The sequence below is a fragment of the Gordonia pseudamarae genome, from assembly GCF_025273675.1.
In the GTDB taxonomy this organism is placed as follows: domain Bacteria; phylum Actinomycetota; class Actinomycetes; order Mycobacteriales; family Mycobacteriaceae; genus Gordonia; species Gordonia pseudamarae.
In genome coordinates this window covers 4552238-4667580 of the sequence record NZ_CP045809.1, presented here as the reverse complement: position 1 = coordinate 4667580, position 115343 = coordinate 4552238, and the positions used below count along the sequence as shown (strand labels likewise).

General features: G+C 67.3%; 106 protein-coding genes, 1 pseudogene and 1 riboswitch (1 of these 108 cut by a window edge). Of the genes and pseudogenes, 58 read left to right on the top strand and 49 right to left on the bottom strand.

Annotated features, from left to right (window positions below; all coding sequences use genetic code 11):
• The 3 genes from GII31_RS20380 to acs all read right to left on the bottom strand — a co-directional run.
• A protein-coding gene (locus GII31_RS20380; protein WP_213245138.1) for an alpha/beta fold hydrolase crosses the window boundary here: on the bottom strand, nt 1-320 show its start. Its footprint begins 631 nt before the window's first position; only the first 320 of its 951 coding nucleotides appear in the window; its start codon is at nt 318-320; its stop codon lies beyond the left edge, outside the window.
• 2 nt (nt 321-322) lie between these two features.
• Nucleotides 323-886 (bottom strand): phage holin family protein, encoded by a 564-nt coding sequence (locus GII31_RS20375; protein WP_407649853.1) that lies wholly within the window; start codon nt 884-886, stop codon nt 323-325.
• A gap of 102 nt (nt 887-988) precedes the next feature.
• On the bottom strand, nt 989-2941 hold the full coding sequence (gene acs / locus GII31_RS20370) for an acetate--CoA ligase (RefSeq protein WP_213245136.1): 1953 nt from the start codon (nt 2939-2941) through the stop codon (nt 989-991).
• Between the two features lie 263 nt (nt 2942-3204).
• On the opposite strand from acs, the gene GII31_RS20365 reads away from it, so the two are divergent.
• From GII31_RS20365 to GII31_RS20325, 10 genes are all read left to right on the top strand, one after another.
• Nucleotides 3205-3951, top strand: coding sequence for a Fic family protein (locus tag GII31_RS20365; protein WP_213250803.1), 747 nt, complete (start codon nt 3205-3207; stop codon nt 3949-3951).
• 1032 nt (nt 3952-4983) lie between these two features.
• Nucleotides 4984-6072, top strand: a complete 1089-nt coding sequence (ssd, locus tag GII31_RS20360) for a septum site-determining protein Ssd (protein ID WP_213245135.1) — start codon at nt 4984-4986, stop codon at nt 6070-6072.
• 132 nt (nt 6073-6204) lie between these two features.
• Nucleotides 6205-7410 carry a TadA family conjugal transfer-associated ATPase gene (locus GII31_RS20355; RefSeq protein WP_213245134.1) on the top strand — a complete coding sequence of 402 codons (1206 nt, stop codon included), beginning with the start codon at nt 6205-6207 and terminating at the stop codon, nt 7408-7410.
• Complete coding sequence (locus tag GII31_RS20350; RefSeq protein WP_322973040.1) at nt 7407-8228, top strand: type II secretion system F family protein; 822 nt, start codon at nt 7407-7409, stop codon at nt 8226-8228. The genes GII31_RS20355 and GII31_RS20350 overlap by 4 nt, the downstream gene beginning before the upstream one ends.
• Nucleotides 8225-8833 (top strand): type II secretion system F family protein, encoded by a 609-nt coding sequence (locus GII31_RS20345; protein WP_213245133.1) that lies wholly within the window; start codon nt 8225-8227, stop codon nt 8831-8833. Before GII31_RS20350 ends, GII31_RS20345 begins: the two co-directional genes overlap by 4 nt.
• A gap of 205 nt (nt 8834-9038) precedes the next feature.
• Nucleotides 9039-10748 carry a recombinase family protein gene (locus tag GII31_RS20340; RefSeq protein WP_260840156.1) on the top strand — a complete coding sequence of 570 codons (1710 nt, stop codon included), beginning with the start codon at nt 9039-9041 and terminating at the stop codon, nt 10746-10748.
• Between the two features lie 720 nt (nt 10749-11468).
• Entirely contained in the window at nt 11469-11660 is a 192-nt protein-coding gene (locus GII31_RS22670) for a helix-turn-helix transcriptional regulator (RefSeq protein WP_407649852.1), read from the top strand.
• Between the two features lie 74 nt (nt 11661-11734).
• Entirely contained in the window at nt 11735-12538 is an 804-nt protein-coding gene (locus GII31_RS20335; RefSeq protein ID WP_260840155.1) for a hypothetical protein, read from the top strand.
• 1587 nt (nt 12539-14125) lie between these two features.
• Entirely contained in the window at nt 14126-14527 is a 402-nt protein-coding gene (locus tag GII31_RS20330) for a MobC family plasmid mobilization relaxosome protein (RefSeq protein WP_260840154.1), read from the top strand.
• On the top strand, nt 14508-16640 hold the full coding sequence (locus GII31_RS20325; protein ID WP_260840153.1) for a relaxase/mobilization nuclease domain-containing protein: 2133 nt from the start codon (nt 14508-14510) through the stop codon (nt 16638-16640). Before GII31_RS20330 ends, GII31_RS20325 begins: the two co-directional genes overlap by 20 nt.
• A 68-nt stretch (nt 16641-16708) precedes the next feature.
• Here GII31_RS20325 and GII31_RS20320 read toward each other — a convergent pair whose 3' ends face one another.
• The 9 genes from GII31_RS20320 to GII31_RS20280 all read right to left on the bottom strand — a co-directional run bounded on the left by GII31_RS20320 (nt 16709) and on the right by GII31_RS20280 (nt 21353).
• Nucleotides 16709-17668, bottom strand: a complete 960-nt coding sequence (locus tag GII31_RS20320) for a hypothetical protein (protein ID WP_260840152.1) — start codon at nt 17666-17668, stop codon at nt 16709-16711.
• Nucleotides 17669-17697: 29 nt separating this feature from the next.
• Complete coding sequence (locus GII31_RS20315) at nt 17698-18081, bottom strand: hypothetical protein (RefSeq protein ID WP_260840151.1); 384 nt, start codon at nt 18079-18081, stop codon at nt 17698-17700.
• A gap of 112 nt (nt 18082-18193) precedes the next feature.
• A complete protein-coding gene (locus GII31_RS20310) occupies nt 18194-18487 on the bottom strand; it encodes a helix-turn-helix domain-containing protein (protein ID WP_260840150.1) in 294 nt (97 codons plus the stop codon).
• 338 nt (nt 18488-18825) lie between these two features.
• On the bottom strand, nt 18826-19125 hold the full coding sequence (locus GII31_RS20305) for a hypothetical protein (RefSeq protein ID WP_260840149.1): 300 nt from the start codon (nt 19123-19125) through the stop codon (nt 18826-18828).
• Nucleotides 19125-19691: an antirestriction protein ArdA gene (locus GII31_RS20300; RefSeq protein ID WP_260840148.1), complete on the bottom strand. Its 567-nt coding sequence runs from the start codon at nt 19689-19691 to the stop codon at nt 19125-19127. Before GII31_RS20300 ends, GII31_RS20305 begins: the two co-directional genes overlap by 1 nt.
• The gene (locus GII31_RS20295) at nt 19688-20062 is read right to left on the bottom strand and encodes a hypothetical protein (protein WP_260840147.1); all 375 of its coding nucleotides are present in this window, start codon (nt 20060-20062) and stop codon (nt 19688-19690) included. The genes GII31_RS20300 and GII31_RS20295 overlap by 4 nt, the downstream gene beginning before the upstream one ends.
• 62 nt (nt 20063-20124) lie before the next feature.
• Nucleotides 20125-20571, bottom strand: coding sequence for a hypothetical protein (locus GII31_RS20290; RefSeq protein ID WP_260840146.1), 447 nt, complete (start codon nt 20569-20571; stop codon nt 20125-20127).
• 63 nt (nt 20572-20634) lie between these two features.
• Complete coding sequence (locus GII31_RS20285; protein ID WP_260840145.1) at nt 20635-21201, bottom strand: recombinase family protein; 567 nt, start codon at nt 21199-21201, stop codon at nt 20635-20637.
• Complete coding sequence (locus GII31_RS20280; protein WP_161896074.1) at nt 21198-21353, bottom strand: hypothetical protein; 156 nt, start codon at nt 21351-21353, stop codon at nt 21198-21200. Before GII31_RS20280 ends, GII31_RS20285 begins: the two co-directional genes overlap by 4 nt.
• 209 nt (nt 21354-21562) lie before the next feature.
• On the opposite strand from GII31_RS20280, the gene GII31_RS20275 reads away from it, so the two are divergent.
• The 3 genes from GII31_RS20275 to GII31_RS20265 all read left to right on the top strand — a co-directional run bounded on the left by GII31_RS20275 (nt 21563) and on the right by GII31_RS20265 (nt 23699).
• Nucleotides 21563-22438 (top strand): phosphoribosyltransferase, encoded by an 876-nt coding sequence (locus tag GII31_RS20275; RefSeq protein ID WP_260840144.1) that lies wholly within the window; start codon nt 21563-21565, stop codon nt 22436-22438.
• Nucleotides 22439-22442: 4 nt separating this feature from the next.
• Nucleotides 22443-23291: a DNA-protecting protein DprA gene (locus GII31_RS20270; RefSeq protein WP_260840143.1), complete on the top strand. Its 849-nt coding sequence runs from the start codon at nt 22443-22445 to the stop codon at nt 23289-23291.
• A gap of 189 nt (nt 23292-23480) precedes the next feature.
• Nucleotides 23481-23699 (top strand): hypothetical protein, encoded by a 219-nt coding sequence (locus tag GII31_RS20265; RefSeq protein WP_260840142.1) that lies wholly within the window; start codon nt 23481-23483, stop codon nt 23697-23699.
• Nucleotides 23700-23711: 12 nt separating this feature from the next.
• Here the strand turns inward: GII31_RS20265 and GII31_RS20260 are convergent, their stop codons facing one another.
• The 4 genes from GII31_RS20260 to GII31_RS20245 form a co-directional block, all read right to left on the bottom strand.
• The gene (locus tag GII31_RS20260) at nt 23712-25688 is read right to left on the bottom strand and encodes an ATP-binding protein (RefSeq protein ID WP_260840141.1); all 1977 of its coding nucleotides are present in this window, start codon (nt 25686-25688) and stop codon (nt 23712-23714) included.
• Nucleotides 25689-25729: 41 nt separating this feature from the next.
• Nucleotides 25730-28282, bottom strand: a complete 2553-nt coding sequence (locus GII31_RS20255) for a DEAD/DEAH box helicase (protein WP_260840140.1) — start codon at nt 28280-28282, stop codon at nt 25730-25732.
• On the bottom strand, nt 28279-30285 hold the full coding sequence (locus GII31_RS20250; RefSeq protein WP_260840139.1) for a site-specific DNA-methyltransferase: 2007 nt from the start codon (nt 30283-30285) through the stop codon (nt 28279-28281). The genes GII31_RS20255 and GII31_RS20250 overlap by 4 nt, the downstream gene beginning before the upstream one ends.
• A gap of 107 nt (nt 30286-30392) precedes the next feature.
• Nucleotides 30393-30584 (bottom strand): hypothetical protein, encoded by a 192-nt coding sequence (locus GII31_RS20245; RefSeq protein WP_260840138.1) that lies wholly within the window; start codon nt 30582-30584, stop codon nt 30393-30395.
• Nucleotides 30585-30873: 289 nt separating this feature from the next.
• On the opposite strand from GII31_RS20245, the gene GII31_RS20240 reads away from it, so the two are divergent.
• The 4 genes from GII31_RS20240 to GII31_RS20225 all read left to right on the top strand — a co-directional run bounded on the left by GII31_RS20240 (nt 30874) and on the right by GII31_RS20225 (nt 32612).
• Entirely contained in the window at nt 30874-31005 is a 132-nt protein-coding gene (locus GII31_RS20240) for a DUF4244 domain-containing protein (RefSeq protein ID WP_260840137.1), read from the top strand.
• A gap of 34 nt (nt 31006-31039) precedes the next feature.
• A complete protein-coding gene (locus tag GII31_RS20235) occupies nt 31040-31384 on the top strand; it encodes a TadE family type IV pilus minor pilin (protein ID WP_213250799.1) in 345 nt (114 codons plus the stop codon).
• Nucleotides 31381-31743: an Rv3654c family TadE-like protein gene (locus tag GII31_RS20230; RefSeq protein WP_213245131.1), complete on the top strand. Its 363-nt coding sequence runs from the start codon at nt 31381-31383 to the stop codon at nt 31741-31743. The genes GII31_RS20235 and GII31_RS20230 overlap by 4 nt, the downstream gene beginning before the upstream one ends.
• Before the next feature lie 281 nt (nt 31744-32024).
• Nucleotides 32025-32612, top strand: coding sequence for a TetR/AcrR family transcriptional regulator (locus GII31_RS20225; RefSeq protein WP_213245130.1), 588 nt, complete (start codon nt 32025-32027; stop codon nt 32610-32612).
• A 184-nt stretch (nt 32613-32796) separates the two neighbouring features.
• Here GII31_RS20225 and GII31_RS20220 read toward each other — a convergent pair whose 3' ends face one another.
• A complete protein-coding gene (locus GII31_RS20220) occupies nt 32797-33348 on the bottom strand; it encodes a hypothetical protein (RefSeq protein WP_213245129.1) in 552 nt (183 codons plus the stop codon).
• A 75-nt stretch (nt 33349-33423) separates the two neighbouring features.
• Nucleotides 33424-35805: pseudogene (locus GII31_RS20215) on the bottom strand (DEAD/DEAH box helicase); the annotation flags it as partial.
• Between the two features lie 607 nt (nt 35806-36412).
• On the opposite strand from GII31_RS20215, the gene GII31_RS20210 reads away from it, so the two are divergent.
• From GII31_RS20210 to topA, 3 genes are all read left to right on the top strand, one after another.
• The gene (locus GII31_RS20210) at nt 36413-36616 is read left to right on the top strand and encodes a cold-shock protein (RefSeq protein WP_005193408.1); all 204 of its coding nucleotides are present in this window, start codon (nt 36413-36415) and stop codon (nt 36614-36616) included.
• A 148-nt stretch (nt 36617-36764) separates the two neighbouring features.
• Nucleotides 36765-37376, top strand: coding sequence for a hypothetical protein (locus GII31_RS20205; RefSeq protein WP_213245127.1), 612 nt, complete (start codon nt 36765-36767; stop codon nt 37374-37376).
• Between the two features lie 338 nt (nt 37377-37714).
• Nucleotides 37715-40885, top strand: a complete 3171-nt coding sequence (topA, locus tag GII31_RS20200) for a type I DNA topoisomerase (protein WP_213245126.1) — start codon at nt 37715-37717, stop codon at nt 40883-40885.
• A gap of 9 nt (nt 40886-40894) precedes the next feature.
• Here topA and GII31_RS20195 read toward each other — a convergent pair whose 3' ends face one another.
• Entirely contained in the window at nt 40895-42469 is a 1575-nt protein-coding gene (locus GII31_RS20195) for an adenylate/guanylate cyclase domain-containing protein (RefSeq protein ID WP_407649851.1), read from the bottom strand.
• 86 nt (nt 42470-42555) lie between these two features.
• Here GII31_RS20195 and GII31_RS20190 point away from each other — a divergent pair, with 86 nt between their 5' ends.
• Complete coding sequence (locus GII31_RS20190) at nt 42556-43854, top strand: DNA polymerase III subunit delta' (protein ID WP_213245125.1); 1299 nt, start codon at nt 42556-42558, stop codon at nt 43852-43854.
• Here GII31_RS20190 and GII31_RS20185 read toward each other — a convergent pair.
• Nucleotides 43829-44278, bottom strand: coding sequence for a DUF2617 family protein (locus GII31_RS20185; RefSeq protein ID WP_213245124.1), 450 nt, complete (start codon nt 44276-44278; stop codon nt 43829-43831). The genes GII31_RS20190 and GII31_RS20185 overlap by 26 nt on opposite strands.
• A gap of 29 nt (nt 44279-44307) precedes the next feature.
• Between GII31_RS20185 and GII31_RS20180 the strand changes: the two genes are divergently transcribed.
• From GII31_RS20180 to groL, 4 genes are all read left to right on the top strand, one after another.
• Entirely contained in the window at nt 44308-44592 is a 285-nt protein-coding gene (locus tag GII31_RS20180) for a hypothetical protein (RefSeq protein WP_213245123.1), read from the top strand.
• Between the two features lie 225 nt (nt 44593-44817).
• Nucleotides 44818-45552: an ABC transporter ATP-binding protein gene (locus GII31_RS20175; RefSeq protein ID WP_213245122.1), complete on the top strand. Its 735-nt coding sequence runs from the start codon at nt 44818-44820 to the stop codon at nt 45550-45552.
• 25 nt (nt 45553-45577) lie between these two features.
• Nucleotides 45578-46780, top strand: a complete 1203-nt coding sequence (locus GII31_RS20170; RefSeq protein ID WP_260840136.1) for a SufD family Fe-S cluster assembly protein — start codon at nt 45578-45580, stop codon at nt 46778-46780.
• Nucleotides 46781-47266: 486 nt separating this feature from the next.
• The gene (groL, locus tag GII31_RS20165) at nt 47267-48892 is read left to right on the top strand and encodes a chaperonin GroEL (RefSeq protein WP_213245120.1); all 1626 of its coding nucleotides are present in this window, start codon (nt 47267-47269) and stop codon (nt 48890-48892) included.
• 93 nt (nt 48893-48985) lie between these two features.
• On the opposite strand, the gene GII31_RS20160 is transcribed toward groL, so the two are convergent.
• Entirely contained in the window at nt 48986-49351 is a 366-nt protein-coding gene (locus GII31_RS20160) for a PLD nuclease N-terminal domain-containing protein (protein WP_213245119.1), read from the bottom strand.
• Nucleotides 49352-49487: 136 nt separating this feature from the next.
• On the opposite strand from GII31_RS20160, the gene GII31_RS20155 reads away from it, so the two are divergent.
• The 6 genes from GII31_RS20155 to GII31_RS20130 all read left to right on the top strand — a co-directional run bounded on the left by GII31_RS20155 (nt 49488) and on the right by GII31_RS20130 (nt 54179).
• Nucleotides 49488-50318 (top strand): tyrosine-protein phosphatase, encoded by an 831-nt coding sequence (locus tag GII31_RS20155; protein WP_213245118.1) that lies wholly within the window; start codon nt 49488-49490, stop codon nt 50316-50318.
• Between the two features lie 62 nt (nt 50319-50380).
• Complete coding sequence (locus GII31_RS20150) at nt 50381-50821, top strand: nuclear transport factor 2 family protein (protein ID WP_213245117.1); 441 nt, start codon at nt 50381-50383, stop codon at nt 50819-50821.
• A 141-nt stretch (nt 50822-50962) separates the two neighbouring features.
• A complete protein-coding gene (locus tag GII31_RS20145; protein WP_407649998.1) occupies nt 50963-51619 on the top strand; it encodes a DUF4166 domain-containing protein in 657 nt (218 codons plus the stop codon).
• 55 nt (nt 51620-51674) lie between these two features.
• Complete coding sequence (locus GII31_RS20140; RefSeq protein ID WP_213245115.1) at nt 51675-52514, top strand: hypothetical protein; 840 nt, start codon at nt 51675-51677, stop codon at nt 52512-52514.
• A gap of 160 nt (nt 52515-52674) precedes the next feature.
• Entirely contained in the window at nt 52675-53394 is a 720-nt protein-coding gene (locus GII31_RS20135) for an Eco57I restriction-modification methylase domain-containing protein (RefSeq protein ID WP_213245114.1), read from the top strand.
• Nucleotides 53391-54179 (top strand): hypothetical protein, encoded by a 789-nt coding sequence (locus GII31_RS20130; RefSeq protein ID WP_213245113.1) that lies wholly within the window; start codon nt 53391-53393, stop codon nt 54177-54179. The genes GII31_RS20135 and GII31_RS20130 overlap by 4 nt, the downstream gene beginning before the upstream one ends.
• Before the next feature lie 6 nt (nt 54180-54185).
• Here GII31_RS20130 and GII31_RS20125 read toward each other — a convergent pair whose 3' ends face one another.
• On the bottom strand, nt 54186-54941 hold the full coding sequence (locus GII31_RS20125; RefSeq protein ID WP_213245112.1) for a class I SAM-dependent methyltransferase: 756 nt from the start codon (nt 54939-54941) through the stop codon (nt 54186-54188).
• Between the two features lie 160 nt (nt 54942-55101).
• On the opposite strand from GII31_RS20125, the gene sfnG reads away from it, so the two are divergent.
• The 4 genes from sfnG to GII31_RS20105 all read left to right on the top strand — a co-directional run bounded on the left by sfnG (nt 55102) and on the right by GII31_RS20105 (nt 60017).
• A complete protein-coding gene (gene sfnG, locus GII31_RS20120) occupies nt 55102-56289 on the top strand; it encodes a dimethylsulfone monooxygenase SfnG (protein WP_246221975.1) in 1188 nt (395 codons plus the stop codon).
• A gap of 110 nt (nt 56290-56399) precedes the next feature.
• Nucleotides 56400-57602: an acyl-CoA dehydrogenase family protein gene (locus tag GII31_RS20115; RefSeq protein WP_213245111.1), complete on the top strand. Its 1203-nt coding sequence runs from the start codon at nt 56400-56402 to the stop codon at nt 57600-57602.
• Between the two features lie 10 nt (nt 57603-57612).
• The gene (locus GII31_RS20110; RefSeq protein ID WP_213245110.1) at nt 57613-58839 is read left to right on the top strand and encodes an SfnB family sulfur acquisition oxidoreductase; all 1227 of its coding nucleotides are present in this window, start codon (nt 57613-57615) and stop codon (nt 58837-58839) included.
• Nucleotides 58840-58871: 32 nt separating this feature from the next.
• A complete protein-coding gene (locus GII31_RS20105) occupies nt 58872-60017 on the top strand; it encodes a glycosyltransferase family 4 protein (RefSeq protein WP_213245109.1) in 1146 nt (381 codons plus the stop codon).
• A gap of 67 nt (nt 60018-60084) precedes the next feature.
• On the opposite strand, the gene GII31_RS20100 is transcribed toward GII31_RS20105, so the two are convergent.
• Together GII31_RS20100 and GII31_RS20095 are read right to left on the bottom strand one after the other, a co-directional pair.
• Nucleotides 60085-61788, bottom strand: a complete 1704-nt coding sequence (locus GII31_RS20100) for a hypothetical protein (protein ID WP_260840135.1) — start codon at nt 61786-61788, stop codon at nt 60085-60087.
• Nucleotides 61789-61805: 17 nt separating this feature from the next.
• Nucleotides 61806-62732, bottom strand: a complete 927-nt coding sequence (locus tag GII31_RS20095) for an HpcH/HpaI aldolase/citrate lyase family protein (protein WP_213245107.1) — start codon at nt 62730-62732, stop codon at nt 61806-61808.
• Nucleotides 62733-62871: 139 nt separating this feature from the next.
• Here GII31_RS20095 and GII31_RS20090 point away from each other — a divergent pair, with 139 nt between their 5' ends.
• Nucleotides 62872-64170 carry a lipopolysaccharide biosynthesis protein gene (locus tag GII31_RS20090; protein ID WP_213245106.1) on the top strand — a complete coding sequence of 433 codons (1299 nt, stop codon included), beginning with the start codon at nt 62872-62874 and terminating at the stop codon, nt 64168-64170.
• On the opposite strand, the gene GII31_RS20085 is transcribed toward GII31_RS20090, so the two are convergent.
• Nucleotides 64095-65264 (bottom strand): DUF3068 domain-containing protein, encoded by a 1170-nt coding sequence (locus GII31_RS20085; protein ID WP_213245105.1) that lies wholly within the window; start codon nt 65262-65264, stop codon nt 64095-64097. The two genes, GII31_RS20090 and GII31_RS20085, sit on opposite strands and share 76 nt — an antisense overlap.
• 211 nt (nt 65265-65475) lie before the next feature.
• Here GII31_RS20085 and GII31_RS20080 point away from each other — a divergent pair, with 211 nt between their 5' ends.
• Entirely contained in the window at nt 65476-65775 is a 300-nt protein-coding gene (locus tag GII31_RS20080; protein ID WP_213245104.1) for a hypothetical protein, read from the top strand.
• Nucleotides 65776-65825: 50 nt separating this feature from the next.
• The gene (locus GII31_RS20075) at nt 65826-67079 is read left to right on the top strand and encodes an acyltransferase family protein (RefSeq protein ID WP_213245103.1); all 1254 of its coding nucleotides are present in this window, start codon (nt 65826-65828) and stop codon (nt 67077-67079) included.
• An 11-nt stretch (nt 67080-67090) separates the two neighbouring features.
• Here GII31_RS20075 and GII31_RS20070 read toward each other — a convergent pair whose 3' ends face one another.
• On the bottom strand, nt 67091-71668 hold the full coding sequence (locus GII31_RS20070) for a DUF3367 domain-containing protein (protein WP_407649997.1): 4578 nt from the start codon (nt 71666-71668) through the stop codon (nt 67091-67093).
• 53 nt (nt 71669-71721) lie between these two features.
• Entirely contained in the window at nt 71722-71916 is a 195-nt protein-coding gene (locus GII31_RS20065; protein WP_213245102.1) for a DUF2613 domain-containing protein, read from the bottom strand.
• Nucleotides 71917-72137: 221 nt separating this feature from the next.
• On the opposite strand from GII31_RS20065, the gene GII31_RS20060 reads away from it, so the two are divergent.
• Both GII31_RS20060 and GII31_RS20055 read left to right on the top strand, forming a co-directional pair.
• Nucleotides 72138-73457, top strand: a complete 1320-nt coding sequence (locus GII31_RS20060) for a glycoside hydrolase family 3 N-terminal domain-containing protein (protein WP_246221973.1) — start codon at nt 72138-72140, stop codon at nt 73455-73457.
• A gap of 96 nt (nt 73458-73553) precedes the next feature.
• A complete protein-coding gene (locus tag GII31_RS20055) occupies nt 73554-74165 on the top strand; it encodes a TetR/AcrR family transcriptional regulator (protein WP_213245101.1) in 612 nt (203 codons plus the stop codon).
• Between the two features lie 152 nt (nt 74166-74317).
• Here GII31_RS20055 and GII31_RS20050 read toward each other — a convergent pair whose 3' ends face one another.
• Nucleotides 74318-75205: a MaoC family dehydratase gene (locus GII31_RS20050; protein ID WP_213245100.1), complete on the bottom strand. Its 888-nt coding sequence runs from the start codon at nt 75203-75205 to the stop codon at nt 74318-74320.
• Nucleotides 75205-76560, bottom strand: a complete 1356-nt coding sequence (locus tag GII31_RS20045; protein WP_260840133.1) for a 3-oxoacyl-ACP reductase — start codon at nt 76558-76560, stop codon at nt 75205-75207. Before GII31_RS20045 ends, GII31_RS20050 begins: the two co-directional genes overlap by 1 nt.
• A 180-nt stretch (nt 76561-76740) precedes the next feature.
• Between GII31_RS20045 and GII31_RS20040 the strand changes: the two genes are divergently transcribed.
• Both GII31_RS20040 and GII31_RS20035 read left to right on the top strand, forming a co-directional pair.
• Nucleotides 76741-78036, top strand: coding sequence for an acetyl-CoA C-acetyltransferase (locus GII31_RS20040; RefSeq protein WP_213245098.1), 1296 nt, complete (start codon nt 76741-76743; stop codon nt 78034-78036).
• A 247-nt stretch (nt 78037-78283) separates the two neighbouring features.
• Entirely contained in the window at nt 78284-79972 is a 1689-nt protein-coding gene (locus GII31_RS20035; RefSeq protein WP_246221972.1) for a VanW family protein, read from the top strand.
• Nucleotides 79973-80068: 96 nt separating this feature from the next.
• Here GII31_RS20035 and GII31_RS20030 read toward each other — a convergent pair whose 3' ends face one another.
• Nucleotides 80069-80839 (bottom strand): SDR family NAD(P)-dependent oxidoreductase, encoded by a 771-nt coding sequence (locus tag GII31_RS20030; protein ID WP_213245097.1) that lies wholly within the window; start codon nt 80837-80839, stop codon nt 80069-80071.
• Nucleotides 80840-81079: 240 nt separating this feature from the next.
• Here GII31_RS20030 and GII31_RS20025 point away from each other — a divergent pair, with 240 nt between their 5' ends.
• Nucleotides 81080-81856, top strand: coding sequence for an SDR family NAD(P)-dependent oxidoreductase (locus GII31_RS20025; RefSeq protein WP_213245096.1), 777 nt, complete (start codon nt 81080-81082; stop codon nt 81854-81856).
• A gap of 106 nt (nt 81857-81962) precedes the next feature.
• Here the strand turns inward: GII31_RS20025 and GII31_RS20020 are convergent, their stop codons facing one another.
• The 3 genes from GII31_RS20020 to GII31_RS20010 form a co-directional block, all read right to left on the bottom strand.
• Nucleotides 81963-83798: an acyl-CoA dehydrogenase gene (locus GII31_RS20020; RefSeq protein WP_260840132.1), complete on the bottom strand. Its 1836-nt coding sequence runs from the start codon at nt 83796-83798 to the stop codon at nt 81963-81965.
• 373 nt (nt 83799-84171) lie between these two features.
• On the bottom strand, nt 84172-84942 hold the full coding sequence (locus GII31_RS20015) for a deoxyribonuclease IV (RefSeq protein ID WP_260840131.1): 771 nt from the start codon (nt 84940-84942) through the stop codon (nt 84172-84174).
• Nucleotides 84943-85004: 62 nt separating this feature from the next.
• Nucleotides 85005-85211, bottom strand: coding sequence for a hypothetical protein (locus GII31_RS20010; protein WP_213245093.1), 207 nt, complete (start codon nt 85209-85211; stop codon nt 85005-85007).
• 224 nt (nt 85212-85435) lie between these two features.
• Here GII31_RS20010 and GII31_RS20005 point away from each other — a divergent pair, with 224 nt between their 5' ends.
• Together GII31_RS20005 and GII31_RS20000 are read left to right on the top strand one after the other, a co-directional pair.
• Nucleotides 85436-86680, top strand: a complete 1245-nt coding sequence (locus tag GII31_RS20005) for a phosphatase PAP2 family protein (RefSeq protein ID WP_407649850.1) — start codon at nt 85436-85438, stop codon at nt 86678-86680.
• A complete protein-coding gene (locus GII31_RS20000) occupies nt 86677-87243 on the top strand; it encodes an HdeD family acid-resistance protein (RefSeq protein ID WP_213245092.1) in 567 nt (188 codons plus the stop codon). Before GII31_RS20005 ends, GII31_RS20000 begins: the two co-directional genes overlap by 4 nt.
• A gap of 51 nt (nt 87244-87294) precedes the next feature.
• Here the strand turns inward: GII31_RS20000 and GII31_RS19995 are convergent, their stop codons facing one another.
• The 4 genes from GII31_RS19995 to GII31_RS19980 form a co-directional block, all read right to left on the bottom strand.
• On the bottom strand, nt 87295-88188 hold the full coding sequence (locus GII31_RS19995) for an acyl-CoA thioesterase domain-containing protein (protein ID WP_213250782.1): 894 nt from the start codon (nt 88186-88188) through the stop codon (nt 87295-87297).
• Nucleotides 88189-88342: 154 nt separating this feature from the next.
• A complete protein-coding gene (locus tag GII31_RS19990) occupies nt 88343-88936 on the bottom strand; it encodes a hypothetical protein (protein ID WP_213245091.1) in 594 nt (197 codons plus the stop codon).
• A gap of 74 nt (nt 88937-89010) precedes the next feature.
• Complete coding sequence (locus tag GII31_RS19985; protein WP_213245090.1) at nt 89011-89850, bottom strand: hypothetical protein; 840 nt, start codon at nt 89848-89850, stop codon at nt 89011-89013.
• 158 nt (nt 89851-90008) lie between these two features.
• Entirely contained in the window at nt 90009-91724 is a 1716-nt protein-coding gene (locus tag GII31_RS19980) for a BCCT family transporter (protein ID WP_213245089.1), read from the bottom strand.
• A 241-nt stretch (nt 91725-91965) separates the two neighbouring features.
• Here GII31_RS19980 and GII31_RS19975 point away from each other — a divergent pair, with 241 nt between their 5' ends.
• Nucleotides 91966-92220 carry a hypothetical protein gene (locus GII31_RS19975; RefSeq protein WP_246221971.1) on the top strand — a complete coding sequence of 85 codons (255 nt, stop codon included), beginning with the start codon at nt 91966-91968 and terminating at the stop codon, nt 92218-92220.
• A 119-nt stretch (nt 92221-92339) separates the two neighbouring features.
• On the opposite strand, the gene GII31_RS19970 is transcribed toward GII31_RS19975, so the two are convergent.
• From GII31_RS19970 to thiC, 3 genes are all read right to left on the bottom strand, one after another.
• Nucleotides 92340-92999, bottom strand: a complete 660-nt coding sequence (locus GII31_RS19970; RefSeq protein ID WP_213245088.1) for an HAD family hydrolase — start codon at nt 92997-92999, stop codon at nt 92340-92342.
• 49 nt (nt 93000-93048) lie between these two features.
• Nucleotides 93049-93888 carry a bifunctional hydroxymethylpyrimidine kinase/phosphomethylpyrimidine kinase gene (thiD, locus tag GII31_RS19965; protein ID WP_213245087.1) on the bottom strand — a complete coding sequence of 280 codons (840 nt, stop codon included), beginning with the start codon at nt 93886-93888 and terminating at the stop codon, nt 93049-93051.
• Nucleotides 93889-93936: 48 nt separating this feature from the next.
• Complete coding sequence (gene thiC, locus GII31_RS19960) at nt 93937-95664, bottom strand: phosphomethylpyrimidine synthase ThiC (protein ID WP_246221970.1); 1728 nt, start codon at nt 95662-95664, stop codon at nt 93937-93939.
• A riboswitch (TPP riboswitch) is annotated at nt 95657-95771 on the bottom strand. It overlaps the preceding gene by 8 nt.
• Nucleotides 95772-96068: 297 nt before the next feature.
• Here thiC and GII31_RS19955 point away from each other — a divergent pair.
• The 4 genes from GII31_RS19955 to GII31_RS19940 all read left to right on the top strand — a co-directional run bounded on the left by GII31_RS19955 (nt 96069) and on the right by GII31_RS19940 (nt 100193).
• A complete protein-coding gene (locus GII31_RS19955) occupies nt 96069-96419 on the top strand; it encodes a GNAT family N-acetyltransferase (protein WP_213245086.1) in 351 nt (116 codons plus the stop codon).
• Nucleotides 96420-96437: 18 nt separating this feature from the next.
• On the top strand, nt 96438-97232 hold the full coding sequence (locus GII31_RS19950) for a siderophore-interacting protein (RefSeq protein ID WP_407649849.1): 795 nt from the start codon (nt 96438-96440) through the stop codon (nt 97230-97232).
• A gap of 190 nt (nt 97233-97422) precedes the next feature.
• Nucleotides 97423-98823, top strand: a complete 1401-nt coding sequence (locus GII31_RS19945; protein WP_407649848.1) for a salicylate synthase — start codon at nt 97423-97425, stop codon at nt 98821-98823.
• A complete protein-coding gene (locus tag GII31_RS19940; RefSeq protein WP_322973038.1) occupies nt 98820-100193 on the top strand; it encodes a lysine N(6)-hydroxylase/L-ornithine N(5)-oxygenase family protein in 1374 nt (457 codons plus the stop codon). The genes GII31_RS19945 and GII31_RS19940 overlap by 4 nt, the downstream gene beginning before the upstream one ends.
• Here GII31_RS19940 and GII31_RS19935 read toward each other — a convergent pair.
• From GII31_RS19935 to GII31_RS19915, 5 genes are read right to left on the bottom strand one after another with little or no spacing between them, the layout of a single operon-like run.
• Nucleotides 100186-100962, bottom strand: coding sequence for an exodeoxyribonuclease III (locus GII31_RS19935; RefSeq protein ID WP_213245085.1), 777 nt, complete (start codon nt 100960-100962; stop codon nt 100186-100188). The genes GII31_RS19940 and GII31_RS19935 overlap by 8 nt on opposite strands.
• Nucleotides 100963-100967: 5 nt before the next feature.
• On the bottom strand, nt 100968-101468 hold the full coding sequence (locus tag GII31_RS19930; protein WP_246221969.1) for a barstar family protein: 501 nt from the start codon (nt 101466-101468) through the stop codon (nt 100968-100970).
• Entirely contained in the window at nt 101468-102055 is a 588-nt protein-coding gene (locus GII31_RS19925) for a ribonuclease domain-containing protein (RefSeq protein WP_213245084.1), read from the bottom strand. Before GII31_RS19925 ends, GII31_RS19930 begins: the two co-directional genes overlap by 1 nt.
• A 32-nt stretch (nt 102056-102087) precedes the next feature.
• The gene (locus GII31_RS19920) at nt 102088-103116 is read right to left on the bottom strand and encodes a GNAT family N-acetyltransferase (protein WP_213245083.1); all 1029 of its coding nucleotides are present in this window, start codon (nt 103114-103116) and stop codon (nt 102088-102090) included.
• Between the two features lie 40 nt (nt 103117-103156).
• Nucleotides 103157-103762 (bottom strand): peptide deformylase, encoded by a 606-nt coding sequence (locus GII31_RS19915; RefSeq protein ID WP_213245082.1) that lies wholly within the window; start codon nt 103760-103762, stop codon nt 103157-103159.
• Nucleotides 103763-104077: 315 nt separating this feature from the next.
• Between GII31_RS19915 and GII31_RS19910 the strand changes: the two genes are divergently transcribed.
• The 6 genes from GII31_RS19910 (at nt 104078) to purB (ending at nt 109013) form a co-directional block, all read left to right on the top strand.
• Complete coding sequence (locus GII31_RS19910) at nt 104078-104458, top strand: DUF3263 domain-containing protein (RefSeq protein ID WP_213245081.1); 381 nt, start codon at nt 104078-104080, stop codon at nt 104456-104458.
• 77 nt (nt 104459-104535) lie between these two features.
• Nucleotides 104536-105027 (top strand): LytR C-terminal domain-containing protein, encoded by a 492-nt coding sequence (locus tag GII31_RS19905; RefSeq protein WP_213245080.1) that lies wholly within the window; start codon nt 104536-104538, stop codon nt 105025-105027.
• 108 nt (nt 105028-105135) lie between these two features.
• Nucleotides 105136-105933, top strand: coding sequence for a superoxide dismutase family protein (locus GII31_RS19900; RefSeq protein ID WP_213245079.1), 798 nt, complete (start codon nt 105136-105138; stop codon nt 105931-105933).
• A gap of 52 nt (nt 105934-105985) precedes the next feature.
• Complete coding sequence (locus GII31_RS19895) at nt 105986-107128, top strand: glutamate--cysteine ligase (RefSeq protein WP_213250764.1); 1143 nt, start codon at nt 105986-105988, stop codon at nt 107126-107128.
• Between the two features lie 42 nt (nt 107129-107170).
• Complete coding sequence (locus GII31_RS19890) at nt 107171-107455, top strand: antibiotic biosynthesis monooxygenase family protein (protein ID WP_213245078.1); 285 nt, start codon at nt 107171-107173, stop codon at nt 107453-107455.
• A gap of 130 nt (nt 107456-107585) precedes the next feature.
• Entirely contained in the window at nt 107586-109013 is a 1428-nt protein-coding gene (gene purB, locus GII31_RS19885) for an adenylosuccinate lyase (RefSeq protein ID WP_213245077.1), read from the top strand.
• 49 nt (nt 109014-109062) lie between these two features.
• On the opposite strand, the gene GII31_RS19880 is transcribed toward purB, so the two are convergent.
• Together GII31_RS19880 and GII31_RS19875 are read right to left on the bottom strand one after the other, a co-directional pair.
• On the bottom strand, nt 109063-109347 hold the full coding sequence (locus tag GII31_RS19880; RefSeq protein WP_213245076.1) for a SelT/SelW/SelH family protein: 285 nt from the start codon (nt 109345-109347) through the stop codon (nt 109063-109065).
• A gap of 38 nt (nt 109348-109385) precedes the next feature.
• Nucleotides 109386-109739, bottom strand: coding sequence for a histone-like nucleoid-structuring protein Lsr2 (locus tag GII31_RS19875; protein WP_213245075.1), 354 nt, complete (start codon nt 109737-109739; stop codon nt 109386-109388).
• A 279-nt stretch (nt 109740-110018) separates the two neighbouring features.
• Between GII31_RS19875 and GII31_RS19870 the strand changes: the two genes are divergently transcribed.
• Complete coding sequence (locus GII31_RS19870) at nt 110019-110918, top strand: phosphoribosylaminoimidazolesuccinocarboxamide synthase (RefSeq protein ID WP_213245074.1); 900 nt, start codon at nt 110019-110021, stop codon at nt 110916-110918.
• Nucleotides 110915-113083 carry a S9 family peptidase gene (locus tag GII31_RS19865; protein ID WP_213245073.1) on the top strand — a complete coding sequence of 723 codons (2169 nt, stop codon included), beginning with the start codon at nt 110915-110917 and terminating at the stop codon, nt 113081-113083. Before GII31_RS19870 ends, GII31_RS19865 begins: the two co-directional genes overlap by 4 nt.
• A gap of 80 nt (nt 113084-113163) precedes the next feature.
• On the opposite strand, the gene GII31_RS19860 is transcribed toward GII31_RS19865, so the two are convergent.
• Nucleotides 113164-114705, bottom strand: coding sequence for a DHA2 family efflux MFS transporter permease subunit (locus tag GII31_RS19860; protein ID WP_213245072.1), 1542 nt, complete (start codon nt 114703-114705; stop codon nt 113164-113166).
• A complete protein-coding gene (locus GII31_RS19855) occupies nt 114702-115277 on the bottom strand; it encodes a MarR family winged helix-turn-helix transcriptional regulator (protein WP_213245071.1) in 576 nt (191 codons plus the stop codon). Before GII31_RS19855 ends, GII31_RS19860 begins: the two co-directional genes overlap by 4 nt.
• Nucleotides 115278-115343: the final 66 nt, after the last annotated feature.

The following is a 115343-nucleotide window of genomic DNA, read 5'->3' as shown; positions in this document are numbered from 1 at the left end:
ACCAGGCCGTTGGTGTCGCCGGCCAGAGTCCAGCCGTCGTATCCGCGGGGCGGCTTGTCGCTGTCGCCGTAGCCGCGCAGGTCGACGGCCACCGCGCGGTAGCCGGCCTCGGTCAGCGCCCGCAGTTGGTGACGCCAGCCCCACCAGAACTCGGTGTACCCGTGCAGCAGCAGCACCAGCTGACGATCCGGTGAACCCGCCGGGTCGCATTCGACGGCGTGAAACTTCAGACCGTTGGCGCGGACGTCGAAATGATGCCAGTCGACGTCGTGCCAGGGGCCGGGGAACCGGACGCTCGACGGATCCGGCGCAGCGGCCAACGTCAGCGCCGCGGGTCGTGCGCGGGCGGTATCGGCGGGTAGCCGGCCCGGGCGTCGACCGCTGATACCGCGTCCTTGCCGGGGATGCCGCGCGGCAGCACCGACTGCACCTCTTTGACCGATTCGATGGTTTTCGCGGGTCCGCGGACCTTGCGGAAGATGAAGTAGCCGCCCACGGCGGCGACGATCGTGATGGTCAGCAGGATCACGAACACGATCAACCACGCCGCCCACGCGGGCAGCCACACGTCGAGCAGCACGGCGAGGAAAAAGAAGAAGAACAGGCTGGTGTACAGCAGCATCACACCCGCGACCACCAGCAGGCCGGTACCGGCGCCCGCCTTCTTGCCGGCATCCACCAGTTCGGCCTTGGCCAGCGCGACCTCGGCACGGAACAGCGTCGACACGCTTGCGGTGGCGTCCTTGACCAGGTTCCCAATACTGGGTTCGCCGTCCTTGCCGACGTTCGCATCCCGCAGCGGGATCGACGGGACGGTCTGGTTGCCGGGGGGCACGGGTCGGCTCACTACATCCTCCGTAGTTCGGGTATGGGCATATGTTGCCATGCTTTGGCGGCAATACCACGACGCAGCGCCACCGGGATTCCTCGCCGGTGGCGCTGCGACGGACTCACATGGGCCGTGGTGATCCGGCCCGACGGCCGGTGATCAGGACTTACGGCTGCGGATCGCCTCGAAAACGGACGGGTCGACAAGTGTCGAGGTATCGCCGAGCTCGCGGCCCTCGGCCACATCCTTGAGCAGACGGCGCATGATCTTGCCCGACCGCGTCTTCGGGAGTTCGGGGACCACGTTGATCTCGCGCGGCTTGGCGATCGGGGAGATCTCGATCGACACCTGCCGGCGCAGTTCCGCGATCAGCTGCTCGCCCGTGTTCTCCACCCCTTCGCGCAGGATCACGAACGCGACGATGCCCTGGCCGGTCGTCTCGTCGGCGGCACCGATGACCGCAGCCTCGGCCACCCCCGAATGCCCGACCAGCGCCGACTCGACCTCGGAGGTGGAGATGCGGTGCCCGGACACGTTCATCACGTCGTCGACACGGCCGAGCACCCACAGTGCGTGGTCGTCATCGTAGCGGGCGCCGTCACCGGCGAAGTACCAGCCCTGCTCGGCGAACCGCGACCAGTAGGTCTCCTTGAACCGGACCGGGTCGCCCCAGATGCCGCGCAACATCGCCGGCCACGGCTTGTCGAGCACCAGATAGCCCTGCTCGCCGGCACTGACCGGGTTGCCGTTATCGTCGACGATGGTGGCGCTGATACCGGGCAGCGGTGCCATCGCCGAACCGGGTTTGGTCGTCGTCACACCGGGCAGCGGCGAAATCATGATGCCGCCGGTCTCCGTCTGCCACCAGGTGTCGACGATCGGGGCCTTGCCGCCGCCGATGACCTCGCGGAACCACCGCCACGCCTCGGGATTGATGGGTTCGCCGACGCTGCCGAGCAGTCGCACGCTCGACAGGTCGTGGGCGTCGGGGATGTCCCGGCCCCACTTCATGAACGTACGGATCAGGGTGGGGGCGATGTAGTAGATGGTCACCCCGTACTTCTCGATGACCTCGAAGTGCCGGTGCTCGTCGGGGGAGTTGGGGGTGCCCTCGTAGATGATCTCGGTCGCGCCGTTCGACAGCGGGCCGTACACCAGATAGGTGTGTCCGGTCACCCAGCCGATATCGGCACCGCACCAGAAGACGTCGCGGCCCTCCTTGTGGTCGAACACGTAGTGGAAGGTGTAGCTGGCCTGGGTCAGATAGCCGCCCGAGGTGTGCACGATGCCCTTGGGCTTACCCGTGGTGCCCGAGGTGTACAGCAGGAACAGCGGATGTTCGGAGTCGAACGCCTCCGGCTCGTGCGCCGCGGACTGCTCGTCGACGGTGTCCTCCCACCACACGTCCCGGCCCTCCACCCAGTTCAGGTCGGGGTCATGGTTGGTGCGACGCACCACCAGCACCTTCTGTACCGAGGCGGCGGCCCCGTCGCCGGTACCCAGCGCCTCGTCGACGGCCTCCTTCAGCGGGGCGGGCTTGCCGCGCCGGTACTGGCCGTCGGTGGTGATGACCAGTTTGGCCTCGGCGTCGTCGACGCGGGAGCGCAGCGCGCCGGCCGAGAATCCGGCGAACACCACCGAATGCGTCAGGCCCAGGCGCGCGCACGCCAGCATCGAGACGATCGCCTCGGGGACCATCGGCATGTAGATGGCGACGCGGTCGCCGGCGGTCAGGCCGATCGAGGTGAAGTAGTTGGCCGCCTTGGACACCTCGCTGAGCAGCTGCGCATACGTGATGTCGCGGCTGTCACCGGGTTCGCCGACCCAATGGATCGCCACGCGGTCGCCCTTGCCCGCGGCGACATGCCGGTCGACACAGTTGTAGGAGACGTTGAGCCTGCCGCCGACGAACCACTTGGCGACGGGGGCGTCGCTCCAGTCGAGGACCTCGCCGAAGTCGTCGGCCCAGTCGAGACGACGAGCCTGTTCGGCCCAGAACTCGAGCCGGTCCGCCTCAGCCCGATCGTAGAGTTCGGCGCCCGCATTGGCCTGCGCGGCGAACTCCTCCGACGGCGGGAAGCTCTCTACGGGATGGGCGGTCGTGGAAGTCATCGTTTCCAGGCCTTTCTCTTCGGTGAGTCTCTACCGGGCTTGTGGGAGACCCGCAAAACCTTCGGGTACGGGTCGTCGTCCATGATCAGGGTTGTCCCGATCACGTCCGGGCGGCGCGCGGCGCCAGGCGCCACACGTTCTCGTGTGATTGTGAGGGTAGTCACGTTGGAAGGGCGTTGTGGGGGAGTCCGGACCGATTCGCGCCGAATGGTCACCCAGATGCGCCGAATGGAACAGGTGACGTGGTCGATAGGGTGAGCGCTGTGGGAACCGATCCGCTGGCACCGCTCGTCGCACTGCCCGGTGTGGCCGACGCCGCAGAGAGAGCGCGTGACGCGCTCAGCGCCGTCCACCGGCACCGCGCCAACCTGCGCGGATGGGACAAGACCGCCACCGAGGCGTCCTGGCGGGCCGGCCGGTCGTCGGCGGCCATCGACGGTGGCAGTGTCGAACTGCGTCGCGACGGTGACTTTGACGACCCCGTCCTGGCCGGTGCGATGCGCGTGGCACAGGCACTCGACGGCGACTCGCTCGATCAGCTGACCGGGGTGTTCCGTCGCGCACCCGCCCAGGCCCTGGCCCGACTGCACATGCTCGCCGCGGCCGACTTGGTCGATGATCCCGACGATCTCGGCCGGCCGCGTGCCGGAGCCGACGTCGCCGCCCGACTCGACCTGCTCGGCCAGCTGATCAGCGGGGCCACCTCGGTACCCGGTCCGGTGCTGGCCGCGGTCGTGCACGGCGAATTGCTCGGCCTCGACGCGTTTCCCACCGCCAACGGCATCATCGCGCGCGCGGCATCGCGACTCGTATGCACCTCGACCGGACTCGACCCGCACAACCTGGGCGTTCCCGAGGTCACCTGGCTCAAACGGATCAACGACTACCGGTCCTTCGCCCGAGGATTCGCCGGCGGCACCCCGGAAGGGCTGGGCAATTGGATCCTGCTGTGCTGCGAGGCACTCGAAGCGGGTGCCGCGGAAGCGAAATCGATCGCGGACGCGGTCTGATGCGGCGGGCCTGAGTAGAACACGCCACACATATATAAACGCGGGCGGTGTCCTGACGTCTGCCAGGCCACCACCCGCGTAGCACGGACTCAAGTTACCAAGCGTGCTTGGTGGGTTGTGGTATCACCTCGGCGAGGGACTGTGGCTTCCTCTTGACCTCTCACTTCGCGGATTCGTCCTGATCGGCTGCTGCCGTGTCCGGGTGAAGCGCCGTTCTCATTCAGGAACCGCATGCCGGTCCGACGGTCGTCGTGTGATTCGGGACCTCCCCGAATCCTCGTCGTTCCGAGCGAATGTGTGAGGGTTGTTGATTGGTCTCAGTGTCGCAGGTGCACAACGCTTTTGCCTTATGCGGCGCGCTCCGCGTGGGTGCTTGCCGCCCGTGCTGGGAATTGCCCGGCCTGGGGGTCCGTTCCTTCTCTTCCGGATCGAACGTGGCCTTCCGGGATTCCGTACCAACGTTTCTACACCGTGATACCGGTCACAGCAAGGGGGTTCGGCGTCCAATTTCCGGACCTGATTTTTGTTGTCGACGATAGGTCGCCAGGGTGTATAGGGGCGTGGGAATGCCTGTGTCTACCCGCGTAATCATCCGTTGTGGGGTGGACCGTGGGCTGGGCTGTGGTCCGCAGCCGGGTGCGACTACCGCACCAGACCGCGGTCCAGGTCACATATCTGCTGGCCACCGCCGCAATCCGGGGGGCTTGTCGCGGCTCCGCGCGCCAGGTTTGCATCCATCCGGATCGTGTGTATAGTCGTGGGCACCCGGTTGTAATACCGGAGCGATTCAGCCCGACCCCCCGGGGCTGAAACGCCGACAACCCCGGCCTCCTCCCCCCTGGCCGGGGTTGTCCTCTTTCCTGGACCGGTTGTCCTCTTTCCTGGACCAGTTCGTGCGAGCTGTGCTTCCCGCCTGACCTGCTGCGCTACGTGGTGGTCGCTGGTTGTGGATGAATTTCGGTCTGTCCACAGATTCGGTCTGTGCGGCGATCGGGGCTCGGTGGCGACCGCAACCGGACCGACGATGAAGACATGGCTGATGACGTGCTCGCCCTCATCGATGACCACCTCACCGACGACGTCGCCAGGTGCGCGGCGGCCGCCGGATACCGGCTTGTGCGCGCCGACCCGGCATCGTGCCGTCGTGAATGGCTCGGTGCCCGGGCCGTCATCGTCGACGCCGCGGCAATCGGTGTGCTGGCCACCTGCGCACCGCCCAAACGCGCCGGCATCGTGGTCGTCGGTTCCGGGCCCGACGACGTGCATTGGCCGGCCGCGATCGGGCTGGGTGCGGACCACACCGTCGCCCTGCCCGGCGGCGATGCCGAACTTGTCCGGGTGCTCAGTGACATCCGCCGGCCCCGCCGACATCCGGGTGCCGCGATCGCCGTCATCGGCGGACACGGCGGCTCCGGCGCAAGCGTGCTCGCCGCCGCGACCGCGTTGCGCTCGGCGGACGGCGGCGCGCACACCATGCTCTTCGATGTCGACGACCACGGCGGCGGCGTCGACCTGCTTCTCGGGATCGAGGCCACGCCGGGCCTGCGCTGGCAGGACCTGACTGTTGAACGCGGCGCCGTCGGCGGCGACGCGCTCACGGCGGTGCTGCCCCGGCAGGGTCCGCGGCTGTCGGTGCTCGCCCCGCGCAAACCCGGCGGCCGAAACCCCGGTACCGGTGACCACCTCCCGATCCGTCCCGAGTCGGTGGTCACCGCGCTCGACGCCGCCACCGCACACGGCACCCTCGTCGTCGTCGACACGCCGCGTGCGGCCACCCCGCTGCGCCGCCTGGTCATCGACTCCGTGGACCTGGTCGTGGTCGTCACCACCGCGTCGCTGCACGCCGTATCGGCCACCCGGGCAATGCTTCCCGCCATCGTCGACCGCGGCGCCGACACGGCACTCGTCGTGCGGGGACCATCGCCGGCCGGATTGCGCGCCGGCGCGATAGCCGACGCCGTGGGACTGGATCTACTTGCCTCCTACCGGCCCGACCCACGGCTGCCGGCACGTCTGGAAAGCGACCGGCTTCGCGCACCCGGGCGTGGCCGCCCGCTCCGGCGGGCCTGCGACCTGATCCTCGCCCGGGCCGCGCACCACGCCCCGGCGCGACATCGCTGAGCAGATCAATCAGCCACGGGATATGAGTCACCCACGGCAGATGATTTATCCACAGCCGCGGGTTGTCCACAGATCCGGTGTTCCGGGGTCGGGGGACACCGGATGTGCCGAAAGGCGGGGGAGGATAACGACATGCCCATCGACGACGGTCTGCTTGACCGGGTTCGCGACCAGCTCGCATCCGAATCAGGCGACACCACACCGGAAATCATCGCAGCGGCGATCCGAGAGCAAGCGCGTGGGGTGCTCGGTGACGCCGACCTGCTGGTGGCGCTGCGGCACCTGCAAACCGAACTGACCGGCGCCGGTCGGCTCGAACAGTTGCTCGCCGAACCCGACATCGCCGACGTCCTCGTCAGCGGACCACGACACGTGTGGGTCGACCGCGGACACGGATTGCAGCGCACCGACATCACCTTCGACGATGAGTCCTCGGTGCGGCGGCTCGCGGCCAGGCTCGCACTCAACGCGGGCAAACGACTCGATGACGCCCAGCCATGGGTCGACGGCCAACTGTCCAATGTGGGCCGCCGTGGGTACACGGTGCGTCTGCACGCGGTGATACCGCCGGTCGCCGCCGACGGCACATGTATCTCGTTGCGGGTCTTGCGAACCGCCAGCAAGGACCTGGATTCGCTCATCGAATCGGGGGCTGTCCCGCCCGACGCGGTACCGCTCATCCGGCACATCATCGAGGCCCGGCTCGCGTTCGTCGTGGTGGGCGGCACGGGCTCGGGAAAGACGACGCTGCTCGGTGCGCTGATCGGCCGGATGGACCGGTCGGACCGGATCGTCTGTGTCGAGGACGCCGCCGAACTGCGGCCCGACCATCCGCACGTGGTGCGGATGGTGGCCAGGACCGCGAATGTCGAGGGGGCGGGCGAGGTTCCGGTTCGGGCGCTGGTGCGTCAGGCGTTGCGGATGCGGCCCGACCGGATCGTGGTCGGCGAGGTGCGGGGTGCCGAGGTGATCGACCTGCTCACCGCGTTGAACACCGGCCACAACGGCTGCGCCGGGACCCTGCACGCCAACTCGGTCAGCGAGGTGCCCGCCCGGATGGAAGCACTCGCCGCACTGGGCGGAATGGGCCGCGAGGCACTGCACAGCCAGTTGGGTGCCGCACTCGATGTGGTGATCGGGGTTGAACGTGGCCGTGACGGCCGACGGGGTGTCGCAGAGATCGGCGCCGTCCGGCGCGGTGCCGGCGGACTGGTGTCCATAACCCCGGTGTGGTTGCGCGGCAGCGGAATCACCGATACGACCTTCCTCGGGACACGCGAGCGCGCAGCCGGGGTTCTCGGCGGAGATCTTCGCGCCCTGGCCGGTGGTGATCGATGATCGTCGCCGTGCTGTGCGCCGCGGCGATCGCGGTGCTGTGGTGGCCGCAGTCGCGGGCAGAGTATCGCCTCTTGGGTATGCGCCCGTCACGTTCTGCCGGTTCCTCGCGTGCTGCGGCGGCGCGATCGAGGTACGGCATCGTGCTCGTGATCATCGCGGTGGCAGCGTCTTTCGGTGCTGAAGTGGCCGGATCGGTGGCGATGATCGTCGCGGTGGTGCTGTGGCGGGACGCTCGCCGGCGGCGCGCCTCGGCCGCCCGGCTCGACGACGAGAGTCTGCTCGTTGCGCTGTCGATCATGATCGCGGAGATGTCGGTGGGGTCCCTCGCCGCCACCGCATGTACCGCCGCCGCCGCGGAACTGTCCCGGACAAGTCCGGATTCTGCTGTAGCGCAAGGGCTGGCGTCCCTGGCGGGCCGGGCCGCGCTGGGCGGACAGATCCGCGTGGCCGACCTGACGGCGACCCGCGCGGGAATTCCGGACGCGTCGTGGCAACGGATCGGGGCGGCCTGGCAACTGTCGGACCGGCACGGTCTGCCGATGGCCGATCTGCTCGTTGCCCTGCGATCGGATGTACTGGCCCACAACGCCTTTGATTCACGAACCAAAGCCGGTCTGGCGGGACCGAGGGCCACGGCAACGGTGCTGGCGGGCCTGCCTGTGCTCGGCATCGCGCTCGGGCAGGCCACCGGCGCGAACCCGGTCGGTGTGCTCGCCGGCGGTGGGCTCGGTGGAATCCTGTTGCTCGTCGGAACCGCGCTTGTGGTTGCCGGTCTGTGCTGGTCGGACCGGATCGTCGAGCGGGTCGGTGCCCGATGAACACATCGGTGATCGTCGCCGGGCTGTGCGCGGGCGCCGCGTTGATCCTGTGGCCGTCGCCGACGTGGTTGCTGTGCAGGATCACATCACACTCCGGCGACCGGTCCGAGTCGGTCGGCGCGCCGGACCGGCCGGACGATCCCTTCACCGTCGCGGCGGCCCTGGACCTGTTCGCGGTCTGTCTGCGCTCGGGACTGCCGGTGGAGACGGCTGCGCAGATCGTCGCCGCGTCGGCGCCGGAAACGCTGGCCGAGCTGCTGGGTACCGCCGCGGATCTGCTCACACTCGGCGCCGATTCCGACCACGCCTGGACGATGGCCGCCGACCGGATCGGCGAGGCCGGCGGCGGAGCGGAATACTGCCGTTCGCTGGCGACGCTGGTCCGGCGGTCGTCGCGGGCCGGTGCGTCGTTGTCGGCGGGTGTCGGCGAGCTCGCCGACACGATCCGGCACCGCGCCGAGGACCGGGCGCTGGAGAAGGCCGAACGGGCCGGGGTCGCGATCAGCGGTCCACTGGGCCTGTGCTTTCTGCCGGCCTTCGTCTGCCTGGGCATCGTCCCGGTCGTCGTCGGACTGGCCGGCGGCGTGTTCAGCGGAACGCTCTGACCGCACCGGACATGCCGGTGACATCCGAAATCCACATCAGGAAAAGAGAGGTAAGGACATCATGTCGAAACTTACAGCCGTCGGGGACAACCGGCTCGTACGCAGGATACGGGCCGAGGTGCTGCTGCTGGCCACCGACGACGACGGGATGAGCACCGCCGAATACTCCATTAGTACTAAATAATACCAAGGTACCATCCTCGACATGGGGAAACGTGCTCTGATCGTCATTCGACTCTCCCGCGTCACCGACGCGACGACGTCACCGGAGCGTCAGCTGGACGCTTGCCGCGAACTGTGCGAGCAACGCGGCTATGAGGTGGTCGGCGTCGCCGAGGATCTGGACGTATCCGCTGGTGCGACGACACCTTTCAACAGGCCCAAACTGGGTCCTTGGCTGGCCAACAGGCACCACGAGATAGACGTCTTGGTCATGTACCGGATGGATAGGTTGGTGCGCCGACTGCTCGACCTGGCCGACGTAATCCGGTGGGGCCAGGCGCATGACGTCGCGATCGTGTCGGCGACCGAGGCTTTCCTCGATCTCACGGCGCCGTTCGGCGACATCGTGGCCATGCTCGTGGCGAAGACGGCGGAGATGGAGCTGGAAGCGATCTCGGCGCGTAACGCGTCGGCGTCGCACCACAACATTAGATCGGGCAAGTGGCGAGGCGGGATCGCACCGTGGGGGTACATCCCGGAGAAGGGCGAGGACAATGTGCGGCGACTCGTTCAGGACCCACAACAGGTCGCGGTGATCCAGGAGGTCGTGGAGCGGGTGCTGGCAGGGGAGCCGCTGCGCCCGATCGCCGCAGACTTGACGGCTCGTGGCGTACTGACGCCGAAGGATCGCATGAACGAGATCAAAGGCCGCGATACCAAGGGGTACGCGTGGGCGTCGCAGAGGATGAAGGAGTCCCTGACCTCCCGCACCATGCTCGGTCAGATCGTGACCCGAGACCCGGTGGTCGATGCGAGGGGTCAGATCCAGCGGGATGACAAGGGCCACCGGATCTTGGGCCCGGAGTTTGTCGTGACAGGCGACGACGGCCTGCCGGTGGTGCGGGCCGAGCCGATCCTGACGCGGGAGATCTTCGACCGAGTCGGCGCCGCGCTCGCCGCGCGCTCGGTCGATCGCACCGCGACGACGACGTCGGGCTTGCTGCTACGGGTGCTCTTCTGCGGCGAGTGCGGCCGACCCGCGTACCGCCTCAAGGGCGGTCCCGGACGCATGCCTCGGTATCGGTGCGCATACGCGCAGGACAAGAAGGGCGCAGCTGGGATCGAGGGCCCGTGCGACAACCGCTCGATCCCACTCGAATGGGCAGACGACGAGGTTGAGCGACACGTTCTCGACAGGGTCGGACCAATGGAACGGATGATGCGAGTCTGGTTTTCCGGCGATGACTCACGTGGTGAGTTGGCCGAGGTTGACGAGCTGCTGACAGATCTCGTCGATCAGCTCGGCACCGGCGCTTTCAAGCGCGGCACGCCGCAGCGGGAGCGACTAGACGCCCGCATAGCCGCTCTGACCGAGCGGCAAGAGTCGCTGCGCAGCAAGCCGATCAAGGCGCCGGGCTGGCGGTACGAAGGCACCGGTGAGACCGTAAAGGACTGGTGGGAACAGGCCGATTCGGCCACGCGAACGGCGTGGCTTCGTGATGCGGGCGTACGTGTGACGTGGAGATCGCACACGGCGAATGGTCGGACGAAGCTTGACGACTTCGTGATTGACCTCGGCAGCGGTCCGGATCTCGACGCTGCCGCCCTGCCCGGGCCGATCGCCGCGATGGCCGAGGCGCGCGCGGCCGGCGGCTGGGACGCCGACGGGTGGGCTTCGATCCCAGAGGCTTTGGCGGGCCGATACTGGCGCGACGGCGCCGATGCCGATGCTGATGTGGTCGACGGACCGTAGACACTCCGATGTCCCCGATCGCTGTCCCAATCTCGGATCGGGACAGCAAAGTTCCCTGTGACCTGCACAGATGCCGGAGGTGCCCCGGATCTCGCTTCGCGTGTTTGGGACAGCGAAGTGGTCTGTGACCTGCACAGATGCCCGGAGTGCTCCCGCTGTCCCCGATTTGACCGTCGGAAAATAGAGCGTTGAAGGACAGATGTTCGGACGAAACCCAATCTTTGTACATAATGTGGGACAAGACTGCACGGATGGCTGCAATGACCAGCACAGACGCGCGCGCGTACCCGGGTGCATGTTCTTGATTGAGGACTGGGACAGAGTAGGACAGGCAACGCCCCACCCCCGGCGAACTGGGGTGATGCCACAGATGGTCCCACTTTCTAACGAACAAAGAAGTGGGACAACTGGGATGAGCATGGGACTATCGCTGCGCTCGCGGGCCCCCGGATGATAGCGGCCAGGGTGCTTGAAGGCGGAACTGGGGAGCGGTAGGGTAGAAGCGTCCGGCGACGCCGGGCCGCACTCCTTCCCGGCGAGGTACGCCGGGTCCTCTCCGGCAGGGCACGCCGGACCCCCGCCAGGGTCACGGCGGCGGCGGCACCGAGCCGAGACGGCGGTGCGAAGCGGGGCTCTGGGTCGGCAGGCCTCCCGCGAAGTGACTGCCCACCACCACAGAAATCAACTGGTGCGCTTCTTCTTCTGGAAGGAGCGGGCGTCATGTCTGCTACCACTGCTGTTCCTCGGCTGTCCGTCACGACGAATGAGGCCGCTGAGGCCCTCGGGGTCGCTCCGAGAACTCTGCGCAACTGGCGCAATCGAGGCACGGGCCCGCGCTATCGCCGAATCTCCCCGACGTTGGTCCTGTACCGCGTCGAGGACCTCGAAGCTTTCCTGACCAACGCTGGCTGACCCCCTGCACAACAGAACAAAGAAAAAGCACCTGGGCCCGACAGCCCAGGTGCTTCCAAGAAAGGAATCGGCGAATGTCCCGCCAACCACAGTTCAATGCTACCCCTGCGCGCTCTCAGCGTGCCAGCGCCGAGATCGACACGGACACCGCGCCGAAGCGGGACCGCTACCGCGCTTTCATGTTCGTTCGCCACGCATCGACGACCGACCGAGCCGATGAGAGCAAGCTCCGCGGGGCCCTGGTATGCAGCGGTGCCGTGGACTGGCTCTTTGTCCGCCACGGCATCGGTACCGCCTGCGTCTCCTGCGCCGGTGCAGAAGAGCATCTCCAGGGAGCGTTCCGATTCAAGGACCGCCGCGACCTGCACGTCGTCGCAGCGATGCTCCCGCCCGGGTACCGCGTCGCGCCCCTCGTCGGCGGCCTCGCGTGGCGCAACTACGGCAAGTACCTGTCGCACGAGGGCTTTCACGAGGTCGTCGCATCGTTTGACTACGACGCCTTCGTGGCTCGGTGGACTCGTGCACCGCGCGTGACGTTCAAAGACGTGAAGCGGCGTGTGTTCGAGGGCGAATTGAGCCCGACCGATGTGGCGCGCGAGTACCCCGATATCTACATGAAGCACCCGGGCGCGATCCGTACCGCGGCCGTCGAAGGTGAGCGGTTGCGCCGCGAGTTCGACGACGAGAGGTGGGCCCATGATTACGCGCTCCCGCGCGTCCTGGCGGACCGGAGCGACGACACCTGGGACGACATCATCGGTCGAGCCATGTGGAACGGGAAGTCGCCCGAGGTCGTGTATCGGGTGATCACTGCTCACCCGGACGTGAGATGGGCCCCGCCCCCGAACGTGTGGCCGCTCCGATTCCGGCACATGTAGTCGGCTGCGATCACGGTCCTACCCCTGTCGCCGCACCACCGTCACCCCTGGTGGCGGTGGTGCGGCCGTTGCTGGGCCCATTGAAGCACCGCTCACGGTCGCCCACCAGTCGCTCGACCCGACCACTTCGGCCCGAGCCGTGACGATCCGGGCTGGCGGTGGTCGGTGATCGGTACGTCGACCGACCAGTCACGGCAACGCCTGGGCGACTCCGGCCCGGGGCGGTTGGCGCTGCCTCAATGTGGTCCCTCGACGAGCGTTCGCTGGTCGCCTCCTGACCCGAACGTGCCCAGTCCGGGCCGCGCTGGCTTCTGCTCGTACCGTCGGGTGACTGACGAGGGACCGAATCCGGGCATCGCTGGTCGAATGACGTACCGATACCGTCCAGCGACCGACGAGAACCCATTTCGAGGCGTCGCTGGTCGTCCGATGTACCGAACGCGATCCAATCGGACACCACTCACGGGCGGTACGGGCCAGCGACAACCTTCCTGGGTCGGAGTAGCCCGAGACGACGCTCCCGGCGAGCCAGTGATGCCCGCGTCCCGACCCACTCCGGGCGAACTCGCCCCAGAGTGGTCAGTCGAGTGCACTGACGAGAAACCTCCTTCGGACCAGTGTGGGCACACAGTGGCCCGAAGGTAGGACCTCGACCGACCAATGATCGACCAGAATTATTGCAGCACAATAGTTTTCGACGCTCGAATCGTGGGCAGCGCGTTATCCGCCGGAGTTATGCCAGCGGCACCGAAGACAGGCCGGGTACGCCCTCCTCACCACGTCGACAGCTACAGACTCGCTCCACCGGCCGCGGTCGACCGTGACCGACTTGGCCCGGAGCGCAGCAACACTCTTCCTCGCTTCGGGCACGGCTGATCACGGGACTCTGCGACGATCCACGATCACAACTCCCCGCCGCGGACTCAGCGGCCGTCGGCTCCGAGCTGGCCCGGTGCAGCAACGACCATGAGGCCGACAGCGTCGCCGACTCCGGCGCGGGCTCTGCCTGGGTGCGGCATGGTCCTGGGGGGCGAGCGAGCGCCCAGGTCTGTGCAGTGCCCTCCCCGGCCCAAAGGGCCGGGATCTTCCAGCTGTCGGCGCCACAGCGGGACGGGCGAAGCCTCGGCCTGCGTCACGAGCGCGCTTCTCTCGACGGCCGTGACCGCCGCCGGGTATCACCGTCAACGCCTGTGCGCCGCGGAGTGGTCGACACGTCCGTGGGTCGAGGTGGCCTGCGATCGGCCGGCCAGCGAGGCGCACGCGGTCCAGGCGCAGCGCGGAGTGCGAGCACCCGCGGGGAGGGTGAATCGGCCGTCAGGCCGAGAGGGAGGGGCCGCAGGCCACCTCCCTTTAGCAGGCACAAGTGATAGGAGGTCCGCGCAGCGGACCCATATGTCACACACTTGTGCGTTTCTAGCCGTGCTGTTTCTCCCTGCGCAGCTGAGGTAGAATCGACGACGAATCAGGTAGGGGAAAGAACCCCGGGAGCCACTTCGGTTCCACACTTGAGGCCCGTCCGGGTCGAGCCGATGCAGGTTCCAAGGGCACTCCAGGTCTCTCGCACAGCACCATTCTGCGAGGGAACCCGTGTCCGCGAAATCCAGCATCATCCACGTCCGCGTCAAGGACGACGAGCGAGCCGCCGTCGACGAGATCAGGGACTTCTACAGTGCCAAGGACGCCTCGGCGGCGATCCGTCACGCGATCAAGCTGACGCACCGCTACGTCAAGAAGCAACGAGCCAAGGGTGAGGTCGGCAATCCCGTCCGTGAGGAGCCGCGGAGCCGGCCCGTGCGGTCGGAGTCCGCACGGTGGGCGTCGCTCCTGACCCAGAGCACCGCGTCGATCAATCGCGTCGGCAACAACGCCAATCAGATCGCGAGGCGGGTCAACAGCGGCGAAGTCGTCGAGCTCCAGGAGTTCGTGGCAGAACTTCGCGAGCTGGTGGCGCAGATCCAGGCAGGGGTCCATGAGCATCTGCAAAGCTGAGCCCGCGAAGGCGATCACCGGGCCGATCATGTACGTGATCGTGGGTAAAGTGCGGAAGCGCGATCAGGTCTTCCGCCCCGTCGCTTTCCGCTCCGACTTCACGATGCTGCCGCCTGGCATCGCTGCCGGCGAAGAGACCGCTCGGGTTGCCGAGGAAATGTTCGCACCGTATTCAAAACGGCGCCCTCGCAAAGGCATCCTACTTACTCAAAGCTTCCATCCCGACGAGTTCGACGTGACCGACCCCAACGATCAGCAGCGAGTCCTCGAACTGGCCTACGAGTTGGCTAAGCGCGTAGCTCCGAACGCACCGTGCGTTGTCGGCGTTCACGCCGACAAGGAGCACCTCCACGCACACGTCTTCATCCTGAATCACGACACACAGACCATGCGGGCGCTGCGTAAGGGCTTTGTCTACGGCGATGTGAAGCCGATCAACGACGAGCTGATGGAGGAGCACGGCCTACGGGTCGCCGCGCCCGGCGAGGTGTCGAAGACCAAGGAGTTGGTCTGGCTTCGCCGCCGCGGCGTCGAGATCCCCGAGCACGCGGGCATGACGCACCTCGACGTCACCGAGGAGAATTGGCAGGCATGGGTCCGGGACGAGGTCGACCGCGTCCTCGACGACGACAGCATCGATTCGATGGCGACGTTCAAGCGTGCGATGCGCGCACGCGGCGTCGACGTGCGGTTCAAGAAGCCGAACAAGACGAACCCCAAGCACGCGCTGTCGTTCGCCGTCCTCGACGACGCGGGCCACGTCCGGCGTTTCTCATCGCGCGGTGGCAAGACCTACAAGATGTCGCGTGGCGGATCGATCTTCGGCACCGACTACACGTATCAGGCGATCGAAGACTCGATCGCCGACCGACAGAAGGAGATCCAGAATGAGCAGCAGCAGGGCCGAGAGACAGAAGAAGTTGCGGGAGCAAATATCGAAGCCGTCGGGGGTGAACTTCGCAGCGACGCCGGTGCAGCCGCCGGAACCGGAGCCGACGCCAGAACCGGAGGAGGAGATGTCGCTCTCCCTGCGGCACCGACTGGAGGTGATGCGGGCATTCGACCGGTCCCGGGCGGTCCTGGATTCGACCATGAGGGAGATCGCCAAGCGCCCGGCAGACGCGGAACGCCCGTCGTGGCTGGGCGCGGAGCTGGAGAAGATCAAGGCGAGCGAGCGGGCGCGCCTCGCACGGTGGCGCGCGACCGACTGAATGACTCGATCGAGCGGAGGGCGACGCGGCACCGAACCAAGACGGACGATTGGATCGACACTGTCGTGACACGAGTCGAGGACCGTCTCGACCGTGATGTGGCGGTCGCGGCGCGCCGAATCAGCCAGTCGCAGTCGTTCATGGAGTCGATGCCTTGGCTGTTGGTCCTGTACATGGAACAGCGACAGCAAGCGGCCGAGCTGCGCGACTGGGCCGCGGACAAGCGCGCCACGATGGATGCACCGGTAGAGCGGCCGACCGATGGGCCGCTCGCCTGTTTGAGCGACGACGCGATCCGGTTCCTGTCGGCGCACGAGGAGGGTGCAGCCCGCGGCTACGAGCAGTTCGCTCAGGAACGGTACGACATTTACGTCGATCGGAAACAAGCCAAGGGCGAGGTGCCGCAGCCGATGGACGTGTACTACGGCGCCCAGTGGGGGCTGGCGGCGAAGTTCCTGCACGAGGCCGACGAGCCCAAGCCGGAACCGGAGAGCGTGCGCGACGACTCGTACTCGGTGGCGCGGGCCCAGGCGGCCGAGAACGCGGCGGTGATGGAGGGCTTGCGCGAACTCCGCGCGGGCCGCGAGATCAAGGACGCAAAGTCTGCGAAGATCCGTCCGATGACGGCCTGGGACCAGGCCCACGAGCGTGCCGAGGCGCGCTGGCAGGCCGACACGTCGCACGACTCGGCCGCGGCCATGAAGGCCACACTGGACGCGCGTCTCACCGACGGCACGACGCTGCGGGCGCGCGGCATGGCCAAGGCCATGGCCAAGCACCCGAACGGCGTGCCGGCCACGACGTGCGGCGAGGCCGCGGAGGCGGCCCGGGAGCGACGGTCACGGTACAAGGGCAACGCCGCCCGGGTCGACGATCTTGAGAAGGAGCGCTCGTCGAAGTAGCCGACCGCATAAAACAGAACCCCCTCACCCGATTCGGGTGAGGGGGTTCTGTGCTGCGTGGTGACTACCTAGTCCCAGACGGCCGTCCCACGATAGATCTCGAACGACCCCGGGACGACGAAGTAGCCGGTGCCTGCATTCGCACCGGACACGAGCGCCGGGGCCGACAGTTTGGTATCACCGTTCTTGACCGTGACGGCGTCGGTGGGCCACTGACCACCGCTGGGCACGCGCAGGTAGGTGGCCGCACCGTTGACCTTCGTCTCCTTCGATAGACGCGTGCTGAGTTCCGACTGCGAGGTCACGGCATCGCTGAGGAGACGCAGGTCGGGAGACACGGTGATGACGAAGCATTGAATGTTCTTCCTGCCCGCATACATCGGCTCGCACCAGGACAGCTCAAGGTCCGCAGACGATTTGATACGCCTGATCGTCAAGTCGGTATCGCCCTTCGAGCCGAAGTCGGTGCCGGTCCATCCGAGCTTGCGAGCGGTGCTCTCCAGGTCGAGTCTGGCGTCGACTCGAATCGACGCACCGGGTACGAATGAGACATCTTCCGAGCGGTACTCGGCGTTGTAGACCACCGCAGACTTCTTCTGCTCCGTGGTCAGGGTCGACGGCGTGCCGGGTGTAGCCGCGTCGCGGGTGCGGTTGTCGCTGTCATCGTCGCTCCCACTGCACGCGACGGCCGAGACGACGACGATCAGCAGGACGCCGAGGAAGGCTGCGAGTGCAGCCAGGACGCGTGGCCGGGCGAAGGCAGACGACTTGGCCTGCACGGGCGCAGAACGACCCGTCAGGGCCGCGAGCGTCTGCTCGGTGATCGGCGGTGCGGCGGGGTCGGCCAGTTGTGCGTCGTAGGCCTGCCTGCGCTGCGGATCTCCGAGGACGGCGCGGGCGGTGTCGAGCCGTTGGCGAGCGACAGGGTCGGCGGCAGCGTTGAGCTGACTGGTCAGCTGCGCGGCAAGATCGGGCGACGGAGCGCGACGGTCGAGGTTGTGAATGAGGTAGAGGTCGAGGTCAGACACGGGGAAGCTCCTTCGAGTCGGGGGTGCGGTCAGCGGCGCGGCGTGAGGCTCGTGCGGCCCACGACTGCGCCGTTGATGGTCAGCCACAGCTCATCGCCGACGTACTTACTGCCAGACTTGCGCAGCACGTACCGGTTGCCGCCGTAGTCGAAGAACCCGCCGGTGCGGGTCCGGTGTATACGAGCGTGCTTGGACGCGCCGATGATGACGCCGGGGATGTCGAGGGTCAGGATGTTCCCGCGGATGGTGACCGGGAACGATCCGCGCGCACCGTTGATCGTCTTCACGGTGGTCCAGGTGTACTTGCCCGACGTGACGCGGGCAGAGGCTTCGGGAGCGGTCACGGTGGTGCCGGCCAGAGCGGCGACGGCGACGAACAGCGCGGTCAGAGCAGTGATGATGCGAGTTTTCATGGTGGTGGTTCCCTGGTGGTGGTGTCAGGTGGTGTGGTGGGCACCCGCGCACGGGTGCGAACGTCGAGGGTGTCGACGTCGTGCGAGTGAGCGGTGGTGCGGAGTAGCCTGATTAGGGCCGCAGGGTCTCGGCGGCGGCCTCGTCGGCCTCGGCTGCGGCGAGAATCGCAGACGGCGTAGTGCGATAAGCCCTGGCCAGAGACCAAAGCCTGTCGAGATTCAGGCTCCCCGTGCCCGCTTCCAAGCGCATCAACGAATGTCGGCTCAGCCCACTGGCCGCTGCCGCCTGCTGCTTGTTGAGACCCGCGGCGATGCGGGCCGCTCGCAGGGCGGCGCCGACGGCCTCACGACGCACGGGCCGCGCGAGCAACTCTCGCTGCGGGATCATGGCGTCTGGTGCGGGCACGGGCCCATCTTGTCATGGTCATGCGGTCCTCCTTGCTGTGCGAATCATGGTCGATCTGTCGCGTCCGACTTATGGTGCACTACTGCGACATAGGCATCGTCGCACAGCGCAAAAGAAAACGCGCCGCCCATCAGGACGACGCGTTCATTGGTACCAGGGGTTTGTGACAGAAAATAGGCGATGAGCTGGGCAGATCGCTCCCGCGGTGGCCTATCTATACGTCTAAGAGGGTAGCAGGTCATGTCAAGATATGAGACGTAGCTCACACACCCTGCAAGTCCTGTGTCGTATAGGTGAATGACCTGGGGGCCGGCTCGCGCAGCGGCCAGCCCGCGGAGTCAGTCGGGACGAAGGACGTAGACCGTGGTGATCCCCAGCTCGTCGAGTAGATCCCAGCTTCCGATGCCGTTGTAGGACGGGAACACTTCATCGAGCTGCTGGCTGGCGCCCAGCGCCTGCCAGTCAGCGTCGCCCTCGCGCTCGGCGAAGATCCGCTGTACTCGCTCGATCGTCTCGGTCCGCAGGCCGTCGGCTGCGGCGGTGTAGCCGAGCGTGCAGCCTTGACCAGCCGAGTCGTCGGCGATGTCGTCGTGCCAGGCTTCGGGAAGCAGATCCAGGGCGTCGTCGAGGGTGACCATCACGCCTCCCGGAAGACGAACACACCGCCGTCGCCGGTGTCCACGACGGTGTAGTCGTACCGCAAGTCCCGGCCGTACCGGTCGAGGTCGATGTAGGTGCGCAGGTCCGCAGGCAGCGCGTCGAACAGCGACAAGTCTTCGACGAGGTTCTCGACGTAGTCCCGCCACGACTCCCACTCGCCGCAGTAGCGCTCGATGAAGCGCTGCACGTCCACCTCACGCGGGTCGTCGACGCTCTCTGCCCTGGCCAGCGCGCAGAACGCCGGCCAGAGAGTCGGCGTGACCTCCTCGTACAGTGCGCCCCACTCGGCCGCGGTACTCGGGTCCATCTCTGTGCGGACCGGCCACACACCGTCGAGGTCCATGACCCACAGCTCGTCGTCGGCGTCGAACGGGACACCGGTGCCCGCGTGCAGGTCGGCGACGGTGACCTCGCCGGCGTCGGTCGCGTCGTACCACTCGCCGATCAGGCGCGGCACGCCGTCGTGCGAGCCGTTGTACGCGGCGAGGGAACCGATCCACGCCCTGGGACGGTCGGGTTCGGTGATGGCTACGGACGGTTTCATCCCCACGGCAGCGCCCCTTCCAATGCGTCGGCGTTGATGCTCTCGCCGGTGATGTACCGGTGCTGCTCGCAGGCGTATTCGAGTTGGCTCGGCTCGACGAGGAAGGTCCAACACCGCTGCCCGCCGTCGCCGTCGGTGAGCAGGATGCGAGCGTCGGCGTGGATTTCGATGCCGATGTCGCTGAGCAGTTCTCGGACAGTGGTCGCGGCCTGCGTGGGCGTGTAGAGGAAGTCCTCATCCGACCGAACCAAGCCGTTGCACTCGTTGTACTGGCTGGCCGCATCCTCACGGCTCATGCCGCGGGCTCCCGGTGACAGGCGTCCTGCGCTGATGTGTCGCTCGATCCAGGGATCGCAGAGAACAGTGGTCATGGGTGGTCCCCTCCCTCGATGTGATCGTTCGAGGAAGCGGTCGTCGACGGCTTCGCCGTCGCTCACCCGTAGGAATCCACTTTCAGACCGATAAAGTGCTCGAAAAGCGCTGGCGCACTGAGGATCTCGACCTCGTAGGCAGCGGGAGTGCTGGCGTACTCAGGTCCCTCACCCGTGTACTCGTACAGGTGGTCATACGCCCAATCGTCGGGGTACTCGTCATCGCGCGGTGCAGGCGCGGTGATGTCATAGACGTGTTCGAACGAGGCGTCCGGGTAGCTGTTCGTCACCTTGATCTGCACGGCGATCGTGTCTGTTGCGGCACGGGCGAGCATCGCGGACAGGTCGCCGGCGGCGGCCGGCGTGAAGGCCATGATGTCGGCGCTGTCGGCCATTACGGCGATGATCGGCTCGGCACCGGCGATCACGTCGTCGGTACGCGTGACGACGACGCGGGAACCGGAGCGCGTTGCGGTGGTTGTTGCTGGGGACGCGTGTGGTGTGGACATGAGAGAAGCCTCCTCGACGGTGATCGGTCGAGGAGGCTCTCGTGGACGGCTACGCCGTCGCGTCTATCGAACCTCGGCCAGATAGCGGTAGACAGTCTGCCGAGAGACGCCGAACTCCCTGGCCAGGGCCGTGATCCCCTCACCCGCACCGCCGGCGTGACGGCGGGAGATCTCCCGCGCCTGTTCGGCGGTGAGCGCAGCCTTGCGACCCTTGTACTTTCCGGCCGCCTTGGCCTTGGCGATGCCCTCTGCCTGGCGCTCCCGGATGGTCGCCAGCTCGAACTCCGCGACGGCACCCAACATTTGCAGCAGCAGCTTGGTCATCGGGTTGTCGTCACCGGTGAACACCAAGCCTTGCGTGGTGATCTCGACGCGCACGCCCTTGGCGTTCAGCTCGGCGATGATGGCTTGCAGGTCGGTGACGTTGCGTGCAAGGCGGTCGAGCGAGTGGACGAGGACGGTGTCGCCCTCGCGGACGTAGGCGATCATCTCGTCGAGCTTTGGGCGGTCCCTGGTGCGGCCGGAGGCCTTGTCGGCAAAAGTCTTGTCGACGGCGACACCGTCGAGCTGGCGAACTTCGTTCTGCTCGGCGGTGGACACCCGGACATAGCCGACGCGCTGGCCGGTCACTTCATCTCGGTGACGACGATATGGCGGTGCGGGCCGCGGGGCCGGATCGTCCTGCTGCGTTGGCCGTCGTGCTCGACGATGTGCAGCGGGACCGAGGGAACATGCTGGACGACGTCGATGTCGCGATCGAATGCGGTGGTTGCGTTCGGCATGGGGCGTCTCCTGTCGTCGTCCGCGTCCGTCGCGGCACTCCGTATCTGTCGCTATGAGTCTAAGGGATTATGTGACAGATGTCCATAAATGCCTCTACCGACCCTATTGAGACGCAATTTGCGGTGCTGACGCACTGTTCCACTGGGAGTACTCCAGCGGATCGAGAACGCGTTCGAAGATAGGCCGCGCCAGAGCGTGCCGGCATCGCGTGCAGACGGGCGAACTGGCGGTACGCTTTGAAACTCACTTCGGTTACTTCAAGGGTTGCCCGTTCATGTACCTATCCGAGTTCCACCCGCCGGCTCGACCGTGCCGGATCGAGAGTTCCTGGCGTGCGAAGCCAGCCGACGACGGCGACCGGTGGCGTCGCCTCTATCTGAAGACCCCGCAATTGCCCCTCACCCATATCGCGGCGTGCTTCGACTCGAAGTACAGAACGGTGGCGGTTCCGGCGAGCAGACCCGAGTACAACAGGTGCCTGGAGTTCCGCAGCGGGTTCCCGGACGGCCTCGCAGGATTGGTGTCGCTACTTGAAACAGGGTTGTGCCTGCCTGCCCCGGCGCCGTTCGACCTGGTGCTGGCGTTGGACCGCTACAAAACGATCGATGAGGACGTTCCCGCAGACCAGTGGGCGAACACTGAAGTGGGGCAGCTGATCCACCAGGCGAAGTACTTCACCTACTCGCCTGGCAAGCAGAAGCAGGCCCGCGAGGCACTCGCTGCGCGCCTGGCAGCCGCGATCGAGCGGCATCCGGCATACAGGGACGCACCGTACCTTCTGAGCGTTCCGGGTTCCTCGGGCACTGGCAACAGTACCGGCGAGAGGGTGGCGCATCTGGTCGCGGAGGCGACCCACAAACAACTGATCCAAACGATCGGTCCCGCCCGTGCACCGCGGAAAGCGGACCCGAGCCTCGATGTCAGAGGCCTCTTCTCCTCGCCGACGATGCTGGACGGCCCGTGCGTGATCGTCGACGATGTCTGGCATACCGGCGCGACCTGCACGGAAGTGGCCCGGGTTGCCAAGCTAGCGGGGGCTCACGCAGTCTATGGGCTGGTCGGCGCGAGAACGATGAGGAACTGAACGAATGTCTGTTGAGGGAACGCTCCGGGCGCTAGTCGCGTTCGAAGTGTTCCGCACGCCCGCGAAAGTGACTCGTGCGCTGGCCGATCCTGACCCAGAACCGCTTCGAGACGCCTGGAGAACTCTTCCGAAGGAAGTGCGCGACTCGTTGGCACGAAAAGTCGAGGATCTCCAGTCCCGGGGTATCAAGGCAATCAACGCCGGGGACGACGCCTTCCCCGATTCGTTGGTAGTCAGGGGTCGACCTGCCGTCCCGACTCTCTTCTGCAAAGGCGACCTGTCGCTACTAACCGCGGACGGCGCAGGGCTGTGCGGATCACGGCGCGTAAGCCCACTGGGACTAAAGGCCGCGCGCGCGTGCGGCGAAGAGGTGAGCGATCGAGGACTGACGGTGGTCTCCGGCTACGCGAAAGGAGTGGATACGGCGACGCATCTCGCCGCTCTGGACCGCGGCGGCCGCACCGTGATCGTCCTAGCCGAAGGAATCGACGCTTTCCGCGTCAAACGAGAGTTCAAGGAGAGCTTCGATCCGGGCCGAATACTCGTCGTCTCTCAGTTCCGCCCAGACCAGCCATGGGCAGCGTACGCAGCGATGGCCCGCAACCACGTGATCTTCGGGCTGGGCAAAGCGCTGGTAGTGATCGAGGCTGGTGAGAAGGGCGGCACTCTCGCAGCCGGACGAGACGCACTCAAGCGAGGCCGGCCAGTATTTGCGCTCAACTTCGGGGATGAGACGCCCATCGGGAACCGCATCCTCATCGAGGCTGGCGCTGAGTCAGTAACCTCAAGAACGGAGCTCGGTGTCGCGCTCGATCATGTCAAAGGCCAGCCTGAACAGGGCACACTGCTCTGATCTCGCGAACGCTCGAATACTGGACGTCACCCGAGACGCACCTCTGCACGGGCCGAATGAGACTGTAAGCCCTGCGGATTCGCCAGCCGCAGCGGCAGCGTTCGGCTGTCTCAGTGAACGACCGGCTTACGGACGCCCAAATCGGTCCGCCCAGAGGTCGGCACCGTCCAGTCTTCTAGGATCGTCGACATGGCGAACCGGACCCCACTGACCAGATTCAGTCTCGCGAACGAGGGGAACCGACTGGCGATCGCCTTTGGGGCCTCCGAGTCGGTGGTCATGGTGGTCGAGCACGTGGACGACGAGGTGCGGGGCCGGGGAATCCGTGTCCTCTACGCCGACCAATCGTCCGGCCTGCTGTTCGACGGGGAGATGAGTGACGGCGAGACGGTCGAAGTGGTTCACTAGCCGAACCCGGGATTAGGCAGGGGCGTCGATGTCTTCGATCAGCCCTTCTGGGATGACGTCGCTGTGTTGCCTGCGCAGGTACTCTTTCGCCTCGTCCAGCGAGGGGTCGTGCTGGAGGCTCTTCTGGAAGTAGTCGAGCCGATGCTTGGCCTCGTCGATGATCTGCCCCCAGGTGCGCACCCAGACGCGGACCGTGGCACCAGGGGCCTCGGGCAGGTCGTCAGGGGCAAATGCGAGTCCGCGTTCCCAGCCCCGCTGGTTCGACTTCTGCCGGACGACTGAGTCGACCTCACTGGTGACCAGCCAGAAGTCCCACTCGGTAGTGGCGTCGGCGAACCGGGCGTCTGAAGCGACCGCCATAGCGTAGGACTCGATCTGGTTGAGCTCGGTCTGTCCTGCACGGACCCTCGGCGCCTTCAGTTCAACGACCAGGTGCCGGTTGCGGTCGTGTTCGGTCGCCACGGCCGACAAGAGCAGGTCGAGCCGGCCGACGCTACCGTCCAGTCGCTTCACCGGCGTCCTGTCGGATCGATCCATGCCGAGCAACTCGCGGTGGCGATCCAGAGCTGCGGTCAGACCCCGCTCGCTGACCATGAAGTTGTATTGCTCGCCGAACACCCACAGTTCGCGCTCGAGGATCTTGTGCAGGTGTTCGCGCTCGCCGACCAGCTTGTGCTTCTCCGGGTCGAAGACCATTAGCTGCAGAGCGGCGAGGAACTCCAGCCGGTTCGTGACATCGGTCGATGCCCGGATGACTCGGGACAGTCCAGTGCTGTTGAGCAGTCGGTCGAGGTGCTCGCGCTCTTCGGCGGGAAGTCCGACGTATTGGTCGAGCAGCTCAGTCACGTCACCGGGTCGCTGCTGTAGCGAATCCTTGAGCAGACCGAGTGTGAGCCGTTGCTTGCGCTTGCCCTCCTTCGGGATGTACCGGTTGATCGAGGTCGCGACGACGTCGAACGCCGCGCGCTCGACCTCCTCCTCGGTCGAGACCGGTTCCCCTTTGTAGGGATAGACCTTGGCGGTCTTCCATTCGTCGACGAGTTCGCGACGCCGCTCGTCACGCCGCGCGTCCAGGTAGTCGGCCAGCACCTGGTCGAGTTCGGCGAGCGTGGTGCCCAGCACGGTGGGCGTGCTTTCCATCTTGGCAAGAGGCCACTGCCCTTGGTGCTCGGGCATCTCGTCCCACAGCAGGTAGGCCGAGTACGAGAAGTCCGGTCCGGGGGCCGAGTCGAGCGTGTCGACCACGACTGAACTGGCATCGCAGAGGTGTATCTCGCGACCGGCTGGCTTCTTCCACTCGATTACGCGCAGCTTGGCGTGGCGGACCGTGCCGCCGTGCTCCCATTCCAGCGGCAGCTCCGTGTCCCGCGCGATGTTCTCCGCAGGCAGGATTCGCTGGCCGTCGTAGACGACCTCGACACTGTCGTGGGCGATCAAGTACGGCGCCAGGGTTGTGCCGAGTCGCTCCGCGGCGGCGTCCTTGTCGAGCGGGTCGATCGCTTCCTTGCCCTCCGCAGCGAACTTGGTTCCGGTGTCTGCATCGGTCTCGACCGCGTCGGACACCTCGACGTGGTTCCGGTCACCCGAGCGGGCAGTGACGACCGATCGCAGACGCTTGCCGTCGGTGCTGTCGCCGACGGTGTCCCAGGTGACCTTCGTGCCCAGCGCGAAGGCACGCAGTCGACCCTGGCCGAACTTCCCGTGGAGGGGCCGACTCTCGTCCCGGCTGCGCAACGCCGTCCGCTTCCACGAGTTGCCGACAAATCTGAATGCTGCCGAGATCTCCTCGGGCGCCATCCCGTGCCCGTCGTCGTTGACCTCGACACCGACGACAACATCTGTCTGACTCCGGTGCAGGATTACGTCGACGCGGTGCGCGTCGGCGTCGAGGCTGTTCCAGACCAGTTCGATCACGGCCTTGACGGGGTCGTTCTCATGAGCGAGCTTCTGGACGTGGTCGTCGCCAGCTTCGAGTGAGTACGTCTTCACGCGGACATTCTGTCAGTCACCACGGACATACGGTGTGCGTCTCACGGATACGATATGCCTTCGGCGTCGAAGATCGCTGCGATCAGGTTTTGGTTGGTCGCCTCGGCGATACGCTCATCGATACCCGAGACCGTGAGGTCGAGCGCGCGCAGCGAACCACCAATCCTCGCGATGGCGAGGCACCGACGGACACGATCGGCGTGGTCCTGGGCGTAACGCGAGAGCGCCGACCATTTGGCTGAGGTGTCGGCAAGATCGAAGCGGTGCGGGTCGACGATGTCCATGACGTACTCCCCCTCTCCGTCGTCATGCCAGAACAGGAAGTCCGGGTGCATGAGCTGGTCCTTATCGCCGAACTCGTACGGGACCGCCAGTGCGTGCCTGCCTGAAGATGGGTTGCGGTACCAGCCGACGAGCGTTTCGGATGTGAGTTCGGCGGCCAGCACCTCGGCCTCCCAAGAAGACCGAGAGGTATCAACCGGGAACCCGCCGGCGCGGGGCTTGCCGTCGGGGATGCCATAGATGTGCGAGGGATAGGTGTCGATCGTCTCGACGATCTTGCCGCGCACCTTCTCCGTCGCTGCGGGGTAGGCGTCGCGGACCTCGACGGTCGTCGGCAGCATCGGGGTGCCACCGAGGTGCCAGAGTGGCTCGATCTGCTCCCGGACATGCCGCGGCTTAGCCGACACCTTGGCAGCGTGCTGCTTGCGCCAATCGTCGATGAGGGCGGCGGCCTGCTCCTCGACGACCGCCTTGAAGCCGAGGTCGGCCATCGCGACCAGGCGGGCCGAGGCGTCGATGTCGTCCTCGCCGCGGTCGCACAGGTCGTTGTAGTACCAGTTGGCCGAGCCGTCCGGGAGCAGTCGCTTGGCCTTGCCGAAGTAGCTCTCCAGGTCACGCTCGTTGGTCTGGGTGTCGGACCTGCCCTCGCTCTGCATGATCGCCTCGCCATAGGCGACCATCGTGGTGCTGATCGTGAGCGACATGATGTCGTCGACCTTCGCGTCGATCTCGTTGCCACGCTGCCCGTCGGCCGCCCGCATCTGGTCGACGATCCACTGCTTGGCCTTGGCCGAGCCCTGCTTGACCAGGCCGTGCTCGGTCAGGGCAGCGGCCAGACGCATCAACTGCGCGGTGCGGGAGCTGAACGACGTTCGCTGCCGGGTAAAAGACGGCAGAGTGTCGAGCAGGTCGAACAGCTCGGCGGGAACGTCGGCCGACTTCTCACATACGACCGGTGCGATGACGACGTCGACCTCGACGGTCTCGTCCTCGGTCAGCGCGTTGACGACCCGTGCGACATGCTCCGTGCGGAATCCCGGCAGGTACGCGGCGACCTCGTTGAGCCGGTCGTCGCCTCCGTCGACCCGCTTGGCCAGCGGGGTACGGACCAGTCGGCCAATAAGCTGGGCGATCTCGGTGTAGCTGTCCTTATTTTGGAACGAGATCATGACCTCGGCCCGGGGGCAGTCCCAGCCTGTCGTGAGCGCCGACTTGAAGAGCACCACGCGCGCCTGGTCGTCGCCGGAGATCGCCTCGGGGGGCAGGTAGCGGATCGTCTTGTCCCCCACCTTGTAGGGGCCGTGGTCGCCGAACGCGTGAGCAACCGCGTAGTCAGACAGCACCGGCCAGGCCGACTCCATGACCGCTAGGATCTCGGCGAGCCGAGCTTCTTCCTTCGCTGGCGACAGACCCTGCTCGACCTGGACAACCAGCAGCGGTTCGACGAGGCGGTCACCGGTGGTCTCGTGGTGGATGCGCCAAGCCTCATCGGAGGACCTGAGGTCCTCGACGGCCAGGGCAAGCATGGTGTTGTCCGCCGACTGCGATTCGCCGAGGCTGCGGAGAAGGATTCGGTCCTTGAGCAGACCGGACTCGCGGACATCGCCCGCCTTGACCTCGACAAGGCGGGGCGTGCGGTTGGCGGCGTTCATGGCGGCCAGGAACCGATCCGGTGTCGCCGAGATACCCAGCACCACTGGTGTCGGCGGCTGGGAGGTGCCGATGTTGGTGGTGCCGCCGTCGACGATCGTCCCGGCGATCGACTTACGGTCGGTATTCTTCGTGCCCGAGCCCCGGTGCGCCTCGTCCCAGATGACCAGGAAGTCCTCGCCGCGCTCGCGAACGGTGTTGGCGATCATGTCCCACGCACCGTGGGTGCGCTTGTCGTTCTTCGTGCCGTCGGGGCGGACGGCGTGCAGAGTCGAGTTCTTCTGCATTGCCTGGATGTGGACGAAGTAGATGAAGCCAGGTTCGAGCGTTCGGTGGTCAGTATCCCCGAGGAACCGAATGCGGTTGATGTCGATCGCACCGCCCGAAGCCTGCGTGATCTTGGCGATCGTCTGGGCGTTGAGCGAACGGTCATCGGTGATCCACAGGACCGTCATGGCTGGGTTCGGCGGGCGGGTCGCCGTGCCCTTGTAGATGCCTTCGAGAACCGCGGTAGCGATGACGGTCTTCCCAGCGCCGGTCGGGGCCGTCAGCCCCACAGCGGTCCGTTCGCCGTCATCGAGGAAGCCGGCGCGGGCTTTAGCAAGCCCGGTAAGCACCGACTCAACCGCAGTGCTCTGGTAGGGCTCTAGGGTGAACTTCACCGCGCACCGCCAGCGATGTTGATGGTGTAGTTCGACAGGTAGTCCTCGTACAGCTGGACCGTCTCGACTCCGATCGGGAGCCGCTCGACCGCCTGCTGGTACTCGGCCTCGGAATCGGTGATCACGAAAATCACCGATGGTGGGACACCGCTCATCGCGGCTTCGGTGACAGCCTCGGCGAACGGGGCGAGGACGTCGGCGTCAAACAGCACTCCGTAGGACTCCGTCAGCGCCCAGCCAGCCTCGGGGACCACGTCAATGCGCGGACCACGTGCCCCGCCTTCGAGCCACATCAGCGGGGCGACCGATTCGAACTCGTGGCCTCGGCGCACCATGCCCGGGTCGAGGTAGGTGAGGTCGAACATCTCGACGTTCGCGGGAAGACCCTCTGAGTAGGCGGAGCCGTCAGGGCGCTCGCCGGTGACGATGGTGGAGATCCGAGGGCGGCAGACGTATTCGAATACGCCGCGCGACTCCCAATCCTGGTCGCCTGGGTGCAGACCCGACCTGCGGAGCTTTTTCGCCTCAGTCGCGCCAATTTCGTTGTTGGTGACCAGGATCGCCTGTCGTGTACCGCCGTCCTGACTGTTCAATTGCATGACCGCCTCAGCCGTCGTTCCGGAACCGCCGAAGAAGTCCAAAACAACGGCGTCAGGACGCGAAACAATCCCTACCCAGCGACGCACGACTTCTACATCTTTCGGATTCGGGAAGCGTCGATCTCCCAAGACACTTTCAAGACGCCGCGACCCGGGCATGCGCGGTTCAGTGAACGTTGGGTAGGGAACTCGGTCCTGCTGGTCGGTGAGGAACCGTTTGAGCCTAGGTGTAGTCGATTCATCCTCACCGAACAAGATCCGCCCTTCGGCGACCAACTGTTCCAACGCGTCCGCTGAGTACCTCCAACCGTTCGCAGGCACTGGCACGGCGCGTCCTGTGACTGGATGGTAGACGGGGTACATCAGGTTCGGTCGACGATTTGGGCTCGTTAGGTTATCGGCCTGAAACACGCGGCCGTGGCTATCGATTTGGTCGTATCGGAATACCGAGGGTTCAAGTTCGCTGCGGAGCGACCGAAGGGCCGAACGGTAGAGCTTAGTCGCTATTTCTCGGTCGTGACCCGACTCGGACCAGGCGATCGTTGCCGCTTCGATCGCGCGATCGAGTCCGGGCTTGCGTTCCTTCCAACGAATTCCTGAAGCTGCCAGGGAGGCTTCGTCACGGCCGAACACGAGCATGTAGTCGACGCCACCCGCCGTATAGCGTGCATCGTTCTTTCCGCTGCCCTGCCAAGTGATGTCCGCCAGGAAATTCTGATCGCCAAAGATCTGGTCCAGAAGCATCCGGAGACGATGGTGCTCCTCGTCACCGATGGCCACGATGATGACGCCGGTCAGCTTCAGAAGTTCCCATGCGATCAACAGTCGTCGCTCCATGAACGACAACCACTTCGACGACTTGGCGCGGTCGTTCTGATCGACGTACCGGTCGTTGTAGATCCAGCCGTCGTTTCCTGTGTTGTAGGGCGGATCGATGTAGATCAGGTCGACCTTGCCGCGGTGGGTGGACCGCAGCGCCTGCAGCGCGTGAAAGTTCTCGCCGTTGATCACGACGTGCCACGGCGCGTCGGCCGGGCCGTTCTCGATTCGTTCGACTGAACGCAGGCCCGGGTAGATCGGCTCACCGAACTCCCGGACGACGATCAGCTCGGAGACGTGCCGCTCGCCGCCACCACCGCTCAGAACCGCAACCTCGCGGGTGCGGTCGGTGAAACGGTCGACGACCCATGTCTCGGTCGAGGACTCGTCGCGCAGCGCGACGCGGATGCCCTTGCGGATGGGATGGTCAGGCAGTCGCACCGATTCGGGTAGGTGCCGATCGAAGACCAGGCCGAACCGGCGAGAACCGCGCAGGAGGTCTACTTCGTGGGCCAGTCGAGACCGCAGACCATCGTCGTCGACACGCGAGATGAGTTGGTCAAGGACGTTGGATTCGTCGGTCAATCTCGCCCCTTACCTCAGTGGATTCTGCGTTCGGCCATACGGCAACAGACTATGCGGGAGCAGAGTTCCCGTTACGGTTGGGTAGACGCTTGGTCAGCGGTTGGGCATCATTCGCCAGGCCGGCCGAGCACGTCACGGAGCACCTGGTCGAGGCGACTCTGCACCGCGGGCGGCGTCTCTTCGATGGCGGCCACGGCCAGCTCTGCCTGCGCGATGGCGTTAATCGCGCTGCCAATCGGCTGCGTCCGCTCGAACATATTGTCGATCTCGACCTCGGTCATCTGTTCGTCGTCATCCATGCACCAAGTACAGCGCGGCAGGAGTGCGGGGCACGGCGGAACCGGAGAACGGCCATCCGCCAGCCTTCGGCCGGCGGATGCGGACGCGAGTCACAGGAAGGCCGTCGTCCGGCGGTCACCCTTTCATGGCAGGGCGGTGTTACTTGCATATGCAAGTAGTGTCCCGTCGGGTTGTCTCGCCCGACTGTCGTCGGCGACGAGGGCGGCTTTCCAGTAGACATCGGCCGTGCGTTGGCGTTCACGAACGCACTGGTCAGCCAGTCGAGGTGCATGGTGTTAATTACCACTAATGGAGTACGCGATCGGCACGGTCGCCGCCGCCGCGTTCGGGGCTTTGCTGTACACGGTGGTGACCGGTGACAGCATCGTGAGCGCGTTGACCGGGATCATCGACAAGGCGTTGAACACCTCGGTGGGCTGAGGTGTCGCGCAACCTGCTCTCCGACGACGAGGGCATGGTGACCGTGGAGGCGGCCTATGCCATTGCCTCGATCGTGTTCACGGTGATCCTGGCCGTCGGGGCGGTGTCGGGGATGGTGACGCAGATCAGGTGCACCGACGCCGCCCGCGAGGTGGCGCGGTTGACCGCGGCCGATGATGCCGGTGCGCGAGAGGCCGGTGCGCGGATCGCCGGTGACGACGCCGATATCTCTGTTGACGAAGGGGGACGGCGAGTCACGGTGGTCGTGAGTTCTCGGGCGCTGTTCCTGCCCGGGTTGACGGTGTCGGCGCGGGCGGTCGCGGTGCCCGAGCCCGACGGTTCCGATCAGGTCGAGTTCGCTCCGGGGGTCGAGCCGTGAGGCGTCTGGTCGCCGACGAGCGGGGTGGCGCAACGATCCTGGCGGCGTTCGCGATAGCGGCGATCGCGTCGGTCCTGGTGGCGGTGCTTCATATCGGCGGCGCGGTGGTGGCACGGCATCGGGCGCAGTCGGCTGCCGACCTCGCCGCGCTGGCGGCCGCCGCGGCACAGGTGGCGGGCGGTCCGGACTCGTGCGCGGCGGCACGCGATCTGGCGCGGGCGCAGCAACCGCCCGCCGATGTCATCGACTGCCGGGTGACGGGGAGCGACGTGGTCGTGGCGGTGCGGGTGCCGGTCGCGTTGGGTGCCTTCGGCGTCCGGTGGGCCGACGCGCGGGCACGGGCCGGACCGGTGCGGTGACCGCGAACCCGACGAGGTGATCGCGGCACTCGTCGGTGCGGCGACAGCGTGAGGGCGCTTCAGCATGGGGTGGAGCGCCCTCGCGTCGGAGTGGCTGATCAACTGAGCCTGGTCAGGGCGACGGTCTCGGCCGTCTCCCGGTGGCCGGCCGGGGTCGGATGCAATCGGTCCGGACCGGAATACCTGGGGGCGAGGACGTTCGGGTCGCTCAGGGCCTCGACTACCCTCTACCGCAGGGGACGTCGACGACGGGCATCGTCTCAGACCTCGAAGGAGTGATGATGGCTGCTACAGCAGGCGTCCGGACACCGCGCGCACCGGACCGAATGGTGACCAGCGCGGTGGCACTGCTGAGCGAGTCAGGCCCGCGGAGCGTGACGATCGACCGCGTTCTCCGGGACAGCGGTGCGCCGCGCGGCTCGGTCTACCATCACTTTCCCGGCGGCCGCGAGGAGATCGTCGATCGCGCGACACAGTCGGCCGCGGATCTGATGACCTCGTACATCGCCGGGATCGCCGCCGGCCACACACCCGAACAGTGCGTCGATCAGTTGACCGCCTTCTGGAAGGCACAATTGACCGAATTCGAGTACACGCGCGGGTGTCCCATCCTCGCGACGACCGTCGGTGACAGTGATTCCCCCACACTCAAGGCGATCGCCGCAGACGCGTTCACGGCATGGCAGAACGTGATCGCCAAGGTCCTCGAAGCCTACGGCGCCGATCCCGACCGGGCCCGCAGCGCCGCGACCCTCGTGATCGCCGCCGTCGAGGGCGCGATAGCGATGTGCAAGGCCGCGGAATCGGTGCGCCCGCTCGACGACGTCAACGCCGAACTGCGGCAGGTGCTCCGCCACCTCATCGGCTGACCGGTCCCGGCCAGGGGTCCGCGTTCCGGGACTGTGCTCGATTCTCGCGACACCACCACCACCACCAGCAGTCGATGACACGTTCGATGGGTGCGGTTGCGATACCAGTACCGTCGGCACCGTCAGCCGGAAGAACCAGTCGTGGGTGTCGAAGGCCGTGGAGGCGATGGCGCGGGCGGGCTGGTCAGCTGATGCGGTCGGCGTCCTCGTCGACGACGATGCGTTTGGGATACACGCGCCGCGACTGCATCGGGGTGAACCACAACTGCCCGAACCGGGTGGTGGCGTCGCCGCGATAGGCGAGGCTGTACTCGCGGCCGACGATCGCGATCGGGATGAACGGTTCGACCGCCCGCACGAATGCCGACCAGTGGATCAGTTCGCCCTCGGTGAGGAACCCGCCGGCGACGGCCTGATGTCCGCCGCCGTCGTCGTACGCGGCGAGGTAGACATCGCCGAGGGCGGGGGTGAGCCGGGGCCCCACCACGGCGCTCTGCAGATACCACTGCGCGGTGGAGACGACGGTCCGGTCCAGCCGCGCATCGCACCACGCGTAGTGGATGTCGAGGGCGTCGAGGGCCTGATCCTCGGTATCGAACACATCGAGTTCACCGATGGTCGACGGCAGGATGTCGGTGTCTGTGGTGGGCCGGGCGAGCAGGAAATACACCTGCCGCCGAGTGGTGATCAGCCGCGCCGAACCGACGGGCGGCGATGCCTCGGATTCGTCGTGCATGGATGTGTCCTCGCCAGCTTCTGCCCCGTGCGGGGTCACGAAAGAATCTATCCCCGGCCCGGCTTTACGCAGAGCTTACTGTACCGATGCCGTGGGGGCGGTCACCGCGGGTTCGCCGGGGTCGGCCGCCGCGTCCGACAGGCACCGCTGGATGAGGGTGAGCGCGGCGATCGCGCCCGACTTGTCGAGCGGGTCGTTGCCGTTGCCGCATTTCGGTGACTGCACGCACGACGGGCAGCCCGCGGCGCACCGGCAGGAGGCGATGGCCTCGCGGGTCGCGCCGATCCACCGGGCGAAGGTGTCGTGACCGCGTTCGGCGAATCCGGCGCCGCCGAGATGTCCGTCGTAGACGAACACCGTCGGCAGGCCGGTATCGGGATGCAGGGTGGTCGACAGACCGCCGATGTCGCCGCGGTCGCAGGTGGCCACCAGTGGCAGCAGCCCGATCGCGGCGTGTTCGGCGGCATGCAGCGCGCCGGCCGGTGCCGCCGGATCGATGCCCGCATCGGCCAGTGCCCGCGGGGTGAGGGTGTACAGCACCGCACGCGTCGGCAGTGTCTGTTCCGGCATGTCCAGGGGGACCGAGTCGAGGACCTCGCCGGTGAGCAGGGTGCGCAGGTAGCCGATCACCTGGTGGGTCACGGTCACCTCCGCGAAGGCGACGGTCAGTGGGCCGTACCGGCGTTCGGAGATCACCCTGTCCACCGAGATCCCGGTGGTCTCGCGGGCCGACGTCGTCCAGTCGGGTTCTTCGGGATGGGTCAGTGCCAGGCCGTCGTCGAGGTCGAACTCGTCGACGACGAACGTCTCGCCCTGGTGGATGTGCACCGCACCCGCGTACACCGTCGACATCGCGCGCACCGCGTCGACGGTGCCCAGCAGACGCCCGGTGGTGGTGTCGACGATGAGCACCTCCTCGCCGCTGCCGCCACGCAGGTTGACCTGCGCGTGCGGCTCGATTCCGGCACTGACGTACCACCCCGTCGTAGCCGATCCAGGATGTGGACGAGGACGATCCGCGCCTCTCGTTGGTAGCCGGCGGCGTGTGAGCGCGCCTCGCGCCGTGAGTTCGTCGACCACCGTACGGGCGCCCCAATCGTCCACGTCGCGTTCGGTCAACGGCAGTTCGGCGGCCGCGCACAGCAGATGCGGCCCCAGGATGTACGGATTGGCGGGGTCGGTGACGGCCGCCTCCACGGGTTTGTCGAGCAACGCCGGCGGATTGTTCACCAGGTAGGTGTCGAGGGGGTCGTCGCGGGCGACGAGCACCACCAGCGAATCACCCGAATGGTGTTGCCGCCCGGCTCGTCCGGCCTGCTGCCAGAACGAGGCGATGCTGCCCGGATAGCCGGCGACGATGACGGCGTCCAGACCGCTGATGTCGATACCCAGCTCCAGCGCGTTCGTGGTGGCCACGCCGGTGAGTTCGGCGTCGTCGATGGCCCGTTCGAGACGTCTGCGGTCGTCGGCGAGGTAGCCGGCCCGATAGGCCGCGACCTTGTCCACCAGTTCGGGTGCGGCGGCGGCGAGGATCTGTCGGGCCTGCCGGGCAGTGAGTTCGGCGCCCATCCGGCTGCGCACAAAGCACAGCGTGCGGGCCCCTTCGATCACGAAATCGGCCAGTAGTCGTGCGGATTCGGCTCCGGCCGACCGGCGGACCGGGGCTCCGTTCTCGCCGGTGACCGCGGGGACGAAACCGGGCTGCCACAGGGCGAGGGTGCGTTCGCCGTGCGGTGAGCCGTCCTCGGTGACGGCGACGGCGGGTTCGCCGATGAGCCGGGACAGGGATTCGGCGGGGTGGGCGGCGGTGGCACTGGAGGCGACGACCACCGGGGAGGCCCCGGCGGCCCGCGCGAGGCGGAGTAGTCGGCGCATCACCAACGCCGTGTGCGATCCGAAAACCCCCCGATAATGGTGACATTCGTCGATGACGATGTAGCGAAGGTTGCGGAGGAAGTGCCGCCAGCGTGGGTGGGTGGACAGGATCCCCACGTGCAGCATGTCGGGGTTGGTGAAGATCCAGCGCGAATGCGCCCGCGCCCACTGCCTGATATCGGTCTCGGTGTCGCCGTCGTACGCGCAGGGTTGCAGGTGGCCGAATTCCGGCCGGCCGGCGGTGAGCGCGGCCACCGCGCGGATCTGGTCGGCCCCCAGCGCTTTGGTGGGCGCGATGTACAGCGCCGTGGCGCGGGGATCGGCGAGCAGTGCGGTCAGGATCGGCAGCTGATACGCCAGCGACTTGCCCGACGCGGTCGGTGTGCTGACGATGACGTGCGAACCATTGTGGGCGAGGGATGCGGCCCGTTCCTGATGCACCCAGGGGCGTGAAATCCCTTGGTGTTCCAATGCTTGCACAAGGGTATTTGGTACCCATGTCGGCCAGTCGGCGAAATTTGCTGTCGTGGAGTTGATTACGGATACATGGGTCAGTGGCGAGAATTGGTCGCCGGCGTCGGCGTTTCCGGCAGTGGCGGTTTCGGCGCTCCGGGACCCTCGTGTCCCGTCGCCGCGCGGTTCGTCGGATTCCGGGTGTGACGCAGGGTGGTGTGACGCAGGGTGGTGTGCTGCGGCGGCGAAGGGTGCGCCGGGCGGCGTCGGATGTTCGACGGGTGCCGGTCCGTCCACGGGTATCGGGTGCTCGCGATAGATGTCGGCGAGCGAGCCGGAGCCGGAGAGGGCGTGGGCGAGGAGCTCTTCCCCGTAGGACGGGGCCCGGCCCCGCCCGGAACGTTGTGTGTTCTGCATTACTCAATCATCAGTGTGTACGCTGTTGCAATTCGTGGACATATATATTACGCGCGTGCACTTTTTCTGCGCGAGTCGGCAAGGTTTATGCACAGTTTGGTGTGCCGACTATCGCATGAGCGCAGAACGTGCTTGACTGGTTGCGGTCGCAGCTTTCGAGACCGCCGGAGCACGGGGGTAGCGAGATCGATGTTGCGGTCGTGGTACTGAAGTTGGTTTGCGGTTCTCCGCGGGGCTCTCTTACGTATGGCGGTCGGAACCGGCCACGGCTCGGGGTATCTCGCGCCGGTCAGTTGGCATGCATGAAAAGGATTGAGTAATGGCACAGGGGACTGTGAAGTGGTTCAACGCGGAAAAGGGCTTCGGCTTCATCGCGCCTGACGAGGGTAACGATGACGTGTTCGTCCACTACTCCGAGATCCAGGGCTCGGGCTTCCGTACCCTCGAAGAGAACCAGCGCGTCGAGTTCGAGGTCGGCCAGGGCACCAAGGGTCCTCAGGCGACCGGCGTCCGCGCCGTCTAGGAAGCATTTCGCACCTGCGAAGACGCTTCGAGCAACCGCTCCCGACCATCGGTCGGGGGCGGTTCTCAGTATCCGGTGGTTGTCCCTCCCGGCGGTTGCCGACATCGCGCGACTGGCATAACCGGTCAGGAACAGTAGGCTCAGAGAGGTGGTGCAGTTGTCGCTTTTCTCGGCGGACGTCGACGAGCCGACCAGCGCGGATCTGGCGGGGCTGCTTGCCGCCCACGGACAGGCGCAGCACACCGACACCGGCACCCGGATCTCCATCGCCGTCGCCGAACCGTGGCGGGCGCAGGCCATCGTGCGTGAACTCCTCTCGACCGGGCTGCCCGCCGAGATCAGTGCCTCCTGCGAGGGTCGTCCGGTCGCCCGTACCCTCCCCGGCCACGATTTGGACGATCTCGCCGCGCACTGGCTCTCGGGTGCGGTCAAAGCGGTGCCGGCCGGCTGGGTGCCCTCGCCGAGGGCGCTGCGGCTGTGGGTGCTCGCCGCGGGCCGTCCCGAAGGCGACCGGTACCTGCTCGGACTCGATCCATACGCTCCCGAATGCCACGCGCCGCTGGCCACCGCCTTGATGCGGGTCGGCATCGCACCCACGCTCGTCGGCACCCGCGATACCACACCCGCGCTGCGGGTCGCCGGTCATCGCCGCCTGCTGCGCCTGCTCGAATACGTGGGCCGCCCGCCCGCGATCGCGGGCGCCGCCGTGGCCTGGCCGCGCGAGTCCCCGGACCTCCACGGCCTCGACGCGCACGGCTGACACCGCCACGCCTCCGGTATCGCGCCGCCCGTACCGGCACGCCTCCGGTTCGCAGAGCGGGCGCCGATACCGCGCTGAACGGTCGGGCCGCCGCACCCATGCGCGCCGGTAGGGACTTTCGTCCCGATGCTGCACCTCGATTATGCGCATGACCTGGGACAATCGTGATCGGCGGAAAATTATCCGAACCGATTCACGTCACATATGACACGTCGCCGGGTAATGGTGATGTGCATACGACGCTATACATAAGGTACAAACCGTTTCAGACGAACGAGTTCGTATCGGCGGCCTCACCGGCCGGCCGATCATCTGATATGACCTGTGAAGGACCCCCGGTGGCAGAGACCAGTACTGCTTCGCCCGCGAGCGGGAAAGCGACGAGTGGGAAGGCGATCCGACGGCTTGTGATCGTCGAGTCACCGACCAAGGCGCGCAAGATCGCGGGCTATCTGGGGCCCAACTATGTCGTCGAGTCCTCCCGCGGCCATATCCGCGATCTCCCGCGTGGCGCCGCCGACGTCCCGGCCCGGTACAAGGGCGAGAAGTGGGCCCGACTCGGGGTGAACGTCGATGACGACTTCGAGCCGCTGTATGTGGTCTCCCCGGACAAGAAGTCGACCGTCACCGAGCTGAAGTCGCTGCTCAAGGACGTCGACGAGCTGTATCTGGCCACGGACGGTGACCGCGAGGGCGAGGCCATCGCATGGCATCTGCTCGAAACGCTCAAACCCAAGATCCCGGTCAAGCGGATGGTGTTCCACGAGATCACCGAACCGGCCATCCGCGCCGCCGCCGACAATCCGCGCGACCTCGACAACGACCTCGTCGACGCCCAGGAGACCCGGCGCATCCTCGACCGCCTGTACGGCTACGAGGTGTCGCCGGTGCTGTGGAAGAAGGTCATGCCGAAGCTGTCGGCGGGCCGCGTGCAGTCCGTGGCCACCCGCATCATCGTCGACCGCGAACGCGAACGGATGGCGTTCACCTCCGCCGACTACTGGGACGTGGCGGCGGTGCTCGACGCCGGAGCCGGCGCCGATGAATCGTCCGCGACTCCGCGCAGGTTCTCCGCGCGACTCGTCGGTGTCGACGACGCCCGGGTGGCCACCGGCCGCGATTTCGACTCGACCGGCCGGGTGAAGAAGCCCGAGGGTGTCGTCGTGCTGGACGAGACCCGTGCCCGGGCGCTGGCCGCGGGCCTGCAGGGTGCGGCGCTCACGGTCACCTCCGTCGAGGAGAAGCCGTACACGCGCAAGCCGTACGCGCCGTTCATGACCTCGACCCTGCAGCAGGAGGCCGGCCGCAAACTGCGGTTCAGCTCCGACCGCACCATGCGGATCGCGCAGCGTCTGTACGAGAACGGCTACATCACCTACATGCGTACCGACTCGACGACGCTGAGCGAGTCGGCGATCAGCGCGGCCCGCGCACAGGCCGCCGATCTGTACGGTTCCCAGTACGTGCACGCCACCCCGCGCCAATACACGCGCAAGGTGAAGAACGCGCAGGAGGCGCACGAGGCGATCCGTCCGGCGGGCGAGACCTTCCGCACGCCCGGCCAGGTGGCCAAGCAACTCGACACCGATGAGTTCCGGTTGTACGAGCTGATCTGGCAGCGCACCGTCGCCTCGCAGATGGCCGACGCCAAGGGCACCACGATGAGCCTGCGGATCTCGGGCACGGCGTCGTCGGGGGAAACCGCGACGTTCGCCGCATCCGGCCGCACCATCACCTTCCCCGGCTTCTTGCTGGCCTACGTCGAGACCGTCGACGACCAGGCCGGCGGCCAGGCCGACGACGCCGAGACCCGGCTGCCGAACCTGGTGCGGGGTCAGGGGCTGACGGCCGCCGAGCTGACCGCCGACGGCCACTCCACCAACCCGCCCGCCCGGTTCACCGAGGCGTCGTTGGTGAAGGTACTCGAAGAACTGGGCATCGGCCGCCCGTCCACGTACGCCTCGATCATCGGCACCATCCAGGATCGCGGCTACGTGGTCAAGAAGGGCAGTGCGCTGGTCCCGTCGTGGGTGGCGTTCGCCGTGGTCGGACTGCTCGAAGGGTATTTCCACTCGCTGGTCGACTACGACTTCACCGCCTCGCTCGAGGACGACCTCGACCAGATCGCCTCCGGTAACGAGAACCGCACCGACTGGCTCACCGAGTTCTACTTCGGCCGCGACACCGCCAAATCCGACATCGCGCGTTACGGCGGCCTCAAGAAGCTCGTCGGCGTCAACCTCGAGGAGATCGACGCCCGCGAGGTCAACTCCATCAAGCTGTTCGACGACGACGAGGGTCGCCCGGTGTTCGTGCGGGTCGGCCGGTTCGGTCCCTACCTCGAACGCAATGTGGCGGGCCCGGACGCACCGGAAGACCTGCAGCGGGCCAACCTGCCCGCCGAGATGACCCCCGACGAGCTGACGATCGAGGTCGCCGAGAAACTGTTCTCGACCCCGCAGGAGGGACGCGTCCTCGGCGTCGATCCGCTCAGCGGGCATCAGATCGTCGCCAAGGAGGGCAGATTCGGGCCGTACGTCACCGAGATCCTGCCATCCGGCGAGGACGACGACAGCGGCGATGAGGACGGGGGTGCCCCGCTCACGATCGCGGCCGGACCCACCCCGCGCGACGGCGGAACCGGCGCGGACGCCGGGACGGGCGGAGACGGAGCCGACGTGGTGCCGCTCGACGCACCCGCCGGCACGGTCACGACCACCACGGCCAAACCGGCCCGCAAGACCGCGAAGAAGGTGGCCAAGAAGGCCGGTCCCAAACCGCGCACCGGATCGTTGTTCAAGTCGATGGACATCGCCACCGTCACCCTCGACGACGCGCTCAAGCTGCTGTCGTTGCCGCGTGTCGTGGGCGTCGACCCGGCCTCCGGTGAGGAGATCACCGCGCAGAACGGCCGCTACGGGCCGTATCTGAAGAAGGGCACCGACTCGCGGTCGCTGGCCGGTGAGGACCAGCTGTTCTCGGTCACCCTCGACGACGCGCTCAAGCTGTACGCCGAGCCCAAACGTCGCGGTCGGCAGGCCGCCGCGCCGCCACTGCGTGAGCTGGGCAACGATTCGGTCAGCGAGAAGCCGATGGTCATCAAGGACGGCCGGTTCGGCCCGTATGTCACCGACGGTGAGACCAACGCCAGCCTCCGCAAGGGCGACGAGGTGGCGACCATCACCCCCGAGCGGGCGATGGAACTGCTCGCCGATCGCCGTGTCCGGGGGCCGGTGAAGAAGGCCGCGAAGAAGACAGCCGCGAAGAAGACGACTGCGGCAGCGAAGAAGACGACTGCGGCCAAGAAAACGACCACAGCCGCGAAGAAAACGACAGCGGCCAAGAAAACGACAGCGGCGAAGAAAACGACAGCGGCCAAGAAAACGACCACAGCCGCGAAGAAAACGACAGCGGCCAAGAAAACGACAGCGGCCAAGAAAACGACAGCGGCCAAGAAGTCGACAAGCGCCCAGCAGCCGGTCACCGACGACACCACACCGCCCTGGTGATCTGACCCGTCAGAGCTCGTCGCCGGCGGACCGGTCGGAGGCGGGGTCGACGGGCACCTCACGCGGCCGGGCGAGCAGGGTTTCGATGCCCCGCCCGCGCAACTCCACGCCCTCGCCGATCTCCCAGTGGGTCGCCTCCTCGGCCGAGGCCAGGAATACCGCCCGCGCCGAACCCAGGACACGGGTCGGTTCGTCCTTGGCGAGTTCGGTGAGCCGGGCGGCCTCGTTCACCGGATCACCGATCACCGTGTATTCCAGGCGCTTCTCCGAACCGATATGACCGGCGATCGCTTTGCCTGCCGAAACCCCGATACCGATGTCGGTGTCACCGAGCGAGTGGTACAGCTCCTCGCGGAGTTCGCGGGCGGCGGCCAGGGCGCGGCCGGAGAAATCTTCCAGGTCGAGCGGGGCGCCGAAGATCGCGAGTGCCGCATCGCCCTGGAACTTGTTGACGAAACCACCGTGTCTGCCGACGACGGCCACCACGACGCGGAAGAATTCGTTGAGCAGTTCCACCACGTCACGTGGCGGATGGTCCACGGCCAGCCGCGTCGACCCGACGATGTCGACGAACAGCACGCCGACGTAGCGTTCCTCGCCGCCGAGTTCGGTGCCGGTCTCGATCGCCCGCCGCGCCACGTCCTCGCCGACATAGCGGCCGAACAGGTTGCGCAGGTCCTGGCGTTCGCGCAGGTCGGCGACCATGTCGTTGAACCCGGCCTGCAGCAGCCCCAGGTCGTTGCCGTCGTAGATCTTCACCGACGCGTTGAGGTTGCCGGCCGACACCTCGTTCTGGGCTTTGCGGAGTTGCTTGATCGGGTCGTTGATGGCGCTGACGACGCGGGCGATCGCGATGGTGCTGAAGACGAGCGCCGCGCTGGCCATCCACACGATCGGCCGCTGGATCCCGACAGCGTCGGTGCTGATCCAGTTCAGTCGCTGGCAGGCGATCAGTAGCAGGATCACGGCAAGCGGCACGCCGACGCTGACCGCCCAGAACACCGTGATGCGGGTGGTGATGCTCGGTGCCGACGCGCTGTCGGGGTCGTTGGCCATGGCCGTGACCGTGATCGGTCGCAGGACCTTCTCCACCTGCAGATAGCCCAGAACACACGTCACCAGGGCGCCGATCAGGGTGGCGACCGCGCCGATGAACGAGTTCTTCTGGGAATCGGCCAGGTTGGTCAGCGCGAAGACGATGCCTCCGCCCAGCCACATCGCCAGGTTGAGCCCGGTCAGCAGCATCGGCAGCTGTAGCGCGCGGTGCCTGGCGAACTCGTCGTCGAGCCGGGACCGACGGCGCTGCCAGATCAGGACAGGAAGCGAGAGCCGAATGGTGAAGTACCCGCCGACGATGGTCACCAGCACCAGGTAGGTGAGGAACACCGCCTGCGAGGTGCCGGCCACGTCGTTGAAGGCCACCGAATCCTCGGTGGGCATGCCGAACCGCAGGAAGGCGAAGGTGAACAGGGCACCGACCAGATTGGCGCGCAGCATGTCAAGGGCCAGCAACGGCCAGGGCGTGTGCACCAGCCATCGGGCCAGGTGCACGCCCTTGGACCATCGTGATCGGCGCTCTACCACGTCACCACGTTAGCTGGATGCTTGCAAGAGTTACACACTGTCGGGTCCTGCGTCGGGGTCTGACCAGGAGATTACAGTTGGCGACTGTGACAAATGTCTTTGATCGGTTGATCGGGCAGACCTCCGCGGCGGCCGAGCTGCGGGCCGCCGCGCGCGCCGCGAGGGGTGCCGCCGCCCGGATCGACGAGGCGGCCTCCGGTGCGGTGTCGATGTTCGCCGGGACCGGCGACGGCGGCGAGAGCGTCCTCGACGACGAGTTCGGCGCCGCATCACGGGCCTCGATGACCCACGCCTGGCTGTTCACCGGGCCGCCCGGCTCGGGTCGCTCGGTCGCGGCCACCGCGTTCGCCGCGGCGCTGCAATGCCAGGCCGACGATCCGGCGGACTCCGGCTGTGGTGACTGCCGTGCCTGCGTGACGGTGATGGCCCGGACACACGCCGATGTCCGGCATGTCGTCCCCGACGGCCTGAGTCTGTCGGTGGCCGTCGTCCGTGACATCGTGCAGCTGGCGGCCCGCCGCCCCGGAACCGGCCGCTGGCAGATCGTCATCGTCGAGGATGCCGACCGGCTCACCGAGTCGGCCGCCAATGCGCTGCTCAAGGTGGTCGAGGAGCCGCCGGCCCGCACGGTGTTCCTCCTGTGCGCACCGTCGGTGGACCCCGAGGACATCTCCGTCACCCTGCGTTCGCGGTGTCGGCACATCGCGCTCGGTGCTCCCGCCGTCGACGCCATCGCGCGGTTCCTCATCGAACGTGACGGTATCGACGAGGACAAGGCGCGCTGGGCGGCGTCGGTGTGTGGCGGGCATGTGGGTCGCGCCAAACGGCTGGCCACCGACGCCGATGCCGTCGCCCAACGGGAGCAGGCCCTCGGACTGGCCCGCGCCGCCACGCGCGACTCCACCGCCTACGCCGCGGCCGAGGCACTCGTTCGGTCCGCCGAGGACGCGGCCAAGGCGCTCAGCGCCCAGCTCGACGCGGCCGAACTCGAAGAGTTCAGGACCGCGCTCGGCGCCGGCGGTGAGGGCAAGGGCACGGCCCGGATGCCGCGCGGCAGCGCCGGAGCGCTCAAGGACCTGGAGAAGCGGCAGAAATCGCGGGCCACCCGCGTCGGGCGCGACGTCCTCGACCGGGCCCTGGTCGATCTCGCCGCCCTGTTCCGCGACGCGCTGCTGCGGTCGATGGGTGCCACCGTGACCCCCATGCACCCGGACAAGACCGACTCCATCACCAACGGGATGGCGTCCTACGCCGGGCCCGAACAGCTGCTGCGCTGTGTCGACGCCGTTCTCGACTGCCGCGAGGCGCTCGACCGGAACGTCAAACCCAAGTTTGCCGTCGACGCGATGGTGGGCAGGATCAACCTGGAGATGCGCCGGGGCTGAGGCGCGGCGCGTCGGCATTCAGGGTGTCGGCGTCCAGAGTGTCGGTGCGAGCGCTGAAGTAGTAGCCCGACTCCTGGAACGGCGACGGCAGCTCCGAGGTGACCCCGGGCAGGCGCGCGACGGTCTCCAGCAACTGCGCGGACCGCCCGACCAGCACCTGATGGCCGGTGTGCAGCAGCCGCCGTGACACCGGCAGCCCGGCCACCTCGCCGTCGACCCGGGCAGGTGGTTGCTGCACAGGCACGGACAGGGAGATGCCGCGCGCGCTCGCGGAGGTGCCCGAGTGGGCGACGGGCAGTTCGGTCGGCGATGCGGGTGCGCCCGCAGCCGACGGTGACCGGGGTGACAGCGAGGTGGCCGGGTCGGCCGGTGTGGCGGGCGGGCCGGGGAAGTAGCCTGGACCGGGTGCGACTGTGGCGACCATGGCGGCAAGGCCCGACAGCGCCCGCCGGGATGTCGGCGCTCACCGTGCGGGTGGCGGTGGACTCGGGCGTGCTCTCGGTGACATGGGCGGCCCCCGTCGACGATGCCGCCACCTACGCCCACGCCCGTATCTTCCTCACCGGTGTCGACGGTGAGCGTGATTTCCTCGGCGTGATCGCGCCCGGTGCGACGCTGACCGTCGACACGGTCGCCGGCACCTACACGGCGACCGCCGAGTCCTACAGCAGCGGGAGCTGGGGCGGCGGCCGATTGTCGGGCCTGGGCCGCAGCGCCGAGTTCACCGTCGGGAAGTGACCCGCCTCGCAATCGTGCGGGCGACTCGAGCGGCCGGGCAACCCGGTGATTCCCAGGCAGTGCCCCGGCACGGTCGACACCAGGTCCTTCGTTGACGATCAGTTCGAGAGGTGGCGGATTCGAACGGTAGCAGAAAGGTATCGGTCGAACCAGGGTCGCAAAACCCTATGTCGCCACCCGTGTCGGCCCTAACCCGGATGGTGACCTCGGCGTACGTTCTCAGGTATGGCAAACCTATTGAACCTGGTCGACGTCGATGTCGACGTTGACGATACCGCCATCTGTCGCGGCGTCAATCTTGAGGTGGCACAGGGGGAAACCCATATTCTGTTCGGGCCCAACGGGTGCGGCAAGTCCTCATTGCTGTCGGCCGTCATGGGGCTGCCCCCGTACCGTACGTCGGGCACCATCGAACTCAACGGCGAGTCCATCGGCGATGCGCCCGTCGACGTGCGGGCCCGTGGCGGGCTGGCGCTGGCGTTCCAGCGCCCGCCCTCATTGCGGGGCGTGTCCCTGCGCGGACTCGCGCGGGCGCTGGATGCCCTGAACGAGCTCGACGCCGCCGTCGCAGCCCTCGATCTGGAGGGACTGGCCGTGCGGGATCTCAACGCGGGCTTCTCCGGCGGGGAGATCAAACGATCGGAAATCGTCAAGCTCGCGTTGCAGCGGCCCACGATGTGTCTGTTCGACGAACCTGAGAGCGGGGTCGATCTCGAGCACATCGCGGCGGTCGGTGCGGCGATCGGCGATCTGCTCGCCACGCCCGCCGACGACGGGACCCGCCGGGGCGCGCTCATCATCACCCATACCGGCTTCATCCTCGACTACCTGCGCGCTGACGTCGGGCATCTCATGCTCGACGGCCGCATCGTCTACTCGGGTGAGCCGCGGGAACTATTCGGTCACATCCAGCGGCACGGCTACACCGTTCCCAGCGCGCCGGCCGGCGCATCGGTCTGAGACCGCGATCAAGGAGGAAGCTCACATGACCACCCAGGAATCCCCCGTCGCTTCGCTCGCCCAGGAATCCCCCGTCGCTTCGCTCGCCCAGGAATCCCCCGTCGCTTCGCTCGCCCCGACGACTGTTGTCGGAACAGAACTTGCTCAGCAAGAAGCACAACCGCTCTCGGACATCGGGTACGGCTCCGAGGTCGCCCACAGCGCATCGTGCGTCGTGGTCGACGAAGAGGTCCGTTACATCTCGCGACTCGATTCGGGTGTTGAGATCCTGCCGATCGCCGATGCGCTCAAGCAGTACCCGTGGGTGCAGGATCTGATGTTCTCGCTGATCGCACCGGACTTCGACGACGAGGTCCGGGAGGCGGCCGAAACACCCCATCATCCGATCGGTCATTTCATCTGGGTCAAGGACGGCTACCAGGTCGAACTGCCCCTGCAGTCGTTCACCCTGCTGGCCACCCCGCAGCAACGGCAGTTCATCCACAACATCACCGTGATCGGCGAGAATTCGAGCCTGACGATGGTGTCGGGTGCCACCGTCGAACCGAATGTCCGTACCGGGCACCATATCTCGATCTCGGAAACCTTCCTGCGGCCGGGGGCGCGGTGCAGTTCGGTGTCCATTGAGCGCTGGGGTAAGGACATGGTGGTCAACAGCTACGCCGCCACCCAGATCGGGCGGGGCGCCCGCGACGAGACCACCACGATCGCGATGTCCGGGCTCCGGGATCATCGCTCGCGTTCGGTCACCTACATCGACGCCGACGGCGTGTCCAACGATCAGTCGGTGTACTTCGCCCCGCGCGGTACGCGCCGGGTGATGGACCAGGAGATCAACCTGACCGGCGACGGCGCCTCGGCCGAGTCGATCGCCCGGATGGTGACCGACGGCGGTGACATCGTCAACAACACCACCCTGCGCGCCGAGGGCCACCACGTCCGCGGCTACCTGGGCTGCGACGGACTGAAACTGACCGACGCCGGGGAACTGTCCACCACGCCCGGTCTGGTCGCCCGCACCGCGGATGCGCAGTTGTCCCACGAGGCGTCGATCGGGATGATCTCGGCCGACCGGGTCGCCTACCTGATGGCGTCCGGACTGGCCGAGGACACCGCCCGCGCCCTGATCGTCAACGGATTCCTCGAGCTGAACACCGACCTGGTCCCCGAGGCGCTTCGCGGCGACATCGCCGCCATGATCGCCACCGCCAAATCCGGTGCGATGTAGTCAGGCAACGTAGCTGCGGCAACCATCCGCACCCGTCGGGTGTGCGCGGGTGGTGTTCAACGACGCGTTGCGCGCAGGCAGGCCGCCCACGAGGCCGGGCTGAGACTGTCCGATACCGAGGTGCAGAAGTTGGTGGTCGCCGAGGCGAAGAAAACCACGGAACGTACGGTACTTCGCGCGCACGGGGATCGACGTGTTCAGTCCCTGGGAAGAGTGATCCGGTAGCCAGGTGGAAGATTCGTGCACGTATAGCCCGCAGATCTTCCACCTTGATCGCGGATGCGTCCGGCGCCGCGTTCAGCTGTCGGCGGATATCTTGCACTCTCCGGGGTCGAGTGCTAAAACGGTGGTTGGCACTCGCGGACTGTGAGTGCCAGGTCGGGACGGTGAGGCCGGTCCTTTTTGACACGCCGGTCGTCCGTCGCGGGCACCGATGTTCCGGCCATAGATACCTGGTGTCACCCCCTACCGGAGGATCACTTACCCATGGCCAAGCAAATCGCGTTCGACGAAGAGGCCCGGCGCGGTCTCGAGCGTGGGCTCAACAGCCTCGCCGACGCAGTCAAGGTCACGTTGGGACCCAAGGGCCGCAACGTTGTCCTGGAGAAGAAGTGGGGCGCCCCCACCATCACCAACGACGGTGTGTCCATCGCCAAGGAGATCGAGCTCGAGGATCCCTACGAGAAGATCGGCGCCGAGCTCGTCAAAGAGGTCGCCAAGAAGACCGACGACGTCGCGGGCGACGGCACCACCACCGCCACCGTTCTGGCTCAGGCACTCGTCCGTGAGGGCCTGCGCAACGTCGCTGCCGGCGCCAACCCGCTGGGTCTGAAGCGCGGCATCGAGAAGGCCGTCGAGGCTGTCACCGAAGCCCTCCTCAAGAGCGCCAAGGAGGTCGAGACCAAGGAGCAGATCGCTGCCACCGCGGGCATCTCGGCCGGCGACCCGTCCATCGGCGAGCTGATCGCCGAGGCCATGGACAAGGTCGGCAAAGAGGGCGTCATCACCGTCGAGGAGTCCAACACCTTCGGCCTGCAGCTCGAACTCACCGAGGGCATGCGTTTCGACAAGGGCTACATCTCGGGCTACTTCGTCACCGACGCCGATCGTCAGGAAGCGGTTCTCGACGACCCGTACATCCTGCTGGTCTCGGGCAAGGTCTCGACCATCAAGGACCTGCTGCCGCTGCTGGAGAAGGTCATCCAGGCCGGCAAGCCGCTGCTGATCATCGCCGAGGACGTCGAGGGCGAAGCCCTCTCGACCCTGGTCGTCAACAAGCTCAAGGGCACCTTCAAGTCCGTTGCCGTCAAGGCCCCGGGCTTCGGTGACCGCCGCAAGGCCATGCTGGCCGATATCGCCATCCTCACCGGTGGCGAGGTCATCAGCGAAGAGGTCGGCCTGTCGCTGGAGAGCGCCGGCGTCGAGCTGCTGGGCACCGCCCGCAAGATCGTCGTCTCCAAGGACGAGACCACCATCGTCGAGGGCGCGGGCGATCCCGATGCCATCGCCGGCCGTGTGGCCCAGATCCGTGGCGAGATCGAGAACAGCGACTCCGACTACGACCGTGAGAAGCTGCAGGAACGTCTGGCCAAGCTGGCCGGTGGCGTTGCCGTCATCAAGGCCGGTGCTGCCACTGAGGTCGAGCTCAAGGAACGCAAGCACCGCATCGAGGATGCCGTGCGCAACGCCAAGGCCGCCGTCGAAGAGGGCATCGTCGCCGGTGGTGGCGTGGCCCTGCTGCAGTCCGAGCCTGCCATCGATGCACTCTCGCTCGAGGGCGACGAGGCCACCGGCGCCAACATCGTCAAGGTTGCGCTGTCGGCTCCGGCCAAGCAGATCGCCGTCAACGCGGGCCTTGAGCCCGGCGTCGTCGCCGACAAGGTCCTGCACTCGCCGCTGGGCACCGGCCTCAACGCCGCCACCGGCGTGTACGAGGACCTGCTGGCCGCCGGCATCAACGACCCGGTGAAGGTCACCCGCTCGGCGCTGCAGAACGCGGCCTCGATCGCGGCTCTGTTCCTCACCACCGAGGCCGTTGTCGCCGACAAGCCGGAGAAGAACCCGGCCCCGGCTATGCCGGGTGGCGACGAGATGGGCGGCATGGGCTTCTGACAGCCCCCGCTGCCACGGTCTCGCGACCGATCGCGAACACGGAAGGCCGGTCACCCGAGAGGGTGGCCGGCCTTCCGGCCGTTCGCGCCACAATCAGTTCGTCGGGTCCGGATTCTCGTCCACGCGCCGCTGCTGCTCGCGGGCCTTGCGACGCTGCTCCTCCGCCCGGGCCCGTACCTGACGCAGAAACTCGCGGTCGGCCTCGGGGTCGGCGGCCCGGGCCCGGTGCGGATGGTCGTATTCGGCGAATTCACCGCGTGGCCGTTCTGCGGGTTCGGCATCGTCGGCCGTGGGCCGGCCGAACCCGATCCACAGCAGCGCGCCGATGATCGGGACGATGATTACCAGCGTGATCCAGGCAAGCTTTGGTATCCCGTGCACGGCCCGTTCGTCGGCGCGGATGATGTCGATCAGTGCCAGGATCAGCACGGCCAGGGTGATCAGACCCAGGTACGGCATTTGTTCCTCCCCTGAGATCGTCCGGTTCCGGACATCGTGGACTGTCCTCGAGGGTATCGGCACCGTTCCCGCCGGTATCGCCCGCCGGTCCGGGAACGTTCGCGGGCCGTCCATCGGTGCATGACATGATGGGCCCATGGCGAGCGAGCAGCTGACAGAAGCGCAGGCGCAACCGGGACAACTCATCGAGCTGGCCTCGCTGCCCAACCTGCGTGACGTCGGCGGCTGGCCGACGGTCGACGGCCGGGTGGTGCGCCGCGGCATGGTGTTCCGCTCCACCGCGCTGCACTCGCTCAGCGACGACGACACCGCACGACTGCGAGCGCTGCGCATCACCACCATCTACGACCTGCGGACCGCCAGGGAACGGCTGGAGGCACCCGACGCCGCGATCGGGGAGCAGGCCAACCTCTCGCTCGACGTGCTCGCCGACACGTCCATGGCGATCCCGGCCAAGTTGCACGAGGTGCTGGTCGATCCGGCGGTCGTCGCCCGGGTGAGCACCGAACTCACCGGCGGCAAGGGCGTCGAGCACATGAGCGAGTCGTATCGGCACTATGTGACGCTGCCGAGCGCGATCGCGTCCTATCGCCGCATGGTGGCCGGGTTGCTCGGTGAGGATCCGGCGGCACTGCTCATCCACTGCACCACCGGCAAGGACCGCACCGGTTGGGGTACGGCGGTGCTGCTCAGCGCGCTCGGTGTGGCCCGCGAGGACATCTACCGCGAGTATCTGCTCACCAACGAACATCTGCTGCCGACGTTCACGGGCGTGTTCGCGAAGTTCGCGGAGGCCGGCGGCGACCCGGAGCTGCTGCGTCCGTTGCTCGGTGTCGATGCGGCGTATCTGGATCAGTCCTTCGCGGAGGCCGATCGGGTGTGGGGCGGGATGGACGAGTACCTCAGCGGCTGTCTGGGCCTTGACGATCGCGCCCGCGAAAGATTGCGCAACCGTCTTCTGGTTTAGCCGCCGCGGCTCCTGGTAGCTGTTACTGTAACGATTACCGTAACAGCTGCCAGGAGGTTGAAGTGCAGACCGAGATCGAGGCCATCAGGAGTCTGAAGGCACAGTACTGCCGATTTCTCGACACCCGCGACGGCGACGCCTGGCGGGCTCTGTTCGCCGACGACGTGGTGGTCCGAGTCGACATGGCGCCCGGCACGAACGGCGCCGACCCGCAGACCGCGCCGCCGGTGGAAGGTGCCGACGTCTTCGTCTCGTTCACACTCAGCGCGCTCAACGATGTCGCCACCGTGCATCACGTGCACACCCCGGAGATCGCACTGACCGCAGACGACACGGCCACCGGCATCTGGGCGATGGAGGACTGGCTGGTGTACCCCGACGGTGGCGAACTGCGCGGCGCCGGACATTACCACGAAACGTACCGGAAGAGCGATGGTCGCTGGCAGATCACTTCATTGCACCTAACCCGCACTGTTGTTCAGGTGAGCAGGCCGACATCCTGACCGGGGCATGACGACAATCCCCGTTTCCGGGACCAAAATTGGTCGCCGTGTCGGAGTGTCGTAGTAGATTCGTTACCAATCCTGGGGAAGACGACACGCTGGGGCACGAAGGGGGTGGCGGTGGCGCCCGTCTATCAAGACATGCTGGGATCGGACTTCAACCGTTTACACCCCAACGTCGCGTGGCGGTACAGCGTGGATTCGACGTCAGGGGTGGCGCAGATCGCCTCGGGCATCTACGAGTCCGTGTACACCAACACCGCGATGTCGTCGTTGTTCTTCAAGCACTACTCCAACCGGCACGCGATGCCGGCCAAGTCCAGCCGAATGGTGCCGTTCGAGCAGAGCCAGTACTGCTATGTCGACGAACTCGGCCGCGAATGTCTGGCGGTGCTGCGCGAGTTTCAGTACACCACCGGGTCGCGCAACGTGAACTCGCTGCTCGTCTCGGGACGCGAGGGTCTTGTCGACTACTTCGGCGACGGTCCCGAACTGCTCTACCCGATCGAACCATCCGTCACCAAGGCCGGTGAACTGCTGCTGGAGAGCGGCCCGCTGCGCTGGCTCGGCCGCGGCCCCAAGATCGGCATGCGCGGCCCGTTCTCCACTCAGATGAAGTACATCGAGGGCTGGGACGAACGGCATCAGCGGTTCCGGTGCGATGCCACCGTGCACAACCCGCTCATCGGTGAGATCCTCCACTTCCGGGGTTGGTTCACCGCTGTCGATCAGGCGTGCACACTGCAGCAGATCCCGGATGAGGCGTGGCCGGTGAACCTGATCGAGCGGGAGCGCTGATGCCCGGGTCATTCGACCGTCGGCTATGCCAGAGGCGATTTGCCACAATCAGATCATGACGCGACCACCCGACGATCCACGCCGCTACGGCGATCCCGGCAGCAGTGGCCATGACCCGCACTGGGCGAGCGGAGCGACAGGGGAAGTCGGCGCCGAGAACGGCGGATCGTCGACGCGCAGGTTCGATGAACCGCCGGCCACGTCGGCCTACGGCGATCCCGGCTACCAGGAGCCGTATATCGATCCGCGCCACCGCCGGACAGCGCACGCCGACGACGGGTACGCGCCCGGCGGTGACGCCGGGCAGTACGGCCGCACCGAGTACGACCCCGGGCCGCATGAGCAGCCACCGTACGGCGCTGCGGGTGAGCAGCCGCGGGGAGGTGGTTCCCGTGGGCGCACCATCGTGCTCGCCGCGCTGATCGCGGTGGCCCTCGTGGTGATCGGCGTGGTGGCGACCCTGATGCTCACGGGCGGCTCCGACGACGACGATGACGGCACCACCCCGGCGGCGTCATCGACGACCTCGGCGCGCACTTCTGTGAGCCGCGCACCGGACGACACCGAGACCACCACCAGCACGACGACGTCGGAGGCGCCGGAGAGCACGGCGACCTCCCGGACCGCGCCGTCGGGTGTGGTCTACCAGATCACCGGACGCGGCGACGTCGTCGGTCTGAACTATCTGGTCAACGGCAAGGTCGCCATCGTCGCCGCCACCAGTGCTCCGTGGTCGCAGCGGGTGGAGTTGACCAACGGTCGGGCGCGGCTGACCGCGGTGGTGATCCGTGGCCCGCTGACCTGCACGATCATGTACAACGGCGAAACCCTGGCCACCCAGACCAGCAACGGCGGACTGCTGACCTGCGCGGCGTCATTGCCGTCGGGGGCGTAGTTCATGGGAAGCCGGTGCCACCCCGCCCGGGCGCTGGGTGATGGGTATGGAAGTCTCCACTCTGTTCAGGGGATTACCGAGCAAGCTCCTTCGCCGGCTCATCGAGGAGCCCGATTGGCCGCGCACGGCCACCGTCACAGGTGAGGGCTATCGTGATCCCGTGAGCGAATCCCCGGCACTTCTCGACCGTGTGGACGCCAGGCGACGTGAGGTGCAGTCTGGCCTGGACCCTGCGACCCAGGCCCAGCTCGGCCAGCACCTCACCAACGCGCCGACCGCAGCGTTCATGGCCGGCCTCTTCCGGCTCTCATCGTCCGGCACTTTCCGGCTCCTCGATCCTGGTGCGGGGTCAGGTGCGTTGACCGCCGCAGTGGTGGCGCGTGTCCTTGATGAAGCTCCCGGCGTGACCGTGGACGTGACCGTGGTGGAGGCGGACCCTGCGATGGTCCCCGCGCTTCGCGAGACCCTCGCCGAGTGCGAGCGCGCTGCTGCCGACGCCGGAGTCGACTTTACCGCTACCGTCGTTGAGGGCAGCTTCATCGACACCGCTGCGGACCTCGGCACCTTCGACGCTGTGATCCAGAATCCGCCATACGGGAAGCTCGCGGCGCGCTCTGCCGATCGGCTCGCCGCCGCCCGACAGACGGTGGACTGTCCTAACGTGTACGCCGCGTTCGTGGCTCTCTCGGTTGCCTCGCTGCGCCCCGGTGGACAACTCGTTGCGATCACCCCGAGGTCGTTCACCACGGAACCTACTTCGCCAAGTTCCGTCAGTGGCTTCTACCGCAGGCCGCGTTCGACGCCATCCATATCTTCGACGCTCGCAACTCGGTGTTCGCGGACTCCGGCGTACTGCAAGAAACCATCATCTACTCGATGACACGTACCGACGAAACTCCGGTGACCGCGATCCTTTCGATCTCGCGTGACCACCGCGATGAGGTCACCCGACGCGAGGTCGACTACACCGAGATCATCCACCCCGGCGACAAACAGCTCTACGTCCACATCCCGTCCAGTCCGGAGGACGCCGATCTCGTCGCACAGATGTCAGCGCTCCCATGCTCGCTCGCGGACCTCGGGATCAAGGTCAGCACGGGCCGTGTGGTCGATTTCCGCAGCCGAGACCAACTGCTCACCGAGCCTTATGAAGAGAACTACCCGATGGTCTATCCCGCCAACATCTCCCACGGCGTTCTGACTCATCCGAAGGAGACCGGTAAACCGCAGTGGTTCTCGATCACCTGTGCCGAGGATCGACGGTGGCTGGTGCCCGGCGGAATCTACACCCTGGTTAAGCGGTTCTCGGCAAAGGAAGAGACGCGTCGCCTGGTCGCGAGCGTGTGGGACTCCGCTGACCATGATGGTGAAGGGCCGGTAGCTTTCGACAACAAGCTCAACTACTTCCACGATGCGGGCAAGGGTCTTGACGCGGAGCTGGCGATGGGGCTGTCGATCTGGCTCAACTCCGATGCCGTTGACAGGTACTTCCGTACCTTCTCCGGTCACACCCAAGTGAATGCCACTGATCTCCGAGGTATGCGGTGGCCGACGGCAGCCACGCTGCGTGGTCTCGGCGCGGGCCACACCGATCTTCCCGACACCGACACCATCGACCGAATCGTCAATACCGTGATCGTCGGTGAACAGGAGACCGCCGCGTGAGTGGTATCAGCGCTTGCGCAGAACGAGCACCAGATTGGTGCCGAGCACCTCGCGGAGCCCCGGTACCCGCATCACCGGCCACAGCCACGACGGAAGGTACCGGGGGAAGGCGAGTTCGGTGTCGGCGGTGGGGGCCACCGACCGCGCCCAGGCCAGCCCTTCGGCGGCGGTGACCTTGAACAGTGAGGTGCCGTACAGGTTCTTGGGCGGATGCCCGTGCCGGCGGGTGTACCAGCGCGCGGCCCGATGCCCGCCCGCGTAGTGGGTCAGCCCCATCTCGTGCCCTCCGAACGGCCCGTACCAGAGCGTGTAGCTGACGATCGCGGTGCCGCCGGGCCGGGTGACCCGCAGCATCTCCGCGCACATCTCCCACGGTGCCGACGTGTGCTCGACGACATTCGAGGAGAAGCAGATGTCGAAACTGTCGTCGGCGAAGGGCAGCTGCTGACCGGATGCCCGCACGCTCGCCCGCTGGTCGAGCCCGCCCGCGTGCATCTCCGAGGGGTCCGGTTCGGCCGACAGATAGGTGGACCCGCGTTCGGCGAAGGCGTCGGCGAAGTAGCCGGGACCGCCGCCCACGTCGAGCACGGTGGTGCCCGACAGCCCTCCCGGGTGCAGAGAGCCGGCCATCACCGCGGTGTCGGTCGCGATCGCGCCGTAGAACCGGGCCGGGTCGCTCTGCTCGAAGCGGAAGTCGTTGAGCAGGCGTGCGGCGCGGCGCAGCGTCGCATAGCGGGCGAACGTCGTAGATCGGGAACTCACCGCACCATCTTGGCTGGCGGGACTCGCCGGGTGACACAGCGGGTGGGGGTGCGGCGACGAGAATGGGTCAGAATACCTACACAAAATGGGCCGCTCGGGCTTTGCGGTCGGTCTGATTCCAATCGTTGGCGCCGATCGTGGTTGTTTGCACACTTGATTCATGTCCTCAAACTCAACGGAGAATCGTGCTGCCGAGCGCGCTCTCGAAGTGGCACACCGTCCACTGCAATTCGCCTACTGGGTTCCCAATGTCAGTGGCGGACTGGTGGTTTCCACGATTGAACAGCGCACCGACTGGAGCTACGACTACAACAAGAAGCTCGCCGTCCTCGCCGAGAACAACGGCTTCGACTACGCGCTCTCGCAAGTCCGCTACATCGCCTCCTACGGCGCGGCATACCAGCACGAGTCCACCAGTTTTTCCCTCGCACTGCTGCTGGCCACCGAGCGCCTCAAGGTGATCGCGGCCGTCCACCCCGGTCTGTGGCAGCCGGGTGTGCTCGCCAAGCTCATCGCCACCGCCGACCAGTTGTCCGGCGGCCGCGCCGCCGTCAACGTGGTCAGCGGCTGGTTCAAGGACGAGTTCACCAAGCTCGGTGAACCGTGGCTTGAGCACGACGAACGGTACCGCCGCTCGGAGGAGTTCATCACCTACCTGCGCGAGATCTGGACCAGCGAGCACGCCGAGTTCTCCGGCGACTTCTACCGGCTGCACGATTTCGACCTCAAACCCAAACCCACCGAGGTCGCCGGCCGGGCGCACCCGGAGATCTTCCAGGGCGGCAACTCGACGGCCGCCCGCGCCATGGCCGGCCGCGTGTCGGACTGGTACTTCAGCAACGGCAAGGACTTCGACGGCATCACCGAACAGGTGATCGACGTCAAAACCGAAGCGGCCCTGCACAACCGGACCGTCCGGTTCGGGCTCAACGGCTTCCTCATCGGCCGTGACAGCGAGGCCGAGGCCCGCGATGTGCTGCGCGAGATCGTCGACAAAGCCGACCGTGAGGCCGTCGAGGGATTCGGTTCGGCGGTCAAACAGGCCGGCCAATCCACCGGCAACGGCACAGGCATGTGGCAGGATTCGGAGTTCACCGACCTGGTGCAGTACAACGACGGCTTCCGTACCGGCCTCATCGGCACCCCCGAGCAGATCGCCGAACGGATCGTCGGCTACAAGACGCGCGGGGTCAACCTGCTGCTGCTCGGCTTCCTGCACTACCTCGAAGACGTCGAATACTTCGGCGCCAAAATCCTGCCGCTGGTCCGCGAACTCGAGGCCGACCTGGCCACCAGCGGCAAACTCGAATCCGAACTCGCCCGCAACGGCCTCCTCGTCAACTCCTGACAACCGCCGCTCTCCCCTCCGGTTGAGGTGCGAGGGGCGCTGACGACAAGCCTGGAAACCCCGTGAGATGACAATGTCGTCTTATCCCCACACAGAAAGTCCCACAACACATGACCGCAACGATCACCGCTGATCTGCAGACCCGGTTCGACGACGCGCTACGCCGCGCCGACCTGGTTGCCGCCGAACTGCGCGCCACCGCAGCCGAACGCGACCGCGCGGGTGCCGATCCCGTCGCCGAGATCGAACTGCTGCGCGACGCCGACCTGCTGCAGGTAGGCGAGCCCGTCGAATTCGGCGGCTCGGGACTGAATTACGCCCAGTCGCAGGAAATCACCCGCCGCATCGCACGTGGCGACACCTCCATCGCCCACCTGCTCGGCTATCACTATGCCCAGCAACGGATCCCGCACCTGTTCGGTACCCCCGAGCAGGCTGGGGAACTGTCCCGGCAGAACGCGGCGGAGAAGTCGTTCTGGGGCGGCGTGCAGAACCCGCGCGGATCGGCGGGTCTGGAACTGACCCGCGACGGAGACGGCTACCGCCTCAACGGCCGCCGCACCTTCGCCTCCGGCGCGAGTGTCGCCGACCGGTTGTCGGTGACGGCGATCTTCGAGGGCGATCTGGTGTTCCTGGCCATTCCCCGCGACAAGGAAGGCTTCACCCCGCTCGGGGACTGGGACAACATCGGCCAGCGCCTCACCGACTCGGGCGGTGTCGAATTCGTCAACACCCCCATCGCGCGCGACGAGATCCTCGGTGACGACCCGCTCACCGGCAAGACGTTCTCCGCCTACCAGACGCTGGTCACCCCGCACTGGCAGCTGGCCTTCGTCAACTTCTACATCGGCACCGCAGAGGGCGCGCTCGAGGAGGCCCTCGACTGGACCCGGCTCAATGCCAGCGCGTGGGAGACCTCCGGTGTCGACGCCGCCACCGACGATCCGTACATCCTCGAGCTGATCGGTGAGCTGAAGGCAAAGGTCACCGCCGCGTCGTTGCTGGCGGACCGGGCCGGCCAGGCGTTGCAGTGGGCGCTGGACTTCGGTCCCGAACTGAGCCCCGAGCAGCGTGCCGACACGGCGGTCACGATCGCCGAGGCCAAGTTCCTCACCACCAAGGTCTCACTCGAGGTGGCCTCCCGGCTGTTCGAGATCCAGGGTGCCCGCGCCACCACCAGCGCATACGGTTTCGACCGGCACTGGCGCAACCTGCGCACCCACACGGTGCACGATCCGGTGGCGTACAAGGCCCGCGAGATCGGTGACTGGCTACTCAACGAACGCGCCCCCCAGTTCACCCTGTACAGCTAGGCTGCCATCCATGATCTTGCGAGCGGGCACCACCGGCACGCGATCGGCGAACCCGCCGGCGGGCGCCGTCATCACCGATCATGATTCGGCAGTGAACGCCGCCATCGCACTCGCGTCCGCCTTCGCGGCGGGCGCGAGTGCGCGTGACGCCGGCCGGGTGTTGCCGGTCGACGAGATCGAGCGGTTGTCGGCGTCGGGGCTGCTGGCGATCACGGTGCCGCGAGAGTTCGGCGGCCCCGGTCTGGGGCCGGTCACGCTGTCCCGGGTCATCGCCATCCTCGCCGCCGCCGACCCGAGCATCGCGCAGATCCCGCAAAGTCACTTCACCTTCCTGGAGGCTTTGCGCCGCAACGGGTCCACGCAATTGCAGGAGTGGGTGTTCGGGCGTGTGCTGGCCGGTGGGCGGCTGGCCAACGCGCAGAACGAACGTACCGGCAAGACGGTCACCGACGACTCGACCACCGTGTCCGACACGCCGGACGGGCTGCGGCTCAACGGAATCAAGTACTACTGCACGGGCGCCTACTTCGCGCACATCCTGGCCGTGCGGGCGGTCGTCGCCGACGGCACCGGACCGCAGCGAAAGGTCCTGGTGTACCTGCCTGCCGACACCCCCGGTGTCGAGATAGCCGACGACTGGGACGGTTTCGGGCAACGCACCACCAGCAGTGGCACGGTCACGTTCACCGATGTCGCGGTCGAGGAGGCCGCGCTGCTGGACTTCTCGGGTCTGCTCAGCGAACCGTCGACGTACGGTGCGCGGGCGCAGCTGGTGCATGCCGCCATCGACGTCGGTATCGCGCGCGGTGCGCTGGGAGCGGCCGCCGAGGTGGTGGCGGTCGCCCGGCCCTGGTTCGAGTCGGGTCTGGACAGGGCTGTCGACGACCCGTACCTGATCGCGCAGGCGGGGGAGCTGGAACTGACGGTGCGGGCCGCCGAGTCGTTGCTGGAGACGGCGGCATACCGGATATCCGAAGCCGCCGATCCGGCGGGGATCGCGGAGGCATCGCTGGCGACCGCGGCGGCGAAGGTGGCCGCGGGCCGGGCCGCACGGGACGCGGCGGCCGACCTGTTCGACTTCGGCGGCACCCGCTCGGCGGCGGGCAAGGCCAACTGGTCCCGGTTCTGGCGTGATGCCCGCACCCACACCCTGCACGACCCCGAACGCTGGAAGGTGCATCACCTGGGCCGATGGGCGCTGGGCGGGCAGCCGCCACCGTCTCACACCTCGCTATAAGCGCTCGGCGCGGGGCGTTAGACTTGTCCGCGATGAACACCCCGTCCAAGGTCTTGCTGCTGTGCTGGCGCGACACCGGCCACCCGCAGGGCGGCGGCAGCGAACGCTACCTCGAACGAGTCGGTACCGAACTCGCCTCCCGCGGGGTGCAGGTCACGCTGCTGACCGCCCGCTATCGCGGCTCGGCGCGGGAGGAGCGCCGCGACGGGCTACGCATCATCCGCGCCGGTGGCAGGCTCGGCGTGTATCCGTCGGCGCTCGCGCTCATCGCCGCCGGGCGTCTGGGCGCGGGCCCGCTGGCAGGTCTGGATCCCGATCTGGTCGTCGACACCCAGAACGGCGTTCCGTTCTTCGCGACGACGGTCAGCGGCGCGCCCACCGTCGTGCTGGTCCATCACTGCCACCGCGAACAGTGGCCCGTCGCCGGACGCCTTCTCGGCCACGTCGGCTGGTTCATCGAGTCGCGGATGTCGCCCTGGGTGCACCGGCGCAATCGGTACGTGACGGTGTCGCGGCCGTCGGCGCGGGAGCTCGCCGAACTCGGCGTGGATCCCGAACGCATCACCGTCATCCACAACGGCATCGACCCGGTGCCCGCCGACCTGCTCGTACCGGTGGATTCGCCGTCCACCGCGCGGCTGTGCGTGCTGTCTCGGCTCGTCCCGCACAAGCAGGTCGAACACGCCCTCGAGGTGGTCGATGACCTGCGGCACACCCGGCCCGATGTGCATCTGGATGTGATCGGCGGCGGCTGGTGGGACGAGAAGCTGCGCGCCCGCGTCACCGAGCTCGGCATCGACGACTACGTCACCTTTCACGGACATGTCGATGAGCGTCGCAAACACGAACTCCTCGCCCGCGCAGACGTGCACCTGATGCCCTCCCGCAAGGAAGGGTGGGGGCTGGCCGTCATCGAGGCGGCCCAGCATGGTGTGCCCACCGTCGGTTACCGCTCGTCGGTGGGTCTGGCCGAGTCCATCACCCATGGCGAGACGGGTCTGCTCGTCGACAGTCCCGTCGAACTCATCAGTGCCACAAGGAAACTTGTCGACGACCCGGCCGCGGCCCGGCGACTCGGCGACAATGCCCGCCGCAAGGCGGCAGGCTACTCCTGGTCGTCCACGGCCGACGGTTTCGCCGCCCTCTCGATGATTGAGGTACCAGGAGCCTCCCGGTGATGAGCCCGAAAATCCGGTGCGACAACAGTGTCCGCCCGCCGGATCCGAGCCTCTCGGCTCGCGCTCCTCACCCCGCATCCGTCGAGCGGACGCGCTGATCGCGCCGGGCGAGCACAACCACACCCGACAGCAGGGCGGCGAGCCACAGCAGGTGTGCCGCCCACGCGGCCGCCCGGGCACCCGCCGACGCCCCGCCGGGCGCGATGTCACCCGGGATCCGGAACACGGTGAGTTCGGCGGATGTCATTGCCGGAGTGAGCTTGCGGAGTTCACGGGGAATGTCGCCGCCTTCGACGACAACCCATCCCACACCCAGTCCGGCAAGCCTGTCCTGATCACCGCCGTCACGCAGCGCGGCCTCCACCTCGGCACCCCGGCCCGACGACTCGTCGACGGCCACACCGTCGACGGTGAGTGCCCCGCCGTCGGCGACGGGCGCGCGAAGCATCCGCGGGAGCGGGTTGAGTGAGGGCGTGCCGGTGAACGAGTACCGCCGGATCTGGCCGGGCGGATAGATCGCCACCACCCCGTGGTCGGCCGTGATGACCTGTGCCGCTTGCCGGAACGAGTCGGGCAGCGCGACGGTGCGGATCGAGCCGCCCACGCCCCATCCGAGGTCGGGCAGCGGGGCGACGACGAGCAGCACCCCGGTGGCGACGGCGAAAGCCGCCGGCACCCAACGTGTGAATACGCCGATCGCGGCGCAGGCGGCGATCGCGTAGAACGGCACGGCCAGGGCGACGTATTTGTGGGTGTCGCGCAGCAGGCCCGCACCCGGGACCGTCTCGACCAACCAGGTGAGCACGGCCTCTCCCGGCCCGGTGGCCGCGGCGGCCACCGCCATCAGGGCGACGGCGGCGCATCCGGCAAAGCACTTCCAGGTGTAGGAGTCCCGGTGGTTGCGCCACAATTCGATGCCGCCGATGGCCACCACCAGCACGAATGCCGCGGTCGCGACCGCAGCCCACCACACGGTCCGGCTGCCCGGCACCGCGTCGGCGTTCCAGATGCCGCCCAGCCCGGCGGCGGTCCCCGGCAACCCGAGCCACGGTTCGGAACGTATCCCGAACGCCTCCACCCCCACTCCCGATGACGTCGTGGTCGCGCCGCCGAGCAGCGACGCCACCAGCCACGGCAGTGCCCCCACCACCCACGTGGATGCCAGACGGGCGTAGCGGCGCCCCGATGAACCCGACGCCACCATGGCCGCGACAGCCACGACCCCGCCGAGAATCGACCCCGACGGCGTGAACCCCGCCCACGCGAACAGAGCCGCGAGCATCAGCCAGTCCCGGAACCCGTCCGGTCGGTCGAGCACGGCGACGATCACCCAGCCGAGTGCCCCGTACGACACCAGCAGACTCCAGTGTCCTTGCAGAAGGCGTTCGGCCACAAACGGATTCCATACCGAGACGATCGCCGCAAAACAGGCCCCGGCATGGCCGGCCGCGGGCACCACCCGTGCGGCGAGCCGTCCGAAACCCACTCCGGCCAGGACGAGCCCGACACCCAGCAGCGCCACGACCACGATCCCGCCGTCGACCACCGGCGAGAGCACCCCGAGCAGCCAGTCCTGCGGCACGGCTCGCGCCGGCGCACCGCCGATCCCGAGCGCGGTGTCGGTGACATATGAGCGCGGCGTCGACACGGCGTCCCGGTACAGCAGATACCGGCCGCCACCGAGCGAGCGGAGCATCGGGCCGAGGATGACGGTGACCACGACCGTGTCTACCGCGTACAGCTTCAGCAGCAGTGAACGGTCTGTCTGCATGGCGGATGGTGAAAAGCTCAGTGGTGGTAGGTGTCCGACGGTGCCGGCGGATGCCCCGGCTCGTCGTCGTCGAAGTCGGAGGTGGTGATGCCGTACGAGCGGGCCAGTTCGAGGATCTTGGTGGCGCGGGCGATGCGCGGCAGATCCGATCCGTTGCGGATCTCACCGCCGTCGCGCTCGAACTCGCTGAAAAACTCGTGCGCCCAGCTGATTTCCTCCTGCGACGGGGACAGTCCCTCGTTCACCGGGTGGCACTGGTCGGGGGTCAGGCAGATCTTGCCGGTCATCCCGAACTCGACGCTCACGGCGGTCGCCTCGCTCAGCTTGCGGGTGCTCGAACCGACGGTGGGGCCGTCGATCGCCGACGGCAGGTGCGCGGCCTTGGCCGCGATGGTGAACCGCGACCGGGCGTAGGCGAGGGTGAGCGGATCGTCACCGAACCCGGTGTCGCGGCGGAAGTCGCCGATCCCGAACGCCAACCGGAAAGTGTTCTTCGCCGATGCGATCTCACTGATCCGTTCCAGCCCGCGGGCCGTTTCGACGAGCGCGACGATCGGCACGTTCGGCAGTCGTGCGGCGGTCTCGGTGACGTGGTCGGGGGATTCGACCATCGCCAGCATCACCCCACCGATCGGCGCCTGCGCGAGAGCGGCCAGGTCGTCGGCCCACCACGGTGTGCCGAAACCGTTGATGCGCACCCACTCGCCCTTGCCCTCCTCCGAGTTGAGCCAGCGGACGACGTTGTCGCGGGCGGCGACCTTGTCCTTGGGCGCGACGGCGTCCTCGATGTCGAGGACGACGATGTCGGCACGTGAGAGGCTCGCGGCGGCGAACTTCCCGTACTGCGCACCGTTGACGAGTAGCCAGCTCCGCGCGAGTACCGGGTCGATCCGGAACCCCGGCTCGGTCGGCTCGATCTCTGTGGTCCTCAGCTCGTCGTACATCGGCTGGTCGTACATCGGTGCCTCTCGGTCGCGTAAGTCTCCATCGTCGCCCATCGGGCACACGCCCCGCAAAACCGTGGTCCTCGGTCATCGCCGCCCCGGGCTACTGAGACACTGGGCTACTGAGACACTGGGAGCCATGCCCGAGACCTCCCAGCGCAGCATCGCCGCATCGGTGGGATGGGTGACGGCCGGGTCGATGGTGGCCAATATCTGTGCGTATCTCGTGCATGTGCCGGCAGGACGCTGGCTGGGGGCGTCGGCCTACGGTGAGTTCGCGGTACTGATGGCGGCGATGCTGGTGCTGGCGGTGCCCGCGATGGCGTTGCAGGCGGTGGTGGCCCGTGACGTGGTGCACGGCCGGTCGATACCCGAACTGGTGCGGCTCACGGCACTGGTGACCGCGGTGGTCGCGGCGCTGATGGTGCCCGCGGTGCCGCTGTTCATGTGGCTGGCCGACACCGGTTTCACCACGACGGTCGCGGGTCTGGCGGCGGCCCCGGTGCTGGTGCTGATCGCCGGTGCGCAAGGCGTGCTGCAGGGCGGCCGGGCGTTCCCGGCGCTGGCAACGGTCCTGGCGGGGGTGGGCGTGTTGCGGTCGGTACCGGTGGTGATCGCTCTCGCGTTCGGCGCCGGCGCCGGCACCGGGCTGGCGGCCGGGACTGTGGGTGCGGCGGTCGCCGCGGGCGCGGCGTGGTGTGTCGTGCGCGTGGGACAACCACCGTCGACGAGCCCGCGTCCGGGGGACCGGGGTACGGGGGCGGTGAGCGTGATCCGCGCGTCCCAGGTGCAGTTCGTGCTGGTGGTGGCGGTGTCGCTGGATCTGTTGGTCTCCCGTGGTGTGCTCGGCGCCGACGACGCCGGCGTGTACGCGCTGGGCGCGGTCGCCACCAAGGCCGCGTTCTGGTTGCCGCAGGCCATCGGCGTCGTGTTCTATCCGGCGCTGGCCGATCCCACCACGTCGCGCAGATCACTCGGGCGCGCGCTGCGGGTGGTGGCGCTGGTCGGTGCGGTGCTCACCGTCGGTGCGGGCGTCGTGGGGCCGCTGGTGCCACTGGTGTTCTCCGACGAGTACCGTCCGCTGGTGCCGATCCTGTGGATCTTCGCGTTCACCGGGTCGACGTCGGCGGTCCTGCAGGTGGCGTTGCTGTGGGCGATCGCCCGCGACCGCACCCGTGTCGCGTTGTTCACCTGGACGGCGCTCGCCGCCGAGGGCATCCTGATCGTCACGGTCGCCGATTCGGTGGTCGGTCTCGCGCTGGTGGCGGCGTCGTCGGCGACGGTGGCCACGCTCGCCACGGTGCTGTGGGTGTGGTGGGCACACCCCGGCCGGGTCGATCCGTGTCCGGCCACCGATCCGGATCAGGCCCGCTCGTCCGCTCGGTCGTCCACGGCCGCCGGTTCGCCGTCCGACGGCTCGCGCCGCCACAGCCAGTAGATTCCGCCACCGATCGCCGCCACCCCGACCACGCCGGCCGCGATGGGCACCAGCCGCCCCCACACGGTGATCGGCCGGGCGAGCGATGCGGCCCGTGCCGCGGCCGCGTCACGGGTGCTCTTGGTATAGGTCAGCGTGGTGGCCAGGTTGACCAGCGAGAACTCCCCGAGCGGCTGATTGGCGGGCCGGTACCGTTCGTCGATGGTGATCCGCTCGTCGAGGATGGTGCCGGTCGTCGGATCGACCGAGATCTCCCACGTGCTCCGATGATGCAGATGCAGGGTCATGGGGGCATTTCCGGGCAGCCCGAACCAGGACGCGGGCCGCACGATCACCGTGGGCCGGCCGGCGGTGTCTGCGCCCGAATGCGCGTCGTAGAGGTTGGTGTCGGGGATCTCGGCGACGAACCGGATGGCCTCCTCACCCTCGACCTGGGCGTCGCCGTCGAAGCGCAGCGGCACGGTGGTTCGGGTGATCGGGTCGAAGAACTCGCCGTCGCGGTGCGCGACGTCGAACGGGAAGGCGTAGGTGAGACCGGTCCGGTCCGATACCCGCAGCGGGGCCAGCTTGTCGTCGTACTGGATTTCCGACGACCCACTGCCGCGGAACGTCGCGGTCTCGCGGTCCAGGGTGACGCGGTCGCGGATCGCGGAGATCGTGCCGTCGGAGCAGTCGTCGAGTTTGTCGTCGGCGCGCAACGATGTGCCGGCCTGCAGCGTCACCACGCGGCGGCCGGCGGGACGGACCGCGACGACGCGCTGCTGCCGGGTGACCGGGACGCTCACCACCCGTGCGGCACGGGTGTCGAGCGAACACTGGTCGAGTACCTGGGCGGGCGCGGTGGACCGTGCGACGATGGTTTCGTCGGTGTCGAGCGGCAGCACTGTGAGGTTGCCGACGAACAGGGCGGGCAGCGCGATCGCGGCCGACAGCAGGAACGCCCCGGCGAAGATCATCGTCGGACCGATCAGGTCGCGCCCGCTGAACCGCGGCCGGTTCGGGGCGTCCGGCGATTGCGCGGCGTCAGGGGATTGCGCGGCGTCAGGGGATTGCGCGGCGGCGATTTCCGGGCCACTCGGGGCGTCTGACGGCATACCGCTGACCTTAGGGCATCGGGGCGCACAGCTGCGCGTGTCATTCGACGGTGGTATGCCCGTACCCGCAGAGGAACACCCTTCGGCATCGAGTTGTGCCGTCCACCTGGACTTTTTCTCCCGGTGGTCTATCCGTGACCGGTTTCCTATGCTGCGCTCAGGGATCCGCGCGCGGCCTACCCTATCGTGGGCGGACCAGAACACATCATCGGTGATCAAGAAGATCGGTGATCAAGAAGAAGGTGATGTCGCACATCGCCGTACGGAATGCCCGTCGGCGCGCCGTAAGGAGGATCCCATGCTCATCTTCGCCATCGTGGCAGTCATCGTCATCGCGATCGTGACGATCCTCCTTTTCGGCGGGCCGCGGCGTGGCGGCGGTTCGGGTTACGTCGGCAGCTCGGGCGGCGGCTGGTTCGGTGGCGACGGTGGTGGAGGCGACGGTGGTGGAGGTGACGGTGGCGGCTGCGGAGACGGCGGTGGTGGAGGCGGTGGTGACGGCGGGTGCTGATCGGTCATACCGCTGATCTGCCGGGCCCGGGCGTACGCTGATCTCCCGAGATGAGCAGCAGCCCGGACCGACAGCTACAGCCGACACCCCGAGCGGATCGTTCCGCCGTGCCCGCACGCAGGTTCTTTCCGCAACTGGAGGGGATGCGTGCGGTCGCGGCGATCGCGGTGCTCACCACCCACGTGTCGTTTCAGACGGGTGCGGTGAACACCGCCGTGATCGGCCCGATCCTCGGCCGCCTCGACCTGGCGGTGGCACTGTTCTTCGGCCTGTCCGGCTTCCTGCTGTGGCGCCCCTGGGCACAGGCCGCCCGAACCGGAGTGCAGTCGCCCGGAGAGCCCGGTCGCCCACCGAGCCGAGGGGCGAGGAGTATCCCCCGGCCGGACATCGGCCGGTACTTCCGGCACCGGATCGTGCGTATCTGGCCCGCCTATGTCGTCGTCGTGGTCCTGGTGCTGACCCTGTTGCCCGACGCCAAGGGCGCCGATCTGACCGTGTGGCTCGCCAATCTCACACTCACGCAGGTCTTCGTGGCCCTGTCGCTGACCGCCGGCCTCACCCAGATGTGGAGCCTGTCGGTGGAGGTGGCGTTCTATCTGTTGCTCCCGCTGATCGGCCTCGCGCTGGTCCGCCTGCGGGGAGACCTCGCGCGGCTGCGTGTCCCGGTGATCCTGGCGGTGGGTGTGCTGAGCCTGGGCTGGGCCTGGTTCGCGGCCACTCTGCCGCTGGCCGACGGTGTCGAACCGAAGAACTGGGTGTTCGGTCATCTGCCGTGGTTCGTGGCCGGCCTGGTGCTGGCCGAGATCGCGGCAACCACCGACGTGGCCGGGCACCATCCGAGGTGGCTGCGGATCACGGTCGCGCCGAGCGCGAACCGCCCGCTGATGGCCGCGGTGTTCGTGGTGGCGTACGCGCTGGCCTGCACTCCGCTGGCCGGCCCGACGGGCCTGGGCGAGCTGACCCACCTCCAGTTCGCCACCAAGATGGTGCTCGGTGCGATCGTCGGCTACGCGCTGCTCGCGCCGCTGGTGTGCGCGCCGGGCCCGTTCCGGTTCCTCGACTCCCCGGTGATGCAGGCCCTGGGCCGCTGGTCGTACGGCATCTTCATCTGGCATCTGGCGGTACTCGCCGTCGTGTTCCCGCTGTTCGGCATCGTCCCGTTCAACGGCGACATGCCCCTGGTCCTGGCGCTCACCGTCGCCCTGACGATCGGGGTGTCGGCCGCGAGCTACACCTTCATCGAGGACCCGGCCCGCCGGTGGATCAACGCACGGGAGGCGAATCGTACGGTGCCGAACGCGTAGTGGCGTCGGCGTCAGCGTCCGTCGGGTGTTCCCGCCGCCGGCGGGGTTCGGGTGAGCACGGCCGACCAGACCAGCATCGCGATGGCCAACAGGGCGGCAAGCTGGGTCCACCAGTCGTCGCCGGCGTAGCCGGTGGGCGAGTGCCAGGGACCCGCGGCGAGGGCTAGCACGGCCGCCAGCATCGCGACGAACACGGCGACGACCCGCGCCGCCGGAGTCGAACGATACGTGAGAATTGCCGCCGCACAACCGATACCGAGACCCCACCATCCCGTCAGCAGCCAGATTCCGCCGAGGGCCGGCAGCGCTGCGAGCACCGGCTGCCACCGTGGCATCCGAGCCCGGGGCGCGGTGCCGTCGGGAATGTCGGCGGGTTCGTCCGGCGCCTCCCCGTCGCGTCCCGGGTCGGTGCCCGCGACATCCGGATCACGGCGTGCGTTCCCGGACCGCGCGAGAAGGGGTGGTAGCCAGGCCAGCGCCAGCAGCACGGCCACCAGGAACAGTCCGACGGCGAGAATCCCGCGGTAGGGGGTGTCGAGGGTGTATCGCAGGGTGACCGGTCCGGACAGGTGCGCGGGCACCACCCAGCCCTGCTGCCATCCGTTGACGGTGATCGGGTGCAGGGTGGTTGTGCCGTCCGCGGTGTCGACGGTGGCCCGCCAGCCGGGGTTGGTGCTTTCGGCGACGGTCAGAATCCGGTCCGCCGAGGCCTCGACGACGTCGACGATCCGGTGGGTGGACGACCACCGCCCGACCGCCGGCAAAGTCGTCGACGGGGCCGAGACTTGCTGTGCGGTGGCGAGTTCCACGTCGAGAACACTGAACGCGGAGCCGGGGTTGACCGACAGTTCTTGCTCGCCCGCGCTCAGCGGGATCGGGGCGGAGCCGCACGGGTGGGCGGTGACCGGATTCCCGTTGCGCAGCGCGCCGGCGGTGGTCCGGAGGCTGAGACCGATTACCCTGCCCGCCACGGTGATCCCGATACCGTCGCCACAGCCGACGGTGATCACCCGATCCGGGTCGAACGGGCGCCCCGCCGGGCGGGGTGAGATCTCGACCTCGGCGATCCCCGCCGGTGCACGCTTGGCGAAGCCGAGCGAGTTCACGTCGACGATGTCGGTGGACTTGTTGATCCGCAACCGGATCCGGTCGGTGCGGTCGCCGGTGAGCGTGACGGTGCCGTCCCCGGCGACCTCGCGGGTGAGCCAGCGACCACCCAGATTGACCGACACCTCCGTGGGCGCGGCGGGATACGTGTCCGGCGTGACGATGCGCAGTCTGTCGACGCGCTGCACCCGCGGCAGCCGGATGGTCAGCGTGGGGCCGGAACTCTTCTCGGTGGATTCCTTACGGCTGGAATCCTTCTCGCCGGAATCCTTCTCGCCGGAATCCTCGTCTCCGGAAGCCTGTCCGCCGGAAGTCTGTGTGGCGTCGCCGTATCCGCCGGTGTTGCCGGTCCGCGACGTGGAATCCGGGTCCTTGTCCGGCCCGGCCGTGTCGTCCGACCCGTCGTTCCCGCCGCCGTCCGAGTCGACGCCCGCCTGATCGTCCTGATCGTCGTTGTCGTCATCGTCGGTGCGGGCGCCTTCCTCCGGTGCGGTCCAGGTGGTCGCCGGGTCGCCATCGACGGCGGCCTGGGCGGTCCCGCGCGGGTCGGTGACGTCCGACGGGCCTTCCGCGACAACGGTTCCGGGCCTGTACAGCAGTGCCCGCAATCCGTCACCGGGGGTGGGGACGAGGGTGACGGTCGGTGACACGGCGGTGTCCGACGGTACCGACAGGGCCCGGGTGAACACCCCGGGCGTTTCCGGTGTCAGGCCCAAACCGGAAGCGCATCTGAATAATTCGTCGGTCGCACTGGTGTCTCGCACGCAGGAGGGCCGGCCGGTGAGTTCCTGGGTCAGCACCCATCGCGCGACGTCGGAGTCCGGTGGCATCGCCGGCAGGATGACCCGCTGCCGGATCGCCAGGGGCGTCCCGGTGGTCAGGTCGGTGAGCGCGACCTCGCCGAGTGCGAACTGGTTGCCCGCTCTTCCGGTGGTGGTGTGCGAGGCCCGGATCTCGATCCATGAGGTGTTACCGCCGGGCAGGGTTACCGTGAACGGCTTTCCCGGCGAAATCCCTTGGGCAACAGAACTTCCGTTGTTGGTGGTGACGACGATCGTGTCGACGTCCGGACCGATCGCCCGTGCGGTGGTCAGTGTCAGTGACAGGGCTGCGCGGGGGCGGGTGAACGTCAGTCGCATCCATTTGCCTGCCGCTGATTCCAGACCGCTCGACACCCATGCCGTCGAGGGCTTCGCGTCGAACGCCGCGGCTGTGGAACTGGCCGGGGAGGTCTGCCCGGGCTGGGTCGCATCGGCCGCCGAACCCGAACTGGTGATCCGCACCTGGCCGGGCTGATTGTCGAGCAGCCATTGCGCCCGCACCAGGTCGCCGTCGGTCACGCCGTCCCACGCCGGGTAGTCGGCGGCCGCATTCTGGGTGCGGCGGGGGTCGTCGGTGGCGCGGATCGCCGAACTGTGGTCATCGACCCGGCCGAAGTCGACCTCGCGGTCCGCAGGTGTGTCGGTGGCGATCCGCGGCGCCGCAGGCAGCGGCGTATCGGGGTGCTCGGCGTCGAAACGGCGGGCGTCGACGTCCAGGACGGTCGGTCCGAGCGCGGGCAGACCGGCGCGGATTCGCTGTGCGTTGATGGTGGCCAGTGCTTCGGGGCCGCCGGCCACGCGCGGCACCGAGGCGGCCTCGACCAGTACCGGCCCGGTGCCTCCGGTCCGTGCGGCGTCGTCGACGGCGTAGATCGTGATGGCCGGGAGCGTGGGCCGCAACCCGTTGTCGCGAACCACCCCGTCGACGGTGGCGGGCCCGATGAGGGGCCCGAACCGGGCCGCCACCGACAGCCCCGGCGAGTCGTCGAGGGCCTGCGCCGCCACCAGCGGCCGCGCCGACCGGGAGGTGTCGGGATCGAGGTCGGCGCGCAGCACGACGAACCCGATGCCCTGGGCCGCCAGGGTTGCGGCCAGGCCGGGCGATCCACGCCCGGACGCGATCTGCCGCTGTACCGAATCCATCGCCCGGATCGCACCCGGCGGCACCAGCGGAATGGCGTCACGCACCGCCCAGGGCGTCTCGGACAGTGCCTGCAGCGGCTCGTCGCGGGTCAACCCCCAGACCTGGTCGGCGAACGGCGCACCCGGAACCACCAGCGACCGCAGCGGCGGTCGCGAACCGCCGGAAGAATTGAGCGCGGTCGAGCTGTGCTGTTCCAGCCACGCCGCCGTCTGCGACCAGTACGACGGCATCGACCGGTAGGTGTCGGCGGGGGTGAGCTGCCCGGTCCACATCAGCGATCCCGATCCGGCGACCGCGACGGCCACCACCAGCGCCGCGGCGGCCCCCCGCGACATCGCCGGACGCAGGAACGCCCGTGGATCGGTGAGTGGTACCCGCGCCAGCAGATGTGCGATACCCAGGACGACAGGGATGCGGATGAACGGTTCGAACTTGTGGATGTTGCGCAGCGGTGCGCCCGCGCCGTCGAGGAACTCGCGCACCGGTTCGGCGATCGGCGAGCCGAGGGCGCCCGCGTAGCCCACACACATCACCAGCAGCCCGGTGAGCAGGATCGTGATGAGTCTGCCGCGGCCGGGCATCGCACGCATCGTCAGCCCGGCCAGGCCCGCCGCGACCAGCACGCCGGTCGCCAGCACCGCCGCCGGCTGGGTCACCAGCACCGCACCCGCCACCCGCTCCGGTGACACGAACGGTGTCCAGGCGCTCGTCCCGCGCAGCACCTCGGTCAGCGACGACCACTGCGTCGTCGTCCGGGAGGATTCGATGAAGTCGAGGAACGGGGGGCTGACCTGAGACAGCATCAGCAGCGGTACGACCCACCAGGCGCACGCCAGCGCCAGTCCGAGCGCCCACCAGCCGGCGAACGCGATGGCGCGCCGCCCGGCCCGGCGGACGGTCAACAGCCACCACAGCATCGCGACCGCCAGCGCCGCGAGGGTGGCGACCGCGTTCACCGCCCCCATCAGCGCCACCGCGACCGCAGACAGGAACCCCTGCCGCCACAGTGGCCCGGTATCGCGATCGAGCGCCCGGATCACCGGGATCAGCACCCACGGTGCCAGCATCATCGGCAGCGTCTCCGACGAGATCGATCCCACTGTGGTGAGTACCCGGGGGCTGAGCACGAACACCGTCGCCGCGATGATCCGGGATGCGGGTGAGCCCGCCCGCAGCACCTCGGCCAGGCGCACGATGCCGACGAAACCGATGGTCAGCAGCAGTGCCCACCACAGTCGCTGGGTGATCCACGGCGGGATGTGGGCCAGGTCGCCGACAGCGAAGAACGCGCCGTGCGGAAAGAAGTAGCCGTACGCCTGGTTCTGCACCTGCCCCATGGAGGCGTCCGGTGTCCACAGGTGTGCGGCGCGACCGAGAAAGCCGAGCGGGTCGGCGGTGAGGTCCAGCTTGGTGTCGGCGGAGATACGGCCGGGGGCCTGGGCGAACGAGACGACCAGCGCGCACAGCGCGGCGACGAGCACGCCCCGCCGCGACAGCCCGGCGTCGTTGTCCGACAGCTCCTCCACCGACTGACGACTCGGCCGGCGAAGGCGTGGGGAGCGTGAAGGAGTCAGTCTTCTTCGGCGGCGCTGCGCGAACCGTACTCGACCGCACCCTGCACGAAGCCGTCCTCGGGCGAGATGCTGTTCAGATCGGTGGCGGGCTTGGTGTCCGTGGCCACGACGCCACCGAGAAGCACCGCGCCGAGCCCGATGACGATACCCGCGACAGCTGCGACGCCACCGGTGACAAGACGGTTCTGCATGGCATGTGAACTTACCAGAGCGTTCGGGGATGCAGCAGCGGCACGCGCGGTCCGGACAAAACCGGCCCGTGCGATGGCCGATCGCGACGTCCTCCCGGTGTGGTCGAGGACGGGTCGGGGCCGGGTACCGCGAGGTCTGCGGGGCCGGCGGCCCCGTATCCGGTGCCCGGCGTCGCCGATGGTCGGCCACCGGGCGGTCCGGACATGACAGACTGGCCACCATGGGCTTTCTGACGAGTCGTTCACGAACCGCCGCGTTCGGTCGCCGGTCCGACCGAGGTGCGGCGCGGGCAACCGCCGCACCGGTCCGGGCCGCAGCCCTGGCCGCGGTCCTCGCGCTGGGGGTGGGGCTGACCGCCGGATGTGGTGGCGACGAGGGCGCCGCGGCGTCCGGTTCGTCCCAGACCGACGGCTCCCAGACCGGCGGTTCCCAGACCGGCGCCACCCGGACCTCGGCGGCGTCGATGTCCTCGTCCGCGCAGGTGCCGACCGGATCGGCGACGCCGTCGCTGACCACCCTCACCAACCGGTGCGGCGCCGCCACCCTCAAGAACATGACCCTGCGGCGCAAGCTCGCGCAGCTGGTCATGGTGGGGGTCACCGGCGCCGACGACGCGCGGTCGGTGGTTCGTGCCGAGCACATCGGCGGCATCTTCATCGGCAGCTGGACCGACAAGTCGATCCTCACCGGTGGTGCCGCCGCGAGCATCTCCCGTGGCCAGGAGATCCCGCTGATGGTGTCCGTCGACCAGGAGGGCGGCCGGGTGTCGCGGCTGTCGGGTCTGGGCATCGACGCGCCGTCGGCCCGGCAGCTGGCCCGGACGAAGACGCCGACACAGGTGCGGGCGATCGCGGCGCAGATGGGCCGACAGATGAAGCGCCTCGGCATCACGGTCGACTTCGCGCCGTCCATCGACGTGAGCGACGAATCCGACGACGAGGTGATCGGCGACCGTTCGTTCAGCAACGACCCGGAAGTGGTCACCCGCTTCGGCGGTGCGTTCGCCCGGGGCCTGGCCGATGCCGGGATCATCCCGGTGTACAAGCATTTCCCCGGCCACGGGCACGGCTCGGGCGACTCGCATCTTGGCGTGGTGCAGACCCCGCCGCTGGCGTCGATGCAGACCACCGACCTGGTGCCGTTCCGCAGGCTGCTGGCCGATCCGGGGCCGGCGGCGGCGATGGTCGGGCATCTGATCGTGCCAGGGCTCACCGCCTCCGACATGCCGGCCAGCCTCGACGCGAAGGCGATCCGGATGCTGCGGACCGGCAAAGGCTACAACGGGCCGGCGTTCAACGGCGTGATCTTTTCCGACGACCTCGGTTCGATGGCCGCGATCAGTTCCCGGTACCCGATCACCGAGGCCGCGGTGCGGTCGATCCGGGCGGGGGTGGATATCGCGCTGTGGACCACCACCGATCAGGTGCCGGCGGTACTCGACTCGCTGGAGACGGCGGTGCGTGACGGCCGGATCAGCCAGGCCGGTGTCGACGCCAAGGTGGTGCGGGTGCTGCGGGCCAAGGGCGTGCTGACCTGCTGATTCCGCTCCTCGTTCGCCAGCGGAACTTACCGGCTGGTAAGTTGAGGTCTGTGGGCGGCGGTTATGCCCCACATCACCACGGAATCGAGGCATGTGATGGCCGGCGGAACCAAGCGACTACCCCGCGCGGTGCGTGAGCAGCAGATGCTCGACGCCGCGGTGCGAGTGTTCGCCGACCACGGTTTCCGTGACGCCTCGATGGACGCGATCGCCGCGGAGGCGGAGATCTCCAAACCGATGCTGTACCTATATTACGGCTCCAAGGAAGAACTGTTCGGCGCCTGCATGGCGCGCGAGTCCGGCCGGTTCATCGAAGCGATGAGCATCGGATTCGATCCGAACCTCGCCCAGCGTGAGCAGGCCCGCACCGTGGTGCGCGAGTTCCTTCGCTTCGTCCACGACAACCGGCGGTCGTGGCGCGTGCTGTACCGCGTGGCCGTCGGTACCACCGCGTTCGCGTCCAGTGTCGGCGACAGCCGCAGGCGGGTCGTCGAGATGGTCTCCGACCTGATCAAGGCCGGCACCACCGTCGAGGGCGCCGGCGATATCGATTTCGAGCTCACCGCACTGGCCATCGTCGGCGCCTCGGAGGCCGTCGCCGACCGTATCGCCGAGGGCGACGTGGCCCTCGACGCCGCCACCGACCTGCTCGTCGGCATTGTCTGGCGTGGTCTCAAGGGCGTCGGCACCGACCGGGCCATCACCTAGACATAAACCATCACATAAGACATAAGCGGAGCTTCCGCGACACGAAACTCCGGACCGCGCCGTGTGCCCCGCTCCGAAGGCACGTGTCCGGGGAAGCGGCCGGATAGGGGTGTGGGCCACCGAAAACCGGTGGCCCACACCCCTATCGCTGCTCAGTTGTGGCGCAGGGTGGCCGTCAGATGGGGATATCCCTTGCGGCGGTCGCGGATGGCGAGATCGAAATCGCCTTCCCCGTCGATGCGCCGGGTGTAGAGGTTGACCTTGGCGGGCAGCAGCAGTGGCTTGCCGAACTGCACGTCGTAGGTCACCGCACCGGGCAGTTGAGCCTCGAGATTGGCCAAAGCGGCTGCTGCGCTCCACATTCCATGGGCAATGGCTTTGGGGAAACCGAACGCCCTGGCGGGCAGATTGCCCATGTGGATGGGGTTGCGGTCACCGGAGGCTGCCGCGTAGTCGCGGATACGCCCGAGGTCGACCGTCAGTACCGCGTCGGGCGGCGGCGGGGCCGATGCCGTCGGGGCGGGGCCGCGCGGTTCGTCGGACAGGCTGGTGCGCTGCTGCTTGAGGAAGGTCGCGGTCTGCACCGCGACAACCTCAGAGCCGACGGTGAATTCGCTGATCATGTCGATCAGCAGACCCTTGCGGTGCTCCCGCAGATTCTCCGCGTGCGTGGTGATCGTCAGCGGCTCGCCCACGCCGATCTCCCGCTTGCGTTCGATCGTATTGGAGATGTGCACCGAACCCACGGCGCCGAACGGGAATTCGCCGGCGGTCATGATCTTCATGGCCAGCGGGAACTGCAGCACGAACAGGTACGTGAGCGGCAGCGTCGGGGAGAAGCGCTGCCCGGTGGCCCGGCAATACGCCTGCAGCGCATCGGGATCGACCCGTACGTCGGCGAGCCGGTAGCGAGTGTCGGGCACCGTGGCGGTCGGCGACACCGTGGCGGGTTTGCCGACCACCGGCAGCATCGCGGCCACGGCCTTGCCATAGATCGCAGCGGTGCCCGGGGCCCCGCTCAGCGTGATCGTCTTACTCATCACGCACCCAGGAAGCCCTGGCCGCACACGCGGACGATGTTGCCGGTGACCGCGTTCGATGCCGGGTTGGCAAAGTAGGCAACGGTTTCGGCGACGTCCACGGTCTGTCCGCCCTGCTGCAGCGAACTCATCAGCCGGCCCGCCTCGCGGGTGGCCAGCGGGATAGCGGCGGTCATCTTGGTCTCGATGAAGCCGGGGGCCACCGCATTGATGGTGACGCCCTTCTCGGCGAGGATCGGCGCGTACGAGTCGACCAGGCCGATCACGCCCGCCTTGGAGGCGCCGTAGTTGGTCTGGCCGCGGTTGCCGGCGATACCGGCGATCGACGAGACGTCGATGACGGCGCCGCCCTCGCGCAGCGCGCCCTTCTCCAGCAGGCCGTTCACCAGGGCCTCGGGGGCGATCAGGTTGACCGCGATCACCGAATCCCACCGGGCGTCGTCCATGTTGGCGAGCAGCTTGTCGCGGGTGATGCCGGCGTTGTTGACGATGATGTCGATGCCGCCGTGGCGTTCGAGGGCGTGCTCGGCGAGCTTGGCGCCGGCGCCGGGCGCGCTCACGTCCAGGGGCAGCGAGGTGCCGCCGACCTTGTTGGCGGTGTCGGCCAGCGCCTCACCCGCGGCCGGGATGTCCGCGCAGATGACGTGCGCGCCGTCGCGGGACAGGACCTCGGCGATCGTGGCACCGATGCCGCGGGCGGCGCCGGTGACCACGGCCACCTTGCCTTCGAGCGGCTTGTCCCACGATTGGGGGGAGGTGCCGTCGGCGGCACCCACCCGGAACACCTGGGCATCGACGAACGCGGACTTTGCCGACAGGATGAACCGGAGCGTCGACTCCAGGCCGGTCAGGCCGGTCTTGGCCTCGGGGGAGACGTACACCAACTGCACCGTGGAGCCCTTGAGCAGTTCCTTGCCGAGTGAGCGGGTGAAGCCTTCGAGGGCGCGCTGGGCGATCCGCTCGCCGGGGGAGGTGAGGAGTTCGGGGGTGGTGCCGATCACCACGAAGCGGGCGCACGCGGCGGTCGAGCGCATCGCGGGCTGGAAGAACTCGAACAGCTGACGCAGTTCGTCGGGGGAGGTGATGCCGGTGGCGTCGAACACCAGCGCGCCGTACTTGTCGGCCGAGCGACCGGAGGTGGCGTTCTCGATCAGCGTGTAGTCGGCGCCGGCGAGGATCTCGCGCAGCGGCTCGACGAGGCGGCCGGAACCGCCGAGCAGGACCGGGCCGGGCAGTGCGGGCTCGGACGGCTTGTAGCGGCGCAGGGTGGGCGGTACCGGCAGACCGGCCTGCTTGGCGATGAACGAGCCGGGTGCCGAGTGGACGAATGACGAGTACAAACCGGTGTTGGCCACGGATGGATCTCCTGTTCTGCGTGCACTGTGTGCGCCCCGTCGCGGGTGGCACGTGCGGGGCACTTGCGCCTACGGCGAGCGATGGTAGCTGCCGAGCGCGCCGGGCCGGGCGTTCGACAACGAACTTACTGTTGAGTAAGAATACGCTATAGATACCAAACACCACCCTGGGAGATCGAAGTGGCCACAGCACCCAAGACCCGCACCGAACGTCCGGTAGCGATCCTCGGCGGCAACCGGATTCCGTTTGCCAAACAGGACAAGGCGTACGCCAAGGTCGGCAATCAGGAAATGTTCACCGCCGCACTCGACGGCCTGGTCAGCCGGTTCGGCCTGCAGGGCGAGCAGCTCGGAATGGTCGCCGGCGGCGCCGTCCTCAAGCACTCGCGCGACTTCAACCTCATCCGGGAGAGCGTCCTCGGTTCGGCCCTGTCGCCGTACACCCCCGCCTTCGACGTCCAGCAGGCGTGCGGCACCGGCCTGCAGGCCATCACCGCCGTCGCCGACGGAGTGGCCCGCGGCCGGTACGACGCCGCCGTCGGTGGCGGTGTCGACACCACCTCCGACGCGCCGATCGCCGTCTCGGAGTCGATGCGCCGTCAGTTGCTGGAGGTCAATCGTTCGCGCACTACGCAGGATCAGCTGCTCAACGCGCTGAAACTGCTGCCCAATCTGGGTATCGAGATCCCGCGCAACGGCGAGCCCCGCACCGGCATGTCGATGGGTGACCACGCCGCCATCACGGCCAAGGAGTTCGGTATCAAGCGCGTCGACCAGGACGAACTGGCCGCCGCCAGCCACCAGAAGATGGCCGCCGCCTACGACGCGGGCTTCTTCGACGATCTCGTCACCCCGTTCGGCGGCCTGATCCGTGACCAGAATCTGCGCGGTGACTCGACCGCCGAGAAGCTCGCCAAGCTCAAGCCGGTGTTCGGGGTGTCCCTGGGCGACGCCACGATGACCGCGGGCAACTCCACCCCGCTCACCGACGGCGCGTCCACGGTGCTGCTCGGCACCGACGAATGGGCCAAGGACAAGGGCCTGCCGGTCCTCGCCTACTTCGTCGACAGCGAAACCGCGGCCGTCGACTACGTGAACGGTCCCGACGGCCTGCTGATGGCGCCCACCTACGCGGTGCCGCGGTTGCTCGAGCGCAACGGCCTGACCCTGCAGGACTTCGACTTCTACGAGATCCACGAGGCCTTCGCCTCGGTTGTGCTGTGCACCCTGGCCGCGTGGGAGTCGGAGACCTACTGCAAGGAGCGGCTGGGTCTGGACCGGGCGCTCGGCTCGATCGACCGCGCCAAGCTCAACGTCAACGGCTCGTCGTTGGCCGCCGGCCACCCGTTCGCCGCCACCGGCGGACGCATCGTCGCCCAGGCGGCGAAGCAGATCGCCGAGAACGGCGGCGGACGTGCGCTGATCTCCATCTGCGCCGCCGGCGGTCAGGGCGTTACCGCGATCATCGAGGGATGATCGATCTCGGCGTACGCCTGAGCCCGCGAGGCTGATGCCCCGGAAAATAAGGTAGTCCCGACCAATCTGCCGGGTCGGGGGTCTGGCAGCTGGTCGGGACTACCCATATTTGTACGCTACTTTTCCTTCTAATTCACGTTTCCCCGAAAAGCGACGCGCCGTTTCGCGACAGGTCCGTCCCCGTCGGGGCGGCCCGCGCGCTCGCCGGCGGCGGCGGCAAGGCAGCCGGACACGATACGTTGGTGTGGTGAGCAGAGGGGTGGCGATTCGGGCCGGTGTGCATGCCGTGCTCGGGATCTTGTTCGTCGGCATCCTCATCGTGGGTGTTGACCTGCTGGTTACCCATGGCAAGACGGCCCGTGGCGCAACTGTCGTCGGGCTGGACGCGGGTAATCTGTCTCCGACCGAGGCGCGTTCGGTGCTCGATCAGCTCGCCCTCCGTGCCGATCAGCCTGTGACGATAGTCACGCCGCGGGGTGAGGTGAAGGTCACGGCCAAGTCGCTGGGTCTGACGTTCGACGCCGATGCGACTCTGGAGCTTCTGCGCGATCAGCCGGTCAACCCGGTGCGGCGGCTCGTGGGGCTGGCGGGTCGTGACCGGGAAATCGTGCCGGTGGTCACCGTCGACCGCGAGGTTCTCGACGCCACCCTCGACTCCCGGCGCACACAGATGGAGTTGTCGGCGGTCGAGGGTGGGGTTCATTTCTCCAAGGGCAGGCCGGTGGCCGATCTGCCCTCGGCCGGCCGGCGGATCGCCCGCGATCGGGTTCCCGAGGCATTGCGGGCGGGTTGGCTGCTCGGGGAGCCGGTGATGCTGCCGACCGAGCAGTTCGCGCCGACGGTGTCGGCGGAGACGGTGCGTGTCACCCGCGACGGGGTGGCGGCCACCGCGATGGCGGGGCCGATCGTGCTCAACGGCAGCGGCGGGGTCCGGGCGTCCATCACCCCGGTACAACTCGGTGACGTTCTCACCTTCGTCGCCGACGGCAAGGGCGGCCTGACGGCGAGCATCGATCAGAAGGCCGCCGTGAAGTCGTTCGGTCCGGGACTGGCCGCGACCGTCAAGGCCCCCGTCGACGCGACGTTCACGCTCTCGGGCGGCCGGCCCCAGGTGGTGCCCTCCCGTGTCGGCGCGCGCATCGACTGGACCAAGACGCTCGGCAAGATCACGAAGACGGCGACCACCACCGATCCGGGTGCGCGTCGATCCGTCGATGTCGTCTATGAGGTGCGGAAGCCGAAACTGACCACCGCCAAGGCGGAGGGCCTCGGGGTCGGTGAGGTCGTCAGCGAGTTCACCACCGGCGGATTCGCCGAGGCCTCGGGGGAGAACATCCGGCTGGTCGCGCAGTCCGTCGACGGTGCGGTGGTGTTGCCCGGTGAGTCGTTCTCGCTGAACGGATATACCGGCACCCGGGGGTCGGCGCAGGGCTATGTGACCTCGACGATCATCGACCACGGTCGCACGTCGAAGGCGGTGGGCGGCGGCATTTCACAGTTCGCCACCACGCTGTACAACGCAGCGTACTTCGCCGGGCTCGAAGACGTGGACCACACCGAGCATTCCTATTACATCTCGCGCTATCCGGAGGCACGGGAGGCGACGGTGTTCGACGGTGCCATCGATCTGGTCTTCCGCAACAACACCGACCACGGCATCGTCATCGACACCGACTGGTCGCCGAGCGCGGTGACAGTCCGCCTGTGGAGCACCAAAACCGTTGAGGTGCAGTCGATCACCGGTAGTCGATCGAAGTACACCAATCCGGAGAAGATCACCCTGCCCAAGGGTGATAACTGCATTCCCGGCAACGGCTCGAAAGGTTTCACCACCTCGGACACCCGGGTGGTCACCGACGCGAAGTCGGGTGCCGAGATCAGCAGACACACCCGGACAGTGAAATACGATCCGGAGCCGATAGTGCGCTGCACGTAGATAAGGGGCACGGCCGATGTCGTCGACATCGGTGAGCCCGATGTTCTGTACCAGCTTGTGGCTACGCGGTCTGGGGCTACCAGGTCTGGGGGATGCTCAGTTGGTGAGGATGCCCCCGTCGACGGGGAGGGTGATTCCGGTGACGTAGCTGCTGGCGTCGGAGGCGAGGAAGATCAGCGCCGGGTTGAGTTCGCCCTCGTTGCCGAGCCTGCCGAACAGGGTACGCGGGATGACGAACTTGTCCGCGTAGCCGCCGTCGATCAGCCCGCTGGTCATCTCGGAGGCGAAGTATCCGGGGGCGATCGCATTGACGCGGATTCCCTTGCGGCCGGACCACTGCTGGGCCAGTTCGCGGGTCAGTCCGATGACGCCGGCCTTGCTGGAGGCGTATGCGGCGTGCGGCATCATGATGCTGGTCAGGCCGAGAACGCTGGCGATGTTGATGATCGAGCCGCCGTCGGTCATCGCGCGCGCACAGGCCTGCGCCATGTAGAAGGTGCCGTTGAGGTTGATCGTGACGACGCGGTCGAACTCGTCGGCGGTCTCCTTGGCGGCGGGCACCGCGTCGGAGATGCCGGCGTTGTTGACGAGGATGTCCAGGCGGCCGAAGTTCTCGACGGCGGCGGTCGCGACGTCGGCACAGGCCTGCGGGTCGGCGACGTCGCAGGCGACGGTGATCGCGCGCCGACCCTTGGCCTCGACGACCTTCTTGGTCTCTTCGAGCCTGTCGATACGACGGGCGGCGAGCACGAGGTCGGCACCGGCATCGGCGAGCGCGCCGGCGAAGGACACGCCCAGTCCGCTGGACGCGCCGGTCACCACCGCCACTCGGCCGTCGAGCCGAAACAGGTCGAGTACAGCCGACATGAGTGATCTCCTTAACGTTCGTGGTGAGGCGAGACCCGGGAATAGGGGGCGCCCCGGGTGTCAATTGTAGGGAACCGGCATCAGGCGCCCTACACCGACCGTGCGTTCGGTCGGTGTAGGGCGGCAGGTGCGGAGGGGGTGTGTCGTGATCCATGCGTTTCCCCAGGTCAGCAGTGACGAAAGGGCAACAGTAAGTAGTACGTGTTCCAGTTCATAGAAAGACCGGCTACCCTACGGATCGTGGATATCAACGGAGCAAGTGCAATCGTCACCGGCGGTGCGTCGGGTATTGGTGCCGCCTCGGCACGCGCCCTGGCTGCCAGGGGTGTCAAGGTCGTCGTCGCCGACATGAACGCTGAGAAGGGCGAGGCAATCGCCAAGGAGATCGACGGCGTCTTCATCAGCGTCGACGTCACCGACTCGGAACAGATCAAGGCGGCCATCGCCAAGGCCGAGGAAATCGGTACGTTCCGGATCCTGGTGAACTCGGCCGGCATCGGCTGGGCGCAGCGGACCATCGGCAAGGACGGCAACTACGATTCGGCGCACAACCTGGAGTTCTTCAAGAAGGTCACCAGCGTCAACGTCTTCGGCACGTTCGACTTCATCCGGCTCGGCGCCACCGCGATCAGCCGCACCGAGCCCCTTGCCGACGGCGAGCGTGGCTCGATCGTCAACATCTCCAGCGTCGCCGGCGTGGAGGGTCAGATCGGACAGGTGTCGTACTCGGCGTCCAAGGGCGCCATCAACGGCATGACCGTGCCGATCGCCCGCGACCTGTCGGCCGTCGGCATCCGCGTGAATACCATTATGCCCGGCCTGATCGACACCCCGATCTACGGTCCGGAGGAGGACTCCAAGGAGTTCAAGGCGAACCTGGGCAAGAACGTCCTGTTCCCGCGACGTCTCGGCACCCCCGATGAGCTGGCCTCGATGGTTGTCGAGCTCACCGTGAACTCGTACATGAACGCCGAGGTCGTCCGCGTCGACGGCGGCATCCGGATGCCTCCGAAGTAGTCGTCGGCGACTGTCCCGAAAACAGGAATCCACCCCGCCGAGCGGCGGGGTGGATTCCTGTCTGTTCAGTTCTTCCCGGTGGTTCTTCCTTGGGGTTCTTCTGGTGTCAGAAGGCGGCTTCGTCGAGCTCCATGATGTCGTTGTCGACGTTCTCGACGGTGACCCGCACGGAGGTGAGCAGCGGCAGCATGTTCTTGGCGAAGAACGATGCCACGGCCACCTTGCCCTCGTAGAACGATTTGTCGTCGCCGGTTGCGCCTTCGTCGAGCTTGGTGAGGGCGATCTCGGCCTGGCGCAGCAGCAGCCAGCCGATGAGCAGGTCGCCGACGGCCATCAGGTAGCGCACCGAGCCCAGGCCCACCTTGTAGAGCTGCTTGGGGTCTTCCTGCGCGGACATGAGCGTCGCGGTGAGCGAGCCGGTCATGGCCTGTACGTCGTCCATGGCGGTCTTGAGCAGGGTGCGTTCGGCCTTGAGCCGGCCGTTGCCGGCTTCGGCGTCGAGGAACTGCTGGATCTGGCCGGCGACGTGGGCGAATGCCTGGCCGCGGTCGCGGACGATCTTGCGGAAGAAGAAGTCCTGCGCCTGGATGGCGGTGGTTCCTTCGTACAGCGAGTCGATCTTGGCGTCGCGGATGTACTGCTCGATCGGGTAGTCCTGCAGGAAGCCGGATCCGCCGAAGGTCTGCAGCGATTCGTGGCTGAGGGCGGCGTAGGCGCGTTCGGAGCCGACGCCCTTGACGATGGGCAGCAGCAGGTCGTTGACGCGGTGCGCGAGGTCGGCGTCGGCGCCGGAGACGATCTTGGCGGCGACGGCGTCCTGGTGCGAGGCGGTGTACAGGTAGACCGCGCGCAGGCCTTCGGCGTATGCCTTCTGGGTCATCAGCGAACGGCGTACGTCCGGGTGGTGGGTGATGGTGACGCGCGGGGCGGCCTTGTCGGTCATCTGGGTGAGGTCGGCGCCCTGGACGCGTTCCTTGGCGTAGTCGAGGGCGTTGAGGTAGCCGGTCGACAGGGTCGAGATGGCCTTGGTGCCCACCATCATGCGGGCGTGTTCGATGACCTCGAACATCTGCGCGATGCCCTTGTGGACCTCGCCGACGAGCCAGCCCTTGGCGGGGATGCCGTGCTGGCCGAAGGTGACCTCACAGGTGGCGGAGACCTTGAGGCCCATCTTGTGTTCGACGTTGGTGACGAAGGCGCCGTTGCGTTCGCCGAGTTCACCGGTCTCGTGGTCGAAGTGGAACTTGGGGACGAAGAACAGCGACAGTCCCTTGGTGCCGGGGCCGGCGCCTTCGGGGCGGGCGAGCACGAGGTGGAAGATGTTCTCGGTCATGTCCTGGTCGCCGGAGGTGATGAAGCGCTTCACTCCGTCGATGTGCCAGGTGCCGTCCTCCTGCTCGACGGCCTTGGTGCGGCCGGCGCCGACGTCGGAGCCGGCGTCGGGCTCGGTGAGCACCATGGTGGAGCCCCAGCCGCGTTCGGCGCAGATGGCGGCCCACTTCTTCTGCTCGTCGGTGGCCTGGTTGAAGAAGATGTTGGCGAAGCCGGAGCCGGCGGCGTACATGAAGACGGCGGGGTTGGCGCCGAGGATCATTTCGCCGATGGCCCAGTACAGCGAGCGTGGGGCGGGCAGGCCGTCGAGCTCTTCGTGCAGGCCGATCTTGTCCCAGCCGGCTTCAATGAAGGCGTTGTAGGATTTCTTGAAGCTTTCCGGAACGGTGACCGAGTGGGTCTCGGGGTCGAAGACCGGCGGGTTGCGATCGGCGTCGGCGAAGGATTCGGCGATGGGTCCTTCGGCGAGGGTGCGGACCTCGCGCAGCATGTCGAGGGCGGTCTCTTTGTCGAGGTCGCCGAAGTCGCCGTCGGTGAGGACCTGTTCCAGGTTGAGGAATTCGAACAGGTTGAACTGCAGATCACGCAGGTTGCTCTTGTAGTGACCCATGTGTGGTTCCTATCTGGGGTGTTACTGCTTTTGTGGGCAGGAGCGAGGGTTGGTGGTCGGTACACCGGAACGACTCAAGCCACCTAAGTTACTCGCCAGTAACCTCAGTTTACCCCCGAAGAGTATGTGCTACAAGTCGTAGCTTTGTGATAGCGCTAACTTTTGTTAGCGGTTAATTTTCTGTATGGCATATCGGTCTTTTGTGCCGAACGACGCCGAACGGGGAGGGCCGGCCCCGCGGCGCAGGTGCCCGACCGGCGCGGTTCTCGGCCGGCCGGATGGGCGCCCGGGCGGCGGTTCGGAGTGCGGCGGTTCGGGGTGCGGCGGTTCGGGAGGCTGTGATTCGGGAGGCTGTGGGTCGAACGGCGGCGCGTCAGAGGCGGTCGCGGAGATACGTCAGGTCGGCCGGAATGTCCTCGGTGGGCGTCTCCAGAATGATCGGCGCGTCGGCGGTGCGGGCAACCTCGGCCAGGACGGCGGCATCGATGCGGCCGGATTCGAGGTTGGCGTGCCGGTCGCGGCGCGAGTCGAACTCGTCGCGGGAGTTGTTCAGGTGTACCAGGTCGATCCGGCCGGTGATCGCCTTGACACGCTCGACGAGTCCGATCAGGTCTTCCCCGCCCGCCCACGCGTGGCAGGTGTCGAGGCAGAACCCGGCCTGCTCGAACTCGCCGACCTCGCTCCAGAGCCGGTCGATGGATTCGAGCGTGCGAGCCATCGCGTGATCGCCGCCCGCGGTGTTCTCGATCAGGATCGGCACGCCGAAGCCGCCCTTGTCCACCTGACGTTCGAAGAGCTTGTGCCAGTTGACGAATCCGGCCATCCGGTCCTCGCCGTCGCGGAGGTGTCCACCGTGCACCACCAGCCCGAACGCGCCGAGATCGGCGGCGGCCTCGGCCTGCTGCTCGACAGCCTTGCGCGAGGGCATCCGCAGCCGGTTGTTCAGGCTCGCGACGTTGATCGAGTAGCTCGAATGCACCACCACGTCGATCGCCGATTCGCGGAACTCCTGCGCACGCGGGTTGGGGGCGGGCTTCTTCCAGCTCTGCGGGTCGGTGACGAACATCTGGAAAAGGTCGATGCCGAGTTCGGCCGCCATGCCGAGCGGGTCGGTGTCTTCGCGAAGGTGGGCTCCGATGCGCATGTGCCAACGATACTTCGCACCTCGCGTCCGGCCGAACCACTACGGTCGCGGTCGTGGTCGAATCAGTCGAGCAGTTCCTCGATGGTGATCGGCACCCCGGGTGCGATCAGGATGTGGCAGGGGGCCTCGGTACCGGGGTACAGGTTGAACCATTCGTGGCTGCGGCCGGGGCCGTCGTACACCGCCGAGAGGGACCGATGAAGCCGCGCCTCGGCCTCCTTGCTGATGATGTAGCGCTGGTCGCCGTAGCGCAGATACCTGTTGGACACGGGAAGCTCCGTTCTGCCGAATCGACTGTGGGCCGACAACAGGGCTGTAGCGATGTGATCTAACGCACAATCCTACGTTGCGGCGCGGACGATGCAGGTTCGGTCCTCGGGAATGGCGGCCATCGCGGCGTGTCGTGTCGACACATCGTCGACGGTGAACGCGCGGGGCCCACTAGGGTGACGAGGAGTGTCGTGACCGTGACCAGACCGTGGAGCAGCCCCCGTTGAGTATCGATGAGTCCCCAGCGCCCCGTGCCGGGGTTCTCCGGCAGGGCCCCGACCTCGGCTTGACCGATCGCGACTTGACCGATCGCGACCTGACCGACCCGGATTCACGCGATCGCGATCGCGATCCGGACGGTCCGGAATCCGGGGCGGCCGAACCGCTGGGCGTCGAACGCCCGTGGGTCGACCTGGGCAAGGCCGCTGAACTCGACCCCGACATGGTCACCCGACGCGATCTGACCTGGGTGCGCCGGGCCGCGATCGGGCTGTGGGCGATCGGGCTGTTCACCGAGTTCTGGGTGCACGGCCTGGCCTTCGACCGCACCCGGCTCATCCTGCTGATGTGTTTCGGCATGTTCGCCGCCTGCATCGGCAGGCGGCGCGCGATCACCGTCGTCATCGACTGGCTGCCGTTCGTGCTGATCCTGCTGCTCTACGACTGGACCCGCAACGTCGCCCAGCTGATCGACATGCCGACGCAGTGGCACCTGGCGCCCGACATCGACAAGGCGATGTTCGGGGTCAACCCGACGGTATGGCTGCAGAGCCACCTCAAGCACGCCGAACCCACCTGGTGGGAGGTCGTCACCAGTGTCGTCTACATCTCCTATTTCATCGTCCCGTACGCGATGGCGGCGATCCTGTGGGTGCGTGATCGTGCGGTGTGGCGCCGGTACGCGGCATGCTTCCTGGCGACGACGTTCATCGCGCTCATCGGCTACACCCTGCTGCCCGCAGCTCCGCCGTGGGCAGCGGCCCGGTGCACCGCCGAGCAGGTGCAGGACCATCCGCGCGATCCTCCGTGTATGCATTCGGTGACCCCTGAACCCGACGGCGGTCTGCTCGGCCGGGTCGAACCCCGTCACGACGGTGCGGCACCTTATGTCGAACGCATCTCGTGGCGTGGCTGGAGCGTGCTCAACATCGACAACGCCTCCCAGCTGTTCACCATGGCGCAGGGCAAGTCGAACCTGGTCGCCGCCATCCCGTCGCTGCATGCCGGACTGACGATGCTGCTGGCGCTGTTCATGTGGCCGCGCGTCAAGGCGCTCGGTAAGACACTGTTCATGGCCTACCCGCTGGCGATGGCGTTCGCACTGGTGTTCACCGCCGAGCATTACGTCATCGACATCCTGCTCGGCTGGGCGCTGGCCGCGAGTGTGATCGCGGTGTGCCGGTGGGTGGACCGGCGCTGGTTGATACCTCGGCAGCAGCGATTACGAGCGCCTACAGTACAGCCATGACATTCGGAGATGTGACCGACAGACTTCCCGACGATGCGCTGACCGCAGTCCGCAACACGATCGTCGTCACCTCGGTGGTCGGCATTGTGATGGGCATCATCGCGCTGGTGTGGCCGGGCGTGACGATGCTGGTGATCGCGGTGCTGTTCGCGATCTCGCTGTTCTTCATCGGCGCCTTCCGGCTCTACCTGGCTTTCGCGGGCAAGGAACTGCCCGGCGGGTGGCGGGTGGTGCACGGGGTACTCGGCGCGGTTATCTTGATCGCGGGCATCATCGCCCTGGTCCGTCCCGGCCAATCGCTCGCGATGCTCGCGGTGTTCATCGGTGTGGGCTGGATCTTCTCCGGCTTCGGTGACATCTTCGCCGCTACCGACACCCCGTACGCACCCAAGTGGCTGATGGTCGTCTCGGGCATCGTGTCGGTGATCGCCGGCATCGTGATGATCGCCTTCTCCTGGGTCGCGCTGGCCACCCTCGTCTGGGTGTCGGCGATCATGCTGATCGTCATCAGCATCGTCAACCTGTTCACCCTCCCCAAGAAGCCTGCGGCGCCGGCGGTCTGAGGGCCGATTCGCCGTGCGTGCCCCGCTCCCGACCGTGGGTGCGGGGCACGTTCAGCTTTCTGCGTAGTGGCCTTGCATGTCGACGGTCGCGAAGTCGATCTGCGCGGCGACGTTGTTGACGGCGGTCACCAGTCCGGTGGCGAAGCGGCCCTCGGCGTCGTAGAGGCCGGTCGACGAGGTGGAGATGCCGTCGTGTTCGGTGTGCGATTCGGCGCGCACATGGATGCGGCCGGCGTCGACGGGCAGCCGGCTGAGTGCGACGGTCAGGTCACAGTTGATGAAGGCGATCCCCTCGGTGCCCCAGTTGCCCATCAGGCTCGTCGATTCGGCGGCCATGACGGTGCGTTCGAACGGGGTGGGCGGTGCACCGGCGACGACGGCCGCCGACCGGCTCCACACACCCTTCCGGAGGTCGGTCTGATTGGCACCCATGTCATTGGACCAGGTGCTGCCGGAGAAGAACCACGGCGCGAGCGCCGGATCCCACGGACCTTCGCCGGTGAGGGCACCGGCCGCGGCCTCCTGCTGTTCGGGGGTGGGGACGTCGGCGGCGATGGTGTCGTCTGCGGGGTTGAACCACCGCCCACCCGGCGGGTTGACCGACTCCTTCAGGAACACGGTGCTGCCGCGGGCCACGAGCACCTCGTCGCCGGACGGCCTGTCCTGCAGGACGTCGACCTCGACGACCCGGATGCGGCCGCCGTCGCGCAGGACTCGGGCAACGGTCCGGGTGGGTAGCCCGCGGGCCACCTTGAACAGGTCGACGGTGAACCGGGCGGGACGGAAGCCGTCTCGGCCGTATGCTGTTTCGGCGGCGCGCGCGGCGATACCGCACACGGCGGGACCGGTGAGGGTGTCGGCGCCCCAGAGGCTGCGGGCCAGCGGAAGCGGCAGGTAGTGGCCGTCTTCCTCGGTGAAGAACGCCATCTTGGGTCCGTCGGTCATGGCACTGCTCAATCGGGCACTCCTCAATCGGTCTCTCTTCGCACACTATGCAAGTGGCCCCAGGGCTGTTGCACGGGGGTGCGCGAGGGATCGGCGCCGTCTCATCCGGTGATGGGATCGACTGACGGAGCGAGGGAACCCGGATCGGGGTAGCTCAGTGTGGTGATGGACCGGGGTCGTCGGCGGCGAGACCGTCGATGGTGAGGTGAAGATCGTCATCGGTCGCGGCATCGGCCAGCCAGGTGGTGAGATCGGCCAGGGCCGCGGTCACGGCCGGTTCGTGCAGCAGCGGCCGGGGGGACGCGGGTGTGTCCATCCCCGTGCGGGCGCGGTAGGCGGCGGCCGCGCCGAGCAGTTGGCGGGCCTGGGCGGGATCGGTGTCCCAGAGGGCGTCGGCGGTCATCAGGTATAGGCCGGTCGCGGGTGGGAGTTGACCGAGATGCACCAGGGCCCACGCCCAATGCTTGGCGACATCGACGGTCTGGGCCTCGGACCGGCCGTGTGTGCGCACGTACTTGTTGTGCAACTCCCGGCATGCCTGGTCGCTGTCGGACCACAGCGCCAGCTGCGACATGCAGCGCACGCAGTCGTGCAGGTTGGACAGGTAGGTGATCGAGTACGGGCCTTCCCGCCGCGAACGGATCTCCCGTAGCACCGAGTATTCGGCCAGCGCGTGCGCCCACTCGCCGGCCGACAGGTACTGGGCCGCCTCTTCCTCGATTTTCGCGAGAACACCCGTGTCAGTCATGCTCATATTGTGACGGCAATCACAGAATTGCGCTACGGATCGGCTACACCGGTGGCCTGGGTGCCCGGGCGCCGCTACAGCAGGGTGTTGGCGACGCGCCGCGCGGTGTCGTTGATGAACTCGATCTGCGCGGCCAGGTTGCCGTTCATCGCATCGAGAGCCTCGGCGCGGTGCGCGCCGGTGTCCGCCCCCGCGTTGTCGTAGTGGGCCAGCAGTCGTTGGTGACGTTCGGAATCGCGCAGCATCTCGCTGTAGTGGCTGCACTGCCCGGCCAGATCGGCCAGGCGGGACACGTTCTCCAGTAGCTCGTCCCAGTTTCGGCCGACCCGGGACAGGCGTTCGTTGATGGCCTGGTTGAGGGCACGGGCCACATCGGAGTTCGATTCGGGCCGTTCGATGGTGGTGCGCAGGAACCAGATGCGATGGCACTGATGGCTGGTCGCGTGCACGGTGTCATCGACCTGCCCCACGAGCATCGGTCCGTTGACCATGCCGCTTCGCACGGCGTAGGTGAGTTTGATGAAGTTGGCCAGTAGCACGGCGGTGCCGAGCAGTTCGGGCTCCGGGCGCATCATCCCGGAATCGCCGGGCAGGGAGCCGTGGGCGCGAACACCCTCAGCGCCGAACGGCCACGGGTTGGCCGTTCGGGCGGCCTGCAGCGCCCGACGTTCGCGGGCACGTCTGGCTGCCGTCCTGGCCCACTCCATCATGTGGTTCGCCGCGTACGCGTCGTTCCACGGGTTGCCGAGGGGCGGTTGCGGCCGGTTGGTCGCGGTGTATTGGCCGAAGGCCGTGGCCGCCATCGCGGAGTCGATCGAATCGAGGACCTTGCGGACGCGCGCCACCTCGGGACTGTCCGCCGGTGACCGTTCGACACAGCGGCTGAACAGTTCCTTGGTCAGCGGCGAAGCCACGTAGATCCCCTCCTACGTCGAAGACGCCGACGGCCCGGCACGGATACATTCCAAAATACCGTCAGGTGGCGACAGCGATCCGTCCGGTGACGACAGCCATGCGGCGCCGCGGTCACATCGCCGGTGTGGTCGCGGGCACAGGCGTCAGGGAAGGGGCGTCAGGGTGTGGGCGTCCCGTCCGTGGACGTGGACACGTGACCGTTCGCCGCCGGCCGGCCGTCGGACTCCACCGGGGCGATCACGCCGGTTTCCGGGTCGACGGTGACCACGCCGAGTTCGCCTGTCTCGCTGAACGTGGCGGCGCTGGTACGCACGTGATCGTCGAACTTCCCGAGGTAGTGCGAGCGGGCGACGATGAGCGGATCCCTGCGCAGATCCAGGTACAGCGACAGGCACATGCCGACCATGACCACCACGAACGGCAGCGCCGCGATGATCGCCATCTGCTTGATGCCGTTGAGGCCGTCGTCGCCGCTGGCCGCGAGCAGGACGGCCGCGACGATGCCGGTCAGCGATCCCCAGAAGATGGTGACCGTCCGGCTCGGATGGTGGGAGCCGCGTTCGGACAGCGTTCCCATCACCAGCGACGCCGAGTCGGCACCGGAGACAAAGAAGATCGCGACGAGGATCATCACCAGTGTCGAGGCGATGCCGGTGATCGGCAGATGATCGAGGACGTCGAACAGGGTGTCCTCCGAGGCCGCGGTATCGGGGTCGAACTGCAGGGTGCCGGTGCTGAACTGTCGGATGGCGGTGCCGCCGAACACGGCGAACCACACCAGAGACACGGTCGACGGGACCACCATCACGCCGACGATGAACTCGCGAATGGTGCGGCCCTTGGAGATCTTGGCCAGGAACAGGCCGACGAACGGGGTCCACGACACCCACCACGCCCAGTAGAAAATGGTCCAGCCGGCGAGCCAGCTGTCGGCGTCGGTGGTGGCCGAGGACCGGGCCGACATCGACGTGAGGTCGTTGAAGTAGGAGCCGAGTGAGGTGGGCAGCAGGTTGAGGATGAACAGGGTGGGACCGACCACGAAGACGAACACCGCGAGCACGATGGCCAGCACCATGTTGGTGTTGGACAGCCACTGGATGCCCTTGGCCACGCCCGACACCGCGGACGCCACGAAGCAGGCGGTGAGAACCGCGATGATGGCCACGAGCAGTGCCGTCGACGGATTGTCGACCCAGCCGGACTTGGTCATGCCCGAGCCGATCTGCATGGCGCCCAGGCCGAGCGAGGCGACGGTCCCGAACAGCGTCGCGAAGATCGCCAGGATGTCGATCACCTTGCCGCCGGGGCCGTTGGCCTGGCTACCCATCAGTGGTGCGAACACCGCGCTGAACAATTGCGTGCGGCCCAGCCGGTAGGTGCTGTACGCGATGGCCAGGCCGACCACCGCATACATCGCCCACGGATGGAAACCCCAGTGGAACATCGTGGTCGCCATCGCGACCTTCACGTCCTCGGCGGTGGTGCCGGGCGGGGGCGAGGTGAAGTGGAACAGCGGTTCGTACGAGCCGAAGAACATCAGGCCGATCCCCATGCCCGCGCTGAACATCATCGCGATCCAGCTGACAGTGCGGAACTCGGGCGTGTCGCCGTCCTTGCCGAGGGGGATCTTGCTGAATTTGCCGAATGCGAGGTAGAGCGCGAACATGACGAAACCCGACGAGGTGAGGATGTAGAGCCAGCCCGCGTTGTCGGTGATCCAGTCCAGCGCGTCGGCGGTGACCGAGGACATGTTGTCCGGTGCCACCAGACCCCAGATGACGAAGCCGATCACGAACGTCGCGGTGACGCCGAAGACGGCCGGATCGATCCGGGGTTTCGTCGGGGGCTGAAAGCTCTTCGGTGCAGAACTCATGTCGCGGTGCCTTTCCCTGAGAGGTGTGTCGGCCGCGACGACGGTTCCGGCTCGGTGAACCGTCGCGTCCTCGATATCGCGGGGTGCTCGGTTGCCACCGACCGCTACTTCCGGATGCGTGCCGTACTTCCGGATGGTGCCGTGGACGGGTCTACGACCACGTCGCCGTCGATGATTACCGGTTCTTTACCTAGCATCACTGCCGACGGGCCGTCAAGGAAGAGCGTGCGCGGTACCGTGGGTGCGGACCCTGTTTCGCGACCGATTGTCGCTGTGTGAGCGCACTTTTCCCGATGAATGCGACGTCTTTGGTTGCCCGGACGGCAAATCCGATACCGGCGGCGTCGGGGGTGTGTTCGGTGGTCATGTCCGTGCCGGCGCCGCGTCGATGCGCGGGCTGTTGAAGGCGATGTGTCCGGCGACGATGATCCCTTGCGGCTCTCCCGCTTTCATCGGCAGGACCCACAGCGCGCGACAGAACTCGGCGGATATGTAGATTTTCCAACCGAGTTCACCGAAAGATGGTATGCATCAGGGTCACCGCGTTGGTGCCGGCCGCGGTGGTGTTCACCCCCAACCATTTTCGCCCCAGCCGTGTTCAACTCCCAGCCGTGCTCATCCCAGTAGTGCGGGCAGTTCCAGCAGGGAGTCGATGATCTTTGCGCGGGTCGACTGGGGGCGCTGGGCGTGCAGGTAGCCCCATGGTCCGCGGCGGATCAGGATGGGCCACATGCCGGCGTCGGCGGCCGGCAGGACGTCGTTGTCGGCGCGGTCGCCGACGTAGGCGATCTGTTCGGGTATCACTCCGGCCAGTTCGGCGGCTGCGGCGAAGAACCCCGGGTCGGGCTTTTCGACGCCGAGTTCGGCGGAATTGCGGATCACGTCGACCGGCAGATCCATGGCGCGCAGGGCGGTGAGGGCACGCGGCGGCTGATTGCCGGCGATCACCAGCCGCAGACCCGAGTCCCGCAACCGGGTCAGTGCCGGGCGGACGTCCGGATACAGGTCGTCGGCGTCGAAGCCGTTGCGCAACCCGGCCGGGTCGTCGGCCGCCCACGCCGCATCCTCGGCGGCCACGTCGATACCCGGGCGGACGATCGCGAAGGCATCCTCGACCGGACGATCGGTGGCCGCACACGCCCCGATCGCACCGAGAAAGGTCAACGGGGTGACGCCGAGCCGGTCCGCCCACCGGAGCCATAGCCGCGACTCGTCGACGAGGGTTTCGCCGACGTCGAAGACGACGGCGCGGATCACGGCGGAGGATTCGCTCATGGCCGTAGAGTTTACGGTGCGGACTGCCAGGAATGTCCTCCGAGAGTCCTCAGCCGATTCGCCACAACGGGTTGACCGGGCCGTGGCCGCCGCCCAGCGGGTATGCCGCTTTCAGGCCGCGGGTCACCCACTGTTTGCCGAAGGCCACCGCATCGGGCATCGAGAAGCCATGTGCCAGGGCTGATGCCATCGCCGCCGACAGGGTGTCACCGGCGCCGTGGTCGTGCGGGGTGTCGATCCGCGAGTGGGTGAACTCGTGGAACTCAAGGCCGTCGAACAGCAGGTCCGGACTCTGTGCCGACGACCGCAGGTGCCCGCCCTTCACCAGCGCCCACCGGGCACCCAGACCACACAGGGCGCGGGCCGCCTCGCGTTGGGAGGCGTCATCGATGACGTCGACGCCGGTGATCAGCCGTACCTCGTCGAGGTTCGGGGTTACCACCGTGGCGATAGGGAACAGGATGTCGCGCAACGCATCCAGTGCCTCGGTGGCCAGCAGGGGATCGCCGTGCATCGACGCGCACACCGGATCCACCACCAGCGGGATGGTGCCGTCGCCGCCGATGCCCAACGGCGTGCAGGCATCGACGACGGCCTCGATGATCGCGCTCGAGGCGAGCATCCCCGTCTTGGCGGCGCCGATCCCGATGTCGGTGACCACGCTGGTGATCTGCCCGGCGACGATCGGTGGTTCGATCTCCTGAAAACCCTGCACCCCGAGGGAGTTCTGCACCGTCACGGCGGTGATCGCGACACATCCGTGGATGCCGAGCGTGGCGAAGGTGCGCATGTCCGCCTGGACGCCCGCCCCACCACCCGAGTCCGAACCGGCGATCGTCAGGACCCGGGCGGGCGTGATACCCGTTGGTGCGGTGGGTAGTTCAGTCACACTGGTGCTTTCGTTCCATGGGGGGCGGGTTCGGGACGGTTGCCCAGGTCAGTGCGTCGCGGTGGCTTCCAACGGCAGATACACGCGATTGCCCTGGTCCGCGAACTCCGCAGACTTGGCCGCCATCTCCTCGGCGATCTTGCGGTCGATGTCCTCGGCGGTCACCAGGTTGTTCTCCTCGGCGTAGGTGCGGACGTCGGCGCTGATGCGCATCGAGCAGAACTTGGGCCCGCACATCGAGCAGAAGTGCGCGGTCTTCGCCGGTTCGGCGGGCAGTGTCTCGTCGTGGTATTCACGGGCGGTGTCCGGGTCGAGGGCCAGGTTGAACTGATCGGTCCACCGGAACTCGAAACGCGCCTGCGAGAGCGCGTTGTCGCGTTCCTGGGCGCGGGGGTGCGCCTTGGCCAGGTCGGCGGCGTGGGCGGCGATCTTGTAGGTGATCACACCGACCTTCACGTCGTCCCGGTTGGGCAGTCCCAGATGCTCTTTCGGGGTGACGTAGCAGAGCATCGCGGTGCCGGCCTGGGCGATCATGGCCGCGCCGATAGCGGAGGTGATGTGGTCGTAGGCGGGTGCGATGTCGGTGGCCAACGGTCCGAGGGTATAGAACGGTGCCTCCTCGCACAGTTCTTCCTCGAGCCGGACGTTCTCGACGATCTTGTGCATCGGCACGTGTCCGGGACCTTCGATCATCACCTGCACGCCATAGCTTTTCGCTATCGATGTCAATTCGCCGAGGGTGCGCAGCTCGGAGAACTGGGCCTCGTCGTTGGCGTCGGCGATGGAGCCGGGACGCAGGCCGTCACCGAGGGAGAAGGTGATGTCGTACTGTGCGAAGATCTCGCACAGTTCGCCGAAGTGGGTGTACAGGAACGATTCCTCATGGTGTGCCAGACACCAGGCGGCCATGATCGAGCCGCCGCGCGAGACGATGCCGGTGACCCGGCGGGCGGTGAGCGGTACGTACCGCAGTAGCACGCCGGCATGCACCGTCATGTAGTCGACGCCCTGTTCTGCCTGCTCGATCACCGTGTCGCGGTAGAGTTCCCAGGTGAGTTTGGTGGGATCGCCGTTCACCTTCTCCAGTGCCTGGTAGATCGGCACGGTACCCACCGGTACGGGTGAGTTGCGCATGATCCATTCGCGGGTGAGGTGGATCTCCTTGCCGGTCGACAGGTCCATGATGGTGTCCGCGCCCCAGCGCGTGGCCCACACCATCTTCTCCACCTCCTCCGAGATATCGCTGCGCACAGCAGAATTGCCGATATTGGCGTTCACCTTCACCGCGAAGCGCTTGCCGATGATCATCGGTTCGGACTCCGGGTGGCGATGGTTGGCGGGGATCACGGCACGTCCGGCGGCCACCTCCTCCCGGACGACCTCGGGGTCGAAGCCTTCGCGAGCTGCCACGAAACGCATTTCGTCGGTGATGATTCCGGCTCTGGCCCAGGATAATTGGGTTGATGCCAGCCGGGTGGGGCCGGTTTCCGGTCCGGCGGCCACCGGCTCGGGCCGGTGCCACGAGTCGCGGACCGGCGGCAGCCCGCGTTCGACGTCGATGTCGGCCGTCGGGTCGGTGTACGGCCCGGACGTGTCGTACACGTCGAGGTGGTCGCCGTTGGTGAGTTCGATGCGCCGCTGCGGTACCCGCAGACCGTCGGCGTCGATGTACTGCTTGTGGCTGCCGGCGATGGGGCCGGTGGTGATGCTCTGGCGGCCGTCGTCGGACGGCCCGTTGGTGGGTGTGCTGCTGGTTGTGGACAGACGGGTATCCATTGAGTGCGCTCCCTACGCCGGCATTACCCGGACAGGTTCAGGCGGTCGGCGGCCGCCTGCCACCATCTCAGCCCTCGGTGATCGTGAGAGCCCCCGCGTGTTCACTTGTGTGGTCGAACCGACACCGGCGGCGGTTCGACGGCCATCGTAGCCGCTTCCGGGTGGCTGTCCAGCGGGGCGGCCGCGGGCCTGTGCGGCGATATCGGGCCCGTCGCCGCCCGCGACCGATCGCGAGATCGTCCGCGAAGCAGTCCACCGGACCCGTCCGGCGTGTTCACGCGGTTGCTCTCGGGGTGCTGTCCGTTTGTGCGCTTTTCGGCGGGCCCGGAATTTTTCCCGTGCGAACAATGGCAAGCACCGCTACTATGTGACCGGTATCACAAATTGTTGGAGAGGTAGAGCCAGTGCAGCGCAAGACCCAGTCCGTCCGACCGCCCCAGTCGGCGCAGGCGATTCTGCATCAGATCTCCCAGGTGGTACACAACCCCGAACGAGACCGGTTCGAACTGTGGGTCGCCGGTGATCTGGTCGGCGTTCTCGGGTACACGGCCGAGACGATCGACGGCAAACCCACCATCTCGGTGATGCACACCGTCATCTACGACGAGTACACCGGCCATGGACTCGGATCGCGGCTGGCCAGGGGCGTGGTGGCCTATGCCCGCCATCGTGACGCCCGGTTGCGGCCGGTCTGCAGTTTCACCAAGCGCTATGTTGATGCGCACCCGGGCGCCGTCGAACTCGTGCCTGCCTGAGGTCTCTACGCTGGGCCGGTGAGTGAAACCGGCGTCGGCGGGGCGGGCGGAGTCCAGGGCCTGATTCTGAGGGCGATGGGTGCCGTTGACTATCGACTGACCGTGACGTCCCCGGCGCGATACCTCACCGACCGTTACGTGCGGCTCGGGTTCTCCGGCGGAGGTCTGCTGCGTGACCGGCCGTACCACCCGACGATGTTTCTGCGGCTGTGGTTCGAGGATCGCAACGGCAGGCCGCATCAGCGCGGGTACACCGTCATCGACCCCGACCCGATCACCGACTCGTTCGCCGTCGAGTTCGCCCTCCACGAGGGCGTGGCCTGCCGGTGGGCACTGGCCGCGCAACCCGGCGACGTGCTCGGGGCCACGTTCTTACGCTCGGGATTCGCCGTCCCGGATCCCGCACCCGCCGGCTGGCTGCTGGTGGGTGAACCGGCATCCCTGCCGGCGATCAACTCGTTGCTCGACGCGCTCGGCACGCAGGGGCCCCCGGCCACGATCTGGTTCGAGTGGGTTCACGACAGTGACAAGGATCTGCCCATCCGGTTGCGCCCGCACGACACCCTGCATTGGGTGCGTCGTGGTCGGCACCGGCACGCCCGGGGTGGGGCCGGTCGCCCGGGAAGCAGGGCACCGGGCATCGTCGGGGCGCTGCGGGACGCCGCCTTCGATGCGTCGGGCCACTTCGGTTGGGTGGCGTTGGACACAGCCCGGACGCGGGCGATCGCGGCGATCCTGCGTGCCGATTACAAGCTGAGCAGGAACGAGGTCAAGGCGCAGGCATACTGGCTGGAGACGAGAGGCCCGTCATGATGCGTTCGGTGTGGTATCGGGATTTCGCGATTCACCAGGAGGTAACTTAGGCTTTCCTAAAACTGCTGCACCGAGATTCTGCCATGATTGGGAGATTGCGCGGTATCTGCGAGGTTGTGCGGTGTCTGAGAGATTGTGCGCGTTCTGGGCGATCGTGCGATATCTGAGTCCCGCAGGGAGGAGTTCCGGCGTGAGTATGACAGCGAGTACATCGGTGACCGCGCACGCGGGCTCGTCGACACCGGCTGATCCGGCGCAGGTCTGCGCCGCATGGGCGGCCACCGGACGATTCGCCGACTACGTGGTCTACGAACGTGACGGCCGGTGGACATTCGCCGCCGACGCCGTGGCCAGGATCATTCTGACCGGAACGGATGTCTCGGTCGTCACCGAGGACACCACGACCAGCCGGCGCTGGGTGGACGAACCCGGTGCCCGGCCCGTCGACGCGCTCGCCGAAGCGGTCGCCGCGCTGCCGATGGCCGACTGGCAGCTCTATGGCTGGGTCGGTTTCGATTTCGCCGCCGGACATCACGGACTGGGCTCGCGCGTCGCCGACGATACCGTGCTCGCCCACGTCATCGTCCCGAGGGTGGAACTGACCGTCAGCCCGGACGGTGTCGGCGGGGGCGTCGAGATCGGCGGTGTCGGCCTCGACGACGACCTGCTCGCGGTGGCGAAGGCAGCCGCGGACATCGCCGAGGCGAACGGCCGCCGGGAGACGCCGCACATCGATATCGACTCCGATCCGTACGACTACCGGGGACAGGTGGCGGCGGCGGTGTCCGAGATCGCCGCCGGCGACTATCAGAAGGTCATCATGTCCCGGCACGTCGACATCCCGTTCGCCGTCGACATGCCCGCCACCTACGCCCGTGCCCGTGTCGCCAACAATCCGATGCGCTCGTACCTGGTGTCGCTCGGCGGCATCGAGACCGCCGGGTTCAGCCCCGAACTGGTTGTTTCGGTGACGGCGGATGGGCAGGTGCTCACCGAGCCGCTCGCCGGCACCCGTCCGCTGGGCCGCTCGCCCGAGGAGGACGCGGCCGCTCGTGAGGAACTGCTCAACGACGGCAAGGAGATCACCGAACACGCGGTGTCGGTGCGAGCCTGCTTCGAGGAGATCGAGTCGATCGCAGAACCGGGCAGCACCGCGGTCACCGAGTTCATGGCGATCCGCGAACGCGGTCATGTCCAGCACCTGGCGTCGACGGTGCGCGGAACGCTGCGCCAGGACGCCGGTCCGTGGGTGTCGCTGTCGGTGCTGTTCCCGTCGATCACCGCCTCGGGCATTCCGAAGGCGCCCGCGCTCGACGCCATCTACCGGCTCGAACCGAAGCCGCGCAGCCTCTACTCGGGTGCGATCATGACCGCGTCGTCGGCGGGGGAGTTGGAGGCCGCGCTGGTGCTGCGCTCGGTGTACGCCCAGGACGGGCAGGCGTGGTTGCGGTCGGGTGCCGGTGTGGTCGAACCGTCCCGCCCCGATCGTGAGTTCGAGGAGACCTGCGAGAAGCTCGCCGGCCTGGCACCGTACATCGTGGCCGCGCAGCACGGCGACGACGGCGCTGTGGACGCGGGAGAGGCCTTGTGACTGCCCGCGCCGACGTGGGCGTCTCGGCGTTGGCGGACTCCGGGTGCGGGGCACTCGATGACGTGGCCCCGAACGGCCCCTCGGGTGGTGGTCCCTCAGGTGGCGGTGAGGTGCTCGACGTGGTGGGCATCGGTTTCGGTCCGGCAAATCTGGCGGTGGCGGTGGTTCTGGAGGAACTCGCCGAATCAGGTACCCGGTTGCGGGCCGCGTTCGTGGAGAGCAAGCCCGCGTTCAGCTGGCATCCGGGAATGATGTTGCCGGGTGCGAACATGCAGATCGCATTTCCCAAAGATCTTGCCACTATGCGTAATCCGCGCAGTGCGTACACATTCTTCAACTACTTGCACAACAAGGGTCGGATGGTTGATTTCATCAACCAGCAGACCTTTTTCCCGAGCAGGCACGAGTTCGGTGATTATCTGGCCTGGGCCGCGAATTCCGTCGACGCCGATGTCCGGTACGGAACCCGGGCCGCGTGCATCTCATTCGACGGCGACCACGTGGTGGTGAGCTGTGACAGTGCCGATGGCCCATTCGAGTTGCGTGCCCGTAATGTTCTGTTCGCGCCGGGTCTGGTGGGACGTATGCCCGACGGTATCGCCACCGGGGACCGGATCTTTCACAACCACGACATTCTGGACCGCCTCGGTGGCGTTCCGTCGATGCCCAACGGTGCGTTCGCCGTGCTCGGTGCGGGACAGAGTGCGGCCGAGGTCGTCGAATATCTGCACTCGACCTACCCGGATTCACGGGTTCACCTGTTGCACACCAAGTTCGGACTGTCTCCGTCCGATGACAGCCCGTTCGCGAACCGGGTGTTCGATCCCGACACCGTCGATCTCTGGTACTCGGCGCCCGCCGATGTGCGCGAACGTCTGATGGACTACCACCGCAGCACCAACTATTCGGCGGTCGACATGGACCTGCTGGAAGAGCTATACCGGCGTGAGTATCACGAAACAGTTACCGGCACAAGGCGACTGATCATTCACCGCACCACCGAGGTGGTCGGTGTCGACGGTGACCACGACGGGGTCACCCTGGGTATCCGCAATCTGATGACCGGTGGCGAGGACACGATTCGCGTCGACGCGCTCGTCTGCGCCACGGGTTTCAGCCCGGGCGACATCCGGGATCTGCTCGGCGATGCCGCGTCGGCGGGCGTTTTCGAGGCGGGCAGGCCGGTGGTGGGCCGCGATTACCGGCTCGCCACCACCGACACGGTGCGCGCCGGGGTCTACCTCAACGGCGGCGTCGAGAACACCCATGGTCTGTCGTCGACGCTGCTGTCGAACATCGCGGTGCGTGCCGGGGAAATCATCGATTCGGTGGTGGCCCGTCGCGCGGTGACGGACCCGCGATTCAGCTGATGTCGAGCACCACGGGCGCGTGATCGCTGGCGCCTCGCGCCTTACGTGCCTCCCGGTCGACGTGTGCGTCGAACACGCGGTCACCGAGCGCGGGTGAGCACAGCAGGTAGTCGATCCGCATGCCCTGGTCCCTGGGGAACCGCAGCTGGGTGTAGTCCCAGAAGGTGTAGCCGGGCGCGTACGGCAGACCCGCGTCGGTGAATCCGTTGTCGGTGATCGCGGCCACCGCGTCCCGTTCGGCGTCGGTGACATGGGGTTTGCCCTCGAAGAGTGCCCGGTCCCACACGTCGTCGTCGGTGGGGGCGACGTTCCAATCGGCGGCCAGCACGATCTGGGCAGCCGGGTCGTGCGCCAGCCACAGCGCGCTGCGGTCGGCGAGCGCCGCCAGCCACTCCAGCTTGTAGGTGTAGTGCGGGTCGTCGACGGCCCGGCCGTTGGGCACATACAGGCTCCACACCTGGACACCGTCGCAGTGGGCGGAGATGGCCCGCGCCTCGACGCCGGCGTCGGCGAACGGCGGTTGCCCGTCGAAACCGTACTGCACGGATTCAAGTCCGATGCGGGAGGCGATGGCCACTCCGTTGAAGCCGCCCTGCCCGCAGAACGCGACGTCGTAGCCGCCGGCGAGGAAACTCATCACCGGAAACCGGTCGTCGGGGCACTTCGTTTCCTGCATCGCCAGCACATCGATGTCGTTGTGTTCCAGCCACGCCACGATCGTCTCCGATCGGGCGCGGATCGAGTTGACGTTCCACGTCGCTATACGCATGGCGGTCAGTCGATCTCGACGAGCGTGGTGCCGGTGGCGTGCCAGCGTTCACGGACCAGTCCGCGGCGGCGGTCGGAGGTGGAGAGCACCACCGCGAATGTCGCCGACGGATGGGCCTGGTGGGCGTAGTGGTCACGGTAGAACGACAGCGACGAGGCGAACCAGTCGAGTTGGGTCAGATCCGCGGTGAGCAGGTTGTGCGCCCGGGAGATGTGCGTGAGATATCCGGCCGGTGGCACCATGCCCGTGGCGAGGGCCGGGCCGTCGAGGTCGCGCATGCAGTCGTCGAAGGCGTCCTTGTTGTGTCCGAATGATCTCCCGAATTCCCAGGCCCGCGCGAATGCGGTGAACAGACCCGACAAGGTGGTCATCTCCGCGGCGTCGACGGTGCGGACGGCGAATCGTCTGCCGGGCGTGGGCATGTGCGCCGAACCGAGCAGCCCGATGGGCGGGCCGTCGTGCGCGGCGTTGATGAGAAACTGGCGCAACGAGATCGGGGATTCCATCAGTTCGGTCCTCGGATCTGGGTGAAGGAACGGTAGTGGTCGTCGGTGTACCAGGCCGAACCGTCGTCGGCGGTGATGATGCGTTCGGCGTCGCGCCCGCGGCCCGGCTTCTTCGGGTTCACGTCCCACTCCCGGAACCTGAGGCGGCGGCCGTCGGAGCCGGTGCGCGGCAGCAGGCCCTCATTGTTGCGGAAGGTACCGCCGCCGCGGGTGCCGGGTGAGTCGGCGGCCTCAGGCCACTGTCCGGCGTCGATCAGTTCGAGCGTGGCCAGCGCGTGCGCCGGGATACCGCCGGCCGTGGCCGTCGACCGGGACGTCCCCGGTGTCGCGGTCCGCCGTGATGTGGTCTGGGGCGATGTGGTCTGGGGCGATGTGGTCTGGGGCGGCGCCGTCACCCGGGAGGTTGTGCCGGGTGAGAGGGCGGCGGTGCTGCGGGCGGTGGACGAGGCGGCGGAACCGGTTGACCCGGGATCGTCGCCCCCACCGGTGGCCAGCCAGACGATCACACTCAGAGCGGCGATGATCAGGACGGCGACTGCGGTGATCGGTGCGGACCGCTTGCGGCCCGGTGCGCTGGTATCGGACATCGCAGTCAACGGTAGGCCATGACGACCGACCGCTACAGCACGACGTACCCGTACTGATGGTGCAGGCCGAAACCGAGGCGCCGATACCATGCGCCCGCCGCGCGGTTGCCGGCGTCGACCTGTAGGTACACCGTGTCGGCGCCGAGTTCTTTCCCCCGCCGCAGCAGCGCCGACAGCACCCGCCCGGCCAGTCCGCGGCCGCGGTGATCGGGCAGTGTGTGCAGCGCCGTCACCCCGAGTACGGGTTGCCCGGCCGCGGTCGCGGTGACAGCTCCCCGGCCGATCGCCACCAGCCGCCCCCGGTCACCGATACCGGCGAACATCAACTGCCCGTCGCGTACCGCATTGATCACCGCGGCAGCCACGGCGCGATCGGGTCCGGTGCCGTCGGGTGCGCCGGCCGCCGGCCGGGCGGCCGGTTCCGGTGCCAGGCGCACGTCGAGCCACCCGGCGCCGGCGGTGGGCTCGACGGCGACTTCCGGATCGTCGGTGCGGTGGGTGCTGTCGGTGATCGTGTCGATCCGGGCGGTGAGAACCTGCACGGGCTGTTCGAGCGGTCCGGGCAGATGCGCGGCGGGCAGCAGTCTGTCGGGCCAGGCCAGTTGCGGCGGCAGCGATCGTTCTCGGTACCAGGCGGCGATCGCGGTGAGGGTCGGCCCGTCGGCGCGGGCATCGACATCGATCGGCACCGCGCAGTTGGCCCGCCGGGTGTAGCCGTGGCCCGCGCGCACCAGCCAACCGTCGATCCACGTCGACTCGACGCCCGGCCAGCCGTGCGCGGCCGCGTACTCGATCGCCCGGATCTCGCTGTTGCGTACGGTCCGGCGCGACAGGACACGTACCGACGTCACCGCGGTGAGCGGGATGTTCACGACGGTCCCGTCGCGGTCGAGCCGGATCAGTTCACCGTCGTCCGGTCCGGCGACGACAATGCCGGTCACATCCGACAGCGTCGGACCCGCCGAAGCCGCCGGATTGGGGGTATCGCGCCAGTCCGCGGGCGTGTCGGCGCCGAGCCGGTAGCGCACCACCACCCGGTCGCCCACAAACGGCTCACTCACGGCGTCGGCTCACTCACTGTGTCGGCTCACTCACCGCGGTTCACTCGTCGTCGTGACCGAAGGGGTCGGCCTGGGTCCCGGGCAGCCAGGTCAGCCCCGGCGAACCCCAGCCGTTGCGTTTGACGGCCTTCTTCGCCGCGCGCGCGTTGCGGCCGACGAGCACGTCGACGTACAGGAAGCCGTCGAGGTGGCCGGTCTCATGTTGCAGCATCCGCGCGAAGAAGTCGTTGCCCTCGATGGTGACCGGTTCACCGTTGCGGTCGGTACCGGTGACGCGCGCCCAGTCGGCGCGACCGGTGGGGAACTGTTCGCCCGGAACCGACAGACAGCCCTCGTCGTTGTCCTCGGGATCGGGCATCGTCTCGGGGATCTCGGAGGTTTCCAGCACCGGGTTGATCACCTCGCCGCGCCGCCGGACCACCGACCCGCGGCTTTCGTCCGGGCAGTCGTAGACAAACATCCGAAGGCCCACGCCCACCTGGTTGGCGGCCAGCCCGACACCGTTCGCGGCGTCCATCGTCTCGTACATGTCGTCGAGCAGCGTGACGATCTCGGCGGACGGGCGGCCCTGATCGTCGAGTTCGACGGGTGCGGTCGGCGTGTGCAGGACAGGTTCGCCGATGATGCAGATCGGGAGAATAGCCATGTGTTCGTTTCTTCTCGTGACGCGTGAGGAACGGTCCGGTGCGGGTGTCCCGGGGCCGGGAATGCGGTGCGGCGGCGTGTCCGGTGGATCACCGGTCGCGGGCCGCGTGTGTCAGATTACCGCCGGATTTTTTCGGATCGGCGTGTGGTGGCGAGTCATGCCGGGGTTGGCGGGTCCGGCCGTGTTTAGATTGCGGGCGAAACGACATCGATGTGAGTCACCATGTCAGCGTGCGTCCCCGTGCCGGGGCCGCCGCGTGGACCGTGAATCAGTCGGGGGTGTCCACAAGCATGAGGCGAATCCAGAGGGAGCGACATGGATAGCGCAGCAGCGCGTAGCGGCGATCACGGTGACCGGACAACGAATGAGGGTGTGGTGGATCCTGTTGTCTCGACGCTGATCGATGCCGACTCCCAGGTCGACCCGAAGGCGGTCGGCGAGGACGGCCTGTCCCGTCGCGACCACGACATCCTGGCGTTCGAACGTCAGTGGTGGAAGTACGCCGGGGCCAAGGAAGAAGCCATCAAGCAGCTGTTCGGGCTGTCGTCGACCCGCTACTACCAGGTGCTCAACGCGCTGGTGGACCGGCCCGAGGCGCTTGCCGCCGACCCGATGCTGGTCAAGCGGCTGCGTCGGCTGCGGTCCGCCCGCCAGAAGGCGCGCGCGGCGCGTCGGCTCGGTTTCGAGATCACCTGAGTTCGGCCCGCCCTATTGTTGGGTGACACTGTCCGGCCGACCCGTTGTGACGGCCGCGTTGAGCTAAAGTTGCCGTGATGAAAGCTGATCGGGAACAGAACAACCTGCCTTTGCGGGCGGGAGCGATGCTGCTGCTGGCCGTGGCTGTGGTGTTCTTCGGGCTGGCATGGCATTCGGCGGCCTCCGGCGGCGACGATCCCGAGAAGGAGCTGGCCGAGGCGGGTGCGAAGCTGCCCGCCGCATCGCTGTCCACGTCCGTGGCGGCAACAACTTCCTCGTCCGCGACAACCACCAAGGCTCCATCGCTGTGTGTGTTCAACGCGGGCACCGTGGCCGGTCTGGCCGGTGATGTCGCCACCGAGTTGGAGGGCAAGGGCTTCACCGTGTCCGAACCGGCCAACCTCACCACCGATTCGATCACCGAGAACACGATCTTCTACGATTCGGGCGACCGGTCCGCGGCGCAGAGGGTGTCCAAGGCGCTCGGCGGTTCGGTGAGTGTCGAGGCACGCCCCGACGTGTTCACCGAATGCCCCGACGGGATGCCTGTGATCGTCGTGACCCGCTGACGCCGGCCGTGGCGACGGCCGATCATCGCACCCGTGCGCCGCGTACCCACTACAGCCTGTAATACTTGGTCCACCAGACACGTGGTCCCACCAGACGCAAGGAGTGCCATGTCCGCCAGTTCCCACCTCGCCACCCCGGAATCCCCCGTCGCTGCGCTCGCCCCGGCCGTCGGCCGTCGTCGTACCGCGCGTGTGGTCGCGGTGATCGCGGCGGCGGGCGCCATCGGGGCGGGCCTGTCGGCCTGCTCGCCCGATGAGGAGGCATCCGATGCCCCGTACACGACGCCGTCGGTGGTGACCGGCAACCAGGCGCCTCCGGGCGATGTGTCGGGTGTCGACGGACATTCGGGGAAGGCCACCGCCGAACTCAAGGACGCCGAGGGCAAGTCGGTCGGCACCGCCACCTTCACCAGCCTCGGCGATGCCGTGAAGGTGGCCGTGGTGGTCAGCGGGCTGCCCGCGGGTTTCCACGGCATGCATCTGCACGCCAACGGAGAGTGCAAGGCATCGGGCGCCGAGCCGTTCACGTCGGCGGGCGGTCACCTGCAGGTCGACGGCAACACCGGACATCCGGCAAGTGGCGACCTGGTGTCGATCAACGTGCTCGAGGACGGGTCCGGCGAGACCTCCACCACTACCGACAAGGTCACGCTGGAGCAGGTTGCCGGCACGTCGATCATCATCCACGCCGATCCCGATAACTTCGGCAACATCCCCACCCGATACGCGGCCGAGCCCGATGAGCGGACCCTGACCACCGGTGATGCCGGTTCGCGGATCGCCTGCGGTGTCATCGAGGCCGTCGAGGAACATGGCGACAGCCATGAGTCGGACAGTCATGAGTCGGACGGCCACGAGTCCGATGGCGACGAGTCGGGCAGCCACGAGTCGGGGGAACACGAGTAGTCCGCGGGGCCGGTAGTCCAGGGTTGCACGGTTCGCGGAGCGGAACGTCGTGATCACCCCGATCGAATTCGTCGGGTCACCGGCGCCGACTCTCGGCGTCGAGTGGGAGTTCGCGCTCACCGACAAGCGCACCGGTGACCTGTCCAATTCGGCGGAGGTGCTGTTCGACCTGGTCGGTAGCCGGATGCCACAGCGGGCGGGCCAGAAGAATGGCTCGCCCAACGGCAAGGTGCACAAGGAACTGCTGCGCAACACCGTCGAGCTGGTGACCGGTATCTGCCGCAACACCGGCGAGGCGATGACCGATCTGTCCGAAACCCTCGGCGCGGTCCGCGAACTCACCGACGAGCTGGGCGTCGACCTGTACGGCGCGGGCACTCATCCGTTCGCCGAATGGTCGACGCAACTGCTCACCGAGGGGCACCGGTACGCCGAGCTGATCGAACGCACCCAATGGTGGGGTCGGCAGATGCTGATCTGGGGTGTGCACGTACACGTCGGCATCGACCGGCGCGACAAGGTGCTGCCGATCCTCGATTCGCTGCTCAACTACTACCCGCATCTGCTGGCACTGTCGGCGTCGTCGCCGATGTGGGCCGGGCAGGACACCGGCTACGCCAGTAATCGGGCGATGATGTTCCAGCAGCTGCCCACGGCGGGCCTGCCGTTCCAGTTCACCCGATGGGCTGAGTTCGAGAAGTTCGTCTCCGACCAGAAGATCACCGGAATCATCGAGCACACCAACGAGATCCGCTGGGACATCCGCCCGTCGCCGCATCTGGGCACCATTGAGGTGCGGGTGTGCGACGGGGCCACCAACGTCGATGAGCTGTCGGCACTGGTGGCGTTGATCCACTGCCTGGTGGTCGATCTGTCGCTGCGGCTGGACGCCGGTGAGCGGTTTTCGACGATGCCGCCGTGGCTGGTGCAGGAGAACAAGTGGCGCGCGGCCCGGTACGGGCTGGACGCCATCGTGATCTGCGACCGCGATCTCGCTGAGCGGCTGGTCACCGACGACCTCGCTGACCTGCTCAAACGTCTTGAGCCGATTGCTGATTCACTCGGTTGCCTGGACGAGCTGGCCGGCGTGGGCCGGATCATCGAGCGTGGTGCCAGCTATCAGCGCCAGCGTGCGGTGTTCGCCCGCACCGGATCGGTGCGGGATGTGGTCGCCTCGGTCGTCGCGGAGCTGTGACTGCCCCGGTCGCCGGTTGTCCGCACCGCTAGAGTCATCGGCATGATTCTTGAAGTGGCGATCATCGACGTGACCGATCCCGGGGGCTTCATCGAGGCGTACAAGGGGGTGCGCGAGGTGCTCGTGGGCACGCCGGGCTGTCAGTCCGTGCGGATGACGCACTGCGTCGAGTCGCCCGATCGTTTCGTGCTGCTCGTGCACTGGGATTCGGTCGCCGCGCACGAGGACAACTTCCGCGCCACCGACCGGTTCACCACCTGGCGCGCCGCCATCTCCCCGTTCTTCGCGGGCCCGCCACGCGTGGAACACTTCGACGACATCGACTGAGCAACCGGGTCACCGCCCGCTGTCTGCTGGTTTCGCGCCGGGGCAGACACAGCGCGCCGAACCGTGGCGGTGCTTGCTGAGCACCGGCGAAGATTGCTGTGTCGGTGGCCTGTGCTTATAGACTTGCGCCGTGTCGAAACCTGCTATCTCCAACGTCCTGGCCTCCCGTTACGCCTCCGCCGACCTGACCGGGATCTGGTCGCCGAGCGCCAAGATCGCACTGGAACGGCGGCTGTGGATCGCCGTCCTCAAGGCACAGCGCGATCTGGGGATCGATGTGCCCGAGCAGGCGATCACCGACTACGAGCGGGTGGCCGACCAGGTCGATCTGCAGTCCATCGCCGACCGTGAACGCATCACCCGGCACGACGTGAAGGCGCGGATCGAGGAGTTCAACGCGCTCGCCGGGCACGAGCAGATCCACAAGGGCATGACCAGCCGGGATCTGACGGAGAACGTCGAACAGTTGCAGATCCTGCGGTCGCTGGAACATGTGCACGCCCACGGGGTGGCCGTGCTGGCGCGCATCACCGACCGCGCCGCACAGTACTCGACGGTGGTGATGGCCGGACGCTCGCACAATGTCGCGGCGCAGGCCACCACGCTCGGCAAACGGTTCGCCTCGGCCGCCGACGAACTGATGATCGCGCTGACCCGGCTGCGTGAGCTGATCGACCGGTATCCGCTGCGCGGTATCAAGGGCCCGATGGGCACCAGCCAGGACATGCTCGATCTGCTCGACGGCGACGCGGAGAAGCTTGCCGACCTCGAACAGCGTGTCGCCGCGCACCTCGGATTCTCGCGGTCGCTCACCTCGGTGGGACAGGTGTACCCGCGCTCGCTCGATCACGACGTGGTCTCGGCACTTGTGCAGACCGCGGCGGCGCCGTCGTCGCTGGCGCACACCATCCGCCTGATGGCCGGGCACGAACTGGTCACCGAGGGTTTCCAGCCGGGGCAGGTGGGCAGTTCGGCGATGCCGCACAAGATGAACACCCGCAGCTGCGAACGCGTCAACGGCCTGGCCGTGGTGCTGCGCGGATACGGGTCGATGGCCGCGGAGCTGGCCGGCGCCCAATGGAACGAGGGCGACGTGTTCTGTTCGGTCGTGCGCCGGGTCGCGTTGCCCGATGCCTTCTTCGCCATCGACGGTCTGATGGAGACGTTCCTGACGGTCCTCGCCGAGTTCGGCGCCTACCCGGCGGTGATCGCCAACGAACTCGATCGCTACCTGCCGTTCCTGGCCACCACCAAGGTACTGATGGCGGCGGTGCGGGCCGGGGTGGGGCGCGAGAGCGCGCACGAGGCGATCAAGGAGAACGCGGTGGCCGTCGCGTTGGCCATGCGCGAGGAGGGCCGCGAACCCGATCTGCTCGACCGGCTCGCCGCCGACGACCGGCTGCCGCTGGATCGCGCCCAGCTGGAGGCGGCGCTGGCCGACAAGAAAGCCTTCATCGGGGCGGCCGAACAGCAGGTGGCCGATGTGGTGGCCGCAGCGCAACGGATCGTCGACGAATATCCGGAGGCCGCCGCTTACACACCGGCGCCCATCCTGTAGTCGGTGCCCATCCTGTAGCCGGTGCCCGTCCGGTGGGCCGCTGCCGGACTCACTCCGCGGCGCGGTCGGCGTGTCCGAGATTCCAGTCGGGTAGGGCCGCGTCGCGGATCAGCCGTTTGAGGGTGACGACGTCGGGGAATCCGCCGTCGCGCTTGCGTTCCCACACCTGGGTGCCGTCGACGTCGATGTGGAAGACCCCGCCGGTGCCGGGAACGAGGGTGAGCGAGCCGAGTTCGGTACCGAACGTATTGAGCAGCTCACTCGCCATCCACGACGCGCGCAACAGCCAGTTGCATTGGGTGCAGTAGGTGATCGCGATGTGCGGGCGGCTCATGCCGACAAGTATGCCCTGCGGCGCGGCTCAGGGGGTTGTCACCGGATGGGGTGGGCTGCCTCGAATGCCTCCACGATCGGTGCGGGCACCCGGCCGCGGTTGCTCACCTCGTAACCGTTGTTGCGTGCCCAGTCCCGGATCGCCCGGCTCTGTTCCGCGGACGGACGGTCCTGCCCGACCGTCGCGACGCGCTGGCGGGTGACCACATTGCCGTTGACGATCTGGCGTGAGGCGTCGATGTACCGCCGGAGACCGGCGCGGAATTCCTCGGCGTGTTCGAGGCTGGTGTCGAACTCGTAGGTGGTGCCGTCGAGGGAGAATGTCACGGTTTCGTACTCCGTGAGGACCGTTCCGTCGATATCGTCGACAATCTGCTCGACATAATGTCTCACTGGGTGAATCCTTATCGCTGTGGCGGTTTCGACGTGCGTGGCGATTTACCGCCACGGGGCCGGGAATGACCGTCGAACACCGGAGAATGTAGCAGAATTTGCACGGGCCACGAGCCATCGGGCGCTGCGAGGTCCGGCGCGTATCCGATGGGAATCGGTGCTCGTCCACACGCGGTCCCACCTGCGGGCGGCGGCCGGTTCGGGTGGCCCGTCCGGCGCGGCGCCCATCGACGACCTGCGGTCGCGGCCACGCACCCGCGCATGGCCTAGTGTCGATGTATGCGCCCGAACTTACAGTCGTATCAACACGTGGCCTCGGGAAAGGTACGCGAGATCTACCAGATCGACGCAGACACCTTGCTGCTGGTGGCCACCGACCGTATCTCCGCCTACGACCATATTCTCCGACCGGCCATCGGTGACAAAGGCCGAATCCTGACCGCGATGAGCTTTTTCTGGTTCGACGCCCTCGGGGTGCCCAACCACCTGGCCGGCGGGCCCACCGACGAGCGGATCCCGGCCGAGGTGGTGGGCCGGTCGATGGTGGTACACGCACTGCCCATGGTGCAGGTCGAGTGCGTCGCCCGCGGCTATCTGACCGGCTCGGGTCTGCTCGACTACCAGTCCACGGGCACGGTGTGCGGCATCGCCCTGCCCGAGGGTCTGGGTGAGGCCGACAGATTGCCCGATCCGATCTTCACCCCCGCCACCAAGGCCGAGCAGGGTGAACACGATGAGAACATCAGCTTCGAGCGGGTCGTGGAAACCGAGGGTGCCGAGCGGGCGGCGCAGTTGCGCGCGGCGACCCTCGACATCTATTCGCGCGGCGCGGCACTGGCCGCCGAGCGGGGCATCATCCTGGCCGACACCAAGTTCGAGTTCGGTCTGGGCGCCGACGGCGAACTGGTCCTCGCCGACGAGGTCCTCACGCCGGACTCGTCGCGGTACTGGGAGTCGGCCACCTACCGGGCGGGGCAGGTGCAGCCCAGCTTCGACAAGCAGATCGTCCGGAACTGGCTCACCGGGCCTGATTCGGGCTGGGACCGGGCCGCGGACAACCCGCCGCCCGAACTGCCCGCCGACGTCATCGAACGTACCCGGCAGCGGTATATCGAAGCATACGAATTGATTTCACAGTTGTCGTTCGCCGACTGGCCGGATGCGCAGGTCCGGGCATGAGCGGAACGGAAGGGGTGACGGTGTCCGATCAGCAGGTGCCCGCACGTACGAGTGTCCCACCGGTGGCCAAGAAGGTGCGCACCGAGCGCACCCATCACGGCGATACCTTCGTCGATGAGTATGAATGGTTGCGCGACAAGGAGAACCAGGAGGTCATCGACTACCTGGAGGCGCAGAACCTGCATACCGAGGCGCACACCGGACATCTCGACGAGCTGAGCGAGCAGATCTTCGCCGAGATCAAGTCCCGGGTCAAGGAAACCGACATGTCGGTGCCGAGCAGGCGAGGCCGCTACTGGTACTACGCCCGGACCCAGGAGGGAAAGCAGTACGGAATCCGTTGTCGTTGCCCGATTTCCGGTGACGACGATTGGACGCCGCCGACCATCGGTGACGAGGTTCCCGGCGAGGAGATCACGCTCGACGCCAACGTCCTGGCCGAGGGCGCCGACTTCTTCAGCTTGGGCGCGTACAGCATCTCCGACGACGGCAACTGGCTCGTGTACGGCGTCGACACCGTCGGCGATGAGCGGTACACGTTGCGGTTCAAGAACTTGCGGACCGGTGAGCTGCTCGACGACGAGATTCCCGGAACCGCCGGGGGTGCGGTGTGGTCGCTCGATGCCCGGCACGTGTTCTATCCGACGGTCGACGAGGCTTGGCGCCCGGATACGGTGTGGCGCCACGACATCGGGGCCGGTACCGAGGACGTCAAGGTATTCCATGAGCCCGACGAACGGTACTGGGTGGGTATCGGCACAACCCACAGCGACAAGTACCTGGTGATCGGGGTGGGTTCCAAGATCACCTCGGAGGCCTACATTCTCGACTCGGCCGACCCCACCGGCGAGTTCCGCAGCATCGCGCCTCGGGTGGAGGGTGTCGAGTATAACGTCGAACATCTGATCATCGACGGCGAGGACTATTTCGCCTTCGTGCACAACGATATCCGCGACGGGGCGAAGTCGGAGAACTTTGCCGTCGACATCGCGCCGGTGCGTGATCCCGCCGCGCGGCGGGTGCTGATCGGGCACAGTGCGGACGTGCGCATCGAGGACCTCGACGCGTTCGGTGACTACTTGGTGCTGTCCTACCGCGCCGGTGGTATCCCGCAGCTGTCGATCGCCGATCTGCGCACGGTGGACGGCATCCCGTCGGCGGACGATTTCGTGCAGGTGTCGTTCGATCAGGAACTGTATTCGGTCGCGCTGGCGGGCAACCCGGAATGGGCCACGCCGCGGCTGCGGATCGCCTACGGCAGTTTCGTCGAACCGGCCGAGTTGCTCGAACTCGACGTCGCCACGGGCGAGCGGACACTGCTCAAACGGCAGCCGGTGCTCGGCGGTTACGATCCGGCCGACTACCGGCAGTCGCGCGAGTGGGCCACGGCCGCCGACGGCACCAGGATCCCGCTGTCGGTGATCCGGCGCGCGGACGTGACCGGACCCGCTCCGTTGCTGCTGTACGGGTACGGCTCCTACGAGTCCAGTCTCGATCCGGCGTTCAGCGCGTCGCGGCTGTCGATGCTCGACCGGGGTGTGGTCGTCGTCTTCGCCCATGTGCGTGGCGGTGGCGAACTGGGCCGGTACTGGTACGAGAACGGCAAGACGCTCAGCAAGAAGAACACCTTCACCGATTTCGTGGATGCCGCGAGGTACCTCATCGACACCGGCTGGACCACGCCCGATCAGATGGTGGCCGAGGGTGGTTCGGCGGGCGGCCTGCTCATGGGCGCGGTCGCGAACCTGGCACCGGAGCTGTTCCACGGGATTCTGGCGTCGGTGCCGTTCGTCGACGCACTCAACTCGATCCTCGATCCGTCGCTGCCGCTGACGGTCATCGAGTGGGACGAGTGGGGCGATCCGCTGCACAACGCCGACGTGTACGAGTACATGAAGTCCTATACCCCGTACGAGAACGTCGCGGCCAGGCCGTATCCGCCGATTCTCGCGCTCGCCTCGCTGCACGACACCCGGGTGCTGTTCACCGAGGCGGCCAAATGGGTTGCCAAGCTCCAGGAGTTGAGCACCTCCGAGCATCCGATCCTGCTCAAGACCGAGATGTCGGCCGGACACGGCGGTGTCAGCGGACGGTACAAGCAGTGGCGGGAGGCCTCGTTCGAGCTGGCGTGGATCCTGCAGCAGACCGGAGCCGTTACGTTCTGACACAACTTCGTCCGATATAGGGTCCCGCTCGGGCATATGCCCGAGCGGGACCCTATATCGGACGAAGTTGTCGAGGTGACTCAGTGCGCGATCATGGGCGGCGCGTCGTCGGCCGGGGCGATCCGGGTGCGCGGCAGGAAGAACGCCGGGATGACCGTGGCGGCGACCAGGATGCAGGCGACGATGAAGGTGGTCCCGAAAGCCGATGCGGCCCACTCGAACCACTGTTCCTGCGGCTGCGGCGGTGCGACACCGGCCTTGACCAGTTCGGCGTAGTCCTCCTCCGAGGCGTTCGACAGGATGGCCAGCCCGGATTCCTTGTGGCTGCTCAGGTTGGTGGCCAGCAGCACCGAGAACAGTGCCGTACCGATCGACGACGCGGTCTGCTGGGTCACGTTCAGCAGGGTCGATCCGTGGGGTACCTGGGTGGGGCGCAGTTTGGCCAGGGCCGAGGTCATGATCGGGGTCATCGTCATGCCCATGCCCAGGCCCTGCACGAACAGGGCCGCACCGATCAGCCAGTACGAGGTGTCGGCGGCGAGGAAGGTCAGCGGGATCAGGCCGAGGAAGATCAGCGTGACGCCGGCGAGGACGAACTTGCCCGGGCCCATCCGGTCGGTGAGCCGGCCGGCGATCGGCATCGTCACCATTGCGCCGATGCCCTGCGGCGCGAGCAGGAGCCCGGCCATCATCGTGCCCTCACCGCGCACACCGATGAAGTACTGCGGGAACAGCAGGGTGGAGCCGAAGAACGCGATGGCGAACATCGTCATCGTGATGAGCGCGGTGCGCAGCGTGTGGTTGGTGAACAACCGCAGGTCGAGCAGCGGTTTCTCGGTGCGCAGGGCGTGCATGACGAACCCGGCGATCAGGGCGAGCCCGATGGCGGCGGGCAGCAGCACCCGGGTGGAGGCGAAGGTGCCCTCCTCGGCGCTGCCGGACAGACCGAACAGGAACAGTGCCAGGCCGGGGGAGAGCAGCAGAAGGCCGATCACGTCGATGGTCGATCGCGCGGGTTCGAAGTTCTTGTCCAGGACCACCGCCGCGTAGATGAAGGCGATGACTCCGATCGGCAGGTTGATCAGGAAGATCCAGTGCCAGCTGAGCTGTTCGATCAGGAAGCCGCCGAGGATCGGGCCGGCGATCGGGCCGAGCAGCATGGGGATGCCGAGCGCGGCCATCACCGAGCCCATCCGTTCGGGTCCGGCCGCCTTGGTGAGGATCATCATGCCGATCGGCATGAGCAGACCGCCGCCGAGGCCCTGAAGCATCCGGAACGCGACGAGCAGTTCGATACTGGTGGCCAGCGCGCACAGCGCCGAGCCGAGGGTGAACAGGATCACCGACGTCAGGAATACCCGCTTGGTGCCGAAGCGACCGGCGGCCCACGCCGAGAGTGGGATCACCGCGGCCAGGGCCAGGGTGTAGCCGGTCATCGTCCAGGCGGCACCGGCGGCGTCGGTGCCGAATTCGTTCTGGAAGGTGTTCTGCGCGACGGACACGACGGTGACGTCGAGGATCGACATGATGGCGCCGAGCACGACGACGCCGGCGATGACGAGTACCTGTTTGTCGAGTGTGGTCTTGTGCGGCGGCGCGTCGCCGGCGGGTGAATCGGTCACTGGTTCTCCTGTGGTGTGTGCTGGGTTACCTGCTGCGGACGGGGAAAGCAGTCGTCGACGAGGATCGGGGTGATCGCCGCGCCGAGGCGTAGCCGGTCGCCGGTGGGCAGGGCGGTGACGAAGTTGCGGATCGCGTCATGGCGGAACGCCGAATGCGAGTCGACGAAGTGGCGGCCGTCGGCACTGAGCGAGATGCGTTTGATGCGGCGGTCGGTGGTGTCCTCGCGGCGGTCGACGAGTCCGGCGGTCACGAGCTTGTCGATGGTGCGCCCGGCCGCCGCCACCGACAGGTTGACGTGTTCGGCTATCTCGTTGACCGGGAGCGGGATGTTGTGGAAGCCGAGGGTGAACAGCACGCGTACCTGGGAGAAGCTCAGTTCGGTGCTGGCCAGCGAGTCCAGCGCATCGGTGCGGCAGGTGATGAACATCCGGTCGAGGAACTCGACCAGTGCGTTGGAGACGGCTTCGACGGAATCGGGGCCTGGAGGTTTCGCGGGTGGATCCGGGGAGGCGGCGGGGTCGAGGCCTGCCGGCGTAAGGGGATCGGTGTCCGGCTCGATGTCCGATGGCATGGCGACAAATAGTAGTGCAGATGCAACTTTCGCACCAGAGCAAATAATGCGGATAGTGGCTACACA

What these genes read in the sequence shown, in the direction of transcription:
- GII31_RS20375 (WP_407649853.1), bottom strand. Translation starts at nt 886, where the DNA reads ATGGCAACATATGCCCATACCCGAACTACGGAGGATGTAGTGAGCCGA.
- acs (WP_213245136.1), bottom strand. Translation starts at nt 2,941, where the DNA reads ATGACTTCCACGACCGCCCATCCCGTAGAGAGCTTCCCGCCGTCGGAG.
- ssd (WP_213245135.1), top strand. Translation starts at nt 4,984, where the DNA reads ATGGCTGATGACGTGCTCGCCCTCATCGATGACCACCTCACCGACGAC.
- GII31_RS20355 (WP_213245134.1), top strand. Translation starts at nt 6,205, where the DNA reads ATGCCCATCGACGACGGTCTGCTTGACCGGGTTCGCGACCAGCTCGCA.
- GII31_RS20350 (WP_322973040.1), top strand. Translation starts at nt 7,407, where the DNA reads ATGATCGTCGCCGTGCTGTGCGCCGCGGCGATCGCGGTGCTGTGGTGG.
- GII31_RS20345 (WP_213245133.1), top strand. Translation starts at nt 8,225, where the DNA reads ATGAACACATCGGTGATCGTCGCCGGGCTGTGCGCGGGCGCCGCGTTG.
- GII31_RS20340 (WP_260840156.1), top strand. Translation starts at nt 9,039, where the DNA reads ATGGGGAAACGTGCTCTGATCGTCATTCGACTCTCCCGCGTCACCGAC.
- GII31_RS22670 (WP_407649852.1), top strand. Translation starts at nt 11,469, where the DNA reads ATGTCTGCTACCACTGCTGTTCCTCGGCTGTCCGTCACGACGAATGAG.
- GII31_RS20335 (WP_260840155.1), top strand. Translation starts at nt 11,735, where the DNA reads ATGTCCCGCCAACCACAGTTCAATGCTACCCCTGCGCGCTCTCAGCGT.
- GII31_RS20325 (WP_260840153.1), top strand. Translation starts at nt 14,508, where the DNA reads ATGAGCATCTGCAAAGCTGAGCCCGCGAAGGCGATCACCGGGCCGATC.
- GII31_RS20315 (WP_260840151.1), bottom strand. Translation starts at nt 18,081, where the DNA reads ATGAAAACTCGCATCATCACTGCTCTGACCGCGCTGTTCGTCGCCGTC.
- GII31_RS20305 (WP_260840149.1), bottom strand. Translation starts at nt 19,125, where the DNA reads ATGGTCACCCTCGACGACGCCCTGGATCTGCTTCCCGAAGCCTGGCAC.
- GII31_RS20300 (WP_260840148.1), bottom strand. Translation starts at nt 19,691, where the DNA reads ATGAAACCGTCCGTAGCCATCACCGAACCCGACCGTCCCAGGGCGTGG.
- GII31_RS20295 (WP_260840147.1), bottom strand. Translation starts at nt 20,062, where the DNA reads ATGACCACTGTTCTCTGCGATCCCTGGATCGAGCGACACATCAGCGCA.
- GII31_RS20290 (WP_260840146.1), bottom strand. Translation starts at nt 20,571, where the DNA reads ATGTCCACACCACACGCGTCCCCAGCAACAACCACCGCAACGCGCTCC.
- GII31_RS20280 (WP_161896074.1), bottom strand. Translation starts at nt 21,353, where the DNA reads ATGCCGAACGCAACCACCGCATTCGATCGCGACATCGACGTCGTCCAG.
- GII31_RS20270 (WP_260840143.1), top strand. Translation starts at nt 22,443, where the DNA reads ATGTCTGTTGAGGGAACGCTCCGGGCGCTAGTCGCGTTCGAAGTGTTC.
- GII31_RS20265 (WP_260840142.1), top strand. Translation starts at nt 23,481, where the DNA reads ATGGCGAACCGGACCCCACTGACCAGATTCAGTCTCGCGAACGAGGGG.
- GII31_RS20245 (WP_260840138.1), bottom strand. Translation starts at nt 30,584, where the DNA reads ATGGATGACGACGAACAGATGACCGAGGTCGAGATCGACAATATGTTC.
- GII31_RS20240 (WP_260840137.1), top strand. Translation starts at nt 30,874, where the DNA reads ATGGAGTACGCGATCGGCACGGTCGCCGCCGCCGCGTTCGGGGCTTTG.
- GII31_RS20235 (WP_213250799.1), top strand. Translation starts at nt 31,040, where the DNA reads ATGGTGACCGTGGAGGCGGCCTATGCCATTGCCTCGATCGTGTTCACG.
- GII31_RS20225 (WP_213245130.1), top strand. Translation starts at nt 32,025, where the DNA reads ATGGCTGCTACAGCAGGCGTCCGGACACCGCGCGCACCGGACCGAATG.
- GII31_RS20220 (WP_213245129.1), bottom strand. Translation starts at nt 33,348, where the DNA reads ATGCACGACGAATCCGAGGCATCGCCGCCCGTCGGTTCGGCGCGGCTG.
- GII31_RS20210 (WP_005193408.1), top strand. Translation starts at nt 36,413, where the DNA reads ATGGCACAGGGGACTGTGAAGTGGTTCAACGCGGAAAAGGGCTTCGGC.
- GII31_RS20185 (WP_213245124.1), bottom strand. Translation starts at nt 44,278, where the DNA reads ATGGTCGCCACAGTCGCACCCGGTCCAGGCTACTTCCCCGGCCCGCCC.
- GII31_RS20180 (WP_213245123.1), top strand. Translation starts at nt 44,308, where the DNA reads ATGTCGGCGCTCACCGTGCGGGTGGCGGTGGACTCGGGCGTGCTCTCG.
- GII31_RS20175 (WP_213245122.1), top strand. Translation starts at nt 44,818, where the DNA reads ATGGCAAACCTATTGAACCTGGTCGACGTCGATGTCGACGTTGACGAT.
- GII31_RS20170 (WP_260840136.1), top strand. Translation starts at nt 45,578, where the DNA reads ATGACCACCCAGGAATCCCCCGTCGCTTCGCTCGCCCAGGAATCCCCC.
- groL (WP_213245120.1), top strand. Translation starts at nt 47,267, where the DNA reads ATGGCCAAGCAAATCGCGTTCGACGAAGAGGCCCGGCGCGGTCTCGAG.
- GII31_RS20160 (WP_213245119.1), bottom strand. Translation starts at nt 49,351, where the DNA reads ATGCCGTACCTGGGTCTGATCACCCTGGCCGTGCTGATCCTGGCACTG.
- GII31_RS20155 (WP_213245118.1), top strand. Translation starts at nt 49,488, where the DNA reads ATGGCGAGCGAGCAGCTGACAGAAGCGCAGGCGCAACCGGGACAACTC.
- GII31_RS20145 (WP_407649998.1), top strand. Translation starts at nt 50,963, where the DNA reads ATGCTGGGATCGGACTTCAACCGTTTACACCCCAACGTCGCGTGGCGG.
- GII31_RS20140 (WP_213245115.1), top strand. Translation starts at nt 51,675, where the DNA reads ATGACGCGACCACCCGACGATCCACGCCGCTACGGCGATCCCGGCAGC.
- GII31_RS20130 (WP_213245113.1), top strand. Translation starts at nt 53,391, where the DNA reads ATGACACGTACCGACGAAACTCCGGTGACCGCGATCCTTTCGATCTCG.
- sfnG (WP_246221975.1), top strand. Translation starts at nt 55,102, where the DNA reads ATGTCCTCAAACTCAACGGAGAATCGTGCTGCCGAGCGCGCTCTCGAA.
- GII31_RS20115 (WP_213245111.1), top strand. Translation starts at nt 56,400, where the DNA reads ATGACCGCAACGATCACCGCTGATCTGCAGACCCGGTTCGACGACGCG.
- GII31_RS20110 (WP_213245110.1), top strand. Translation starts at nt 57,613, where the DNA reads ATGATCTTGCGAGCGGGCACCACCGGCACGCGATCGGCGAACCCGCCG.
- GII31_RS20105 (WP_213245109.1), top strand. Translation starts at nt 58,872, where the DNA reads ATGAACACCCCGTCCAAGGTCTTGCTGCTGTGCTGGCGCGACACCGGC.
- GII31_RS20100 (WP_260840135.1), bottom strand. Translation starts at nt 61,788, where the DNA reads ATGCAGACAGACCGTTCACTGCTGCTGAAGCTGTACGCGGTAGACACG.
- GII31_RS20095 (WP_213245107.1), bottom strand. Translation starts at nt 62,732, where the DNA reads ATGTACGACGAGCTGAGGACCACAGAGATCGAGCCGACCGAGCCGGGG.
- GII31_RS20090 (WP_213245106.1), top strand. Translation starts at nt 62,872, where the DNA reads ATGCCCGAGACCTCCCAGCGCAGCATCGCCGCATCGGTGGGATGGGTG.
- GII31_RS20085 (WP_213245105.1), bottom strand. Translation starts at nt 65,264, where the DNA reads ATGCCGTCAGACGCCCCGAGTGGCCCGGAAATCGCCGCCGCGCAATCC.
- GII31_RS20075 (WP_213245103.1), top strand. Translation starts at nt 65,826, where the DNA reads ATGAGCAGCAGCCCGGACCGACAGCTACAGCCGACACCCCGAGCGGAT.
- GII31_RS20065 (WP_213245102.1), bottom strand. Translation starts at nt 71,916, where the DNA reads ATGCAGAACCGTCTTGTCACCGGTGGCGTCGCAGCTGTCGCGGGTATC.
- GII31_RS20060 (WP_246221973.1), top strand. Translation starts at nt 72,138, where the DNA reads ATGGGCTTTCTGACGAGTCGTTCACGAACCGCCGCGTTCGGTCGCCGG.
- GII31_RS20055 (WP_213245101.1), top strand. Translation starts at nt 73,554, where the DNA reads ATGGCCGGCGGAACCAAGCGACTACCCCGCGCGGTGCGTGAGCAGCAG.
- GII31_RS20050 (WP_213245100.1), bottom strand. Translation starts at nt 75,205, where the DNA reads ATGAGTAAGACGATCACGCTGAGCGGGGCCCCGGGCACCGCTGCGATC.
- GII31_RS20030 (WP_213245097.1), bottom strand. Translation starts at nt 80,839, where the DNA reads ATGTCGGCTGTACTCGACCTGTTTCGGCTCGACGGCCGAGTGGCGGTG.
- GII31_RS20020 (WP_260840132.1), bottom strand. Translation starts at nt 83,798, where the DNA reads ATGGGTCACTACAAGAGCAACCTGCGTGATCTGCAGTTCAACCTGTTC.
- GII31_RS20015 (WP_260840131.1), bottom strand. Translation starts at nt 84,942, where the DNA reads ATGCGCATCGGAGCCCACCTTCGCGAAGACACCGACCCGCTCGGCATG.
- GII31_RS20000 (WP_213245092.1), top strand. Translation starts at nt 86,677, where the DNA reads ATGACATTCGGAGATGTGACCGACAGACTTCCCGACGATGCGCTGACC.
- GII31_RS19995 (WP_213250782.1), bottom strand. Translation starts at nt 88,188, where the DNA reads ATGACCGACGGACCCAAGATGGCGTTCTTCACCGAGGAAGACGGCCAC.
- GII31_RS19990 (WP_213245091.1), bottom strand. Translation starts at nt 88,936, where the DNA reads ATGACTGACACGGGTGTTCTCGCGAAAATCGAGGAAGAGGCGGCCCAG.
- GII31_RS19980 (WP_213245089.1), bottom strand. Translation starts at nt 91,724, where the DNA reads ATGAGTTCTGCACCGAAGAGCTTTCAGCCCCCGACGAAACCCCGGATC.
- GII31_RS19970 (WP_213245088.1), bottom strand. Translation starts at nt 92,999, where the DNA reads ATGAGCGAATCCTCCGCCGTGATCCGCGCCGTCGTCTTCGACGTCGGC.
- thiC (WP_246221970.1), bottom strand. Translation starts at nt 95,664, where the DNA reads ATGGATACCCGTCTGTCCACAACCAGCAGCACACCCACCAACGGGCCG.
- GII31_RS19935 (WP_213245085.1), bottom strand. Translation starts at nt 100,962, where the DNA reads ATGCGTATAGCGACGTGGAACGTCAACTCGATCCGCGCCCGATCGGAG.
- GII31_RS19930 (WP_246221969.1), bottom strand. Translation starts at nt 101,468, where the DNA reads ATGGAATCCCCGATCTCGTTGCGCCAGTTTCTCATCAACGCCGCGCAC.
- GII31_RS19925 (WP_213245084.1), bottom strand. Translation starts at nt 102,055, where the DNA reads ATGTCCGATACCAGCGCACCGGGCCGCAAGCGGTCCGCACCGATCACC.
- GII31_RS19915 (WP_213245082.1), bottom strand. Translation starts at nt 103,762, where the DNA reads ATGGCTATTCTCCCGATCTGCATCATCGGCGAACCTGTCCTGCACACG.
- GII31_RS19910 (WP_213245081.1), top strand. Translation starts at nt 104,078, where the DNA reads ATGGATAGCGCAGCAGCGCGTAGCGGCGATCACGGTGACCGGACAACG.
- GII31_RS19905 (WP_213245080.1), top strand. Translation starts at nt 104,536, where the DNA reads ATGAAAGCTGATCGGGAACAGAACAACCTGCCTTTGCGGGCGGGAGCG.
- GII31_RS19900 (WP_213245079.1), top strand. Translation starts at nt 105,136, where the DNA reads ATGTCCGCCAGTTCCCACCTCGCCACCCCGGAATCCCCCGTCGCTGCG.
- GII31_RS19890 (WP_213245078.1), top strand. Translation starts at nt 107,171, where the DNA reads ATGATTCTTGAAGTGGCGATCATCGACGTGACCGATCCCGGGGGCTTC.
- GII31_RS19880 (WP_213245076.1), bottom strand. Translation starts at nt 109,347, where the DNA reads ATGAGCCGCCCGCACATCGCGATCACCTACTGCACCCAATGCAACTGG.
- GII31_RS19870 (WP_213245074.1), top strand. Translation starts at nt 110,019, where the DNA reads ATGCGCCCGAACTTACAGTCGTATCAACACGTGGCCTCGGGAAAGGTA.
- GII31_RS19865 (WP_213245073.1), top strand. Translation starts at nt 110,915, where the DNA reads ATGAGCGGAACGGAAGGGGTGACGGTGTCCGATCAGCAGGTGCCCGCA.
- GII31_RS19855 (WP_213245071.1), bottom strand. Translation starts at nt 115,277, where the DNA reads ATGCCATCGGACATCGAGCCGGACACCGATCCCCTTACGCCGGCAGGC.